This is a genomic window from Stenotrophomonas sp. YJH_SMC_79, from assembly GCF_059367995.1.
The window spans coordinates 278,254-390,730 of record NZ_JCAFRK010000001.1 but is presented as its reverse complement, the minus strand read 5'-3'; the positions used below and the strand labels follow the sequence as shown (position 1 = coordinate 390,730).

106 protein-coding genes (2 of these 106 running past the window's edge) are annotated in these 112,477 nt (G+C 66.7%); 59 read left to right on the top strand and 47 right to left on the bottom strand.

The window, feature by feature from the left end; translation table 11 throughout:
- Positions 1-253, top strand: the 3' portion of a protein-coding gene (locus tag AC5P57_RS01960) for an enolase (protein ID WP_262236146.1). The gene continues 473 nt to the left of window position 1, outside the view; only the last 253 of its 726 coding nucleotides appear in the window; its start codon lies beyond the left edge, outside the window; the stop codon is at positions 251-253.
- Positions 254-324: 71 nt separating this feature from the next.
- On the opposite strand, the gene AC5P57_RS01955 is transcribed toward AC5P57_RS01960, so the two are convergent.
- Positions 325-771, bottom strand: coding sequence for a copper chaperone PCu(A)C (locus AC5P57_RS01955; RefSeq protein WP_262236145.1), 447 nt, complete (start codon positions 769-771; stop codon positions 325-327).
- Positions 772-805: 34 nt separating this feature from the next.
- On the opposite strand from AC5P57_RS01955, the gene AC5P57_RS01950 reads away from it, so the two are divergent.
- The 4 genes from AC5P57_RS01950 to AC5P57_RS01935 all read left to right on the top strand — a co-directional run bounded on the left by AC5P57_RS01950 (position 806) and on the right by AC5P57_RS01935 (position 4,571).
- Complete coding sequence (locus tag AC5P57_RS01950) at positions 806-1,582, top strand: enoyl-CoA hydratase/isomerase family protein (RefSeq protein WP_142807503.1); 777 nt, start codon at positions 806-808, stop codon at positions 1,580-1,582.
- Between the two features lie 140 nt (positions 1,583-1,722).
- On the top strand, positions 1,723-2,631 hold the full coding sequence (tesB, locus tag AC5P57_RS01945) for an acyl-CoA thioesterase II (protein ID WP_142807502.1): 909 nt from the start codon (positions 1,723-1,725) through the stop codon (positions 2,629-2,631).
- A 4-nt stretch (positions 2,632-2,635) separates the two neighbouring features.
- Entirely contained in the window at positions 2,636-3,145 is a 510-nt protein-coding gene (locus tag AC5P57_RS01940; RefSeq protein WP_099604030.1) for a pathogenicity-like protein, read from the top strand.
- A 208-nt stretch (positions 3,146-3,353) separates the two neighbouring features.
- A complete protein-coding gene (locus AC5P57_RS01935) occupies positions 3,354-4,571 on the top strand; it encodes an RNA polymerase sigma factor (RefSeq protein WP_262236144.1) in 1,218 nt (405 codons plus the stop codon).
- Between the two features lie 51 nt (positions 4,572-4,622).
- On the opposite strand, the gene AC5P57_RS01930 is transcribed toward AC5P57_RS01935, so the two are convergent.
- The gene (locus AC5P57_RS01930) at positions 4,623-5,183 is read right to left on the bottom strand and encodes an EF-hand domain-containing protein (protein ID WP_262236143.1); all 561 of its coding nucleotides are present in this window, start codon (positions 5,181-5,183) and stop codon (positions 4,623-4,625) included.
- A gap of 156 nt (positions 5,184-5,339) precedes the next feature.
- On the opposite strand from AC5P57_RS01930, the gene AC5P57_RS01925 reads away from it, so the two are divergent.
- Together AC5P57_RS01925 and AC5P57_RS01920 are read left to right on the top strand one after the other, a co-directional pair.
- A complete protein-coding gene (locus AC5P57_RS01925; RefSeq protein WP_099552991.1) occupies positions 5,340-6,095 on the top strand; it encodes an arginyltransferase in 756 nt (251 codons plus the stop codon).
- 37 nt (positions 6,096-6,132) lie between these two features.
- Complete coding sequence (locus AC5P57_RS01920; protein WP_142807498.1) at positions 6,133-7,338, top strand: endonuclease/exonuclease/phosphatase family protein; 1,206 nt, start codon at positions 6,133-6,135, stop codon at positions 7,336-7,338.
- Positions 7,339-7,409: 71 nt separating this feature from the next.
- Here the strand turns inward: AC5P57_RS01920 and purT are convergent, their stop codons facing one another.
- Positions 7,410-8,597 carry a formate-dependent phosphoribosylglycinamide formyltransferase gene (gene purT, locus AC5P57_RS01915; protein WP_262236141.1) on the bottom strand — a complete coding sequence of 396 codons (1,188 nt, stop codon included), beginning with the start codon at positions 8,595-8,597 and terminating at the stop codon, positions 7,410-7,412.
- 137 nt (positions 8,598-8,734) lie between these two features.
- Here purT and AC5P57_RS01910 point away from each other — a divergent pair, with 137 nt between their 5' ends.
- Genes AC5P57_RS01910 through AC5P57_RS01890 form a run of 5 tightly spaced genes read left to right on the top strand, consistent with a single transcriptional unit; the run spans position 8,735 to position 11,433 of the window.
- Positions 8,735-9,616, top strand: coding sequence for an SPFH domain-containing protein (locus tag AC5P57_RS01910; RefSeq protein ID WP_014036365.1), 882 nt, complete (start codon positions 8,735-8,737; stop codon positions 9,614-9,616).
- Between the two features lie 45 nt (positions 9,617-9,661).
- Complete coding sequence (locus AC5P57_RS01905) at positions 9,662-9,841, top strand: type II toxin-antitoxin system antitoxin (RefSeq protein WP_099552994.1); 180 nt, start codon at positions 9,662-9,664, stop codon at positions 9,839-9,841.
- Positions 9,838-10,017, top strand: a complete 180-nt coding sequence (locus AC5P57_RS01900; protein ID WP_006424209.1) for a DUF4177 domain-containing protein — start codon at positions 9,838-9,840, stop codon at positions 10,015-10,017. The genes AC5P57_RS01905 and AC5P57_RS01900 overlap by 4 nt, the downstream gene beginning before the upstream one ends.
- Before the next feature lie 3 nt (positions 10,018-10,020).
- Positions 10,021-10,614, top strand: a complete 594-nt coding sequence (locus AC5P57_RS01895) for a PH domain-containing protein (RefSeq protein ID WP_262236138.1) — start codon at positions 10,021-10,023, stop codon at positions 10,612-10,614.
- Positions 10,615-10,623: 9 nt separating this feature from the next.
- Positions 10,624-11,433, top strand: coding sequence for a M15 family metallopeptidase (locus tag AC5P57_RS01890; protein WP_142807494.1), 810 nt, complete (start codon positions 10,624-10,626; stop codon positions 11,431-11,433).
- A gap of 497 nt (positions 11,434-11,930) precedes the next feature.
- Here AC5P57_RS01890 and AC5P57_RS01885 read toward each other — a convergent pair whose 3' ends face one another.
- The 4 genes from AC5P57_RS01885 to AC5P57_RS01870 form a co-directional block, all read right to left on the bottom strand.
- Positions 11,931-12,302: a DUF423 domain-containing protein gene (locus AC5P57_RS01885; RefSeq protein WP_019659313.1), complete on the bottom strand. Its 372-nt coding sequence runs from the start codon at positions 12,300-12,302 to the stop codon at positions 11,931-11,933.
- Between the two features lie 104 nt (positions 12,303-12,406).
- Positions 12,407-13,480: a polyketide cyclase gene (locus tag AC5P57_RS01880; protein ID WP_099552997.1), complete on the bottom strand. Its 1,074-nt coding sequence runs from the start codon at positions 13,478-13,480 to the stop codon at positions 12,407-12,409.
- Positions 13,481-13,714: 234 nt separating this feature from the next.
- Positions 13,715-14,356 carry a response regulator gene (locus tag AC5P57_RS01875; protein WP_099552998.1) on the bottom strand — a complete coding sequence of 214 codons (642 nt, stop codon included), beginning with the start codon at positions 14,354-14,356 and terminating at the stop codon, positions 13,715-13,717.
- Positions 14,356-15,552: a sensor histidine kinase gene (locus tag AC5P57_RS01870; protein WP_142807493.1), complete on the bottom strand. Its 1,197-nt coding sequence runs from the start codon at positions 15,550-15,552 to the stop codon at positions 14,356-14,358. The genes AC5P57_RS01875 and AC5P57_RS01870 overlap by 1 nt, the downstream gene beginning before the upstream one ends.
- Positions 15,553-15,703: 151 nt before the next feature.
- Here AC5P57_RS01870 and AC5P57_RS01865 point away from each other — a divergent pair, with 151 nt between their 5' ends.
- Genes AC5P57_RS01865 through AC5P57_RS01845 form a run of 5 tightly spaced genes read left to right on the top strand, consistent with a single transcriptional unit; the run spans position 15,704 to position 18,724 of the window.
- Complete coding sequence (locus tag AC5P57_RS01865; RefSeq protein WP_005408535.1) at positions 15,704-16,300, top strand: GNAT family N-acetyltransferase; 597 nt, start codon at positions 15,704-15,706, stop codon at positions 16,298-16,300.
- Positions 16,246-17,088, top strand: a complete 843-nt coding sequence (gene minC / locus AC5P57_RS01860; protein ID WP_262236136.1) for a septum site-determining protein MinC — start codon at positions 16,246-16,248, stop codon at positions 17,086-17,088. Before AC5P57_RS01865 ends, minC begins: the two co-directional genes overlap by 55 nt.
- Before the next feature lie 37 nt (positions 17,089-17,125).
- A complete protein-coding gene (gene minD / locus AC5P57_RS01855; protein WP_005408533.1) occupies positions 17,126-17,935 on the top strand; it encodes a septum site-determining protein MinD in 810 nt (269 codons plus the stop codon).
- Between the two features lie 2 nt (positions 17,936-17,937).
- Positions 17,938-18,198, top strand: coding sequence for a cell division topological specificity factor MinE (gene minE / locus AC5P57_RS01850; RefSeq protein ID WP_005408532.1), 261 nt, complete (start codon positions 17,938-17,940; stop codon positions 18,196-18,198).
- 46 nt (positions 18,199-18,244) lie between these two features.
- Positions 18,245-18,724 carry a hypothetical protein gene (locus AC5P57_RS01845; protein WP_099553002.1) on the top strand — a complete coding sequence of 160 codons (480 nt, stop codon included), beginning with the start codon at positions 18,245-18,247 and terminating at the stop codon, positions 18,722-18,724.
- A gap of 19 nt (positions 18,725-18,743) precedes the next feature.
- Here AC5P57_RS01845 and AC5P57_RS01840 read toward each other — a convergent pair whose 3' ends face one another.
- The 3 genes from AC5P57_RS01840 to AC5P57_RS01830 form a co-directional block, all read right to left on the bottom strand.
- Complete coding sequence (locus tag AC5P57_RS01840; protein WP_099553003.1) at positions 18,744-19,973, bottom strand: DUF819 family protein; 1,230 nt, start codon at positions 19,971-19,973, stop codon at positions 18,744-18,746.
- Between the two features lie 141 nt (positions 19,974-20,114).
- Complete coding sequence (locus AC5P57_RS01835; RefSeq protein WP_262236134.1) at positions 20,115-22,193, bottom strand: alpha/beta hydrolase family protein; 2,079 nt, start codon at positions 22,191-22,193, stop codon at positions 20,115-20,117.
- A 206-nt stretch (positions 22,194-22,399) separates the two neighbouring features.
- Positions 22,400-24,364: an OPT family oligopeptide transporter gene (locus AC5P57_RS01830; RefSeq protein WP_099553005.1), complete on the bottom strand. Its 1,965-nt coding sequence runs from the start codon at positions 24,362-24,364 to the stop codon at positions 22,400-22,402.
- A 295-nt stretch (positions 24,365-24,659) separates the two neighbouring features.
- On the opposite strand from AC5P57_RS01830, the gene AC5P57_RS01825 reads away from it, so the two are divergent.
- The 3 genes from AC5P57_RS01825 (at position 24,660) to AC5P57_RS01815 (ending at position 28,288) form a co-directional block, all read left to right on the top strand.
- Positions 24,660-25,184, top strand: coding sequence for a hypothetical protein (locus tag AC5P57_RS01825; protein WP_262236133.1), 525 nt, complete (start codon positions 24,660-24,662; stop codon positions 25,182-25,184).
- Positions 25,185-25,275: 91 nt separating this feature from the next.
- The gene (locus AC5P57_RS01820) at positions 25,276-26,424 is read left to right on the top strand and encodes an acetyltransferase domain-containing protein (protein WP_262236132.1); all 1,149 of its coding nucleotides are present in this window, start codon (positions 25,276-25,278) and stop codon (positions 26,422-26,424) included.
- A gap of 109 nt (positions 26,425-26,533) precedes the next feature.
- Entirely contained in the window at positions 26,534-28,288 is a 1,755-nt protein-coding gene (locus tag AC5P57_RS01815; RefSeq protein ID WP_262236281.1) for a peptide MFS transporter, read from the top strand.
- A gap of 55 nt (positions 28,289-28,343) precedes the next feature.
- Here AC5P57_RS01815 and AC5P57_RS01810 read toward each other — a convergent pair whose 3' ends face one another.
- Both AC5P57_RS01810 and AC5P57_RS01805 read right to left on the bottom strand, forming a co-directional pair.
- Positions 28,344-30,311, bottom strand: coding sequence for an alpha/beta hydrolase family protein (locus AC5P57_RS01810; protein ID WP_262236131.1), 1,968 nt, complete (start codon positions 30,309-30,311; stop codon positions 28,344-28,346).
- 166 nt (positions 30,312-30,477) lie between these two features.
- The gene (locus AC5P57_RS01805; protein ID WP_005408523.1) at positions 30,478-31,113 is read right to left on the bottom strand and encodes a LysE/ArgO family amino acid transporter; all 636 of its coding nucleotides are present in this window, start codon (positions 31,111-31,113) and stop codon (positions 30,478-30,480) included.
- Between the two features lie 138 nt (positions 31,114-31,251).
- On the opposite strand from AC5P57_RS01805, the gene AC5P57_RS01800 reads away from it, so the two are divergent.
- The 13 genes from AC5P57_RS01800 (at position 31,252) to AC5P57_RS01740 (ending at position 45,837) form a co-directional block, all read left to right on the top strand.
- Positions 31,252-32,157 carry a LysR family transcriptional regulator ArgP gene (locus AC5P57_RS01800; protein ID WP_005415672.1) on the top strand — a complete coding sequence of 302 codons (906 nt, stop codon included), beginning with the start codon at positions 31,252-31,254 and terminating at the stop codon, positions 32,155-32,157.
- A 182-nt stretch (positions 32,158-32,339) separates the two neighbouring features.
- Complete coding sequence (locus AC5P57_RS01795; RefSeq protein ID WP_142807488.1) at positions 32,340-32,786, top strand: GNAT family N-acetyltransferase; 447 nt, start codon at positions 32,340-32,342, stop codon at positions 32,784-32,786.
- Positions 32,787-33,051: 265 nt separating this feature from the next.
- Complete coding sequence (mqo, locus tag AC5P57_RS01790; RefSeq protein WP_099553010.1) at positions 33,052-34,746, top strand: malate dehydrogenase (quinone); 1,695 nt, start codon at positions 33,052-33,054, stop codon at positions 34,744-34,746.
- 357 nt (positions 34,747-35,103) lie between these two features.
- Positions 35,104-37,296: a TonB-dependent siderophore receptor gene (locus AC5P57_RS01785; protein ID WP_262236130.1), complete on the top strand. Its 2,193-nt coding sequence runs from the start codon at positions 35,104-35,106 to the stop codon at positions 37,294-37,296.
- Positions 37,297-37,548: 252 nt separating this feature from the next.
- Positions 37,549-39,192: a malonate decarboxylase subunit alpha gene (gene mdcA / locus AC5P57_RS01780; protein ID WP_262236129.1), complete on the top strand. Its 1,644-nt coding sequence runs from the start codon at positions 37,549-37,551 to the stop codon at positions 39,190-39,192.
- A 10-nt stretch (positions 39,193-39,202) separates the two neighbouring features.
- Positions 39,203-39,523, top strand: coding sequence for a malonate decarboxylase acyl carrier protein (gene mdcC, locus AC5P57_RS01775; protein ID WP_099553012.1), 321 nt, complete (start codon positions 39,203-39,205; stop codon positions 39,521-39,523).
- Positions 39,520-40,428 (top strand): biotin-independent malonate decarboxylase subunit beta, encoded by a 909-nt coding sequence (locus AC5P57_RS01770; RefSeq protein WP_262236128.1) that lies wholly within the window; start codon positions 39,520-39,522, stop codon positions 40,426-40,428. The genes mdcC and AC5P57_RS01770 overlap by 4 nt, the downstream gene beginning before the upstream one ends.
- Before the next feature lie 2 nt (positions 40,429-40,430).
- Entirely contained in the window at positions 40,431-41,135 is a 705-nt protein-coding gene (mdcE, locus tag AC5P57_RS01765) for a biotin-independent malonate decarboxylase subunit gamma (protein ID WP_262236280.1), read from the top strand.
- Complete coding sequence (mdcG, locus tag AC5P57_RS01760) at positions 41,128-41,769, top strand: malonate decarboxylase holo-[acyl-carrier-protein] synthase (protein ID WP_262236127.1); 642 nt, start codon at positions 41,128-41,130, stop codon at positions 41,767-41,769. Before mdcE ends, mdcG begins: the two co-directional genes overlap by 8 nt.
- A gap of 38 nt (positions 41,770-41,807) precedes the next feature.
- On the top strand, positions 41,808-42,623 hold the full coding sequence (mdcB, locus tag AC5P57_RS01755) for a triphosphoribosyl-dephospho-CoA synthase MdcB (protein WP_099553104.1): 816 nt from the start codon (positions 41,808-41,810) through the stop codon (positions 42,621-42,623).
- Positions 42,620-43,540: a malonate decarboxylase subunit epsilon gene (gene mdcH / locus AC5P57_RS01750; protein WP_495219421.1), complete on the top strand. Its 921-nt coding sequence runs from the start codon at positions 42,620-42,622 to the stop codon at positions 43,538-43,540. Before mdcB ends, mdcH begins: the two co-directional genes overlap by 4 nt.
- Before the next feature lie 104 nt (positions 43,541-43,644).
- Positions 43,645-45,012, top strand: coding sequence for an SLC13 family permease (locus AC5P57_RS01745; RefSeq protein WP_262236124.1), 1,368 nt, complete (start codon positions 43,645-43,647; stop codon positions 45,010-45,012).
- A gap of 105 nt (positions 45,013-45,117) precedes the next feature.
- Positions 45,118-45,837: a GntR family transcriptional regulator gene (locus AC5P57_RS01740; RefSeq protein WP_262236123.1), complete on the top strand. Its 720-nt coding sequence runs from the start codon at positions 45,118-45,120 to the stop codon at positions 45,835-45,837.
- A 92-nt stretch (positions 45,838-45,929) separates the two neighbouring features.
- Here AC5P57_RS01740 and AC5P57_RS01735 read toward each other — a convergent pair whose 3' ends face one another.
- Positions 45,930-46,256: a hypothetical protein gene (locus AC5P57_RS01735; RefSeq protein ID WP_142807480.1), complete on the bottom strand. Its 327-nt coding sequence runs from the start codon at positions 46,254-46,256 to the stop codon at positions 45,930-45,932.
- Positions 46,257-46,408: 152 nt separating this feature from the next.
- Here AC5P57_RS01735 and AC5P57_RS01730 point away from each other — a divergent pair, with 152 nt between their 5' ends.
- The gene (locus AC5P57_RS01730; protein ID WP_262236120.1) at positions 46,409-47,356 is read left to right on the top strand and encodes a nucleoside hydrolase; all 948 of its coding nucleotides are present in this window, start codon (positions 46,409-46,411) and stop codon (positions 47,354-47,356) included.
- A gap of 4 nt (positions 47,357-47,360) precedes the next feature.
- Here AC5P57_RS01730 and AC5P57_RS01725 read toward each other — a convergent pair whose 3' ends face one another.
- The 8 genes from AC5P57_RS01725 to AC5P57_RS01690 all read right to left on the bottom strand — a co-directional run bounded on the left by AC5P57_RS01725 (position 47,361) and on the right by AC5P57_RS01690 (position 54,587).
- Positions 47,361-48,620, bottom strand: coding sequence for an MFS transporter (locus AC5P57_RS01725; protein ID WP_099553021.1), 1,260 nt, complete (start codon positions 48,618-48,620; stop codon positions 47,361-47,363).
- Positions 48,621-48,698: 78 nt separating this feature from the next.
- Complete coding sequence (locus AC5P57_RS01720) at positions 48,699-49,712, bottom strand: hypothetical protein (protein ID WP_262236118.1); 1,014 nt, start codon at positions 49,710-49,712, stop codon at positions 48,699-48,701.
- A 92-nt stretch (positions 49,713-49,804) separates the two neighbouring features.
- Positions 49,805-50,215: a hypothetical protein gene (locus AC5P57_RS01715; protein WP_262236117.1), complete on the bottom strand. Its 411-nt coding sequence runs from the start codon at positions 50,213-50,215 to the stop codon at positions 49,805-49,807.
- 72 nt (positions 50,216-50,287) lie between these two features.
- The gene (locus AC5P57_RS01710; protein WP_262236279.1) at positions 50,288-51,424 is read right to left on the bottom strand and encodes a metallophosphoesterase; all 1,137 of its coding nucleotides are present in this window, start codon (positions 51,422-51,424) and stop codon (positions 50,288-50,290) included.
- 120 nt (positions 51,425-51,544) lie between these two features.
- Positions 51,545-53,086, bottom strand: a complete 1,542-nt coding sequence (locus AC5P57_RS01705; RefSeq protein WP_495219420.1) for a TerC family protein — start codon at positions 53,084-53,086, stop codon at positions 51,545-51,547.
- Positions 53,087-53,129: 43 nt separating this feature from the next.
- Entirely contained in the window at positions 53,130-53,354 is a 225-nt protein-coding gene (locus AC5P57_RS01700; RefSeq protein ID WP_010483459.1) for a helix-turn-helix domain-containing protein, read from the bottom strand.
- The gene (locus tag AC5P57_RS01695) at positions 53,354-53,821 is read right to left on the bottom strand and encodes a DUF2975 domain-containing protein (RefSeq protein ID WP_099553025.1); all 468 of its coding nucleotides are present in this window, start codon (positions 53,819-53,821) and stop codon (positions 53,354-53,356) included. The genes AC5P57_RS01700 and AC5P57_RS01695 overlap by 1 nt, the downstream gene beginning before the upstream one ends.
- Positions 53,822-54,005: 184 nt before the next feature.
- Positions 54,006-54,587: an NMCC_0638 family (lipo)protein gene (locus AC5P57_RS01690; RefSeq protein WP_099553026.1), complete on the bottom strand. Its 582-nt coding sequence runs from the start codon at positions 54,585-54,587 to the stop codon at positions 54,006-54,008.
- A 129-nt stretch (positions 54,588-54,716) separates the two neighbouring features.
- On the opposite strand from AC5P57_RS01690, the gene AC5P57_RS01685 reads away from it, so the two are divergent.
- Positions 54,717-55,028 (top strand): metalloregulator ArsR/SmtB family transcription factor, encoded by a 312-nt coding sequence (locus AC5P57_RS01685; RefSeq protein WP_004147836.1) that lies wholly within the window; start codon positions 54,717-54,719, stop codon positions 55,026-55,028.
- A 23-nt stretch (positions 55,029-55,051) separates the two neighbouring features.
- Positions 55,052-56,446 (top strand): DUF2867 domain-containing protein, encoded by a 1,395-nt coding sequence (locus AC5P57_RS01680; protein WP_262236114.1) that lies wholly within the window; start codon positions 55,052-55,054, stop codon positions 56,444-56,446.
- Positions 56,447-56,465: 19 nt separating this feature from the next.
- Here the strand turns inward: AC5P57_RS01680 and AC5P57_RS01675 are convergent, their stop codons facing one another.
- The 6 genes from AC5P57_RS01675 to AC5P57_RS01650 all read right to left on the bottom strand — a co-directional run bounded on the left by AC5P57_RS01675 (position 56,466) and on the right by AC5P57_RS01650 (position 63,337).
- Positions 56,466-56,969: a GNAT family N-acetyltransferase gene (locus AC5P57_RS01675; protein WP_262236113.1), complete on the bottom strand. Its 504-nt coding sequence runs from the start codon at positions 56,967-56,969 to the stop codon at positions 56,466-56,468.
- 14 nt (positions 56,970-56,983) lie between these two features.
- Positions 56,984-57,421, bottom strand: a complete 438-nt coding sequence (locus tag AC5P57_RS01670) for a hypothetical protein (protein WP_262236112.1) — start codon at positions 57,419-57,421, stop codon at positions 56,984-56,986.
- Between the two features lie 69 nt (positions 57,422-57,490).
- Positions 57,491-59,233 carry a GGDEF domain-containing protein gene (locus AC5P57_RS01665; protein ID WP_262236111.1) on the bottom strand — a complete coding sequence of 581 codons (1,743 nt, stop codon included), beginning with the start codon at positions 59,231-59,233 and terminating at the stop codon, positions 57,491-57,493.
- A 162-nt stretch (positions 59,234-59,395) separates the two neighbouring features.
- Entirely contained in the window at positions 59,396-60,421 is a 1,026-nt protein-coding gene (locus AC5P57_RS01660; RefSeq protein WP_262236110.1) for an AI-2E family transporter, read from the bottom strand.
- A 600-nt stretch (positions 60,422-61,021) separates the two neighbouring features.
- Positions 61,022-62,686, bottom strand: coding sequence for a hypothetical protein (locus AC5P57_RS01655; RefSeq protein ID WP_099553032.1), 1,665 nt, complete (start codon positions 62,684-62,686; stop codon positions 61,022-61,024).
- Positions 62,687-63,031: 345 nt separating this feature from the next.
- Positions 63,032-63,337: a hypothetical protein gene (locus AC5P57_RS01650; protein WP_239503788.1), complete on the bottom strand. Its 306-nt coding sequence runs from the start codon at positions 63,335-63,337 to the stop codon at positions 63,032-63,034.
- On the opposite strand from AC5P57_RS01650, the gene AC5P57_RS01645 reads away from it, so the two are divergent.
- Positions 63,327-63,482: a hypothetical protein gene (locus AC5P57_RS01645; protein WP_262236109.1), complete on the top strand. Its 156-nt coding sequence runs from the start codon at positions 63,327-63,329 to the stop codon at positions 63,480-63,482. The two genes, AC5P57_RS01650 and AC5P57_RS01645, sit on opposite strands and share 11 nt — an antisense overlap.
- Here AC5P57_RS01645 and AC5P57_RS01640 read toward each other — a convergent pair.
- Positions 63,470-64,522 carry a sensor domain-containing diguanylate cyclase gene (locus AC5P57_RS01640; protein ID WP_099553033.1) on the bottom strand — a complete coding sequence of 351 codons (1,053 nt, stop codon included), beginning with the start codon at positions 64,520-64,522 and terminating at the stop codon, positions 63,470-63,472. The two genes, AC5P57_RS01645 and AC5P57_RS01640, sit on opposite strands and share 13 nt — an antisense overlap.
- 119 nt (positions 64,523-64,641) lie before the next feature.
- Entirely contained in the window at positions 64,642-65,649 is a 1,008-nt protein-coding gene (locus AC5P57_RS01635; protein ID WP_262236108.1) for a LacI family DNA-binding transcriptional regulator, read from the bottom strand.
- Between the two features lie 95 nt (positions 65,650-65,744).
- Here AC5P57_RS01635 and AC5P57_RS01630 point away from each other — a divergent pair, with 95 nt between their 5' ends.
- Genes AC5P57_RS01630 through AC5P57_RS01610 form a run of 5 tightly spaced genes read left to right on the top strand, consistent with a single transcriptional unit; the run spans position 65,745 to position 70,380 of the window.
- A complete protein-coding gene (locus AC5P57_RS01630) occupies positions 65,745-66,797 on the top strand; it encodes a sugar phosphate isomerase/epimerase family protein (RefSeq protein WP_262236107.1) in 1,053 nt (350 codons plus the stop codon).
- Between the two features lie 27 nt (positions 66,798-66,824).
- Positions 66,825-68,042: a nucleoside permease gene (locus AC5P57_RS01625; RefSeq protein WP_262236105.1), complete on the top strand. Its 1,218-nt coding sequence runs from the start codon at positions 66,825-66,827 to the stop codon at positions 68,040-68,042.
- 12 nt (positions 68,043-68,054) lie between these two features.
- Positions 68,055-69,179: a Gfo/Idh/MocA family protein gene (locus AC5P57_RS01620; protein ID WP_262236104.1), complete on the top strand. Its 1,125-nt coding sequence runs from the start codon at positions 68,055-68,057 to the stop codon at positions 69,177-69,179.
- A gap of 19 nt (positions 69,180-69,198) precedes the next feature.
- Positions 69,199-70,065: a sugar phosphate isomerase/epimerase family protein gene (locus AC5P57_RS01615; protein ID WP_262236103.1), complete on the top strand. Its 867-nt coding sequence runs from the start codon at positions 69,199-69,201 to the stop codon at positions 70,063-70,065.
- Between the two features lie 18 nt (positions 70,066-70,083).
- Positions 70,084-70,380: a c-type cytochrome gene (locus AC5P57_RS01610; RefSeq protein ID WP_099553039.1), complete on the top strand. Its 297-nt coding sequence runs from the start codon at positions 70,084-70,086 to the stop codon at positions 70,378-70,380.
- A 30-nt stretch (positions 70,381-70,410) separates the two neighbouring features.
- On the opposite strand, the gene AC5P57_RS01605 is transcribed toward AC5P57_RS01610, so the two are convergent.
- The 5 genes from AC5P57_RS01605 to AC5P57_RS01585 all read right to left on the bottom strand — a co-directional run bounded on the left by AC5P57_RS01605 (position 70,411) and on the right by AC5P57_RS01585 (position 75,139).
- Positions 70,411-71,169, bottom strand: a complete 759-nt coding sequence (locus tag AC5P57_RS01605) for a 3-keto-disaccharide hydrolase (protein WP_262236102.1) — start codon at positions 71,167-71,169, stop codon at positions 70,411-70,413.
- Positions 71,169-71,744: a gluconate 2-dehydrogenase subunit 3 family protein gene (locus AC5P57_RS01600; RefSeq protein ID WP_262236101.1), complete on the bottom strand. Its 576-nt coding sequence runs from the start codon at positions 71,742-71,744 to the stop codon at positions 71,169-71,171. The genes AC5P57_RS01605 and AC5P57_RS01600 overlap by 1 nt, the downstream gene beginning before the upstream one ends.
- A complete protein-coding gene (locus AC5P57_RS01595) occupies positions 71,744-73,429 on the bottom strand; it encodes a GMC oxidoreductase (protein WP_262236099.1) in 1,686 nt (561 codons plus the stop codon). The genes AC5P57_RS01600 and AC5P57_RS01595 overlap by 1 nt, the downstream gene beginning before the upstream one ends.
- A gap of 27 nt (positions 73,430-73,456) precedes the next feature.
- On the bottom strand, positions 73,457-74,362 hold the full coding sequence (locus AC5P57_RS01590) for a hydroxypyruvate isomerase family protein (RefSeq protein ID WP_495219419.1): 906 nt from the start codon (positions 74,360-74,362) through the stop codon (positions 73,457-73,459).
- Between the two features lie 201 nt (positions 74,363-74,563).
- Positions 74,564-75,139: a single-stranded DNA-binding protein gene (locus tag AC5P57_RS01585; RefSeq protein ID WP_164221472.1), complete on the bottom strand. Its 576-nt coding sequence runs from the start codon at positions 75,137-75,139 to the stop codon at positions 74,564-74,566.
- Between the two features lie 293 nt (positions 75,140-75,432).
- Here AC5P57_RS01585 and AC5P57_RS01580 point away from each other — a divergent pair, with 293 nt between their 5' ends.
- From AC5P57_RS01580 to AC5P57_RS01560, 5 genes are all read left to right on the top strand, one after another.
- Positions 75,433-76,461: a LacI family DNA-binding transcriptional regulator gene (locus AC5P57_RS01580; protein ID WP_099553044.1), complete on the top strand. Its 1,029-nt coding sequence runs from the start codon at positions 75,433-75,435 to the stop codon at positions 76,459-76,461.
- Positions 76,462-76,668: 207 nt separating this feature from the next.
- Positions 76,669-77,127 (top strand): GNAT family N-acetyltransferase, encoded by a 459-nt coding sequence (locus AC5P57_RS01575; RefSeq protein WP_099553045.1) that lies wholly within the window; start codon positions 76,669-76,671, stop codon positions 77,125-77,127.
- Positions 77,128-77,271: 144 nt separating this feature from the next.
- Entirely contained in the window at positions 77,272-78,174 is a 903-nt protein-coding gene (locus AC5P57_RS01570) for an ABC transporter ATP-binding protein (RefSeq protein WP_262236098.1), read from the top strand.
- Positions 78,175-78,186: 12 nt separating this feature from the next.
- Positions 78,187-81,771 carry a M1 family aminopeptidase gene (locus tag AC5P57_RS01565; protein WP_262236097.1) on the top strand — a complete coding sequence of 1,195 codons (3,585 nt, stop codon included), beginning with the start codon at positions 78,187-78,189 and terminating at the stop codon, positions 81,769-81,771.
- 168 nt (positions 81,772-81,939) lie between these two features.
- Entirely contained in the window at positions 81,940-82,320 is a 381-nt protein-coding gene (locus AC5P57_RS01560) for a hypothetical protein (RefSeq protein ID WP_262236096.1), read from the top strand.
- On the opposite strand, the gene AC5P57_RS01555 is transcribed toward AC5P57_RS01560, so the two are convergent.
- The 6 genes from AC5P57_RS01555 to AC5P57_RS01530 form a co-directional block, all read right to left on the bottom strand.
- Complete coding sequence (locus AC5P57_RS01555; protein ID WP_126928492.1) at positions 82,310-82,618, bottom strand: hypothetical protein; 309 nt, start codon at positions 82,616-82,618, stop codon at positions 82,310-82,312. The two genes, AC5P57_RS01560 and AC5P57_RS01555, sit on opposite strands and share 11 nt — an antisense overlap.
- Positions 82,615-83,079 carry a GNAT family N-acetyltransferase gene (locus tag AC5P57_RS01550; protein ID WP_262236095.1) on the bottom strand — a complete coding sequence of 155 codons (465 nt, stop codon included), beginning with the start codon at positions 83,077-83,079 and terminating at the stop codon, positions 82,615-82,617. The genes AC5P57_RS01555 and AC5P57_RS01550 overlap by 4 nt, the downstream gene beginning before the upstream one ends.
- A gap of 140 nt (positions 83,080-83,219) precedes the next feature.
- A complete protein-coding gene (locus tag AC5P57_RS01545; protein ID WP_049462191.1) occupies positions 83,220-83,606 on the bottom strand; it encodes an SseB family protein in 387 nt (128 codons plus the stop codon).
- 129 nt (positions 83,607-83,735) lie between these two features.
- Positions 83,736-85,451, bottom strand: a complete 1,716-nt coding sequence (locus AC5P57_RS01540; RefSeq protein WP_262236093.1) for an alpha-amylase family glycosyl hydrolase — start codon at positions 85,449-85,451, stop codon at positions 83,736-83,738.
- The gene (locus AC5P57_RS01535) at positions 85,451-86,938 is read right to left on the bottom strand and encodes an MFS transporter (protein WP_099553053.1); all 1,488 of its coding nucleotides are present in this window, start codon (positions 86,936-86,938) and stop codon (positions 85,451-85,453) included. The genes AC5P57_RS01540 and AC5P57_RS01535 overlap by 1 nt, the downstream gene beginning before the upstream one ends.
- Positions 86,935-89,127 (bottom strand): glucosidase family protein, encoded by a 2,193-nt coding sequence (locus AC5P57_RS01530; RefSeq protein ID WP_262236092.1) that lies wholly within the window; start codon positions 89,125-89,127, stop codon positions 86,935-86,937. The genes AC5P57_RS01535 and AC5P57_RS01530 overlap by 4 nt, the downstream gene beginning before the upstream one ends.
- A gap of 237 nt (positions 89,128-89,364) precedes the next feature.
- Here AC5P57_RS01530 and AC5P57_RS01525 point away from each other — a divergent pair, with 237 nt between their 5' ends.
- Together AC5P57_RS01525 and AC5P57_RS01520 are read left to right on the top strand one after the other, a co-directional pair.
- A complete protein-coding gene (locus tag AC5P57_RS01525) occupies positions 89,365-91,416 on the top strand; it encodes a glycoside hydrolase family 97 protein (RefSeq protein WP_262236090.1) in 2,052 nt (683 codons plus the stop codon).
- Positions 91,417-91,667: 251 nt separating this feature from the next.
- Positions 91,668-94,424 (top strand): TonB-dependent receptor, encoded by a 2,757-nt coding sequence (locus AC5P57_RS01520; protein ID WP_262236089.1) that lies wholly within the window; start codon positions 91,668-91,670, stop codon positions 94,422-94,424.
- A 283-nt stretch (positions 94,425-94,707) separates the two neighbouring features.
- Here AC5P57_RS01520 and AC5P57_RS01515 read toward each other — a convergent pair whose 3' ends face one another.
- A complete protein-coding gene (locus tag AC5P57_RS01515) occupies positions 94,708-96,321 on the bottom strand; it encodes an alpha-glucosidase (protein ID WP_262236088.1) in 1,614 nt (537 codons plus the stop codon).
- Positions 96,322-96,535: 214 nt separating this feature from the next.
- Here AC5P57_RS01515 and AC5P57_RS01510 point away from each other — a divergent pair, with 214 nt between their 5' ends.
- Positions 96,536-97,534 carry a polyprenyl synthetase family protein gene (locus AC5P57_RS01510; protein ID WP_262236086.1) on the top strand — a complete coding sequence of 333 codons (999 nt, stop codon included), beginning with the start codon at positions 96,536-96,538 and terminating at the stop codon, positions 97,532-97,534.
- Between the two features lie 171 nt (positions 97,535-97,705).
- On the opposite strand, the gene AC5P57_RS01505 is transcribed toward AC5P57_RS01510, so the two are convergent.
- Positions 97,706-98,497: a dienelactone hydrolase family protein gene (locus AC5P57_RS01505; protein ID WP_262236084.1), complete on the bottom strand. Its 792-nt coding sequence runs from the start codon at positions 98,495-98,497 to the stop codon at positions 97,706-97,708.
- Positions 98,498-98,630: 133 nt separating this feature from the next.
- On the opposite strand from AC5P57_RS01505, the gene AC5P57_RS01500 reads away from it, so the two are divergent.
- A complete protein-coding gene (locus tag AC5P57_RS01500) occupies positions 98,631-99,224 on the top strand; it encodes an SMI1/KNR4 family protein (RefSeq protein WP_262236083.1) in 594 nt (197 codons plus the stop codon).
- Positions 99,225-99,284: 60 nt separating this feature from the next.
- Here the strand turns inward: AC5P57_RS01500 and murD are convergent, their stop codons facing one another.
- The 3 genes from murD to AC5P57_RS01485 all read right to left on the bottom strand — a co-directional run bounded on the left by murD (position 99,285) and on the right by AC5P57_RS01485 (position 104,698).
- Positions 99,285-100,694: a UDP-N-acetylmuramoyl-L-alanine--D-glutamate ligase gene (gene murD, locus AC5P57_RS01495; RefSeq protein ID WP_262236082.1), complete on the bottom strand. Its 1,410-nt coding sequence runs from the start codon at positions 100,692-100,694 to the stop codon at positions 99,285-99,287.
- Positions 100,675-102,027: a UDP-N-acetyl-alpha-D-muramoyl-L-alanyl-L-glutamate epimerase gene (murL, locus tag AC5P57_RS01490; RefSeq protein WP_262236080.1), complete on the bottom strand. Its 1,353-nt coding sequence runs from the start codon at positions 102,025-102,027 to the stop codon at positions 100,675-100,677. Before murL ends, murD begins: the two co-directional genes overlap by 20 nt.
- A 76-nt stretch (positions 102,028-102,103) precedes the next feature.
- Complete coding sequence (locus AC5P57_RS01485; protein ID WP_262236078.1) at positions 102,104-104,698, bottom strand: bifunctional aspartate kinase/diaminopimelate decarboxylase; 2,595 nt, start codon at positions 104,696-104,698, stop codon at positions 102,104-102,106.
- 75 nt (positions 104,699-104,773) lie between these two features.
- Here AC5P57_RS01485 and AC5P57_RS01480 point away from each other — a divergent pair, with 75 nt between their 5' ends.
- Positions 104,774-105,646 (top strand): PhzF family phenazine biosynthesis protein, encoded by an 873-nt coding sequence (locus AC5P57_RS01480; RefSeq protein ID WP_262236077.1) that lies wholly within the window; start codon positions 104,774-104,776, stop codon positions 105,644-105,646.
- A gap of 131 nt (positions 105,647-105,777) precedes the next feature.
- Positions 105,778-106,656: a PhzF family phenazine biosynthesis protein gene (locus AC5P57_RS01475; protein WP_142807444.1), complete on the top strand. Its 879-nt coding sequence runs from the start codon at positions 105,778-105,780 to the stop codon at positions 106,654-106,656.
- A 161-nt stretch (positions 106,657-106,817) separates the two neighbouring features.
- Here the strand turns inward: AC5P57_RS01475 and AC5P57_RS01470 are convergent, their stop codons facing one another.
- A complete protein-coding gene (locus AC5P57_RS01470) occupies positions 106,818-107,249 on the bottom strand; it encodes an OsmC family protein (protein WP_049430047.1) in 432 nt (143 codons plus the stop codon).
- Positions 107,250-107,620: 371 nt separating this feature from the next.
- Between AC5P57_RS01470 and AC5P57_RS01465 the strand changes: the two genes are divergently transcribed.
- The 4 genes from AC5P57_RS01465 to AC5P57_RS01450 all read left to right on the top strand — a co-directional run bounded on the left by AC5P57_RS01465 (position 107,621) and on the right by AC5P57_RS01450 (position 109,843).
- Positions 107,621-108,019 carry an HU family DNA-binding protein gene (locus AC5P57_RS01465; protein ID WP_010483539.1) on the top strand — a complete coding sequence of 133 codons (399 nt, stop codon included), beginning with the start codon at positions 107,621-107,623 and terminating at the stop codon, positions 108,017-108,019.
- Between the two features lie 254 nt (positions 108,020-108,273).
- The gene (locus tag AC5P57_RS01460) at positions 108,274-108,582 is read left to right on the top strand and encodes a DUF3861 family protein (RefSeq protein ID WP_099553066.1); all 309 of its coding nucleotides are present in this window, start codon (positions 108,274-108,276) and stop codon (positions 108,580-108,582) included.
- A 51-nt stretch (positions 108,583-108,633) separates the two neighbouring features.
- Positions 108,634-109,164, top strand: coding sequence for a hypothetical protein (locus tag AC5P57_RS01455; protein WP_099553067.1), 531 nt, complete (start codon positions 108,634-108,636; stop codon positions 109,162-109,164).
- 82 nt (positions 109,165-109,246) lie between these two features.
- A complete protein-coding gene (locus tag AC5P57_RS01450; protein ID WP_014036282.1) occupies positions 109,247-109,843 on the top strand; it encodes a YceB family lipoprotein in 597 nt (198 codons plus the stop codon).
- 38 nt (positions 109,844-109,881) lie between these two features.
- Here AC5P57_RS01450 and AC5P57_RS01445 read toward each other — a convergent pair whose 3' ends face one another.
- Entirely contained in the window at positions 109,882-110,349 is a 468-nt protein-coding gene (locus tag AC5P57_RS01445; RefSeq protein ID WP_010483549.1) for an SET domain-containing protein, read from the bottom strand.
- Positions 110,350-110,557: 208 nt separating this feature from the next.
- On the opposite strand from AC5P57_RS01445, the gene AC5P57_RS01440 reads away from it, so the two are divergent.
- Complete coding sequence (locus AC5P57_RS01440; protein WP_005408436.1) at positions 110,558-111,013, top strand: SUF system Fe-S cluster assembly regulator; 456 nt, start codon at positions 110,558-110,560, stop codon at positions 111,011-111,013.
- 17 nt (positions 111,014-111,030) lie between these two features.
- Positions 111,031-112,477: the 5' portion of a Fe-S cluster assembly protein SufB gene (gene sufB, locus AC5P57_RS01435; RefSeq protein WP_010483551.1), read on the top strand. Its footprint extends 29 nt past the window's final position; 1,447 of the gene's 1,476 nt are visible here — the first part of the coding sequence; its start codon is at positions 111,031-111,033; its stop codon lies off the right edge, out of view.

Sequence of the window (112,477 nt, the reverse complement as noted above, 5' to 3'; positions counted from 1 at the left end):
ACCGATCGGCTTCGGCAACTGGACCGAGACTGCAGAAATTCCCGCCGCCTTCGAGCTTGGCTTCACCGAGGCTGCCGATGACCCCGACGCCCCGGACGACGCCGAAACGGTGATCATCACCCGCAATGGCAACAAGTTCTTTGCCGTGGCCGACGTCGCTGGCTACAACTGGTGTGCGACTGGCGCCGATGCGATCGTCATGCTGTACGAGCCGGTGAGCCGCACGGTGCTGTTCTCGTACGACTGGTCATAAGCGCGCCTGGTAGTGCCGGCCGCTGGCCGGCATACCCGTGTTGCCGGCCAGCGGCCGGCACTACCATCCCGCTACGGCGTGGCCCTGCGCACGGTCAGCGTCGTGCTCGCTTCACCACCGCCCTCCAGCTGCAGCCGCAGCGGCACCGCCTGCCCCTCCTTCAGCGCGCGCTTGCCCTGCATCAGCATCAGGTGCAGGCCACCGGGCCTGAGCTCGGCACGCGCGCCGGGTGCCAGCGGCAGGCGCTCGATCGCGCGCATCCGACTGACCCCATCGACAATCGTGGTCTCATGCAGCGAGACATCATCAAAGCTGCTGCTGGTCGCACCGGTGATCGCTACCGCCTTGCTGCAGCCGTTGTGGATGACGCCGTAACCAGCGGTCATCGGCATTGCCGGATTCGGTGGCAACCGCGCCCACCCCTGCTCCACCGTGACGCAGGCCGGTTCTGCGGCCGAGGCCGATGCTGCAGCCGCACACAGAACCAACAGTACGCCAACGAATGGTTTGGTTATCATCGCCCAGGTTCCTTCTTCGCAACGAGACCGCAGCATGACGACGCTCATCGAGGTGATCAACCATGGCCCCATCCGCGAACTGCGCCTGGCGCGGCCGCCGGTCAACGCATTGGACACCGAACTGTGCCGGCAGTTGATCCATGCCATCGAGCTGGCCATGGCCGAAGACGCGCATGGCATCGTGCTGTCGGGCAGCGAGCGTATCTTCACCGGTGGCATGGACGTGCCGCACCTGCTCTCGCATGGCGATGACAAGCACAAGTTGTTGGACACCTGGAACGCCTTCTTTGGCGCCGTGCGCACGCTGGCCGAGAGCCGCATTCCGGTGGTCGCGGCGATCACCGGCCATGCCCCTGCGGGTGGCTGCGTGCTGGCGCTGTGCTGCGACTACCGGGTGATGGCGCGCAGCGCCGATCCATCGCGGCCGTATGCCATCGGCCTGAACGAAGTGCAGGTCGGCCTGATCGCACCGGAGGGCATCCAGCGCCTGCTGCGCCGTGCGGTGGGCGTGCACCGCGCCGGCGTGCTGCTGACCACCGGTTCGCTGGTGCCGGCCGAACAGGCGCTGCAGATCGGCCTGGTTGATGAACTGGCCGAAGGCGACCTGGTGGTGGCGCGCGCCATCGCCTGGCTGCAGAACCTGCTCAAGCAGCCACGCCAACCGATGCTGCTGACCCGCGCCATCGCCCGCTCCGACCTGCACGAAGCGCTGCACCCGGACCTGATCCAGCTGGACCGCTTCGTGGAGGCCTGGTTCGCCCCGGATGCGCAGAATGCCCTGCAGGCGCTGGTCGCCCGGCTGGGCAAGTAAATGATCGTGCCGGCGGCTGGCCGGCAACCGCAGGCGCCCCAGAAGGATCATGAGGTTGCCGGCCAGCGGCCGGCACTACCGATGATGGGCTGGCATGCACCGGTATAATCGGGGCTTCTTCATTGCTGTGGCCGCCCCCCTTGAACGACACGCCCGAACCCGTCGTCTCCGAGCTGATCGACCTGCTCACGCTGGAGCGGCTGGAGGACAACCTGTTCCGCGGGCAGAGCCGCGACATCGGCACCAAGTACGTGTTTGGCGGCCAGGTGCTGGGCCAGGCGCTGGCGGCGGCACAGACCACGGTCGACAACGGTCGCCACGTGCATTCGCTGCACGCCTATTTCCTGCGCGCCGGCAACATCGACCACCCCATCGTCTATGACGTGGACCGCACCCGTGATGGCGGCAGCTTCTCGGTGCGCCGGGTCACCGCGATCCAGCACGGCAAGGTGATCTTCTTCTGCGCGGCTTCGTTCCAGCAGGCCGAAACCGGTGCCCAGCACCAGCACAAGATGCCCGAGGTGCCGCAGCCGGAAGACATCGAGCCGAACCGCCCGCTGCCGGCCGAGGTGCTGGAGCGGCTGCCGATCAAAGTGCAGCGCTGGCTGTCCCGCGGCGGCCCGTTCGAGTTCCGCCACGTGTACCCGCGCGACGAACTGAACCCGCCCAAGCGCCCGCCTTACCACCAGGTCTGGCTGCGCCTGAGCGAACCGGTGGGCGATGCGCCCGAGCTGCACCAGGCCCTGCTGGCCTACGCCTCGGATTTCCATCTGCTGGGCACGGCCACCTTCCCGCACGGCATCAGCTACTACCACCCGCACGTGCAGATGGCCTCGCTCGACCACGCCATCTGGTTCCACCGCCCGTTCCGTGCCGACGACTGGCTGCTGTACTCGCTGGACAGCCCCAGCGCGCAGGATTCGCGCGGCCTCGCCCGCGGCCAGTTCTTCACCCGCAACGGCGTGCTGGTGGCGAGCACCGCGCAGGAAGGCCTGATCCGCGTCGTTCCCGACCAGGCTGCGGCCGCCGCCGTGCCGGCCAAGGAGTAAACCCATGCGCCAGATCTTCAGCAGCCAGCGCGTGGAAACCGTCGAAGGCGTGGCCGAGCTCCTGCGCGAGCATGGCATCGACGTCAAGGTGACCAATGGGCGCTCGTACAAGACCCGCCGCCGCGGTCAGTTCAGCTATACCGACCTGGGCAACGCCAACGCCTACCCGGCGGTGTGGATCGTGCGCGCCGACGACCAGCCACGCGCGCGTGAAATCCTGCGCGAGGCGCGCCTGCTCGACACCACCCGCCGCGACCATCCGACCGCCGAATTCGCCTTCCGCGACACCGCCGAAACGACCGGCAGCGGCCGCGGTTGGGCCTGGCGCATCCGCATCGCCCTGCTGGTGGTGATCGCCGGCGTGGCGCTGGTGATCGGCCTGCGCCATCGCGGCACCCCGGCACCGGTCGCACCGGCCCCTGCCCCGCAGGCCCAGCCGCAGCAGGCACAGCCGGCCCCGCAGGCGGCACCGGAAGAGGAAGAAATCCGGGTCCGTATCCAGCCCTCGAAATGACGCACGGGTAGTGCCGGCCGCTGGCCGGCAGCCGCAAAAAGGGGACGGAGGGGATTAAGTCGTTTGAGGCACAAACGACTTAATCCCCTCCGTCCCCTTTTTTGCCATGAGGTTGCCGGCCAGCGCCCGGCACTACCGCACAGAATGCTGGTCACATTGAGCGCGCGGCTCCGTCATGGGACACAATCCCAGCAGGAGAGCCGCCGCCATGACGACGTTCGCCGCATCGATCGACCAGACCCTGGAACGCGAACTGCCGGCCGCCGCCAGCGGTTGCCAGCACGCCTATGGCCGCATCGTTCTGGCCTGCCAGAACACCGTCACCGCCATCGCGCTGGCCATCACCCGCGACCGCCAGGCCAGCGAGGACATTGCCCAGGAAGCCTTCGTGAAGGGCTGGCAGCAGCTGCACCAGCTGCGTAGCTCGACCAGCTTCCTGCCCTGGCTGCGGCAGATCACCCGCAACCTTGCCCGCGACTGGCTGCGTGCGCAACGTGGCCGGCCGCTGACCGGCGAGGCGGCCGAGGTGGCGATGGGCATGGCCGCAGACCCGGCCCCGGGTGCCGCCGACCGCCTGCAGCGGGTGGAAGAAGAGATCGCCGCCGGGGACATCATCTCCGCCCTGCCTGCCGACAGCCGCGAAGTACTGCTGCTGTACTACCGCGAAGGCCAGCGTTCGCAGCAGGTGGCCGACCTGCTCGGCCTCAGCGACGCGGCGGTGCGCAAGCGCCTGTCGCGCGCCCGTGCCCTGGTGCGCGACGGCCTGCTGCAGCGCTTCGGTGAGTTCGCCCGCAGCAGCGCACCCAGTGCCGCGTTCGCTACGGCAGTGGTTTCGATGGTACTGGTGGCCGCGCCCGGCACCGCCAGCGCCGCGGTCCTGCTCAGCACCGGCGTCGGCATCGGCGGCAGCAAGCTGGGCCTCGGCGGCGCCAGTGCAGCGGGCGGTACCGCGATGGGATCGTTGACCGCCACCCTGGGCCAACTGCACGTGCTGCCGGCCGAAAGCTGGGGGGCGGTGATCGGCGGCGTGGTCGGTGGCGCGATCGGCAGCTATCTGGGCGGGCGCTTCCTGATGTCGTACACCGAAACGGCGTCCGAGCGCGCCGACGTGCGCCGTTTCCTCTATCTCAACATCATCACCGGCATGTTCTGGTGCATGGCGATCCTGCTGGCAGTCATGCTGCAGGCGCCGGTCTGGGCGCAGCTGACGGTGCTGGCGGTAGGCCTGGGCGTGGTCAACTACCAGTGCCTGGTGACGCTGCAGCGGGTGATGGCACCGATGATCGTGCGCGATTCGGCACGGCGCGGGCGCAGCGGGACCAACTGGAAGTACGAGTCCATGTACGGCCGCACCGGCATCATCGCCATGAACCTGATGGTCATCACGCTGGTGCTGTACTCGCTGCTGCGCGGCGGCGGCCTGTAACAGACAACGCCGGCAGTGCGCCGGCGTTGTCATCAATCACTGCATTGAACCTCAGCGCTGCGGCTTCGGTGCAGTGCCGTCGCGCGGGCCGCCATGGCGCGGTCCGCCGTGCATCGGGCCCTTGGCTGCGTCGAACTCGGCCTTGCTCAGCTGGCCGTCCTTGTTGGTGTCGGCGGCAGCGAACCAGGCATCACGATGCTGCTTCATGCGCAGCTCGCGGTCGGCCTTGTCCAGGTAACCGTCCTTGTTGAGGTCGAGCTGGTCGAAGCGCGCGGCCAGGCGCGGATCGGCCTTGGCTTCTTCACGGCTGATGCGGCCGTCCTTGTTGACGTCCAGCTTGGCCCAGCGCTCACCGCCGTGGCCACGGCGGCCATGCTGCCAGCGCGGCAGCTCATCGCGCGAGAGCCTGCCATCCTTGTTCTTGTCCAGCTCGTCGAACTTCGCGGCCAGGCGCGGATTGGCAGCCGCCTCGCTGCGGTCGATGACGCCGTCGCCATTGGTGTCCAGCTTGGCCGGGCGCTGCGCCGGCGTGGTCGGGGTGTCGGCCGCCAGCGCGATACCGGAGGCGGAGGTGCCGAGCAGCAGGGCCAGCAGCAGGGGGGTACGGATCATGGGGTCACTCCTGGGAATGGGAATTGCGTCGGGGTGATCACTTCACCCTCGGGAGACAACAACGCCCGGGCGCGCCATCGGTTGACGCCGTGGACGGTTCCATTCATCCGGCGGACAGTCGCCGCCACTGCGACGGGCTGGAGCTATGCTGTGCCCATGGCAATACACGGCGACAGAGACGACGAACTGCGGCTTTTCCAGACCGGCGAGCACCCCTGCGGGTACTGGTCGGACCGGGTGGCGCGCGACCTGGTGCTGGACCCGCACGACCGTCGCCTCGGCGGCCTGTATCCGCTGGCCCTGAGCTGGGGCTTCCGCCGCAGCGGTGATCTGGTCTACCGGCCACATTGCGCACACTGCCAGGCCTGCGTGGCGGTGCGTATCCCGGTGGCACGTTTCGCCCCGGACCGCAGCCAGCGCCGCTGCGCTACCCGCAATGACGACCTGGAGGTGCGGATCACCGCCGCCACCGCCCGCGATGACCTGTTCGCGCTGTACCACCGTTATCTCACCCACCGCCACGCCAACGGCGGCATGGACGACCACGGGCCGCACGAGTTCGAGCAGTTCCTGATCGGCAGCTGGTCGCACACCCGCTTCATGGAGATGCGCCTGCCCGGGCACGACGGCCAGCCCAGCCAGCTGCTGGGGGTGGCGGTGACCGACGTCACCGAGCACGGCCTGTCAGCGGTCTACACCTTCTTCGACCCGGACCACGCCACGCGCGGGCTGGGCACCTTCGCGATCCTGCAGCAGATCGAATGGGCGCGCCGCGAGGGCCTGCCACACGTGTACCTGGGCTACTGGATCCGCGGCCATCAGAAGATGGACTACAAGCGCCGCTTCCATCCGCTGGAAGCCTACGATGGCCGCCGCTGGCACGATTTCGACAATGATCTGGACGGGCGCTGACAAACCGCTGACACCGGGCCGGGTGCAGAATAGGGGGATGAACGCCAAACCCCTGATCTTCGCCCTGGCCCTGCTCTGCGGCGCCACCGCCCCCGCCTTCGCCACGTCCCCCGCGATGACCGAAAAGCCGTCCACTGCGCTGCGCCTGGCCACCTACAACACTTCGCTGTACTCCGACGACGCCGGCGGCCTGATCAAGGAACTGGAAGGCGACAGCGAGCATGCACGCAAGATCGCCGCAGTGCTGCAGCAGGTGCGCCCGGACCTGGTGCTGCTGAATGAATTCGACTTCGATGACGCCCATCGCGCCGCCGACCTGTTCCAGAAGCGCTATCTGGAAGTAGCCCAGCCCGGCGGCGGCAAGCCGCTGCACTTCGCCTACCGCTACCTGGCCCCGGTCAATACCGGCGTGCCCAGCGGACTGGACCTGGACAACAACGGCGTGGTCGGCGGCGAAGGCCGCAGCCGTGGCAACGATGCGTGGGGCTACGGCCTGCACCCGGGCCAGTACGGCATGCTGGTGCTGTCGCGCTACCCGATCGACGAAGCCAAGGTGCGCAGCTTCCAGCTGCTGAAGTGGAGTGCGATGCCCGGCGCGATCCGCCCGGTCGATCCGCGTACCGGCCAGAGCTTCTACAACGACCATGTGTGGTCGCAGCTGCGCCTGTCGTCGAAGTCGCATTGGGACGTGCCGGTGAAGACCCCAGCCGGCGTGGTCCACGCGCTGGTTTCGCACCCGACCCCGCCGGTGTTCGACGGCCCGGAAAAGCGCAACGCGGCACGCAACCACGACGAACTGCGCCTGTGGCAGGAATATCTGTCCAAGGGTGAGAAGCCGTGGCTGTGCGACGACAAGGGCCAGTGCGGCGGCCTGGCACAGGACGCGCGCTTCGTGATCCTCGGCGATCTGAACAACGACCCGGTCGATGGCGATGGCCGTCATGAAGCGATCGTTGAGCTGATCGAGAACGCCCGCGTATTGCGCTACCCCACCCCGCGCAGCGTCGGCGGCGAGCAGACCAGCCTGGCCTATGCGGCCAAGGGCATCGAGCGCAAGGGCGCACCGTTCCACGCCACCGGCGATTTCGGCCCGAAGTCCGGCACCATGCGCCTGGACTATGTGCTGCCCTCGACCGGTTTCGAATACGTGGGCAGTGGTATTTTCTGGCCGGCCAATGAAAGCCCGGAAGCGAAGATCGCCGACGGCAGCGACCACCACCTGGTGTGGGTGGACGTGAAGTAATAAAAAGGGGACGGAGGGGATTAAGTCGTTTGTGCCACAAACGACTTAATCCCCTCCGTCCCCTTTTTGCTTTACGGGCGCAGTTCGACGCCGATGGCGTCGGCGGCATCGCGTGCGATGGCGCGTGCTTCGTCGATGGTTTCCGCGCGCGCCAGGGTCACGCCGACGCGACGATGACCGTGCACGCTCGGCTTGCCGAACAGGCGCACGGCGGTATCCGGCACCTGCAATGCAGCGGCGACGTTGTTGAAGTACGGCACGCCCTCGCCGTGTGCCAGCAGCGCGCACGAGGCCGACGGGCCGCTCTGGCGGATCACCGGGATCGGCAGGCCGAGGATGGCGCGCGCGTGCAGCGCGAACTCGCTCAGTTCCTGCGATACCAGCGTCACCAGGCCGGTGTCGTGCGGGCGCGGTGACACTTCGCTGAACCACACCTCGTCGCCCTTCACGAACAGCTCGACGCCGAACAGGCCCCAGCCGCCGAGGTCGTCGGTGATCGCGCGCGAAATCTCTTCGGCACGCGCCAGTGCCGCGTTCGACATCGGCTGCGGCTGCCAGCTTTCGCGGTAATCGCCATCCTTCTGCAGATGCCCGATCGGCGCACAGAACGCGGTGCCACCGGCATGGCGCACGGTCAACAGGGTGATCTCGTAATCGAAATCGATGAAGCCTTCGACGATGCAGCGACCGGCACCGGCGCGGCCACCGGTCTGCGCGTAATCCCAGGCCGGGGCGATGTCCGCCTCGCTGCGCAAGGTGCTCTGGCCCTTGCCCGAGGACGACATCACCGGCTTGACCACGCACGGCAGGCCGATGGCAGCCACGGCAGCGCGGTATTCGGCCTCGGTATCGACGAAGCGGTACGGCGAGGTCGGCAGGCCCAGAGTTTCGGCGGCCAGGCGGCGGATGCCTTCGCGGTCCATGGTCAGGCGTGCGGCACGCGCGGTCGGGATCACCCGCAGGCCCTGCTCCTGTTCCAGCTGGACCAGGGTTTCGGTGTGGATGGCCTCGATCTCCGGCACCACCAGGTGCGGCTGCTCCTGGGCAATCAGCGCGCGCAGGGCCATTGCATCGAGCATGTCGATCACATGCGAGCGGTGCGCGACCTGCATGGCCGGCGCATCGGCATAGCGGTCAGCGGCGATCACTTCCACGCCCAGCCGCTGCAGCTCGATGGCCACCTCCTTGCCGAGTTCGCCCGAGCCCAGCAGCAGCACGCGGGTGGCGGAGGGGGACAACGGAGTTCCAAGCTTGGCCATGGCGGTTCCAGCAGCGATGTGAAGGCGGGTGGGCATTCTAGCTGGCCGGGCACCCCGGCCATGGCATCCGACGAACGGTAGTGGACAAGTGATATCACTTTGATATCTTTTCTCCGAACCCTCAAGGACGTACCGCCATGAAAGAGAAGTCACTGTCTTCCCTCAACGGCCTCGGCACGCTGGCCGGCGCCCTGCTCGTCGCCCTCGCCGGCGCCGCCCTGTTCGTGGTGGGCGTGGCAGCGAAGGCCAGTACCGGCTCACCCAACCTGCTGCTGATGCTGCTGGGCGCCCTGCTGGTGGCGCTGGGCGTGTTCATCCTGGCCGGCCTGTACACCATCCAGCCCAACCAGGCGGCGGTGCTGAGCCTGTTCGGCAAGTACGTGGGCACCGTCAAGGACAACGGCCTGCGCTGGAACAACCCCTTCTTCGCCAAGCGCCGGGTCAGCCAGCGCGTGCGCAACTTCGAGAGCGGCAAGCTGAAGGTCAACGAGCTGGACGGCAGCCCGATCGAGATCGCCGCGGTGATCGTCTGGCAGGTGGTCGATGCCTCCGAGGCCGTCTACAACGTGGACGACTACGAGAGCTTCGTGCACATCCAGTCCGAATCGGCGTTGCGCGCGATGGCCACCAGCTACCCCTACGACCAGCACGAGGACGGCCAGCTGGCCCTGCGCAGCCATGCCAGCGAGATCTCCCAGCACCTGAAGAACGAGCTGGCCGAGCGCCTGGCCGACGCCGGCGTGCAGGTGATCGACGCGCGCATCAGCCACCTGGCCTATGCCGCCGAAATCGCTCAGGCGATGCTGCAGCGGCAGCAGGCCAACGCGGTGATCGCTGCACGCACGCGCATCGTGGCCGGTGCGGTGGGCATGGTCGAGATGGCCCTGGCCGAACTGCAGAAGAACGGCGTGGTGCAGCTGGATGAGGAACGCAAGGCACACATGGTCAGCAACCTGCTGACCGTGCTGTGCTCGGACCGCGGTACCCAGCCGATCGTCAATGCCGGCTCGCTGTATTGAGCCACACTCGCAACGGGGCGCCCCACCGCCCCGCCAGGAGCCCCCATGAGTGAGAAGAAAGCCTACCCGCTGCGCATCAACGCCGACGTCCTGGCTGCCGCGCAGCGCTGGGCTGATGACGAGCTGCGCAGCCTCAACGCGCAGATCGAATACGTGCTGCGCGACGCCCTGCGCAGGGCAGGACGCCTGCCGAAACCCACGCCATCGTCGGAGGACAAGGAATGAGCAAGCGCTGGAGCTACCAGACCATCGAGGTCAAGACGTCCATGATGGGCCTGCACAAGGCCGAAGACATCCAGGCCGAACTCAGCCGCCAGGGCCAACTGGGCTGGGAACTGGTCAACATCATCATCCCGGCGCCGATGCGCCCGGCGATGCTGGTGTTCAAGAAGGAGGCCTGAACCATGGGCGGCAGCGACCCGAAACCCTTTGACGTGGCCGAGAGTTCGCCGCTGCGCGTGCTCTGGATCGTGCTGCCGCTGCTGGCTGCCTTCGTGGCCTGCCTGTATGCACAGCTGTACAAGGCACCGGCGAGCGCACCCTGGATCGAAGTAACGCTGTCGCCGCCCTGGTTCCGGATGGGCGGCAGCGCGGCATGGAGCCTGATCGTCATCGCTGTACTCGCTGTCGGGCTGGGGGCCGCATTCTTCCGCCGCCGCGTGGAGCTGGCCGGCGACGTGCTGGACGTGCGCTCGACCATGTATCGGCGGCGCGTGCCGGTGGCGCAGCTGCGGCTGGACCAGGCCGAGGTGGTCGATCTGCAGCGTGACCGCCGCTATGGCATCCGTCTCAAAACCAATGGCTATTCAATGCCGGGCTTCTACTCGGGCCACTTCCGCCTGCAGGGGGGCGGCAAGGGCTTCGCCCTGGTCACCGACCGTGCGCGCGTCCTCGCACTGCCGGTCAGTGATGGCAGCACGCTGCTGCTCAGCGTGGACCGGCCGCAGGCGCTGCTCGATGCGCTGCGCAAGGTGGCCGCGTCGGCGCCACGGCAGTAAGCTGCGGCGATGCAACGACGCGCGCCCCTGCTGATCAACACCGAGGCCATCGAGCTGTGGCCCGCTCACCTGCTGCGTGCACGCAGCAACCTGGATGCACGCCTGCTGTCGCAGGCGCACTGGGTGCTGCGGCGCAAGCGCGATGGCCGCTACCTGGCGGCGGTGCTGGCGCAGGGTGTGCACGCCATGGTGCCGCGCCTGCCGCGCGAGCCCGGGGTCGAGGAAGCACTGGCGCTGCTGGATGACGCGGCAGCGCGGCCCTTCGGCGCCGGCCTGGAAGATCAGTGGCTGCCCCTGGCCGGGTTGCAGCAGCGCCTGCAGCAGCTTGGCCTGGATGCACAGCGCTATGCCGACGACAGCGGCCTGCCACTGGAATCCGAACCGTGCCTGCTGCACTTCGCCGGTCGCGACCGCTTCGCCCGCCCATTGTGGCTGCGCCGTGCCGCCGCGCAGGGCTGGCGACGGATGCGACTGCAGGCGGCACAGGATGGCATTGCGCTGGACGCCATCTCCGGCTTCCGCAGCCATGCCTACCAGCTGGGCATCTTCGAACGGAAACTGGCGCGCGGCTTGAGCGTGGCGGAGATCCTGAAGGTGAATGCCGCACCGGGTTTCAGCGAACACCACAGCGGCCACGCGCTGGACATCGGCACGCCGGGCGACGCCCCGGCCGAAGAATCGTTCGAAGCCACCGACGCGTTCGCGTGGCTGCAGGCGCATGCCGGCGCGCATGGCTTCCATCTGAGCTACCCGCGCGACAACCCGCACGGCATCGTCTACGAACCGTGGCATTGGTGCTGGAGACCGGCCAACGGTTGAGCCCCTCGTGGCGACTGCAATGCGGAATTCATTGGAGCTGTCCGGGCGGGCAGGCTGCGCAGGGGACGCCGTAAATACGTCCCTGTAGGCTCGGGCGCGCCATCCTTGGCGCTTACGCCCCTGCGCACCCCACCCGCCCGGCCACGGACAGATTCCGCGTGCGTCCGCCACGGAATGAAACAAGAGAGCAAAGACAAAGGCGGGTCGCTTCGCTCGAAGCCTCTACAACGGATCAGTGCGCGGCTGTTGGGTCCGCCTTCAAGCGAGCCGAGCACCGCAGGTCCGGCGAGGGCGAAGAGGTGCGGGTGTCTGAGCGCAGCGAGTTCCCGCACCGTCCCTCGACGGGCCGAGGAGCGCGGGGGACCGGTGCGCAGCACCGGCTCGCGGTCGGCGGCGCGTTTCTTTTGGTTACTTTTCTTTTCGCGCGAAAAGAAAAGTAACGCCCATGAACCTTCACGATCGCATCGGCATGGATCGGAGCGACAGCCCTGCGGCCCTCACCGCCTCAACGCATTGATCGCCAGCAACACCCATCCGGCCATCATGCTGGTGCCACCGATCGGTGCCATCCGCGTCGGCCACTGCCACAGCGCGCCGCCCACCAGGCTGCCGGAGAACAACAGCACTCCCAGCAGCAGCACGTACAGCGCCAGGTGCGCGATCGCGCCCTGCGCGCGCGGCCCGAGCGCCACCAGCACCGCACCATGTGCGAACGCGTACAGCGCCGCCATGTTCAGATGCTGCTGCGCCAGCGGGTCAGCCACACCGTGCGATGCGTAGGCGGACAGGCCGATCGAGGCGGCCGCCAGCAGCGCGCCGAGACAGGCCAGCAGGGAAGGCTTACGTGCGCGACGTTCCAGATTGAACATGAGGGCTCCTTGCGCAGCGCCCCTTGCCGGGCGCCAGATGAAAAAAAACGCGCCGCAATGAGCGGCGCGTTTTCGTGTCCAGCATTACATGGGTCAGCCGAGGCTTACTTGACGGCCCAGTAGATGTCGTAGGTACCTTCCGGGGTGAACGACTTGTCGATGCCGTCCTTCCAGGATTCGTACGGACGGTCGATCACTTCGTTGCCCGCCGTCACAGCCCAGGCGCGCAGGCCGTTGCGGGCCACGTCCAGACCCGCCATGTGGCCGCTGTAGGCCGCATGTGCCGAGCGGTGCGGAGCGACGTGCACGTACTTGACCGGAGCGCCACCGTCGATCTTGACGGTCAGAGCTTCAGCAGCAGCACCTTCAGCACCCTTCTTCTTCACCGGCTGGGCGATGTCGAAGGCGTACTTCTCCTGACCGAAGTCGGTGGTGATGATGCGGAACGGACCGGCGGCTTCAAGGCCATTGGCCTCCATCACGCGCTTGATCCACTCCTGGTTGTCCTTGATGGACTTGGTGATCGTGTCCTGACCGCGATCCACGTTACCGGCGTTGACGACCAGCAGGTCCTCGGCCGGTACATCGACGATGGCCAGATCGGTCAGCGGCGCTTCCGGGGTGCGGTAGTCGACGTTCGGCACGCTGGCCAGCATGTTGGCCATGCGCGACAGACCCATCTTGATGTCGTCGCCGATCTGGCGGCTGACATACAGGCCGGCGTAACGGCCGAACAGGTCGAAGCCGTACTTCACCGAGTAGTCCTGGGTGATCTTGACGTTACGGCCGCCCTTGCCGGTCGGCTCCAGGGTGAAGGTGGTGACCTTGTCGTGACCCTTGGTGGCGTCTTCGATGGCGATCGCAACGCGCTTGTTCTCTTCGGCGTCGGTAATCTTCCAGGAACCGGTGCCCAGGTCCTTGGAGGTGAAGTCCAGGGTGGCACCCTTGCCGGAGGCCGGGCCGGACAGCTTCAGTTCAACGGCGGGATCGCGCAGTACCAGCGGGTTCCAGTCCTTGAAGCGGCGCAGGCTGCTGACCGTGTCGTACACGATCGTCATCTTGCGGTTGGTCTCGATGCTTTCGGTGATGTGACGCTCGCCCGGCAGACATACGCCAATGATGACGAACAGGCCAGCCACGATCCCCAAGGCGATCAGGAACTCGATAATACGGGTCATTCAGAGAGTCTCCGGGGCCGATCCCACGGCCGGGTTGATTGAAGCGAAGCGCCAATCCTAGCAGGCTTCGCGGGCATTGTTTATCGGGATTGGCGCACCGGTTTCCCTGCCGGCTGCGTATTTGTATGGACAAAGAATTCGAAGGGTAACGCATACCGCTACCCGGCAAGTAGGGGGCAACCTTGGCCGGAACCCCCTGCCACCATCCAAGTCTTTGTACCGAAACGATTTTCCTCAGACCAGCTGGAGTTCGAACGCCTTCAGTACCGCGCGCGTACGGTCGCGCACCCCCAGCTTGGAGAGGATGTTGGACACGTGGTTCTTGATGGTGCCCTCGGCCACGCCCAGTGAGTTGGCGATCTCCTTGTTGGAGAAACCGCTGGCCATCAGCCGCAGGATCTCGGTCTCGCGGTCGGTCAGCGGGTCCGGGCGGTCCAGGCTGACGAACTCGTTGCGCATGTGCTCCAGGCCCGACAACAGGCGCTGCGTCACCGCCGGCTGCACCAGCGAACCGCCTTCGGCCACGGTACGGATGGCACCGACCAGCTGTGCCAGGGTCACATCCTTGAGCAGGTAGCCCTTGGCACCGGCCTTGAGGCCGGCCAGCACCAGCTGATCGTCGTCGAAGGTGGTGAGGATGATGGTCGGCGGCAGTTGTTCCTGCCGCGACAGCACCTGCAGTGCTTCCAGCCCGGACATCACCGGCATGCGCATGTCCATCAGGACCACGTCGGGGCGCACCTGCGGGATCATCTCCACCGCCTGCCGGCCATCGCCGGCCTCGGCCACCACCTCGATGCCGTCGTCGAGTGCCAGCAGGGAGCGGATTCCCTGCCGCACCAGGGTTTGGTCATCAACCAGGCAGACGCGAATCATCAACGTACTCCTTCAGGAACCTTGGTAAGGGCGGCCACCAGCACCGTTGCCGGCACCGTCGCCCGCAGGCGGAAGCCTTCGCCGGGACGGGTCTCGACCTGCAGCTGGCCACCACATTGTTGCAGGCGCTCGCGCATGCCGCGCAAGCCATTGCCCACATTGACCATGTCCGCACCGACACCGTCGTCGCGGGCCTCCACCACCACCCGGTCCGGGGCTTCACGGTACACCTTGATCCACAGGTGACGGGCACCGGCGTGGCGCACCGCGTTGGTGATGATCTCCTGCGTGCAGCGCAGCAGGACGTGGGCCCGCTGCGGGTCCTCCACGTTCAGCGGATCCTCGATGTCCAGCTGGATGTCCAGCGAGGGCACATTCTCGGTCAGCGGGCGCAGCGCCGCGGCCAGATCGATGGCGCCGGTCTCGCGCAGCTGGCTGACCACCTCGCGCACGTTGCCCAGCAGCAGTTTGGCCAATGCGTGCGAGCGCTTCACATGTTCCAACGCCTGCCCTTCGGCCAAGTGCCCGGCCACTTCCAGGTTCAGGGTCAGCGCGGTCAGCTGGTGGCCCAGCAGGTCATGCAGCTCGCGCGAGATACGGGTGCGCTCATTGACACGGGCACTCTCGGCCAGCAGGGCGCGGGTGGCACGCAGCTCTGAATTGAGCCGACGCTGTTCGTCGCGCGCCTCGGTCTGCTGGCGGGCAACCAGGCTGGTCACGAAGATGAACATGGAGAAGCCGCCGTACAGCAGCGACTGCATCACTGCTTCGAACAACGGGAAGCGCAGCAGCATGTAGTAGACCGGGGCCACCGCCAGCTGGCTGACCAGCAGCCACAGCACGCCCAGGCGCACCGACAGCATCCACGGAATGACCCCGGCGGCCACCATCATCAGGATGCTGCCCAGGCCCGAGCCGCTGAGGAAGCTGACGCCCAGCGCCGAGATCGTCAGCAGCAACAGCAGCCCCCGGTCCAGCCAGCTGGTGGGGCTGTCGCTGCGCAGGATGCGGGTCAGCCAGTAATACGAGGTGCCGAAAGACAGGTAGGCGACGAACAGCAGCACCGCCCAGCCCCCCATGTCGCCGCGGCTGTGCAGGTTCTCGAACTGCGAGTACGCCAACGGCAGACCGACCATGACCCAGGTGAACAGGCCGGCCAGGCGGAGGACGCGGGTATGGCTGAGGACTCCCAACATGGCAGCACTCTACGGGCCCGGCCTGCGCACCGCACCCCACGGAAGTCATGCCTGCCCGGTCGCCTGTTCATGCCGCAGCCCACCCCGGGCATGCAATAATCGTGCGCAGGGTCCCTTCGATGGACCAACCGCGTTACCCCACGGAGTCACAATGTCGATTGTCATCCGCGACGTGCGCGAGCACGAGCTCGATTCCGTCCTGGCTTTGAACAACAACGCTGGCCTGGCCATCCTTCCCCTGGATGCGGCCCGCCTGCGCCTGTTCTATGAAACCGCTGAGTATTTCCGCGTCGCCGAGCGCGACGGCAACCTGGCCGGCTTCCTGATCGGCTTCGGCAGCGACAGCCAGCACGACAGCAGCAACTTCGCCTGGTTCAAGCAGCAGCTGGACACCCCGTTCTTCTACATCGACCGCATCGTGGTCGCCAGCCGCCGCCGCGGCGGTGGCGTCGGCCGTGCGTTCTATGCCGACGCGCAGAGCTTTGCCGAGCTGCGCTACCCGCAGATGACCTGCGAAGTCTTCCTCGACCATGGCGCCGATGCCGCCCTGCTCTTCCACGGCAGCTTCGGCTTCCGCGAGCTGGGCCAGAACACCATGGCCCAGGTCGATGTGCGTGCCAGCATGCTGGCCAAGGAACTGTGCAGCTACCCGTGGGTCCAGGAGACCTACGGCGGCAAGCTGCCGGATGTGGCATGGACACGCGCCCGGCAGCTGCCGGCGCAGGCACAGCGGCCGACGGGGACCTGAGCGTGGCGGTGAATTTCGATTACGAACAGGCCGGTGAACTGAAGATCGGCCAGGTGGGCATCGCCAACCTGCGCATCCGTACCCTTGATGTCGAACGCCTCGTGCAGGAAATGCGCGAGCGCGTGACCCGCGCGCCGAAGCTGTTCGGCCGCGCGGCGGTGATCCTTGATTTCGGCGGCCTGAGCCAGGTGCCGGACGTGGCCACCGCGCAGGCGCTGGTCGATGGCCTGCGCAGCGCCGGCGTGCTGCCGGTGGCGCTGGCCTATGGCACCAGCGCGGTCGACCTGCTCTCGCAGCAGCTCGGCCTGCCGTTGCTGGCCAAGTTCCGCGCCCAGTACGAACGTGCCGAAGCCGAACCGGCTCCGCCGCCCGCGCCGGAACCGCGCCGCGCCGCACGTACAGAGCCGAAGCCGGCCCCGGCCGCACCGGTGGCCAAGGTCGCCGATGCGGCCGCACCACAGCCAGGCCGCATGCAGCTGGGGAACGTGCGTTCGGGCCAGCAGCTGTACGCGGAAAACTGCGACCTGACCGTGATGGCCACTGTCGGCGCCGGCGCCGAGGTCATCGCCGATGGCAGCATCCACATCTACGGCACCCTGCGCGGCCGCGCGCTGGCAGGGGCCCAGGGCAACACCGCGGCACGCATCTTCTGCCGTGATTTCCATGCGGAACTGGTGGCCATTGCAGGCCACTACAAGGTACTGGACGATGTCCCGGACAACCTGCGCGGCAAGGCCGTGCAGGTCTGGCTGGAACAGGACCAGATCAAGATCGCTGCGCTGGACTGACGCAGCCCCAAACTAATGCAGAACCAGGAGAAGTCCTTTGGCTGAAATCATCGTAGTCACCTCCGGCAAGGGCGGCGTGGGCAAGACCACTTCCAGCGCGAGCCTGGCCTGTGGCCTGGCGCGGCGCGGCAAGAAGGTGGCGGTGATCGACTTCGACGTCGGCCTGCGCAACCTCGACCTGATCATGGGCTGCGAACGCCGAGTGGTGTACGACTTCGTCAACGTCGTGCACGGCGAAGCCACCCTCAAGCAGGCCCTGATCAAGGACAAGCGCTTCGACAACCTGTACGTGCTGGCCGCCTCGCAGACCCGCGACAAGGATGCACTGACCCAGGAAGGCGTGGGCAAGGTCCTGAAGGACCTGGCCGCCGATGGCTTCGACTACATCATCTGCGACTCGCCGGCCGGCATCGAGAAGGGTGCGTTCCTGGCGATGTACTTCGCCGACCGCGCGGTGGTGGTGGTGAACCCGGAAGTGTCCTCGGTGCGCGACTCCGACCGCATCATCGGCCTGCTGGATTCGAAGACCCACAAGGCCGAATCCGGCCAGAACGTGCCGGCCTTCCTGCTGCTGACCCGCTACACCCCGCTGCGCGTGGAAACCGGCGAGATGCTCAGCATCGCCGACGTCGAGGAAGTGCTGGGGCTGAAGGCCATCGGCGTGATCCCCGAATCGGGCGACGTGCTCAATGCCTCCAACAAGGGCGAGCCGGTCATCCTGGATGTCGAATCCGCCGCCGGCCAGGCGTATGACGATGCCGTCGCGCGCATCCTCGGCGAAGATCGCCCGATGCGCTTCACCAGCGTCGAGAAGAAGGGCTTCTTCAGCAAGCTGTTCGGAGGGTAAGCATGGGCCTGTTCGATTTCCTCAAAGCGAAGAAGACCACCGCCGAAACCGCAAAGAACCGCCTGCAGATCATCATCGCGCAGGAACGCAGCCACCGCGGTGGCCCGGACTACCTGCCGCTGCTGCAGCGCGAGCTGCTGGAAGTGATCAAGAAGTACGTGAACATCGACGTCGATGCGGTGAAGGTCGACCTGGTGAAGGATGGCCAGCACGATGTGCTGGACATCTCCGTGGCGCTGCCTGAAGGCCCGGACAAACCCTGATGCCCTGCCCCGCCCGTGCCTGCATGGGCGGGGCTGCCTGACCCGCATGACCGATACGACAACCGCCGTGGACATCACCTGCGTGGGCGACATCGCCTTCGCAGATGCGCAGTGCCTGCTCGCCGCGCATGGCCTTCGGCTGCACCACGTGGCGGCCGGTGAACCGATTCCCGGTAGCTACTGGGGCGAGCCCGAGGCGGGCATCATTGCCAGCAACGTGTACGTGCGCGATGACACCCCCGTGCATTCGATGCTGCACGAAGCCTGCCACCTGATCGTATTGCCACCGGAGCGGCGCGCGCAGGTGCACACCGATGCCACCGATTCGGTGGCCGAGGAAGACGCGACCTGCTACCTGCAGATCGTGCTGGCCGGGCAACTGCCCGGCGTCGGCAGCCAGCGGCTGATGGCCGATATGGATGCCTGGGGGTATACGTATCGGCTGGGATCTACCCGGGCGTGGTTTGAAGAGGACGCCGAAGACGCGAAGGCGTGGCTGATCGAACGCGGATTGCCGGTGGCATAGAGCATCGGTAGTGCCGGAATCACCCCTGCCCGGCCAGCGCGCGCAGGGTGATGCCGACGATGTAGGCCAGGTACGTGCCGGTGGCGTAGCCCATCGTGCCCAGCAGCACGCCCACCGGCGCCAATGCCGGGTGGAACGCGGCGGCCACCACCGGCGCCGAGGCCGGGCCCCCGATGTTCGACTGCGAGCCGATGGCGAAGTAGAAGAACGGCACTTTCAGCAGCTTGCCCAGGCACCACAGCAGCACGATGTGCACACTGATCCAGATGATGCCCAGCAGGAACAGCCACGGGCGATCCAGCAGCGCCAGCAGATCCATCTGCATGCCGATGCAGGCAATCAGGAAGTACAGCAGCAGCGAGCCCAGACGCGATGCACCCGCGCCCTCGAGATTGCGCGCACGGGTGAAACTGAGGCTGAGGCCCAGCGTGGTCGACAGCACCACCACCCACACGAACGGTGCGTCCAGGCTGAACTGCGCGGCCCAGCTGACGTTGGCCTTGAACCACGCCGCCAGCGGCGCACCGATCGCATGCGACAGGCCGACGCCGCCGAAGGCCACCGCCACGATCAGCATCAGGTCGGTGAGGCTGGGAATGCGCTCGTGTTCGGCCTGGAAGCGCGCGATACGCTCCTTCAGCTCATCGATGGCCGAGGTATCGGCGCCACTGCGTGCATCGATCTTCGCGGCACGACCGGCCAGGAAGATCAGCGCGGCCATCCACACGTAACCGACACCCACGTCGACCACTGCGAACTGGCCGAACGTGGTTGCGTTGACGTCGAACACTTCGCGCATCGCCAGCATGTTGGCGCCACCGCCGATCCAGCTGCCGGCCAGCGCGGCCATGCCGGCCCAGGTATCACCGGCCACTGTTTCCGGATGCACCGCGCGCATCAGCAGGAAGGCCACTACCGCGCCGAGCATGATGCTGGCCGATGCGCCCAGGTACATCAGCACCAGCTTCGGGCCGAGCCGCAGGATGCCCTTGATGTCCACTGCCAGGGTCAGCAGGATCAGCGCCGCCGGCAGCAGGATGTCGCGCGCGATCGGGTTGTAGAGCTTGGTGTTCTGGCCGTCGATCAGGCCGACAGTGTTGTAGATGCCGGGAATCAGGTAGCACAGCAGCAGCGCCGGCACGAAGGTGTAGAAGCGCTTCCACAGGCCCTGCTCGCGCGAGGCGGTCCAGAACACGGCGCCGAGGGTGGCGGCGATCAAACCGAAGACGACGATGTCGTTCTGGATCATGCAGGTGCTCTGGGTAGTGCCGGCCGCTGGCCGGCTGCTGTTGGCGGCAGATCAGGAAGGTGTGCCGACCAACGGTCGGCACCCACCGGTACAGCAGATGGTGAAACAAAAGCGCCGCCCCGAAGGGCGGCGCTGCAGTCATCAGTTGCCGATGTGCTGCTTCAGCCAGGCATTGACGGTGTCGTGCCACAGGATGCTGTTGTTCGGCTTCAGCACCCAGTGGTTCTCATCCGGGAAGTACAGGAACTTCGATTCGATGCCCTGGCGCTGTGCAGCGGTGAACGCAGCCAGGCCCTGCTCGACCGGAATGCGGAAGTCCTGCTGGCCGTGGATCACCAGGATCGGCTTCTTCCAGTCCGCCACGTGGTTGACCGGGTTGAACTTCTCGTAGTTCGCCGCCTTCTGGTACGGGGTACCGCCCTGCTCCCACTCGGTGAACCACAGTTCTTCGGTGGCGTAACCCATCATGCGCTGGTCGAACACGCCATCGTGGTTGACCAGGCACTTGAACGGGCTGTTCCAGTTGCCGGCGATCCAGTTGACCATGAAGCCGCCATAGCTGGCACCCAGCGCACAGGCCTTGTCGCCGTTGAGGAAGGAATACTTCTTCAGCGCCGCGTCCCAGCCCTTCTGCAGGTCTTCCAGCGGGCGGTCGCCCCAGTGCTGGCTGATCGCATCGGTGAAGGCCTGGCCGTAGCCGGTGGAACCGTGGAAGTCGATCATCACCACCGCGTAGCCCTGGCCCGCGTAGGTCTGCGGGTTCCAGCGGTAGCTCCAGCCGTTGCCGAAGCTGCCCTGCGGACCGCCGTGGATCAGGAACGCCACCGGGTAGGACTTGCCTTCCTGGTAGTTGTGCGGCTTGACCACGTAGCCGTGCACGGTGTCGTTGTTCCAGCCCTTGAACTCGAACTGCTCGTAGTCACCGAAGGACACGTCCTTCAGCACGTCGCCGGCGGCCGGGGTCAGCGCGCGCAGTTCGCCGATGGCTTCGCCCGCGGCCGGCAGCAGGCCAACCAGCACCTGGTCGTTGCTCTTCAGGCTGTTGCGGGTGATCGCCACGCTGGTGCCAGCCACATCGACCGAGGTCACGCTGCCGTCGCCGATCAGCTTGGTCGCCTTGCCGCTGGCCACGTCGATCTGGAACAGCGGGTGCTCGCCAAGGTCATCGGCGGTGGTGTAGATGCTGGCGCCGTCAGCGGACAGGGTGATGCCGCCGGCCGAACGGTCCCACTGCGGGGCGATCTCGCGGGTCTTGCCGCTCGCCAGGTCCATTGCCATCAGGCCGAAGCGGTCGGCCTCGAAGCCCGGGCGCTTCATCGCACGGTAGAACAGGGTCTTGCCGTCGGCGCTGAACACCGGGCCGGCATCCCAGGCCGGGTTGGACGCGGTCAGGTTGACCGGCGCCTGCTTGCCGGCAGCGTCGAAACGGTACAGGTCGAAGTTGGTCGACCACGGTTCCTGCTTGCCGGCCACGCGGATGCTGGCCACCACGCTCGCGCCATCCGGCGACCACACGAAATCGTCATTGCCACCGAACGGCTTGGACGGTGCATCACCATCGATGGTGGCGCTCAGCGCCGAAGCGCCCTTGACCGGACCGGCCTTGGCTGCCGGCAGCGGCGCCACGAACAGGGTGTTGCGGCGGCCATCGTTCCAGGTATCCCAGTGGCGCACGAACAGCGAGTCGAACACCTTGCCGCTGGCCTTGGCACCGGCGACGTCCTTCAACTTCTTCTCTGTGCAGGCCAGGTCCGAGGCACAGGCCTGGAACACGCCGGCGCTGAACAGCACGCGGTCGTCCTGCGGCGACACGTGGTAGCTGTCCACGTCGACCGCGAAATCGGTCAGCTGGCGCGGGGTGCCACCGCTGAGCGGCTGCGCGTACAGCTGCTGGCTGCCGTTCTTGGCGCTGAGGAAATACACCGTCTGGCCATCAGCCGACAGCGAAGCGGAATTGACGTTCCAGCCGACCGGGGTGATCTGCTTCGGCGGCGCCGCATCGCGGGTGCGCAGGTTGCGTGCGAACAGCGCGGTGGAGGCCTTCAGGTTGGCGTCCACACTGCGCTTGGCGAACACCACGGTGCCGCCGTCAGCGGTCAGTACCGGCGCGGAGACGCGGTCCATGGCCACCATGTCGCGGACTTCCAGGCCACGGGCAGCGGCAACGCTGGGCAGGGCAGCCAGCAGGCTCAGTGGCAGCAGGGCATGACGCAGTTTCATCGGGGTCTCCGCAGGACGGCAAAAAACCGATGGTAGGCCCGTGCGGCCGGGGCTGCCAAGGCCATCGGTCATGGCCGGGGACGGGTCGATGCCTTCGCCAGAAAAGGCAAACCGCGCCGTAGCGCGGTTTGCGGTAGTGCCGGCCGCTGGCCGGCCCTACCGGGTCAGAGCCCTTCCCTGCGGGAAGGGATCCGACCCCGTGGGTGTTACGCCACGGCGCGCTTGCCGGTGCGGTAGATCAGCCAGCCGACCAGGAACAGCACGGCAAGGCCGATCCACTGTGCGCCCGGCAGGTGGAACGGCACGGCCAGCACGTCGGCGCGGCTGCTGACCACGATCGGAATCGCGATGGCGATGCCCATCAGTGCCTCACCGGTGATCAGGCCGGCGGCGAACAGCACGCCCGGCTTGTGCACGCGGTCGCGGCCTTCTTCGTCATCCGCGCGCACCTTGTGGAAGCGCTCGACCAGGTAGGCGATCAGGCCACCGAGGAAGATCGGCACCATCAGTTCCAGCGGCAGGTAGATACCGATGGCGGCGGCCAGCACCGGCACGCGGAAGCGGGCGTTGCGCGACTTCAGCCAGCTGTCGAAGGCGATGATGGCGGCACCGACCACGGCACCGATGCCAATGAAGGTCCACGGCAGTTCACCGCCGAACAGGCCCTTGGCCACCGAGGCCATCAGGTTGGCCTGCGGCGCGGCCAGTGCGTTCGGATGCAGCTCGGACTTGACGCCGATGCCGTAGGCAGTGGCCAGCAGGTTCAGCACCGGAGCCATGATCAGCGCGCACGAGAACGCACCGATGCCCAGCATCAGCTGCTGCTTCCACGGGGTGGCGCCGACGATGTAACCGGCCTTGAGGTCCTGCAGGTTGTCACCGCCGACCGCGGCGGCGCAGCACACCACCGCACCGATCATGATCGCGGCCACCGCACCCAGCGGCGCACCGCCGGCACCGACCGGCTTCAGGCCATCGGCACCCAGCAGCACCACCAGCACCGCCGAGGCGAACAGGATGGTGGAGATGGTGATGCCCGACACCGGGTTGTTGGACGAGCCGATCAGGCCGGCGAGGTACGCCGAGACCGAAACGAACAGGAAGCCGGCGACGATCATGATGAGGGTCATCGGGATCGACACGTGCCACTGGCCGACGATGGCCTGGTACAGGGCCAGCAGCGGCAGCACGAAGGCCACCAGGGCGACCAGCATCCACTTCATCGGCAGGTCGCGCTCGGTGTGCGCCAGCACCGGGCCGCCGCTCTTGCGGGCAGCCGCGAAGCCGCTCTTGACGCCGTTCAGCAGCGACTTGCGCAGCGAGATCAGGGTCCAGATGCCACCGATCAGCATCGCGCCGACGCCCAGGTAGCGCATCTTCGCGCCCCAGATGGCGAACGCGGCTTCGGTGGACGAAGCGGTGGCAACCGACGCGGCCAGTGCCGGATCGGTGTTCATGAAGAACGCCTGGTAGATCGGGATGGCGATGTGCCAGGTCAGGATCGAACCGGAGACCACCACGATGCCGACGTTGAGGCCGACGATGTAGCCCACGCCCAGCAGCGCCGGCGACAGGTTGGTGCCGATGAAGGCGGTGACCTTGGAGCTGCCGACGTAGGCCGAGGTGGCCCAGGCGTCCGGAATCAGGCGCATGCCGCTTTCCGCGGCCAGCTTGACGAAGGCACCGATCACCGCCGACAGGCCGAGGATCTTCAGGCCCGGGCCCGGGTTCTCACCGGCCTTGAGCACTTCGGCGGCGGCCTTGCCTTCCGGGAACGGCAGCGGGTCTTCAACGATCATCGAACGGCGCAGCGGCACCGAGAACAGCACGCCCAGCAGGCCACCCAGGCCGGCGATGCCCAGCACCCACCAGTACTTGAAGTCCGGCCAGTAGCCCATGATCACCAGCGCGGGGATGGTGAAGATCACACCGGCGGCGATCGACGAACCGGCTGAAGCGCCGGTCTGCACGATGTTGTTTTCGAGGATGGAGCCACCGCCCAGCAGGCGCAGCACGCCCATGGAAATCACCGCGGCGGGAATGGCGGTGGCGATGGTCAGGCCTGCGAACAGACCGAGATAGGCGTTGGCCGCTGACAGCACCACCGCCAGCACGATGGCCAGGGCCACTGCGCGGAAGGTGAGCTGCTTGGGCGCAGCGTCGTGGTTCATGGAAGCCCCTGCTGGCAAAAAATCCCGATCACGCTAGCGTTCAGGGGGCGGCAAGTCCAGTGCGGTTCGGGAGGGTTGCGGCCAGGTCGGCAGTGAGATAGTCGCTTCTGGCCAAACTCGGCCAACGCATCAAGCGCATGAGGCACATCCCGGAGGGCTGCTGGGCCTCGCTGTCTCCTTGTCCTGCAGAGGCCAGGCCAACCAGTACTGCAGCATTCCAGCCAGCACCGTTTGAAGTGCCTCAACGCCCCGTGCATCGTGTTCATGAACTGAACCCATGACGCTGAGCTGCCCGATGAACAACCCACTGCGGATCCGCCCGATCAAATCACCGGTCGTGGCTCTCGTGACCCTGATCTGCCTGATGCCGCTTTGCGATTACGCATCTGCTTGGAGCCGCATTGGCGCAGTCGAGATCACTGACCACGCCGGCAAACCTTGTTTCGGACTACCCAAGAAAGAGCGCAAGCGTATCGGTAAAACTCCGGAGGTGTTTGGTGTGGAGGTGCATGACGCAATTACTCCACCGCTGCGGCGGCAATGGTCTTTCTACTTTGCCCATCCCGCATCAATCCCACTTCCATCCGGAGCCTGCGTGGTCTACGGAGAAGTGCCAGCCAACGCCATTTCAAGGCAAACGGCGATGCCGCTGCAGCCCGGACGCCTGTACGACGTTTCGCTGTCGGCCACCAGGACCGGCGCCACGCAACACCACAGCGCCCGATTCTGCTTGAAGGCCAACCCTGACGGGAGCCTGCGAGCGATCCAGGTCCACTACGACGAGGCGCTGGGCTGGAGCCCCTCGGTTTGCCTGCCCTGAGCCGACGCGCGCGCTCGTCGGAACAGCTCAGCACGCGCTGGAAAGACGTAATTGTTATGTTATATCCTGTCACGCCGACCGAACCTCGTACGTGGCCCCCTCCCCCACTACCCGCCTGGCCTCCATCGACCAGCTGCGCGGCACCGTAATGCTGTTGATGTTGCTGGACCACGTGCGCGAGACCTTCTTCCTGCAGCATCAGGTAAGCGACCCGCTGGACGCGGCGACGGTCTCCCCTGCGCTGTTCGCCTGCCGTCTTCTGGCCCACCTGTGCGCACCCGTGTTCGTCCTGCTGACCGGCCTGTCGGCCTGGCTGTATGGCCAGCGCCAAGCGGATCCGCGCCGGGCCACGGCCGCCTTCCTGCTCAAGCGAGGCCTGTTCCTGGTCGTGCTGGAACTGACCCTGGTGAATTTCGCCTGGACCTTCCAGCTGCCGCCGGACACGCTGTACCTGCAAGTGATCTGGGCCATCGGACTGAGCATGATCGCGCTGGCTGGCCTGCTGTGGCTGCCGCGCCCGGCCCTGCTGGTGCTGGCAGTCGCGGTGGTGGCCGGGCACAACCTGTTCGACAACGTACGGCTGCAAGGCAATGGCCTGCTGGCGGTGTTGTGGAAAGTGCTGCACCAGCGCGACTGGATCGAGGCCGGCGCGCTGCGCCTGCGCACCTCCTATCCGGTACTGCCGTGGATCGGGGTGATCGCTCTGGGTTATCTGATGGGGCCCTGGTTCGCCCACGAGCGCGCGCCGGAGCAGCGCCAGCGCTGGCTGCTGTGGGCAGGCGTCGGCGCGCTGGCCCTGTTCGCATTGCTGCGGTTCGCCAACGAGTACGGGGACGCCCCCTGGCAGTACCAGACCACTGCGCTGCGCACCTGGCTGAGCATCCTCAATGTGACCAAGTACCCGCCGTCGCTGCAGTTCCTGCTGCTGACCCTGGGCGTGGGCGTGTTGCTGCTGCGCCTGTACGAATGGCCGCCACTGGCGCGTGCGCTGCGCCCGCTGGCCGATATCGGCGCCGCGCCGATGTTCTTCTACCTGCTGCACCTGTACGTGCTGAAGGGGCTGTACCTGGGCGCGCTGGCAGCCTGGGGGCCGACACATGGCGAGTTGTATGCCCTGGATTCGGTCAGCGGCCTGCTGCTGGTGGCCTGTGCGCTGGCGGTGGTGCTGTACCCGCCAACGCGGGTATTCGCGCGGTTCAAAGCACGAAGGCGCGATCTGCCATGGTTGCGATACCTGTGAGCGGCGGCAGCCGGGGGAGCGCCGGCCATGCATGGCGTGGTTCCACCAGCGGCTGCCTGCCCAGGCCCAGAGGCCTATAATCGCGCCCTTTCCGCTGTCCGCGCTGTCGATGACCGTTGCCGCTCCTGCCTCCGACGACTTCCTGGGCCACCCCAAGGGCGTCTACGTCTGCTTCTTCACCGAAATGTGGGAGCGCTTCTCGTTCTACGGCATGAAGGCGCTGCTGCTGCTGTACCTGACCAAGTACCACCTGTTCGGCGACAAGGCCGGCCTGGACCTGCTCGGTGCCTATGGCGGCCTGGTGTACTGCATCCCGGTGTTCGGCGGCATGCTGGCCGACCGCTGGCTGGGCATGCGCCGGGCGGTGCTGTTCGGCGGCATCCTGCTGGTACTCGGCCACCTGGGCATGGCCTTCGAGGGCCATGCGGCCTACCGGGTCAACGGTGAAGTGGTGCGCGACACCTCGGCACTGGCGGTGACCTACCTGTCGCTGGCGCTGATCATCATGGGCGTAGGCTTCCTGAAGCCGAACATCTCCACCATCGTCGGCAAGCTGTACGCCAAGGACGATCCGCGCCGCGATTCGGGTTTCTCGCTGTTCTACGCCGGCATCAACCTGGGCGCGCTGTTCTCCTCGCTGGTGTGCGGCTTCCTCGGTGAAGCCTACGGCTGGAAATACGGTTTCGGCGCCGCCGGCATCGGCATGCTGGCCGGCCTGGCAATGTTCCTGTGGGGCCAGAAGTACCTGCAGGGCCATGCCGAACCACCGCAGCCGGCGGCATTGAAGCAGAAGGTGCTGGGCCTGCCACGCGAATGGCTCATCTATCTGTGCGCGGTGCTCGGCGTGCTGCCGGTGGCGTGGCTGATGTGGGCGGCCGGCAACGGCGCGTTCGCGCTGGGCGGTGAAATCAGCCTGGCGCTGATGCTGATGCTGGTCGTGCTGGGCGGCGTACTGGTCTGGTTCGCCTGGTTCACCGGCACCAAATGCACGCCGGTACAGCGCCAGCAGATGATCGCGCTGATGGTGCTGATCTTCATGGCGCTGGTGTTCTTCACGATGTACGAGCAGTCCTACGGCTCGTGGGTGACCTTCACCGACCGCCTGCTGACCAAGGACATCGTGCCCTCGCTGGTGATCACCGGCGGTACCCCGCTGCCGTGGTCGATCATCTCGCTGCTGCTGGCACCGCTGGGCTTCGTGGTCAGCGCGCGGCTGTCCGAGCGCCGTCCGGGCTCATCTGCACCGCGCACCTTCTTCGCCGCCATCGTCGTACTGATGCTGGTGCTGCTGGTGCGCGACTGCCTGGTGATTCCGCAGACCGCCGGCTCGCTGACCTACCTCGGCGGCCTGTTCCTGGTGCTGCTGGCACCGGCCTTCGCCGCGCTGTGGACGTGGATGGACCGCCGTGGTTGGGAACCGGGCAAGCCGGTGAAATCGGCCTGGGGCCTGGTGATCGGTGCACTCTCATTCGTCCCGCTGGCACTGGCCGCACAGCAGGTGGGCGCCACCGGCGAGATGGCCAGCGTGTGGTGGCTGGTGCTGGCCTACTTCCTGCTGGCCAGCGGCGAGATGTGCCTGTCGCCGGTCGGCCTGTCGGCGGTGACCCAGCTGGCCGTGCCGCGGGTGATGAGCCTGATGATGGGCACCTGGTTCCTGGCCACCGCGTTCTCGGAAACGCTGGCCGCCTTGTTCGGCAAGCTGGCTGCGATCGAGGTACCGGAAGGCGAATCGCTGGACATGGTGGCCGCGGCCGGTGCCTATGCACACCTGTTCTGGCTGCTGATGTGGATCGGCCTCGGCTGCGCGCTGGCGGCCTTCATTGCCGCGCCGCTGCTGAAGAAGATGATGCACGGGGTGAAGTAAGCCCACCCACAGGCAGGAACCGGGGCGGCGGATGAACCATCCGCCGCCCTTTGCCTTACGGCGCCTTGCCCTTGCCGTCCGCAGCCGCAGTCGTGGCGGTCTTGCCACCGAGGCTGCGTGACAGGAAGGCCAACAGCTTGCCGTAGTACTCGCTGCGATGGGCTTCGGTATAGAAGCCGTGCCCTTCGGTCTTGTAGTACAGGCTTTCCACCGGCGTACCGGCACGCTTGAGCGCCGCCTCCATGCGCTCGGTGTGCTGGATCGGGGCGCGCCTGTCTTGACCACCGGCCACCAGGAACACCGGAACCTTGATCTGGCCAGCCAGATTGACCGGCGAGACCGCGCCCAACGTGGCAGGATCGCCCAGCCACTCGCGCAGGTAGCTCATCCCGGAATCCCGGTCCTGGATATCTCCGCCGGTGAACATCAGCGGCAGGTCGTAGACGCCCACATAGCCGGCCGCGCACCGGTACAGCCCTGGCTCGCGGGCGGCACCCATCATCGCCGAGTATGCCCCGTAGCTGGCACCGTAGATGCAGATGCGCCGGGGATCGGCAATGCCTTCGCTGATCGCCCATCGCGTGGCGTCGGTCACGTCGTCCTGCATCGCGCCACCCCACTGTTTCAGTGCTGCCCGGCTGTGGGCACGGCCATAGTTGCCCGAGCCGCGGAAATTGATCTGCAGCACGGCGTAGCCAGCAGCGGCCAACAACTGGTTCTCGTGATCGAAACTACCGTTGTCGAATATCCCGATCGGCCCACCATGCGGCACCACCACCATCGGCAGGTCACGGCCGGTACTGCCATGCGGGACTGTCAGGAATCCATGGAGCTCCAACCCATCGCGCGCCTTCAGCAGGACCGGCCGCACCGACGCAGTGGTCTCCGGGTCAATCCATTCGCTGCGCGCCATCAGGAAGCGCGCCTGGTTGCGGTCGCGGTCGTACAGGTAGAACTCGCCCGGATTGGAGCCGGACCCGGTTTCCACCAGCAGGCGGCGACCGTCGCGGGTACTTGAGGTAATGAACACTGCACGCCCTGGGAATGCCGCTTCCAGGCTGCGGTACAACCGCGCCTCCTCGGAGCTTTCGTCGAAGAACCGGGTATGCGGTGTGTTTCCCTGGAACAGCGCACCGACCGGCACGGTGCTGCCCGGGCGGCGGATCAGTCGCGCCGGATCGACGACCTCGTCGCGCAGCACGACCTTGCGCTCCTGCGTGGCCGGGTTCCAGCTGACGATGGCATCGGGACCGCTGGCCTGCTCGCTGAGCAGGTAGGCCAATTGGCCGTCGGCGGAAAAGCCCAGCGCCGCCTCGCCGCGGCCACTGCGTTTCTCGTCATTGACCAACACCCAGTCACCACCGTTGCGGTGGTAGAGCCGATGGACATTATCGGTACCGGCGCCCTGGACGAAACGTACCTCGCCTCGGGCATCCACCACATAGGAGGCACCCGGCATCGGCGCGCGGGCCAGCAGCCGCTGCTTGCCGCTTGCCAGTTCCAGCTGGGCCGCATAGCCGTTGGCATCCAGCCGCGATCCGCCTACCGCGATGACCACGTGGGCATCATCGCCGGGCAAGGCGTCACTGAGGAACGCCGCAGCCGACGTCCGGTACTTGGGCCGCACGCGCAGGCCAAGATCGCGGTAGCCCACCAGTAGTTCCGGTCGCCCGGTGCGCGCATCCAGTGTCAGCAGCTCGCCGGTGGCCCACGGCGCATCACGGGTGCCGAACTTCTGCGCCAGACCGAACATCACCTGATCGTTGTTGACCCAGTGCATGTTGAAGACATGCGAATTGAGGGGTGGCCGCAGGTTGCCCACCGGCGTGTTGTCGTCCGTACGCAGGATGATCACGGCGGTGAAGCCGTCCGCAGGCACGGTCGCGGCCAGATAGTCGCCCCCGGGAGACAGCATGACATCGCCGAACTTGTCCGCTCGCACATAGGCGCCCAGATCGATCGCAGCAGCGGTTCCACACCAAAGTCCCGCCACGATGAGGGCGGCCAGCCAGCGCTTGTGCATCCATATCTCCCCTGCCTGGACCCCTTGTCCCGGCTGGCCGATTCTAGGCAGGCAGGCGCCCGGGCCGCCAGTGGCGCACAAAAAACGACGGCACCGTTGCCGGTGCCGTCGTTACCACTACCTTGGAGAGAGAGTCAGGACGTGGGTTCGGGGGGCGTGCGCCGGGTCAGTGGACCCCGCGCACCGCCAACGTGAGGGCCAGGATGCTGAGGATCACCGCGATGGTGCCGTCGAGCACGCGCCAGGTGCTGGGCTTGGTGAACAGCGGCGCCAGCAGGCGTGCGCCGAGGCCCTGCGCGGTCAGCCACAGGCAGCTGGCGGTCACCACGCCGGCAGCGAAGGCCATGCGGGCGTTGCCGAAGTTCTCGGCGATCGAGCCGATCACCATCATGTCCAGCCAGAAGTGCGGGTTGATCAGCGAGAAGCCGACCGCAGCCATCAGCACCGCGCGGCGGCTGCCGTCATCGCTGTCGGCCTCGCCCATGCCACCGCCACCGGCGATCGCACGGCGTGCCGACTTCATCGCATACCAGGCCAGGAACGCGACACCGGTCCACAGCACGGCGGTGGTCAGCCACGGCAGCGCCGAGGTGAGCGTGCGCAGGCCGGCCACGCTGGCGAAGATGAAGATGGCATCGATGGCCGCACAGGTGGCGACCACCGGCACGATGTGCTTGCGCAGGATGCCCTGGCGCAGGATGAAGGCACTCTGCGCGCCGACCACGGCGAACAGGCCGATGCCGGTGGCTGCACCAGAGAACCAGGCACCGAGGCCGGTGCTGGCGGAGATGACCGAGAACATGGGATTCACTGCCTTTTATTGCTTGGGGGGACGGTGCCTCGCGAAGGCGGACAGCACCGGAACGAGCGCCATTGTCGCGCCGCAACATGGAAAAGACGAGCTAAACTTCCTAAACCAACATTAGCGGAACTTAATCCGATGCGTATCGACCATGCCCAGCTGCGCGCCCTGGCCGCAGTGATCCGCGAAGGCAGCTTCGACCGCGCCGCGCAGTCGCTGAATGTCACCCCGTCCGCCATCTCGCAGCGGGTCAAGGCACTGGAGGATCGGATCGGCCGGCTGCTGGTCAAGCGTGGCACTCCGGCCACCGCCACCGCAGAAGGGCAGCTGCTGGTACAGCTGGCTGAGCAGACTGCCCTGCTCGAACACGATGCGCTGCACCGGATGGGCCTGGCCGACGAGGATCTGCCACAGGCCAGTATTCCGGTGGCGGTGAACCACGACAGCCTGGAAACCTGGTTCCCGCAGGCGGCCTACCAGTTCGCGCAGACCACCGGCACCACGCTGGACCTGCGCGTGGAGGACCAGGACCACACGGTGGAGCTGCTGCGCCAGGGCACAGTGCTGGGGGCGGTGACCACGCTGGACGAGCCCGTGCAGGGTTGCCAGATCCACGCGCTGGGCAGCATCCGCTACGCGGCGACCTGTACGCCCGAGTTTCGCGAGCGCCATTTTGCCAAGGGCGTGACCGCGCAGGCGCTGGCACAGGCGCCTGTGCTGGTGTTCAACCGCAAGGATGAGATGCAGTCGCGCTTCGCCCGGCGCATGGCCGGCGACGACCTGCCCAGCACCGCACCGACCTGGTGGATCCCGTCCACCCGGGCCTTCGTGCAGGCCAACCTGGGCGGGCTGGGCTGGACGATGAACCCGCTGCCGCTGGTGAAGCGCCACCTGGATGCCGGGCGACTGGTCTACGTGCGGCAGCGCGCGTGGGAAGACGTGCCGCTGTACTGGCAGCACTGGAAGGGCGACGTGCAGACCATGGCGCTACTGACCCGCGCGGTGCTGGATGCCTCCTCCGCGCTGATCCGGCGCAAGCGCTGAGTCGCACGCAGGAAAAGGGGACGGAGGGGATTAAGTCGTTTAAGGCTCTAGCGTCATACAGGGCAAAGATGACTTAATTCCCTCCGTCCCCTTTTTGCTCCATCGGATCTCCACGCAACCTCCACACCGGGTCCATGCGTGATGCGGATACTGACGGGCCGACCACTACAAGGATGTCCGACATGCCCATAGCCGTGCGCGATGCGCGCCCCGAAGATGCCGCCGCCTGCATCGACCTGCGCGGGCGCACCCGCGAGAACGCCTTCAGCGCCGCGCAGTTGGCAGCGCTGGGCATCACCGGGGACAGCTGGGCCGAAGGCATCTCCGGTGGCGATTTCATCGGCCGCATCGCCTGGGACGGCGAGCGCATGGCCGGCTACTGCTTCGCCGACCGCGACAGCGGCGAGGTGCTGGTGCTGGCCCTGCTGCCTGAATATGAAGGCCGCGGCATCGGCCGCCAGCTGCTGCAGGAGGTCGTCAGCCTGACTCGCGACGCCGGCCACCCGCGGCTGTTCCTGGCCTGCTCGGCCGACCCACGCTCGCGCTCGCATGGGTTCTACCGCCGCCTGGGCTGGCGCCCGACCGGGGAGGTCGACGAGGCCGGCGACGAGATTCTTGAGCTGGTCTGATTGACGACGTCGCCAGGCATGGCCTGGCGCTACTGGGGCTGCGGTCGTCAGGCGTGGCCCGGCATTACAGGGGCTGAGGTCACCAGGTCGAGCCCGCCCCCCCCCAGATGACGGGGCCGCGAAACGTCGGATGCTGCGTTGCATCAAAAACGGACCGGATCCGGTTAGAATCGCAGTTGGATGGCGCAAGGCGTTGTTTCTTCACGCCCTTTCCCTGCCCCACGCGCATCCTGACCCCTTCCCCTCCGCCAACGATCCCGCCCCCATGAAGAAATTTGGCAAGGCCCTGCTCGCCCTGCTCGTGCTGCTGTTGCTGGCCGCCGCGCTGTTCCTGTACTGGCCGCTGACCCAGCGTTCGGTGCCCGCCGCCAGCAACGACAAGCCCGTCGATGTGGTGCTGGTCGGCGCCGGCATCATGAGCATCACCCTGGCCACCTACCTGCAGGAACTGCAGCCGGACTGGAACATCCAGGTCTATGAGCGCCTCGACGGCGTCGCCGGTGAAAGCTCCGACGGCTGGAACAATGCCGGCACCGGCCACTCGGCCTTCGCCGAACTGAACTACACCCCGGAACTGCCTGACGGCAGCATTGAGACCAAGCGTGCGGTCGGCATCGCCGAATCGTTCGAGGTCTCGCGCCAGTTCTGGTCGCACCAGGTGAAGGAAGGCCGGCTGAGCCAGCCCAGCGACTTCATCAACCCGACGCCGCACATGAGCTTCGTCTGGGGCGATGACAACATCGCCTACCTGCACAAGCGCCAGCAGGCCCTGGTGAAGAACCCGCTGTTCTACGGCATGCAGTACTCGGAAGATCCGGCGCAGATCAAGCAGTGGGCCCCGCTGCTGATGGAAGGCCGTGACCCGAAGCAGAAGGTGGCCGCGACCTGGATGCCGCTCGGTACCGACGTCAACTTCGGTGTGATCACCCGCCAGCTGACCACCGGCCTGCAACGCAGCCCGAACTTCAGCCTGCACCTGAACCACGAAGTGAGCGCGCTGCGGCAGAACGCCGACAAGAGCTGGAACGTGACCGTGAAGGACCTCAAGGCCGGCACCGAGTCCACCACCCACGCCCGCTTCGTGTTCATTGGTGCCGGTGGCGCTGCGCTGAAGCTGCTGCAGATGTCGGGCATCCCGGAATCGAAGGACTACGCCGGCTTCCCGGTCGGTGGCCAGTTCCTCGCCTTCCAGGGCCAGGACGTGACTTCGCGCCACGGTGTGAAGGCCTACGGCATGGCAGAGACCGGCTCACCGCCGATGTCGGTGCCGCACCTGGATGCGCGCAAGCTGGATGGCAAGCCGGTGGTGCTGTTCGGGCCGTTCGCGCTGTACAGCACCAAGTTCCTCAAGCACGGCTCGTGGTGGGACCTGTACTCGTCGGTCACCCACAACAACGTCGGCCCGATGCTGGAAGTGGGCAAGGACAACCTGGACCTGGTGCAGTACCTGATGGGCCAGGCGCGCCTGAACGATGCCGACCGCCAGGCCGAACTGGTCAAGTACTTCCCCAACGCCAAGCCGGGCGACTGGAAGCTGGTCACCGCCGGCCAGCGCGTGCAGATCATCAAGCGTGACCCGTTGAAGGGCCCGGTGCTGCAGTTCGGTACCGAGATCGTGACCGACAAGGACCACACCCTCGCGGCCCTGCTCGGCGCCTCGCCGGGTGCGTCGACCTCGCCGCCGATCATGCTGGACCTGATGGCCAAGGCCTTCCCGGACCAGATGAAGGCCGGTTGGGAAGCGCGCCTGCGCGAAATCGTCCCGTCATACGGGCGCAAGCTCAACGACAGCGCCGCGCTGACCAACGAGATCCGCACGCTGACCAGCCAGACCCTGCACCTTCCCTATCTGGAAGTGCCGGTGGATGCCAACGCGGCAGCGCCTGCACCGGCCGCAGCTCCGGCTCCGGCCCCGGCCAAGGAAAAGCGCAACGCCAACGAGGAACTGCAGGCACTGTAAGCCCGCAGTTTCCATTCGAGGCAGACGGACGGCCACCTACGGGTGGCCGTTCGCGTTTGGGCAACTACGGGTCGGATCCCTCCCGCACGGGAGGGCTCTGACCTGCGCTTGGGCGCCGATGATGGGGCCAGAGCCCATTGCCTGCGGCAACGGGATCCGACCCCGGCCCAGCCACTGCCATGCGCCCAGAAGCCCCTCCACAATGACGCGAATTGTAATGTTGTTAAGAATTATTTACATTTGCGTCCTGCGCAGTGACCGCGCCCCTCCCAGATGGACCTGCTGTGCCCGAAGCCGCCGCCCCGGGTGCTGGACGACTGTTGCCGCCCTTCCCCGCTTCCGAGCTTCGAGCCCACCATGTCCCCGACCCTGACCAACCGCCTGCCCCGCCGCGCGCTGCTGCCGGCTGCCCTGCTTTCGTCCTTGTCCCTGCTGGCCGCACCCGGTGCGTTCGCTGCGGCCGATGGCGCCGCCGATGCCAAGACCCTGGACCGGGTCAGCGTCCGCGCCGAACAGTCCGCACCACCGTCGAGCACCACGCGCCTGCCGATCACGCTGCAGGAAACCCCGCAGTCCGCCACCGCAATCAGCCTGAAGCGCCTGCAGGACGAATCGCTGTTCAGCATCAACGACGTGATGCGCACCGTGACCGGCGTCAGCGTGTCCTTCTACGACACCCAGCGCCCGCTCTACTACGCACGCGGCTTCGCCATCACTGACTTCCAGGTCGACGGCATCCCGACCTACAGCGGTTCGACCAACCAGGAATACGACACCGCCTTCTACGACCGCATCGAAGTGATCCGCGGTGCCAACGGCCTGCTCAGCGGCGCCGGCGTGCCGTCGGCCACGGTCAACCTGCTGCGCAAGCGCCCCGGCAAGGAGTTCGATGCCTCGTTCGCGGTCAGCGCGGGCAGCTGGGACTATCGCCGCATGGAGGCCGATGTGACCGCCCCGCTCACCGATGACGGCCGCTTCCGCAGCCGCGTGGTCGCCGCCTACACCGATCGTGGCCTGTACTACGACCGCTACGACGAGAACAAGATGGCCGGCATGGCGGTGCTGGAAGGCGATGTCACCGACAGCACCATGGTCACCGTCGGCTACCAGACCCAGGACAACAACCCGACCGGTTCCACCTGGGGCACCGTGGCGTTCTTCGACAACCAGGGCAACTTCGCGCATCTGGCGCGCTCGACCAACCTGTCGCCGAAGTGGAGCTACTGGAAGCGCGAGAGCAGCACCGCGTTCGCCAACCTGGAGCAGCGTTTCGGCGACAACTGGCTGTTGAAGATCAACACCGCCTACACCCGCGGCAACGTGCAGAACGTGCGCCTGTACGGCACCGGCAACCCGGACCCGGCGACCGGCGCGGGCATCTACCTGCGCGCGGCCGCCGGTGATTCCAAGGACACCCGCCGCAACGTCGACGCCTATCTGACCGGCACGTTCCCGCTGTTTGGCCGCGACCATGACCTGACCGTCGGTGCCCAGTGGTCGGACCTGGAAGGCACCACCAATACCGTGGCACTGAACTTCCCGGGCGACTGGGCCACCTGCGGGCGTGAACGCTGTTACTACATCCCCAACGTGTTCAACTGGAACGGCGATATTTCCGAGGTGACCTACACCCGCACCGGCGCGCGCCGCGTGGCCAAGACCACGCAGAGCGGCGTCTACCTGGCCACCCGCCTGCACCTGGCCGAGCCGCTGTCGCTGATTGCCGGTGCACGCCTGAGCCGCTGGGAAACACTCAGCCGCTCGTACAACGCCGCCGGCGCCTATACCGGCACCAGCGGTGCGTACAAGGTGAGCGATGAGGTCACCCCGTACGTGGGCCTGGTCTACGAGATCACCCCGAACGTGTCGGCCTACGCCAGCTACACCGAGATCTTCAATCCGCAGAACTACAAGGACCGCAACGAGAACCTGCTGGCACCGGTGCAGGGCTCGAACCTGGAAGCGGGCATCAAGACGCAGTGGTTCGATGGCCGCCTGACCGCCAATGCGGCGGTGTTCGAGGCCAAGCAGGACAACTACGCGGTGCGCGACATGAGCGTGCCGGAAGGCACGCTGAGCGACGGCAGCTCGGCCTACATCGGCATCAACGGCACCAAGGCGCGCGGCTGGGAAGTGGACGTCAACGGCGAGATCCTGCCGGGCTGGACGATCAACGCCGGCTACACCCACGTCAAGGTCACCCGTGCCGCCACCGACCTGCTGTACGCCAACCCACCCGAAGACCTGCTTCAGCTCAATACCCAGCTGCAGCTGCGCGGTGCGCTGGAACGCCTGAGCATCGGTGGCGGGGTGCAGTGGCAGAGCAAGGTGCAGGGTTACAACATCGCCTACCCGCTCGGCGGCACGGTGACGGTGAACCAGCCGGCGTACTCGCTGGTGCAGTTCAACGCCAACTACCGCATCAGCGACAACTGGACGGCAACGCTGAGCGTGCGCAATGCACTGGACAAGAGCTACTGGGCGAACCTGGACTACAACAACTACGGCGAACCGCGCTTCGTGTCGGCCAGCCTGCGCTGGAAATTCTGAGCCAAGCACGTGCCCGGGGTCGGATCCCTTTCCGCAGGAAAGGGCCCTGACCCCAGGCCGCAGGAAAGGGCCCGCCTCCGCGCGGGCCCTTCTTTTGGGTGGGCGCCGACTGTTGGTCGGCATGCCATGCACCTGTCCACGCATGGCGTGGATCTACTGAATACGTGATACCGGGGAATTTGCTGCACTGCGGGTTGCACGTCCCGCTGTAATTATGCCGTAATTATCTCAACGCCAATCGGAAGCCGGTCGATGAACCCGAGCTGGGATACGTTGGAACGCAGCCGCCAGGCCCGCCTGGAACGGGCGGCGCCCTGGGCCCAGGGCCGCGAAGTGGCCGCCACCGATGTGGGCGAACTGCTGCACGCGCTGCTGGAGCCCGGCGACAAGGTCTGCCTGGAGGGCAACAACCAGAAGCAGGCCGACTTCCTGGCGCAGGCCTTGGCCGATCTGGACCCGGCACGGGTGCACGACCTGCACATGGTGCAGTCGGTGCTGTCCCTGCCCTCGCATCTGGATGTGTTCGAGCGCGGCATCGCGTCCAAGCTGGACTTCTCCTTCTCGGGCCCGCAGTCGGTGCGGCTGGCCAACCTGGTGGCCGAAGGCCGCATCCAGATCGGTGCCATCCACACCTACCTGGAACTGTTCGGCCGCTACTTCATCGACCTGACCCCGCGCGTGGCCCTGGTCGCCGCGCAGGCGGCCGACCGCCACGGCAACCTCTACACCGGCCCGAACACCGAAGACACCCCGGTGATCGTCGAAGCCACCGCCTTCGGTGGCGGCATCGTCATCGCCCAGGTCAACGAAATCGTCGACACCCTCCCCCGCGTTGATATCCCCGCTGACTGGGTCAACTTCGTAGTACAGGCGCCGCGCCCGAACCACATCGAACCGCTGTTCACCCGCGACCCGGCGCAGATTTCCGAGATCCAGGTGCTGATGGCGATGATGGCCATCAAGGGCATCTACGCCGAGTACGGCGTGAACCGCCTGAACCACGGCATCGGCTTTGACACCGCGGCCATCGAACTGCTGCTGCCTACCTATGCCGAATCGCTGGGGCTGAAGGGAAAGATCTGCCAGCACTGGGCACTGAATCCGCACCCGGCGCTGATCCCGGCGATCGAATCGGGCTTCGTCAGATCGGTGCACTCGTTCGGTTCGGAACTGGGCATGGAGAAGTACATCGCTGCTCGTGGCGATGTGTTCTTCACCGGCGCCGACGGCTCGATGCGCTCCAACCGCGCGTTCTCGCAGACCGCTGGCCTGTACGCCTGCGACATGTTCATCGGCTCCACCCTGCAGATCGACCTGCAGGGCAACAGCTCCACCGCCACCCGCGACCGCATCGCCGGCTTCGGTGGCGCGCCCAACATGGGCTCGGATGCACGTGGCCGCCGCCACGCCAGCGATGCCTGGATCAAGGCTGGCCAGCAGGGTGCGCGGCCGGGCGAGATGCCACGCGGCCGCAAGCTGGTGGTCCAGATGGTGGAGACCTTCCGCGAGCACATGGCGCCGGCCTTCGTCGAACGCCTCGATGCCTGGGAACTGGCCGAACGCGCGGACATGCCGCTGCCGCCGGTGATGATCTACGGCGACGACGTCAGCCACGTGCTGACCGAGGAAGGCATCGCCAACCTGCTGCTGTGCCGCACGCCGGAAGAACGCGAACAGGCGATCCGCGGTGTGTCCGGTTATACCGCCGTCGGCCTTGGCCGCGACCGCGCGATGGTGGAAAACCTGCGCGACCGCGGTGTGATCCGTCGACCTGAAGACCTTGGCATTTCAGTACGCGATGCCAGCCGCGACCTGCTGGCCGCACGCTCGGTGAAGGACCTGGTGCGCTGGTCTGGCGGCCTCTACGACCCGCCCAAGCGCTTCCGCAACTGGTAAGGGACAGAGCATGGAAACCCTCGACTATCGATTCGACGGCCGCACCGCCGTGCAGTTCCCGCGCGATGCGGTGCTGGTGGGCGTGCTGGCCTCGGGCAACCTGGAAATCCTGCTGGAACCGGCCGACCTGGACGGCGCAATGACCGTGCGTGTCATCACCGCCGCACAGGGCTTTGGCAGCATCTGGCAGGCGGTGATCGCCGATTTCGCCCAGCGCCATCCGCTGCGCGATGTGCGCGTATCCATCAACGATGCCGGTGCGACCCCGGCGGTGGTCAGCCTGCGCCTCGACCAGGCGGTGGAAACCCTGCTGGCCGGAGGCACGCCATGAGCCACATACAGCGCCACAGCTACTACGAAGCCGATGCGCGCGAACGCATTGCCGGGCTGGTCGACGCCGGTTCGTTCCGCGAGTTCCTTGGCCCGGCGCGGCGGATGATGAGCCCGCACCTGGCCCAGCTGGACCAGCCGGCCGCCTTCGACGATGGCATCGTGGTGGGCGAAGCCCTGCTGCGCGGCAGGCGCGTACTGCTGGCCGCGCAGCAGGGTGAATTCATGGGCGGCGGCGTGGGTGAGGTGCACGGCGCCAAGCTGACCGGACTGCTGCGCCGCGCAGCCGAGACACGACCCGATGGCGTACTGCTGCTGCTGGACACCGGCGGCGTGCGCCTGCACGAAGCCAATGCAGGCCTGATCGCGATTTCAGAAATCATGCGTGCCACGCTGGGCACGCGTGCAGCCGGCGTGCCGGTCATCGCGCTGATCGGCAGCGGCAACGGTGCGTTCGGCGGCATGGGCATCGTCGCCCGCTGCTGCACCATGGTGATCATGTCCGAGGAAGGCCGGCTGTCGCTGTCCGGCCCGGAAGTGATCGAGACCGTACGTGGGGTGGAAGAGTTCGACTCACGCGACCGTGCCCTGGTCTGGCGCGTGACCGGTGGCAAGCACCGCTACCTGATCGATCAGGCACAGGTGTTGGTACCCGATGCCATCGAGGCGTTCGCGCATGCGGCATTCAATGCGCTGCAGCCCGATACCAACAGTGCCGATCCAGATGCTGCACTGGCCACGCTGCAGGAACGCCATGTGGCATTGAAGGCGCGCGTGCAGGCCTGGAGCGATTGCCGCGATGGTCTGGAGATCTGGGCGCGGCTGGGCATTCCCCACCCCGAACGCCTGCCACTGCTCGACACCGATGAATTCCTCATCGCTACCGCCAACCGGAGCCTGCCATGAGCATGCCGTTGCAGACACTGCTCGATGCCCTGTTTCCGCATGGGCATGCCATTGCGGTGAACGATTCAGTGCTGACCGGCAGCGCCACCACCGACGACGGCGACGTGACCGTGATCGGCACTGCCGACAAGCTCGAGGTGGGCGTGGACCACGCACTGGCACTGGCCGAAACGGTGCTGGCCAGCACCGCCGCGCATCCGCAGCAACCGATCGTGATGCTGGTCGACACCGCCGGCCAGCGTCTGGCACGCCGCGACGAACTGCTCGGCATCAACGGCTGTTTCGCGCACCTGGCGCAGACGCTGGATCTCGCGCGTCGACGTGGCGCGCGACTGGTCACGCTGGTCTACGGTGAATCCGTCAGCGGCGGCTTCCTCTCGTTCGGGCTGATGGCCGACCACATCCATGCTCTACCCGACGCCCAGGTGCGGGTGATGGACCTGCGTGCGATGGCAAGGGTAACCAAGCAGCCGCTAGAGAAACTGCAGGCGCTGAGCCAGACATCCCCGGTGTTCGCACCGGGCGTGGAGAACTACGTAGCGATGGGTGCGGTGGACTCGATCTGGAACGGCAACCTGGCTGCCCACCTGCTGCAGGCGCTGCGCACGCGCGCCGATAGTGACCGTCGCGCGATGCGCGGCGCCGAACGTGGCGGGCGCATGCTGGCCGCACGCGTGGCTGTTGCCGTGAGCCAGGGCGATGCCTGAGCGGCTGCCCCGCCATGCGCTGGTGTGGCTGTCAGCGCACGCCGGCTGGCAGGCGGACATCGCCGCGCATGAGTCACGCTTGGCCGACTGGTTTGCGCAGGGATTGCCGGCCATCGTCGCGCGACGTGCCGCCGACGATGCAGACCCCCGCCTGCGTCTCGGTGTGCCGCTGCCGCCCGCCGAGGGCAAACTGCGCCTGGCCCTGCGCGTGCCAGCACACGATGTACTGCGCACCACGCCACTGCCGGCACTTCAAACGGTGCTGGAAGGCGACGTTCCGCAGGACTGGCAGCGGCCCCTTGAAGCGCTGCAGAACATCGCTGAGGCGCGCGTATTCGGTGCCTTCGCGTGGCAGCACCTCACTGGCCTGCCTTATGTGCACGCACGCTCGGACATCGATCTGCTGTGGCAGGTGGAGACCCGTACGCAGGCCAATGCACTTGCCGCACACCTGAACGCCTGGGAGCACGAGCATGCCCGTCGCGCCGATGGCGAACTGTGCCTGCCTGATGGCGGCGCGGTGAACTGGCGTGAGTTTGCCGGTGACAGCCGTCAGGTACTGGTGAAGCGCCTGGAAGGTGCTGCACTGGACGCCCGAGAGCGCCTGTTCGAGGCAGCTGGAGTGGCGGCGTGAGCGCGGCCTTCCAGTCCCGCCAGCCGGATGCAGGCGCGATCGACAGCGCGCGACTGGGCCGCCTGGCCATCGCCAGTCTGCATGCCGAACTGGCGCTGGCTCCCAAACCCGGCCTGGTCACTCCATTTGATGCCGGAAGCCATCACGACATGGATGCCGGCACCTTCCTGCGCAGCCTGTTCTCGCTGCGCCACTACTTCACTGCGATCGCCCATGCCGGGGCTGACGATGCACCCTTCGCACTGCTGCGCATGCAGGGCATCGCCGCCGAAACCGCGATGCTGCACGCCACCGGCGGCATCAACACTCATCGTGGTGCAATCTTCAGCCTCGGCCTGCTGGTCGCTTCCGCCGCACGCTGCCGGCGCCAGCAGGGCCATAGCGTGTCCGCCGCAGAGGTCTGTCTGGGCGTGCAGCACTGGGCCGATGATTTCGCCGGTGCACCGCTGGATGCGCAGAGCCCGGGCCAGCGGGCACGCGTGCGCCATGGCGTGCCGGGCGTACGCGAGCAGGCGGCGGCCGGCTACCCTGTGCTGCGCGAGCTGGCGATACCCACGCTGCGTCATGCACTGGAGGAAGGCCTGACGCACGATGCGGCGCTGTGCCAGACCCTGATGCAGCTGGTCGCGCAGATCGATGACCTCAACCTGCTGCACCGCGGCGGCGCCGACGGCCTGCACTGGGCCCAGCAGCAGGCACGTGGCTTTCTGGAAAGCGGCGGCGCCTTCACAGTCGGTTGGCAGGCACGCCTTCACGGCATCGGTGAGCGCTTCGTCGCACGCCGCCTGAGCCCCGGTGGCAGTGCTGATCTGCTCGCCTGCAGCTGGTTCCTGCTGCAGCAGGAGGGTGCATGAGCCTTGCCCTGCTCTGCCCCGGCCAAGGCGCGCAGCACGCGGCGATGTTCGACCGCGTGCGCGATCTGCCGGCCGCGTACGAGGTACTGGAGACTGCCAGCGCAGTGCTTGGACGCGACGTGTTCGCGGCGGCCGCTGACGAATCGCGCTTCGACAATGCCCTGGCGCAACCCTTGCTGTGTGCAGCCAGCCTCGCGCACTGGCAGGGACTTCGCGAAACGGTGCCGGCACCGGTGCTGGTGGCCGGCTACAGCATCGGTGAACTGGCCGCGCATGCGATCGCAGGCAGCGTTGATGCCGCCAGCTGCCTGGCCCTCGCCGCACGGCGCGCGCAACTGATGGACAGCGCCAGCCCCACCGATGCAGGCCTGCAGGCGGTGCTCGGGCTGGACCGCCGCAGCCTGCAGTCGCTGTGCGATGCACAGGGCGCGTACGTGGCCATCGCCAACGGCCAGGATCATTTCATCGTGGGCGGCACGCACGCCTCGCTGCAGGGCCTGGCCGATGCAGCGCGTGCACAGGGTGCAGACATCCGTCCGCTGCCGGTACACGTTCCGGCGCACACACCGCTGCTGGCAGCGGCGGTCGCACCGTTCGCTGCGGCCCTCGATGCCTCTGCGCTGCAGGCCCCGCGCCTGCCGCTGCTGGCCGGTATCGATGCACGGCCGGTACGTGATCGCGCGGCAGCGGTGCGCACCCTGTCGGCACAGCTGGCCCAGACCATCGAATGGGCGCAGGTGATGCGCCAGGCCTTCGAGCGAGGCGCGCGGGTATTCCTCCAGCTGGGCCCGGGCAATGCACTGGCGCGCATGGTCGCGCCGTCATACCCGTGCTGCGAAGTGCGCGCGGTGGAAGAGTTCCAGAGCCTGGACGGCGCCTCGGCATGGGTCCGCAGCGCGCTGGAACGGCTGCAGTAACGGGTTCGAGCAGTACGTATCACGCAACACGCAGTACGTCGCCTTACCCCGGGATGGCGGGTCTCCATCCGCGCTGTACGTGAGTCACGTGTCTGGGAGGGCGCATGAGTCCACAAATCGCAACGATCATCGGTCTGGTGATCATGTTCATTGTTGCCACGGCGATGCCGATCAACATGGGCGCCGTCGCCTTTGCGCTGGCCTTCATCATCGGCGGGCTGTGGGTCGACATGGGGGGCAAGGAGGTCCTGGCCGGATTCCCCGGCGATCTGTTCCTGACCCTGGTCGGCATCACCTACCTGTTCGCCATCGCGCAGAAGAACGGCACCATCGACCTGCTGGTGCACTGGGCTGTGAAAGCGGTGCGCGGGCACATCGTGGCCATCCCCTGGGTGATGTTCGTGATCACCGCGGTGCTGACCGCCTTCGGCGCGCTCGGCCCGGCAGCGGTAGCCATCATCGGCCCGGTCGCGCTGCGTTTTGCCAAGCAGTACAACATCAATCCGCTGATGATGGGCCTGCTGGTCATCCATGGTGCGCAGGCCGGCGGCTTCTCGCCGATCAGCGTGTACGGCAGCATCACCAACGGCGTGGTGCAGAAAGCCGGGCTGGAAGTGACCGAAATGGCGGTGTTCCTGACCAGTCTGGGCTTCAACTTCATGATGGCGACGATCTGCTTCTTCGCCTTCGGTGGCATCGGCCTGCTTCGCCGCGGCTCAATCACCGCAGCAGGAACGATCGGCAATGCGGAGCTGGCAATGGCCGGTGGCTCGCAGGCGTCGTCGCGCCAGTTCGCGATCGAAGGCCATGGTGCGCTGGTCGCGGCGGGCGGTGGCACGCTCAGCAATGATCCGGCGGCACTGGACGCGGTGAGCCTGACCCGCGAGCGGTTGTTCACCCTGATCGGCCTGCTCGGCCTGGGCGTGGCCGCGCTGATCTACAACCTCAACGTCGGCCTGGTCTCGATTACCGTGGCTGTCGCGCTGGCACTGCTGTCGCCACAAAGCCAGAAGGGTGCGGTCGATGGCATCAGCTGGTCCACCGTGCTGCTGATCTGCGGCGTGGTGACCTACATCGGCGTACTGGAACATGCCGGCGCGGTGGACTTCATCGGCCACGGCGTCTCCAGCATCGGCATCCCGCTGCTCGGTGCGCTGCTGGTCTGCTACGTCGGCGGCATCGTCTCCGCATTCGCCTCGTCGGCGGCGGTACTGGGTGCCACGATCCCGCTGGCGGTACCGTTCTTGATGCAGGGTCACCTCAGCGCCGCCGGCGTGATCTGCGCGCTGGCGGTGTCGTCCACCATCGTCGATGTCAGCCCGTTCTCGACCAATGGTGCACTGGTGGTGGCCTCGGCCGCGAAGGAAGAACGCGAGACCCTGTTCCGCCGCTTCCTGGTGTACAGCGGTCTGGTGGTGGCCCTGGGGCCGTTGCTGGCCTGGCTGGTGTTCGTGGTGCCGGGCTGGATGTAAGCACCCAACGGTAGTGCCGGCCGCGGGCCGGCACTCTCATGAAGCCATCCAGCGATCATGGGTTGCCGGCCAGCGGCCGGCACTACCTGGCGGTACACTTCCTCCATGGCCATTGCCCCTGCCCCGCGGTCACCGAAGAAACGCGCACCTCTGTACGAAGAGGTGGCCGAACATGTGCGCGAGCGCATCTACGATTACCGGCTTCCGCCGGGCGAGTGGATCGACGAGCCCGCACTGTGCGAGGAACTGGGCATCAGTCGTACGCCGCTGCGCGAGGCGCTGAAGCTGCTGGCTGCCGAAGGCCTGGTGCAGATCGATGCCGGCCGTGGCAGCCGGGTCACACGACTGACGCTGGAAGACCTCAACCAGCTGTTCCCGGTGATGGCGATGCTGGAAGGCCGCTGCGCGCACGAGGCGGTCAGGCACATCGACGATGCCGGCGTGCAGCAGCTGGAAGACCTGCATGCAGCGATGGAAACCGCAGCGGCCGAGGGCAACATCGCCGAGTACTACCGCAACAACTACCTGATCCACGAAACCGTGCAGCATTACGCCGGCAACCCGTGGCTGATCCGCATCACCCACGACCTGCACCGCATCCTGAAGATGCACCGCGGCCGCCAGCTGCTGACCCCGGGCCGCACCGCGCAGTCGCTGGCCGAACACCGCGAGCTGATGGAGTGCTTCCGTCGCCGCGACGCGCAGGCCGCCGAACGCACCATGGAGCGCCACCTGCTCAGCCAGGGCCAGGCATTGGCCGCCTATGTGGCGGCGGGAGGCGTGCTGAACGTGCCAGCGCCGTTGCCGACCGAAGGCGGCGGCTGAGCGGATGAGGTTGCCGGCCAGCGGCCGGCACTACCCAGCCGAGGTCACGCCCTGGTAGTGCCGGCCGCTGGCCGGCATCCCGGAACATCTCGTCAATCGCCACCACCGCAGCTACCACCGTCACTGCTGCCGCTGTCGCTTCCGCAGTCGGAGTTGCTGTAGCTGTGATGGCTGTGGTTGTCACTGGAATAGCCAACGGAGGTGTCATGGCGTCCGCCCCCCTCCCCCCGGCTGCCCGAGCCATCGGCCGTGGCCACCGCCATGCACAGGATCGCGCCGACCAGCGGCAGCAGCCAGACCAGCAGCAACTGCACTGTCCGGCCGCCCGCCGACAGGCCATCACGCCTGACGATCACCACGGTAGCCACCACGTTCAGGCCCAGCACCAGCAGGACCAGCAGAAGGGCAACGATCAGCATTCGGCGGCTCCATGCCTGGACTGGAGGGCATTATGGCCTGCCACCCCGGCAATGGCCCTGCCTGTCATGAAGATGGGACAATGTAGGGCGCGCCGGCCTGCTTCCGGGCCGCCGGCGCTCCCCGCACCACACGGAAGAAGAAGAACAACAACATGCTGAAAGTCATTTTCGATACCGACCCGGGCGTCGACGACGCCCTGGCCCTGCTGTACCTGCACAAGCACGCCCAGATCGACCTGATCGGCGTCACCACCACCTTCGGCAATGCCTCGGTGGAGTCGACCACGCACAATGCGCTGTACCTGAAGCAGGCCTGGGGCTTTGCCGCCCCGGTCGCGCGCGGTGCCGGTGGCCCGCTGCAGCCGGAAGCCACCCCGGAAGCCTGGCCGGTGCACATCCATGGCCACAACGGCCTGGGCAATCACCCGGTGCCGGCCGAACTGGACGTGGCCGCCGACGCGCGCCCCGCCCACCAGCTGATCATCGACCTGGTCCGTGCCCATCCGGGCGAAGTGACTCTGGTCGCGGTCGGTCGCATGACCAACCTGGCCCTGGCCCTGCAGCAGGCCCCGGACATCGCCGGCCTGGTGCGCGGCGTGGTGATCATGGGCGGCGCCTTCCACGTCAACGGCAACATCACCCCGGCCGCCGAGGCCAACATCTGGGGCGACGCCGAAGCGGCCGACGTGGTGTTCACCGCCAGCTGGCCGGTTATTGCCATCGGCCTGGACGTGACCACCCGCGTGGAAATGAACCGTGACGGTCTGGACAAGCTGGCCGCCATCGGCGGTGCCGATGCCGAACTGGTGCGTGCGCTGTCGCAGGATTACGTGGACTTCTACCTGCAGGCCGGCCACAAGGGCATGGTCGTGCACGACTGCTGCGCCTGCATCGCGCTGACCCGTCCGGAGCTGTTCCAGTTCGAGCGCGCCAGCGTGCGCGTGGCCACCGACGGCGTCGCCCGCGGCATGACCATTCCCAAGCCGGAAGGCCTGGCATTCGGCCCCAGCGTGTGGGACGGCCACGTGGTGCAGTCGATTGCCATCGGCGTGGATGCGGCCGCGGTACTGGCCGACATCGAGCAGACCCTGAAGGTCTGACCCGCTAGCGCTTGGCCCTGCCCGGGACCGTCTCGGGCAGGGTCCACAGCACCGGCAACACCAGCACTGCCACCAACGCGATCATCGCACCTGGCGCTGCTGCCCAGCCGCTGCGCTCCACCCACCATTGCGCCAGCCAGGGTGTTGCTCCGCCAAAGAATGCAGTGGCCATGGTCACGCCCAGTGCCAGCCCGCTGACCCGGCCTTCACCGGGGAACTGCTCGGCCGTGGCCGGCGCCGCCACCGCGCTCACGCCACCGGCCACGCAGGCCAGCAGCACCGCAGCCAGCGCGATGCCCAGCGCTGTCGCCTGCGCCATCCACGCAAACAAGGACAGTGGCAGCAGCGCTGCCAGCACGGTCAGGCCCAACAGCACCGGCCGTCGTCCGACGCGGTCGGACAATGCGCCGAACAGTGGCGTGATCGCAATGACCGCCACCGCCGCAATCGTCGACAGCCACAGCGCATCGCCCTCATCGTGGCCCCGCGCATGCAGGAATGCGGGCACATAGGTGATACCCACGTAGTAGGTGATCGACCCCAGCGCCGAAATCGCGAACGTGCGCGCCACCGCCAGCGGATGGTTGCGCAGGACATGGCGAAGCGGCGTGGCCGGAATGCTGCCCTCACGGCGCTGACGCTCGAACTCGGGCGATTCGTGCATGCCCGAGCGTGCGATCAGGATCACCAGTGCCAGCGCCGCACCGAAGAAGAACGGGATGCGCCAGCCCCAGCTGTCCAGCTGCGGGGTGGGCAGCAGCGCGACAGTGAGCGCGGAAATCGCCACCGCCAGCAGTGCGCCCACTTCACTGGCCGCCGAGGCCAGCGAAGTGACCAGCCCGCGTCGTCTCTCCGGTGCGCTTTCCAGCAGGTACGCCACCACCCCGGTGTACTCACCGCCCACCGAAAACGCCATCACGCAGCGCAGGATCAGCAGCAGCACGCCCGCCGTCGTACCGGCCGTGGCCACTGTCGGCAGCAGCGCAGTGGCCAGCATTGCCGCTGCCATCAACGCCATCGAAGCCAGCAGCATCCAGCGCCGGCCCAGGCGGTCGCCCAGGTGGCCGAAGCACAGCGCGCCCAGCGGGCGCATCAGGTAGGACACCGCAAAGCCGGCCAGGGTGACCAGCAGCGCCTGCTCGCCACCGCCGAAGAACACTCGCGACAGCACCGTGGCGAAGTACAGGTACAGCGTGAAGTCGTACCACTCCACCACCGTGGACAGGCCGGCCACCCACATCGAGCGCTGCCGCGCCGCGGTCATTGCGTGTTCGCCTTCAACAGCCTCGTTCCCGTGGATGCAGGTTGCAGGCAGAGTGTCACGGCCCGGGTGAAATGCCGGTCATCGGTCATCCATCGGCTGCATGTACTGGGTTTCGTGCCCGGTGAAGCGCTCACCGTCAAAGCCGAAGCAGAAGCGTCCTTCCTCGAACACGCGGTAGACGAGCAACGCGCCATCGAGGCAGAACTGCGGCTGGTCCACGCCCGTTTCCAGTGTCCCGTAGCCGGTGGCATCTCCGCCCTTCCCCGCCGGGCCGGTGAAGGCATCGATCGGTAATGGCGTGGCGCGTCCCGTGCGGGTGTCGACCAGCACCAGTGTGCGCTGGAAGAACTCGGGGCGATCATCGACCTGCACCAGCAGGTAGTGCTGGTTGAAATTGGGCTCCTGGTGCTGGAGCGCATCTTCGATGGCGGCCCGGTGCGGCGCATCGCAGAAGTCGACCGGGCTGTAGCGGTAGCTGCAACCGTCGTGATCGTAGGGCAGGTTCATGCCGGAATAGCTGATGCTTCCCCCGCTGTCCACGTCGTGGCCCAGTTCCGGCGTGCTGCACAGCAGCCATGAGCGCTGCGCATCCTCGGGATCGGCCATCAGCTTCGGCTCGCGGCCCGCCTCGTACGCCGCACCACCCGGGAATTCCTGCCCGAAGCGCTGGCGGACGACGGGACGCGCCTTCTCCAGCGGCAGACCGATCTTCGCCCCACGGAACGAGACGAACGTCATCGTCGGCAGGACCACCTCCTCCACCGGCAGTCCCTTCCATTGCCCACGCGTGCAGAACGTGGCGATCTCGTTCTCTTCGTCCACCTTGCAGGGCTTCGGCGCGTTCGCGGCCAGCCAGGGATGGGCCGGGCGATCGGTCTGAAGGTCGATGTACCAGCCGTCCAGCGCACAGGTCGGCAGCGCATCCAGCAGCGGAGAGAGGTCTGTTGCGGTGGCCGGGGCGGCAAGCGGTGTGCCTGCTGCGGGTGCCCCGGTCGGCGCATCCGATGTGCGTTGGCATGCGGCCAGCGCGAGTAGGCCGGCCAGCAGCGCGACGTGGCGTGGACGCCGGACTGGATGAGGCATTCCCTGCATTGTGTGCTCCCTGATTCCGCATGGACCGTGCAGATGATCGCCGATCCTGGGCCCGCGGCGGGAAGGACACGACCTCCACGCATGGCGTGGCGCTACCCGGTGTGCTGGCTTCCCGCCCTGTAAGCGGCGTAGGCTTCGAGGATCTTCTGCATCCGGGCCTGCTGCTTCACGCCCATCGGCGTCCGCTGCACGCGCTTCAGCAGCGTCTTCCACATGTATCCGGAACGGAAGAAGTACGGGCGCACCTCAAGGAAGGTCAGCACGACATCCACCGTGTTTGGATCGTGTTCGGCAAGTTGCCTCAGCGCGTTGGCGTATCCACCCGGGAAAGCAAGCTGTGCATAGCGCTGGTTGTATTCCGCGCAGGCTGCCGCATGCCGCTGCATTTGTTCCGGGCCACGCCAGCGCGCGCCAGCGGCTTCGCGGATGGCTTGGCGCAGCCGGTTGATCTCGTCCGCATTGGCGCGGATCAGGCGTTCCATCGGCGCGCGGGTACGGGACATGGTTCCCTCCATATGGTCTGTCAGGGGCCAGGTCCCTTTCCCTGCAGGAAAGGGATCTGACCCCACTTCAGGTCACGGGGCGCGGCGCAGGGTGATCAGGGTGATTTCCGAAGGCACGCCGATGCGTGCCGGGAATCCGGCCCACAGGCCAGCGCCATCGCTCACGTACAGGGTCATCCCGTCCACCTCGTAGCGGCCGGAGACGTAGCCGCCGTTGGCCCGCTTCACCAGCTGGTCCATGCCGATGATCTGGCCGCCATGGGTATGTCCGGACAACTGCAGCTTCACACCGCGCGCAGCAGCCTCACGCGCATTGCGTGGGCGATGATCGAGCAGGATCACAGGTGCGGAGGGATCGGCACCCTCCAGTGCAGCCTGGAGATCCGGCAACGGCAGGCCGTAGCGTGCCGCCACCGGGTCGGTGACACCGGCGATGGTCAGCGCCGCATCACCACGCCGCACCTGCAGATGGCTGTTCTCCAGCACCTGCATGTGCAGCGCGCGGAACGCCTGCATCCAGTCCTGGTACTGCGCGTAGTACTCGTGGTTGCCGGTGATGGCAATGACGCCATCCGGCGCCTGCAGATCGGCCAACGGACGCGCGTCGTCGCGACGGGCCTCGACACTGCCGTCGATCAGATCGCCAGTGATCACGATCAGGTCCGGCTTCAGCGCGTTGCTCTCGTCCACTACCCTGCGTACCCAGTCGCCGGTCAGCAGGCGGCTGGCGTGGATGTCGGTCAGCTGCAGCACGCGATAACCGTCGAACGCGGCCGGCAGATCCCTGATCGCCACGTCGATCTGCCGAGGCTGGGGCACGGCCATGCCCTGGCTGATGCCATAGCCACTCACAAGCAGGGCCAGCAGGCCGGCCAATGGCCGCAGCTTCGGTGCGCGCAGGACCGCTACCATGCGCGGCCAACGCAGCAGGCGCGAAAGCAGCAGGCCGGCGTCCAGTACCAGCATCATCAAGGCCAGCAGCAGCACCGCAGTGGAGCCGGTGGCCAGCACGGCGATGGCCATCTTCGGGATCTCCGGCGACGCCATCGTGCCCCAGAAGGTGGCCACGATGCGCAGCTGCACGGCTACGGCCACCACCAGCAGCGACAGCACGACCTTCAACCCGATGGGCATGCGCAGCGGCCAGAACAGGCGCCAGGCCACATACAGGCCCATCAACAAACCGATCGTACTCAGCACTGCAACCATCCATGACAGAAAGCGGCCCGCCATGGTGAAGGCTGCGGGCCGTGTTGTGTAGAGCCGAGCCCATGCTCGGTGTCCCAACCTGCAGCCGAGCATGGGCTCGGCCCTGCAACAACAGGTGGGTCAGGCCATTTCGTCGAGGCGCTCCACCCGCAGGCGGGCAATGCGGCGCTTCTCCATCGCCAGCACTGTGATGCGCACACCGGCCACGTCCACCGCATCACCGATGTCCGGCAGGCGACCCAACTGCTCCAGCACCAGTCCGGAGATGGTCATGTAGTCGGCACTGCGCGGCAGCGACACGCCGGCCAGGCGCTGCAGATCGTCCAGGGTCAACGCACCATCGGCCTCCCATTGGCCTTCCCCCTGCGCGATCACACCATAGCGTTCGTCCTGGGTGTCGACCAGATCACCGGCAATCGCCGCCAGCAGATCGTTGGCCGTCACCAGGCCTTCCACGCTGCCGTACTCGTCCACCGCCACCGCCAACGGCACCGGATGCTGGCGGATCAGCTCCAGCGCCTGCAGCGCACTGGCGCTGGACAGCACGTACTGCGGCTCGCGCAGGTTGCCTTCCAGCTGCAGCGGCTTGCCCTGCAGCAGGTCGGCCAGCAGATCGCGGCTCTGCACCACGCCGCACAGGCTGTCCAGATCACCATCGCCGACCAGCAGGCGGGTGTGCGGTGATGCCACCAGGCGTGCCACCACATCGTCCCGTCCACGCGCAAGGTCGATCCACTGTACGTCGGCGCGCACGGTCATCACGCTCGACACCGGGCGATCGGCCAGGCCCAGCACGCTGCGGATCATCTCGTGCTCGGCCGGTTGCAACCGCTCTTCGGCATCGACGTGTTCGTCAGCGCTTTCGTCGTCGTGGCCATTGGCCGGACGCGCGCCGAGCATGCGCAGCACGGCGTCGGCGGTGCGCTGGCGGAACGGCTGGCGGCGCTCGTTGCGCTCACGGTTGAAGCGCACCCACTGGTTGAACGCCTCGACCAGGATCGAGAAGGCGATCGCCGCGTACAGGTAACCCTTCGGAATCTTGTAGCCCAGGCCTTCGGCCACCAGGCTGAAGCCGATCATCAACAGGAAGCCCAGGCACAGCACCACCACCGTGGGATGCTTGTTGACGAAGCGGGTCAGCGGCTTGCTGGCCACCAGCATCAGCACCATCGCGATGGTCACCGCGGCATACATCACGCCCAGGTTGTCGACCATGCCGACCGCGGTGATCACCGAGTCCAGCGAGAACACCGCGTCGAGCACCACGATCTGTGCCACCACCATTGCGAAGCTGGCATAGACCTTCTTGCCATCCTCGTGGTGCTCGCGGCCTTCCAGCCGTTCATGCAGTTCCATGGTGCCCTTGAACAGCAGGAACAGGCCACCGCCCAGCAGGATCAGGTCACGCCCGGAGAAGCTGTGATCGAACAGCGTGAGCAGCGGCTCGGTCAGTTTCATGATCCAGGCCAGCGCGGCCAGCAGTACCAGCCGCATCAGCAGGGCCAGTGCCAGGCCGATCACCCGCGCGCGGTCACGCTGGTGCGGCGGAAGCTTGTCGGCAAGGATCGCGATGAACACCAGGTTGTCGATGCCGAGAACGATCTCCAGCACGACCAGGGTTGCAAGGCCCATCCATATCGAGGGGTCAGCCAACCATTCCATTTCAGGTCCGTTTCGTCAGTAGGTAAGGGGAAAGGGAAAGCACTCAGTCAGCGTCCTGCGCCTGCGTCGGGTCATGCCCGAGCAGATCACCGGGCGTGCACTGCAGCTCACGGCAGATCGCATCCAGCGTGGAAAAGCGGATGGCGCGCGCCTTGCCGGTTTTCAGGATCGACAGGTTGGCCAGGGTGATGTCGATACGCCCGGCCAGCTCTGACAGGGTCATGCCCCGTTCCTGCAGCATGCGGTCCAGGGTGATGACGATCGCCATCAGATGACACCGTCGAGGTCGTCGCGCATCGCTGCGCCCACGGCGAAGACGCGCGCCAGCACGAACAGCATCAGCACGGCGACCAGGCCAGTGATCGACATGCCACCGCCGACCTCCATCCAGGTGAAATCCGGGCCCATCCAGGCCGCATAGGCACCGATCAGGATCGACAGCAGCTCCATCGCCAGCATCAGCCAGGCCATGCGCTGCAGGCGCTGTGCATTGGCATGGGTGAACGGACGCTCGCGCGCCGCCGACTTCAGCAGCCTCAGCAGATGGCGCAGGAACAGCAGGCACAGCACCAGCAGCGCGATGATCGCACCCAGGCCCAGGCAGAAGTGCAGGAACAGATCATTGCCGTGCGCGGCGGCGGCCGCAGCGTCGTGCACGCTGTCGAGCAGCCAGCGACGGTCGTGGGCGACCAGCGGCACCGCCAGCAGTGCGGCCAGGATGCCCAGCCAGCACATCGCCCGGACGGCCTGTACGGCGGCCTGGGCCAGGGTGAACAGGCCTCGCGCGGGTCTTGCGCGGGCGAGACGAGCGGTCAAGCGGCCTCCGGTGTTGGGGTGGCCTCGCCGCCCCGGGGTGGATTTATCGATAAACGATATATCACATCCCACGTGAAAGCCTGAACCGCAGGCGCGGCTCCTGTCAGGGCCCGGACGCGCCCTGCTCCAGCATCGCCTCCCCCGGCGCCGCAGAGGCCATCGCCTGCACGCCCGCATCGGCGGCCTGCCGCGTGACCAGGCGGAAGCGCACCTGCAGCTTGCCCTGCCCCGGCGTGGCCCAGCCGTACTGGATCGCCACCTGATCGGCCGACAGCGGCCCACGTCCCGGCAGCGAGCGCACCTGCAACGGCATCGGTGCGGCCTGCACCAACCGGGCGAATCCCTTCTGCACGACCGCCGCGTCGGCCTTTTCGGCGTAGACCGTGCACGTGCCATCGTCAGCCCAGCTCACCGCATAGCGACCACTGGCCAGAGGCACCATCCAGGCCACGCCCGGTTGCCCCTGCAACAGCGTCGCGGCTTCGGCGGGCTGCAGCGGCGACAGCCCATTGGATTCCATCAGCGACTGCAACCGCGCCGGGGCCCCGATGTGCTGCATGCAGGCGGTATCGAACAGCTCGCTGAAGGGATCCTGCGCCGGAGCTTTGGTCTTGGGAGTACGCGCGGGTTGCGCCACCGCCAGGGTGGGCAGCAGGGCCAAAGCCAGCCAGAACGCAGGACGCATCGGGATTCCACGCTACGGAAAACAGCAGGGAGGATGGCAAAGCCCAGGCGTGCCGCGCAACGGGTCATGGCTTGACAGCCGCCACCGGCGGGAGGAGTATCAGTTAACGAATTAGTTAATTAACTCGTCATGGACCGTATTTTCGAAGCCCTCGCCTCCACCGCCCGCCGGCAGATCCTGGCCTATCTCAGCGCCGGCGAGCTCAGCGCGGGCGAACTGGCCGAACGCTTCGACTTCAGCAAGCCGGCGCTGTCCAGCCATCTGCGCATCCTCGAGGAAGCCGGCCTGATCGAACGCGAGAAGCGCGGCCAGTTCGTGTACTTCCGGCAGGTGCCCGACCGTTTGGCCAACACGTTGTTCTCGTGGGCGGCCGAAGTCTGTCCGGTCGGCGGTCCGCTCAAGCGCGAAGCACGCGCGCGCCGCAAGTCCCCCGCCCGCTGATCCGCCCGCCAAGGAGCATGACGATGCCTGGTTCGACCCGCGATCGCCGTTCGTTTCCAGCAGTGCAGCTTCCGGCACAGGACGGCGGCAGTCCGACCGAAGTCACCCTGATCGCGCAGCTCGGCATCGGCGCCGGTGATGCGCTGGTGACCGACGCCAGCCAGCGCCAGCGCCACCACCCGGCCTTCATCGATGCGCTGGACGAGCCTTCGGCGCGACTGGGCGGCATGCGTCTGCAGCAGGGAGACGCCTCCTCGCTGTACAGCTTCACCGTCGGTGCCGGTGGCCACCCGTTTCATCGCCATGCAGGCCCGCGCATGTTCACCGCCATTGCCGGCAGCGCCGGTGCCGAGCTGCGTTTCGCCACCGTCTCCGACACGCAGCTGGCAGCAGATCCCGGTGCCTTCGCGCGCACGCTTCGGCGTGTCCGCATTCCACCTGACTGCCTGTTCACGGTGCGCTTCGGTGGAGGCACCTGGCATCAGTTCGCATCGAACCATCGTGCACACCCGGCGTTGTTCGCGTTGTCCTGCCACAGCGATGAACTGGCAGGCCAAATGAGCGAACAGGCCCGTGCGCAGGTGGAGCGCAATGCCGCCGATATCCCCAGCCTGACCGAGGTGCTGCCGGAATCGCACTGGCCTTCGGGCACCACACTTGCAGCGGCACCGCTGCTGCAACTGTCGCTGCAGGCGGCGCCCCCAAGCCTGTGCGCGCATCTGTGCGCTCGTACCCGCGCCCTGTTCGGTCCGCTGCGGCGGATCCCGCTGCGGCCGCTGCGTGGCTTCGTCGAACGCGCCACGCCGGCCTATCCCATCCATGCACGGTCTGCTGCCAGCGATGGCCTGCTGCCCACGGCACTGCCGCACAGCCACTATCAGGACCTGACCACCCTGTGCCTGGAACCCTCGCAGGTGGCCTACCGTTCCGCGTCGGCGCTGCTGGCCGATGTACTGGAGGGCTTCCTGCGCAATCCACCCAGCGGCGTCGGCCATCTGATGGCCCTGCGCAACCGCCTGGTGGCACCGCTGCGGCTGCGTACGTCGCCGCTGGGATGCCCGGTGTCGTCACTACTGTCGACCGATCGCAGCCGGTTGTTCGCCGGTCGATTCCCGGTGCTGGATTCGCACATCGACACGCAAGACAACTGCGCCGAAGTCCTGCTCGGCGCCGACGATCGGCACCTGCGCTTCCGCAGCAGCGTGCGTGTGCAGCGGCGTGCCGATGGATGCATCGAGATCAGCCTTGGCTCACACGTGCAGACCCTCAATGCGTTCGGAAGCATGTACATGGCACTGATCGATGCTGCGCACCGGCACTATGTCGCGCCGGCACTGCTGCGGCGGGCGGTGGAGCATGCACTGGCGCCGGAACTGGCTGATCTTGATGCGTGGGCCGCGCGCCCGGTGCACTGGTGATGCCGGCCAGCGGCCGGCACTACCCTGCGCTGTAGCGGTACACCAGATCATCCGCGTCGCTGCGCGCGGCCTTTTCATCCAGCACGCCGCCCAGACGCCGTGCGACGGCCTGCGATGCCAGGTTGTCCGGCGCCATGTAGCTGACCAGGGTCGGCAGCTGCGGCACCACGAAGGCCCAATCACGCAGCGCACCGGCGGCTTCAGTCGCGAAGCCCTGCCCTTCATGGCCGTCGTACAGCAACCAGCCCAGCTCTTTTTCCGGGAACAGCGGGCCATGATTGATCCCGACCTGGCCGATGCAGGCACCGGTATCACTGCGCTCGATCATCAACGCGCCATGCCCGAACAGGTGCCAGCTGGCCAGGTCGTGGCAGAACTGGCCCCACGCCGCCACCTCACCGAACGGCCCGCCCATGCCCCGCGCACGCGGCGAGGCCAGGAACGCGGCATAGACGCCGAAGTCATCCAGCTGCTGTGCACGCAGCCGCAGGCGCACGGTGTGCAGGGTTGGAATCTCAAGCACGACGGCGCACAGGATCAGTACACGGCCAGGTGGCCGCAGCCACGGCGCAGGGGCTGCCCTTCCATCGTCACCTGCACGCTGGCCAGCGTGTCCACGCCTTCGGAATTGCGGCACGACTCGTGCTTGATCTCGACGATGGCCGGCTGCTTGCCCAGCTCGCCGTTGAGAACGATCAGCGAACCGGGTGCATCGGCCGGCTGGCCGAGGTAGCGCAGCACGCCCTTGTGGGTGCGTCCATCGGCACTGAGGCTGGCGTCGTGGTTGCCCTTGCCGGTGGAGGCGATCTCGATGCTCCAGCCAGTGCCACCGCCGGTGAAGGCCGGTACCGGGCTCAGGTCGGCAGCGATGGAAGGATGGCGAGGCGCGTCGGCGCTGGTCTGGGGAGCGGTCGAAGCACAGCCGGCCAACAACCCGGCCAGCAGGGCCGTGGCAACAACAGGGCGAAAGATCATGGACGGCTCCTGCAGCGATCGGAGGGCCAGTCTAGGCAGGACCGCGTGCGCCGGCGATGAATGCCACGATCAGCGGGCGCCACGACCGCCCCCCGCCACCCGTACCCGATCACGCCCCTGCGCCTTGGCCCGGTACATGGCCGCATCGGCGGCACGCAGCAGGGTGCGCCAGCCCAGTGCGTCGGTGCCGCCCTCGGCCACGCCGAAACTGGCGGTCACCCGCAGCACGGTGCCGCCGGCCAGCACGATGTCCATCTGCTGCAGGGCCAATCGCAATGACTCGGCCAGCTGGCGGCCGCCGGCCAGATCACCGTCGGCCAACAGCACCAGGAACTCTTCACCACCATAGCGGGCGATGCTGTCGCTGCGGCGCAGGTGCCGTTGCAGCAACTGCGCCACCTGCACCAGCACTTCGTCACCGGCATCGTGACCGTGGCCGTCGTTGATCGCTTTGAACCGGTCCACGTCCAGCAGGATCACCACGGCGCCGGCGCCTCCTTCGGCATGCCGCTGCTGCACCCTTTCTTCCAGCGCGCGCCGGTTCAACAGCCCGGTCAATTCATCGGTACCTGCCAGCTGGCGCAGTTCGCTGGTCAGCGCAGAGCGCTCGCGCGACTTCTCGCGCAGGACCTCGATCGCATCGAACAGGCGCTGCATTTCGGCCAGCGGGTGGGTGACATGCTGCTCTGGCCCCGGTGCCTCCGAGGCGATCTGGATGACCTGCTTCTGCGCCTGCAGCAGCGGCCGCAGGATCTGCCGATGGGCAATGCGCAGGGCCACGCCCAGCACCAGCAGCGTACCCAGCACCGTCGCCACCAGCACCACCAGGCGCGTCGCTTCACGGTTGCGGGTGCGTTCAAAGCGGGCGATGGACACGCTCAGGTAGCCATCGCGCAGCGCCTCAAGCGACTGCAGGGTGGGCACGTAGCGCGTGGTGAACTCCGCGGCGGTCCACGGCGGCGGCAGGCCGCGGCGACCGTCTTCGATCAGTTGCTCGATCATCGGCAGCGACTCACCGAAGAACTGCCGTCGCGCCATGTCCCAGTGCCATGACAATTCCGGGTCACTGCGGAACACCGACTCGTGGCTGCCCGCCAACCGCCACAGCTCCAGCAGGCGGCCCTGGGTCTGCAGCGCCGCGCGTACCTGCTCCTCACGCCATGCCCCTGGTATCGCCACCGGCGCCATCACGTTCGAGGCCAGGCGGCCACCATATTCGCGAAGATCGATCAGCACCTGGCCCTGCATCGCCGGAATCGCCGCTTCGCGATCGGCGCTGACCAGCACGTTGGTCTGTGCCGAAGTCAGCAGGTGCAGGCGATCAACCACGGCGAACATGCCGCTGATCGCACGCTCCACCTCCTCCACCCGGCGTGCGTCATGGGGCTGCGCCACGACCCGGTCGACCGCAGCGCGCGCCGACTGCAGGCGACGTTGCGCGTCGGCCAGCAGGCCATGCTCATCCACCACGCCCGGGTCGTCCTTGAGTGCGGTCTCCAGCTTCGGCACGGCGGTGTCGACCCGCTTGCGCGCGGCCGCCAGCTGCGCGGCCAGCCGTGCCTGTTCGACGGCGTCGGCCGGGTCAGCCCCCAGCAGGCTGTTGGCCGGGCCGCGCTCGGCCGAAACCAGGTTGGCCAGCTCGAAGGACTGCCGCAGCTGGCGCAGGCTGGAAAGGTTGTCTTCGGCGCCGGTGTAGCGCAGCGTGCCCTGTACCAGAGCGATGGCCATCAAGGGCAAGGTGCAGACCACGAACAGCCCGGTCAGGATCCAGACCCAGGTCCGCAACCCGATGGGCGACGCCTTGCCGGCCATGCAAATTTCCCCTGACGTGCGGTTCACTGTAACGACCGGTTCCGGCAGCGCCAAGCCAGCGCCATGCGAACCGTTGCGATAGGTATGGCACAGCGACCGCGAACGCGCCGCCAAGATGGGAAGGCCCGCCTCATCGTAGCGGGAATGTCACATCATGCCGGGTCAGATCCAGCGCTGGTCGACCAGTTCGCGCTTCACGTAGGCGTAGAACACCGGTGCCGCCACCAGGCCGGGCAGGCCGAACGCCGCTTCCATCACCAGCATCGCCAGCAGCAGCTCCCAGGCGCGCGCCTGGATTTCACCGCCGACGATGCGCGCATTGAGGAAGTACTCCAGTTTGTGGATCACGATCAGGTACAGCAGCGCGGCCACGGCCACATAGAACGAGACCGACAGCGCGACGATGGTGATGATGGTGTTGGAGATGATGTTGCCCACCACCGGCAGCAGGCCCGCGATGAAGGTGATCAGCACCAGCGTCTTGGACAGCGGCAGGTGCACCCCGAACAGCGGCAGCACGCCCAGCAGGAAGATGGCGGTGAACACGGTGTTGAGCAGCGAGATCTTCACCTGCGCGAACACCACCTGGCGGAACGCGGTGGCCAGGCGGCTGGTGCGCCCGATCAGCTCCTGCGCCAGCGGCCCCATCTTCGGCAGCGGCAGTTCGTCATACAGCGCGATCATCGCGCCCAGCACCATGCCGATCAGCACCCGCACGCCGATCTGCACCGCCGAGGTCCCGGCCACTCCGAGCTGTCGCTGGTGCTCGGCGGCCCAGTCGTTCAGTGCCGCGCGCAACGCCGGCATGTCCTCGGGAATGTACGGCTGCAGCAGCGCCGGCACCTGGTGCCGCGAGCTGTTGAGGATGTCCATCAGATGGCCCAGCAGCGCATCCGGGCCACCGGTCTCGGTGCGGAAGAACGAGGCCACGCCGATGCCAGCCAGCACCAGCGCGCTGATGATGACCGCCGACAGCACGATCACTGCGATCGCCCGTGCCCGCCCCGGCGGCAGCTTGCCTTCCACGGTGGAGGCCAGCACGTGGGTCAGCTGGAACACCAGCAGGCCGGACAGCAGGGTCACCACAAGGCCCAGCTTCAGCGCCAGCCACATGCCCAGCAGCATCATCAGCCATGCCGCGATCCTCGCAACGGGGGGCTTGGGCTGGGCAACGAGGGCGTCTTGCATGGGGGCACGTCCGGGCGGGGTGGCCCATGGTAGAGGATTGGCCGTGCCAACGGATCAAACTACCTTGACCGCCTGCATCGTCATCGACCTTACCTTGATATGCCCTGGCGACACCCTGCAGCACACGGCATCCCATTGATGTTGGACCATATGATCCGGTCCGCGCAAAGACCGAGGGCGGAGATGACCTCCTGCAATGCGATGCGTGGATCGGATTGATTGTCGATCCTCACGGTGAAGCCCGCATCTGGTTCAGCATCATATGCGATCAATTCAGCAACGGTCCCTGACGGCAACCGCATTCCCAGCGACCGCCACGCTCCCATTCCGGGCTCACTCCCCGTCAACAGTGACTGCCCCAGGCGACGCATCAGGAACGCGTCGTCCACCCTTATCACCGCAAGCTCGAAACAGCCGCCGCCCCGCCATGCGTCGCCCGGTCGCATCGCGGCAATCCCACGATCCCCACTGCTCATGAAGTTGCGTTGTCCGAGTACAGGCTCGTCTCGGTGCGCGAATGGTTCTGCGCACTCGCCGCGCTGCTGGCAAGCAGCCGCAGACACGGGCCACGGATCCATTCGTCGTGCATTTCCGCTGCCCTCAAGGAACTGCGGCGCTTGAACTGACGAACTTGACTGGACGATAGAACGTGTCAATGCAGAGCGCATTGGCGCCGGGACCACAGTCAGAGGGAACCCGTCGCTCGAAGTTCACTCCATCCCGTCTGATCAGACTACGGGTCAGCACCGTGATGCTGGTCTGGCCCACGTCGTAAAGCCTGCGCTTCCCCATGTCGTACGCGTTCTCATACGGAAGGGCGTACTCGTAACTGACAACCTGCGAACTTCCAATTGAATGCGACAGCAGCAGGCCTGCGTCCATCCGCGCACGATTGCCGAACACATATCGTTCAACCGTTCCATCCGAGCCAGTGACTGCCGTCGTCCGCGTCACCGGCGAACTTGACGTGCAGACCTCTGCCAGTCCCTGCCCCACTGCCGGCTGATAGCAGGCGTTGGGCGGTCCGTAGTCGATGGAATGAGTCAGCAGTGGCACCCCCGCACCCTGCATCGAACGCGACACCAGTGAGATGCCATCGACATAGTGCGGGAGCTCCGAGAATTTCCCGCCCGTCGGGGATTGAAGGCAGTAGGAGGTCACCTGTGAATAGCCCCGCCGGCGTGGCTCCAGAGCGAAGCTCGCGCTCACATTGGACTCCAGCTTGACGTTCACCGTCAGCTGCCCGCTGAAGGCCATCGGGATCTGCGAGAGACTTCCACACAGGGCGATCGCCCCCCCATCCGGCCTCGCCGCAATGCCCCCCACGCTGCCGATCGACCATGTGGAGCCATCCGGATTGGTCAGCACTCCCCCCTGAAGGCGCCATTGGCGCCCCCCAGCCTCGATCACCGAGCCGTCCGTGCCTGAAAAAGTGATGCTGCGGCCATCACTCGCCGTAATCTGGCTGGACGAGTAATTGACCCAGTTGCCAAACCGGTCTTCCACACGAGTCAGTCGCATGCGATACAGGGAAACATCCAGCCAGGTGTCGGACTGCTGGAAATTGCTCATTATCTGTAGCGTCTCTTCGTCACGCTCGGGACGGCCGAAGTAGTACCTGTTTCCATCCGGACCGTGACCAACGAATCCATCACTACCATCGGCCAGCTGGTAGCAGCTGAAACGCCATCCGCCGTTGGTTGCCCAGCGTACATCGACATTCGGAATGCTCGGTTCCCCCTGATCCAGCCGTCGGATGATTCCGCCACCCTCCGTGCCAACCAGCGAATTCCCATCCCAGTAGTCTTCGGGCAGAAAATTGTCGATCGGCGGCTTGCTCGACCTGACCACTTCGGCGACACCCCGTCTCCGAGGGTCGGAGCATCGACGTCCGGTGTAGGCGTTCGGGCTACCGACCATCCAGCCCAGTTCGGTGGAATGAATGCCCATGATGAATGGTTCCGCGCGCCTCAACGCATACTTGGGCGGCCACCCGAGCTTCTCCTGGACGGTGTACTCATAGTCCGCTGCCACCCTCAGCGCATTATTGCCCGGGAGTTCGACCACGGTTTTGTGGAAGGACACGGCGCCTGAGTAGAAGTCGATGCGCTCGCCGAACTGGCCAAACCCCGCAGGAAGCGCAGTGATGGACTCGCTGCGTGCCAGCTCTCGCCCATACGTCTCGAAAGAGTGAACCTGTGCCTGTACGCCGAAGGCCAGCAGCTGTGCCGCCATTGCCAGGACGATCCGCTTGAAGCGATCCATGTCTATCCTCGAAGAATAAGCCCATCTGCCGGCAGGTCCTCCGCCAGACCAAACGAATGTCACGCAGCTTCTGGACCATGCGGGGAAGCGCGTGCAGCCCCAATGTCGCTCCGTTCAGAGCCGACTGAAGCCAGAATTCCCATCACCCTGCCCATCCCCAAATGGGCGTCACTTCTGCACCTAAGCTTGCCAAGCACCCGGAGAGGTCTTGGTCAGAGCCCGAAACTTCAATCGTCGCGAAGATCCCCCGATCTGTTCACCCTCCTTGGTGAGCAAAGTATATGCATGGATTCCGACTGACCCATGATGCAGCGCAACGACCGTCACGTGCGCACGGCCCGGACGCTATTGCGTTGATTCCGTATGGATATCCAATGCCAGATAGCGCGCCGTACGCACGATCGCCTCGCGCTCTCCGAAACTGGCCAGTTCATCGGCGATGCGCCCGCTGTCACCGGTCAGCGCAATCTCCTGCAAGGTGCGCTGCAGGGCCCGGATCGCGGCCCGTTGCAGATCCGAGGGAATGATCACCAGGCGGTAGTCGAGTTCGGCCAGGCGCTCCACCGGCACCAGCGGCGTCCTGCCACTGTGGAACATGTTGATCAGCTTCGGCCCGGGCACGTGCGGCGAGACGGCGTCGATGCAGAACATGCACCGCCAGGGCCTGTGCTTCGTTGCACTGGAGCTGGGCATGCCGATCACCGCGCTGCAGCTGGTGATGCGTGGCGATTCCCCAGCGGCGGCCGCACAGCTACTGGCCTGTTCCAGGGCGGACGTACGAACTCACTCGCCATAGCTGGCGGTGTTCTTGCCCTGCCGCTTGGCGTGGTAAAGCGCGCGGTCGGCCAGGGCCAGCCAGTCCTCCACGCTGCCGCCGCGTGGCGTGGCAGCAATCCCGATGCTCACGCTGAACTCAACGCCCGGGGTCGCCTGCCGTGCCGCTTCGAGCAGGTGCAGGCGAACCCGTTCGGCCACATGCATCGCATCCACGGGCGCGCAGTCGTGCAGCAGCACGACAAACTCGTCGCCGCCCAGGCGCGCTGGTGTATCACCGGGCCGGGCGAAGGCGCGCAGGGTCGAGGCGATGTGCCGCAGTACTTCATCACCGGCGCGGTGCCCGTGCGAATCATTGATGTGCTTGAAGTCATCCACATCGAGCATCAACAGGCAGGCAAAGCCGCCCTGCCCCTGCGCTTTGTCCAGCGCCTGCTGCGCACGCAGGATCAGGAAGCCGCGATTGGCCAGTTCGACCAGCGGATCCATCCGGCTCAGACGCTGCAGCTGGCGGTTCTGCGACTTCACCCGACGCGCCAGCTGCCAGCTGAGGATGCTGAGCCCGATGCCGTAGACGAACAGGAACGGCACGCTGAGCACGATCGTGCGTTGCGACGACACGGGTTGGTAAGGAAACCCGAGCGCCCACCAGGTGAGCGCGAAGCCCACCACCAGAGCCAGCGTTGCCCGCATCGCCAGGCGCACGCCGCCGGCCGCGATCTTGTCGGCCACCAGCAATGCTGCGAACAGTGCACTGGGTACGGCGCTCAAGGCCATGAACGCGATCCAGCCGCCGCCGAACAATGAGTCGGCCACCATGCAGCGGAACTGGACCGCGGCCGGCTTGCGCGAGCGTTGGGTCAGCACCAGCGCCAGCGCCGGCCATGCCAGCGCATTGAGCAGCAACAGGACCCAGGGCAGCGCGCCATCCTGGCGCTCCAGCATGATCGAGGCGATGGGGATCGCGCCCAGGCCATTGCCCACGAAGCGCATCCAGCCGATGCGCCGTGCCGCGCCGGCGCCTTCGACCGCGACCTCCGTCGAGTCAGTCAAGAACGGCATTGCCGACCCCCTTGCGCGATCGCACGTTCCACCCCGGCCCCTGCCGGGCTGCCTGTCGTGAGTCTGACAGCTTTACGTCAATTCGGGATCAAGGACTCGAACCTGCAGCGTCCATGGCCTCACCTGGGCCCAGGCGCAGCCGTCGACCCCCGCACCATCAGGCTGAAATCCAGCGTCTGTTGAAGCGGAACGTCCACCTGTTCGATGATGGCGAGCAGCAGGTTGACCGCGCGCGCGCCGATTTCCCGCATCGGCTGCCGGATGGTCGTCAGCGGCGGCGTGAGGTAGCGCGAAGACGCAAGGTCATCGAAACCGACGACGGACAGCTCGTCCGGCACGCGGATGCCCAGATCGCGGCAGGCCGCCAGCGCACCCAGCGCCATCTGGTCGCTGAAGCAGAAGACTGCGGTCGCTGCCGCCCCATCGGCCAGCAGCGCCACCGTTGCGGCATGCCCGGATTCCACCGAGAAATCGCCCGGCACTACGCTCAGCTGGCGCAGGCGGCCGCGCGCCTTGGCGGCGGCTCGCACCCCTTCCAGGCGTTGCTGGTGCAGGGGATTATCCGGCGGCCCGCCGACCACGGCGATCCGTTCATGGCCCAGTGCGTACAAATGCTCCATGACGGCACGTGCAGCGGCGGCATTGTCGATGTGCACACTGGGCAGGCCCAGCGCGGGGTCGAACTCGCATCCGTTGACCACCGGCGCGGCAGCCCCCCTCTGCTGGACAATCTCGCGCGCCGTCGGTGGCAGGCGATGGCCGAGCACGATCATGCCGTCGGCCTCGTTGCGCCGGAGCATCTGCGCGTAGCGCTCCTCGCGGTCGGGTTGGTCCTGCGTATCGCCCAGCAGCACTGCATAGCCGACGGCCTGCGCGGCGTCTTCCGCCCCCTGCAGGATCTGCGCGAAGAACGGATTGGCAATATCCGGAACGGTGACCAGGATCTTGCCGCTGCGCTGGGTCTTGAGCGTACGGGCCACCGTATTGGGCACGTAGCCCAACGCGGCAGCAGCCTGCTCGATGCGCGCGCGCGTCGCCGGCAGCACCTTGTCCGGCCGCGAAAGTGCACGTGACACGGTGCCGGCAGAGACGCCGACGTGCTTTGCGATGTCGTAGATGGTGGCCATGGCGTTAGTTCTCCTGCCCGCTGTGCAGTGCACAACAGGTCCAGCGTAAGCCCCTGCTAGGATAATGCAATCGATTGCATCGAGGGCGAATCACGTTGAAGACGCTCAAGGGTCCAGCGCTGTTCCTGGCGCAGTTCATCGGCGACACAGCTCCTTTTGATCGGCTGGACACGCTGGCCGGGTGGGCCGCGGGCCTGGGCTATTCTGGCGTACAAGTACCGACCAGCGCCCCCCACCTGTTCGACCTGGCCGAGGCCGCACGCAGCCAGGCGTACTGCGACGAGCTCGCCGGCATGCTGGCCGGGCATGGCGTGCAGATCACTGAACTGTCCACCCACCTGCAGGGGCAGCTGGTCGCCGTCCATCCCGCCTATGACAGCCTGTTCGACGGATTCGCACCCGCGGACAAACGCGACGATCCCGCCGCCCGCCAGGCCTGGGCGGTGGAACAGCTGATGCTGGCAGCCAAGGCCAGCCAGCGGCTGGGGCTGACCGCGCACGCCACGTTCTCCGGCGCACTGGCCTGGCCGTACTTCTATCCCTGGCCACAGCGCCCGCCCGGCCTGGTGGACGAGGCCTTCGCCGAACTCGGCCGGCGCTGGCGTCCGATCCTCGATGCCTTCGACGCCTGTGGCGTGGACCTGTGCTTCGAGATCCACCCCGGCGAGGACCTGCACGACGGCGCGACCTTCGAGCGCTTCCTCGACGCGGTCGATCACCATCCGCGCGCGAAGATCCTCTACGACCCCAGCCACCTGCTGCTGCAGCAGATGGATTACCTCGGCTTCATCGACCGCTACCACGCGCGCATCGGCGCCTTCCATGTGAAGGATGCGGAGTACCGTGCCAGCGCCAGCAGCGGCGTCTATGGCGGCTACCAGGACTGGATCGATCGCCCGGGCCGGTTCCGCTCACTCGGCGACGGCCAGATCGACTTCAAGTCGATCTTCTCGAAGTTCGCGCAGTACGACTTCCCCGGCTGGGCGGTACTGGAATGGGAGTGCTGCCTGAAGCACCCGGAAGACGGCGCACGCGAGGGTGCCGCCTTCATCCGCGACCACATCATCCGCGTGACCGAACGCGCTTTCGACGACTTTGCCGACAGCGGCGCCGACGCCGCATCACTGAACCGCATGCTGGGACTCTGAGCCGATACCGCCCCGGGAGGGCAAGCCATGACGCACGCCATGTCGCGCTTGGGCGCGATGATGTTTCTGCAGTTCTTCATCTGGGGAGCGTGGTTCGTGACCCTGGGCACCTACCTGGTGCAGGGCCCGCTGCAGGCCAGCGCCAGCCAGGTGGCGACGGCCTTCCTCAGCCAGTCCATCGGTGCGATCGTCGCTCCCTTCCTGGTCGGCCTGATCGCGGATCGCTACTTCGCCGCACAGCGCATCCTGGCGGTCCTGCACCTGGCCGGCGCAGTACTGATGTGGCTGGCCTCCACGGCCACCAGCTTCAGCATGTTCTCCACCTGCGTCATGGGCTACATGCTGCTGTTCATGCCGACGCTGGCGCTGGCCAACAGCGTGGCGATGCGGCACATGCAATCGCCTGAGAAACAGTTCCCGCTGGTGCGGGTGGCTGGCAGCGTCGGCTGGATCGTGGCCGGCGTGCTGATTGGCTGGCTGGGCTGGGAACAGGCGCATCGGCTCGAACTCACCTTCCAGATGGCAGCAGTGGCGTCGCTGATGCTGGGCCTGTACGCGTTCACCCTGCCGCACACGCCGCCGCTGGCGAAGCAGCGCGATGCCGGGCTCGGGCAGATCCTCGGCCTGGATTCGCTGCGGCTGCTGAAGTCGCGCGCCTACCTGGTGTTCTTCCTGGCCTCCATCGCCATCTGCATCCCGCTGTCGTTCTACTACAACTTCACCAACCCGTACCTCAACGACCTGGGCGTGCGCGGCGCCGCGGGCCTGCAGTCGCTGGGCCAGGTCTCCGAAGTGCTGCTGATGCTGGCCATGCCGTTCCTGTTCGTCAGGCTGGGGGTCAAGACGATGCTGGCCGTGGGCATGGCCGCCTGGGTGGTACGCTACGTCATGTTCGCCTTCGGCGATGCGGGCGGCGGTTTCTCACTGCTGGTGATCGGCATCGTGCTGCACGGCATCTGCTACGACTTCTTCTTCGTCACCGGCCAGATCTACACCGACGCGCATGCTGGCCCCGCCGCGCGCAGCAGCGCGCAGGGGTTCATCACCCTGGCCACCTACGGCGTGGGCATGCTGATCGGCACCTTCCTGTCCGGCGCGGTGGTGGAGCACTTCACCAGCGAGGCCGGCCCGGACTGGCAGCAGATCTGGCTGTTCCCGGCCGGTGTTGCACTGGTGGTGCTGATCGCCTTCCTGCTGCTGTTCCGCGACCGGCCGGCGGCCACCGCCGCGCCCTCCACACCCTGAGGATCCCAGTCGATGCGCAAGCTTGGAATCGCCATTGTCGGCGCCGGCATGATCGGTGCAGTGCATCGTCGCGCCGCCTTGCTGGCTGGAGCCGAGGTACGCGGCGTGGCCGCCTCGTCGCCGCAGCGCGCACATGAGGCGGCGCAATCCTGGAATGTCCCGCGCGCCTACCGGGATATCGAGGACGTGATCACCGATCCGCAGGTGCAGGTCGTGCACGTGTGCACGCCCAATCACCTGCACCGGGCGATGGCGCAGGCTGCGCTGGAAGCCGGCAAGCACGTGATCTGCGAGAAACCGCTGGCGACGACACTGGACGATGCACAGGCGCTGGCGACGCTGGCCGCATCGGTCGGATTGGTTGCCACGGTGCCCTTCGTCTACCGCTACCACCCGGTGGTGCGCGAGGCACGCGCACGCATCGCACACGGCGAGCTGGGGCCGCTGCACCTGATCCACGGCAGCTACCTGCAGGACTGGCTGCTGGACCCGGCCAGCAACAACTGGCGCGTGGACCCGGCACTGGGCGGTACGTCGCGCGTGTTCGCCGACATCGGCTCGCACTGGTGCGACCTGGTGGAATGGGTCAGCGGCGAGCGCTTCACCGAGGTCAGTGCGGCGTTCCAGACGGTGATCGCCGAACGCGGCGACATCACCGGCCAGAGCTTCAGCACGCCTACGGCCAGCGGCGCGATGCAGGCGGTCACCAGCGAAGACGTCGCCGCAGCGATGTTCAGGACCGGCGCCGGCACGCTGGCGTCGTTGACGGTCAGCCAGGTCTCGGCAGGACGCCACAATCGCCTCTGGTTCGAGATCGATGGTGCCAGGGCCAGCGCGGCCTTCAACCAGGAGGATGCCGAGCGGCTGTGGATCGGAAGACCCGACCAGCGCGAGGAGATCTTCGTGCGCGGCCCGGGTGCAGGCAGTGCCGAACAACGGCGGCTGTCGGTGCTGCCGGCCGGGCACGCGCAGGGCTACGGCCAGTGCTTCGAGGCGTTCATCGCCGACACTTATCGCGCCATCGGAGGCGAGCGCCCCGAGGGCCTGCCCACCTTCGACGATGGCGTGCGCTCGGCGCGGATCGTCGACCGCGTCATCGCATCGGCCAGGTCACACGCCTGGACCACCATCGGTTGAATCCCGGGAGGACCCGTTGATGAACATCCCTGTCCGTAGAACTGCAACCCTCGCCCTGTTGTTGCTGGCCGCCCTGCCCGCTTTCGCAGTCGAAGCCGCCAGCACGCAGAAGCCGATCGCGGTGCAGATGTACACCTTGCGCGATGCCGGCTCGCTCGAGCAGCAGTTGAAGATCGTCCACGACGCAGGCGTGCATGCGGTGGAAACGGTGGGCACGCAGGGCGTCAGCGCCCCCGAACTCAAGCAGCTGCTGGACCGGTATTCGATCAAGGCGATTTCTTCGCACGTGGCACTGGCCGAGCTGCGCAAGGACCTGGACGGCGTGGTGGCGTTCAACCGCTCGATCGGCAACACGACGCTGGTGGTGCCCTACCTGGACAAGAAGGATCGCCCGAGCGATGCCGCCGGCTGGACCGCCCTGGGCCAGGAACTGGGCCAGATTGCAAAGCAGGTGCGCGGCAAGGGTATGCGCCTGGCCTACCACAACCACGACTTCGAACTTGCCGATTTCAACGGAAGGACCGGCCTGGAACTGCTGTTCGCTGCTGCCGGCCCCGACCTGCAGACCGAGCTGGACCTGGCCTGGGTGGCACGCTCCGGACACGACCCGGCGGTGATGCTGGGCAAGTTCCGCGGCCGCCTGTTCGCGGTACACGCCAAGGACAATGCGCCCAAGGGCCAGGCCGAAGATGAAGGCGGATTCGCGGCGGTGGGCCAGGGCGTTCTCGACTGGAACGCGATCCTGCCTGCTGCGGCAGCCGCCGGCGTGCATTGGTACATCATCGAGCACGACCAGCCACGCGATCCGGCCAAGGTGATCCTGACCGGCGCGGACTACCTGCGTGAACACCTGACCACGAATGCGCCTGCCCATGCGCGGCGCTGACGCATCAAGGAGCCCCACATGAAAATGATACTGGCAACGGCGGTGGCCCTGGGCGGCATGAGCGTTGCGACAGCTGCCTGGTGCAAGGACGACCCGGCTGCCGGTGCAAAGCTCTACACCGCGAACTGCGTGGCCTGCCACGGCGCCGACCGCGCAGGCATGCCGGGCGCGTTCCCGGCGCTCACCGACATCGGCAAGCGCATGCCACCCGCGCAGATCAAGGAAAAGATCAGCAAGGGCGGCGGATTGATGCCGCCCTTTTCCCAGCTGTCACAGCAGGAGATCAATGACATCGCCAGCTACCTGGCGAAGTAAGCGGCCGGCGACCACGCCGGCCGCGTGCCACTACAGTTCGCGCACCCAGATGTTGCGGTAGCTGACCTTGGAGTCATGCTCCTGCAGATAGAGCGGCGCGCACGCATGGGGCGCGTACGAAGGCGCACCGATGTACTCGGTCTTGCCTGCCAGCACGGTGTCGTCCTGTACCAGCACGCCGTTATGCAACACGGTGATGCGCGCGGGCGACGTCAGGCCGCCGCCCTGCGAGAAGCGCGGGGCCTTCCAGAGGATGTCGTAGACCTGCCACTGCCCCGGTGCGCGCGAGGCGTTCACCAACGGCATCGCCTGCTTGTAGATCGAACCCGCCTGGCCATTGGCATAGGTCGGGTTGTTGTAACTGTCGAGCACCTGGAGCTCGTACAGTTCCTGCAGGAAGATGCCGCTGTTGCCCCGGTTCTGGCCGTCGAAGCCCTTGGTGTCGGTAGGCGTGCGCCACTCGACATGCAGCTGCACATCGCAGAAGCGTTGCCGCGTGCGGATGCCCTTGCTGCCCGGAACGACGGTCATGGCGCCGTCAGCAACCTTCCAGGGCACGCGCCCGCCCTGCTCCGATTCCCACGCGGAGACATCCTTGCCATCGAACAGCACGATGGCGTCGGACGGCGCCTTGCCCGCGGGCGTTGCCACGACTGCAGGCACCGGCGTCCACACCTCCGTCTTCTTCGGATCACGTGCAGCGTCGACACTGTCCTGCGCGAATGCAGATGTGGCGGCCAGCAGGCCGGCCGTGATCAACGCAGGGCGGATCATCAGGGGAGTGTCCATCAGCTGGTCCCCCACGCGGGCGTACCGGGGACATAGGCGAGGTCGCCGTCGTAGCGACCCGGCACCGCGACGTACTGCAGCACCCCTGTTGCACCGACTTTGGAAGTGAAGAAGCCGAAGATGGCCAACTGCTTGAGCATCGTGAAGTAGTGCGGCATCGCCTCGTCCTCTTCAGGCGTACCGGTCTCGGTCACATCGGCCTTGCGTGCCTTGGCCTCCGCATCCAGAGCACGCAGCAGTTCGGTACGGGCTTCCGGCGTGAGCGACACGAACCGGCCACCCGCGCGCTTGTCGATGTCGACCAGTCCGGCGCGGAACGTCGCCTGCTGCCGGGCGGTGTAGCAGTCGGTGACGAACGTCGCCATGAACGCACCGGCGCCCGCGTCCTTCGCCCCGGGCGTTCGGGTCCGCGGCAGGATGGTCTCGGCGATCTCGCCCAGCGTGCCGATTTCGGCATCGGAGAACGCGGGCATTGCCCCGGCAGCCGGCACCTTGCCATGCACCAGCGCCGGCAGCCCGACCATCGCCGCACCGGTGGCGGCCACGATCATCTTCAACAGTTCGCGACGATCCATCACAGGTTCCCCGCTTTCAGTTCGCGCACGGCGTGGTCGGCAGCGCGCGCCGTCAGCGCCATGTAGGTCAACGAGGGATTCACGCAGGCGCTGGAGGTCATGCAGGCACCGTCGGTCACATAGACGTTGGGGGCATCCCAGACCTGGTTGTGCTGGTTCAGCACCGAGCTCTTCCGATCACGTCCCATGCGCGCGGTCCCCATCTCGTGGATGCCCTTGCCCGGGGCATAGTCGTTGTCGTGCATCTTCACGTCCTTGACGCCGGCCGCCTCCAGCATCTCGGCGGCATCGGCGGCCATGTCCTTGCGCATCGCCAGTTCGTTGGCACGCATGGCAACGTCCATCGCCAGCACCGGCAGTCCCCACTTGTCCTTGCGGTCGTGGTCCAGGCGGATGGTGTTGTCGTGGTGCGGCAGCATCTCGCCGAAACCGGTCATGCCGATCCGCCAGTCACCAGGCACGGTCAGTGCCTCCTTCAGGTCGGCACCGATGTTGAGCTCGGCGATCTCGCGCGACCAGCCGGTGCGGCTGGCACCGCCCTGGTAGCCGAACCCGCGCAGATAGCCGCGCTTGTCGGCAGCGACGTTGCGGAACCGTGGAATATAGAAACCGCAGGGACGGCGGCCGAAGTAGTACTTGTCTTCGTAGCCCTCGACCCGGCCCGAGGCACCCGCACCGAAGTGGTGGTCCATCACGTTGTGCCCCAACTCGCCGGACGAAGAGCCCAGCCCCCCGTCCCAGATATCGGTGGCCGAGTTCATCAGCAGCCACGTCGAATTGAACGACGATGCGTTGAGGAAGATCACCTTTGCCGTGTACTGGTAGGTCTGGCCGGTTTCGGCGTCGATGACCTCCACGCCACGCGCACGCTTGCGATCCTTGTCGTAGAGCACTTCCTTGACGATCGAGAACGGACGCAAGGTCAGGTTGCCGGTCTTCATCGCCGCTGGCAGTGTCGCCGCCTGGGTCGAGAAGTAGGCACCGAAGGGACAGCCCAGGATGCACTTGTTGCGGTACTGGCAATTGACGCGCCCCTGCTCGGGCATCGGCTTGGTGATGTTGGCAGTGCGCGAGTGGATCATATGGCGCGTTCCGCCGAAGGCCTTCTTGATCCGCGCGGCCACATCCTTCTCGACGATGTTCAAGGGAATCGGCGGCAGGAACTCGCCGTCCGGCAGCACGTCCAGTCCCTCGCGCGTGCCGGCGATGCCGGCGAACTTTTCCACGTAGTCGTACCACGGCGCGATGTCGGCGTAGCGGATCGGCCAGTCAGCAGCGATCCCGTCCTTGAGGTTCGCCTCGAAATCCAGATCGGAGAAGCGATAACTCTGCCGCCCCCACAGCAGCGAGCGGCCGCCGACGTGGTAGCCACGGAACCAGTCGAAACGTTTGGTCTCTATGTAGGGCGAGTCCTGTTCGTTGGCCCACATCCCTTCCAGGTTCTCAGCCAGCCCGTAGTCGCGCATCAGCACCGGAAAGTCGGCCTTCATCGCCTGCGTGGGCCGGTTGCGGTGCGGGAAGTCCCACGCCTCCTTCATCGCGTTGACGTAGTCCTTGACGTGCTCGATGTTGCGGCCACGTTCCAGCATCAGGACCTTCAGGCCCTTCTCGGTCAGCTCCTTCGCCGCCCAACCGCCACTGATTCCCGAGCCAACAACAATGGCGTCGTAGTGATTATCTGCCATGGGTTTCTCACCTGGGTGGATATCGTTTCAGACGTCGCAGAGGCGGATCGCCTCGCGCAATGAGGCAACGGGGTCGGGCGCTGCAGGCGTGAACTCCTGCGCCAGATACCCCTTGAAACCGGTGTCGCGGATAGCGCGACAGATGGCCGGATAGTGGAGTTCCTGCTGGTCTCCGATCTCGTTCCGGCCAGGCACGCCTGCGGTGTGGTAATGCTTGAAGCAGGCGTGATGCTTGCCGATGGTGGCGATGATGTCGCCCTCCATGATCTGCATGTGGTAGATGTCGTAGAGCAAGCCGAAGTTGTCCGAGCCCAGCCGCTGGCACAGCTCTACGCCCCAGGCCGAGTGGTCGCACAGGTAGTCGCGATGGTCGACCCTGGAGTTGAGCAGCTCCATCACCAGCACCACGCCGCGCTTCTCGGCATGCCCGAGGATGCGCTTGAGGCCAGCCTCGGCATTGGCCATGCCGTCATGGGGGTCCATGCCGTTGCGGTTGCCGGAGAAGCAGATGAGATTTCGGTAACCGGCATCGGCGACCAGATCGATGTGCCGCGTGTAGCGCTCCACTAATTGGTCGTGGAACTCACGGCCGGCAAAGCCCTTGGTCAGGCCCAGCTCCGCGCCGTTGCACATCGAGCTGTACACGCCATTCGCCTTCAGCGTTGGCCAGTCTTCCGGGCCGACCAGGTCAATCGCGGCAAAACCGATGTCCTTCACCGTCGCGCAAAGCTGGGCGACGGACAGCTGCGGGAAGGTCCAGCGGGCGATGGAATGCTTCAGGTTGCCCTTGAGCGGCGCCGTGGCGGCGAATGCGGGCAGCGCTCCCGCGGCCGTCACAGCCCCCAGACCAATGCTGCCGGCAACCGCGATGCGCAGCGCATCGCGCCGCGTGAGCCCCCTCGAAGGAGCCGGTCTGATCGAATGGATGGACATCCACCTTCCGGCCTCCCAACCGGTATCAAACGCAACAATTCACAGCAATGCAATCGATTGCACCATAGGGGAGGAATTTGTCTGTTTGCAAGTCGCGGTGCACGAAAACTGATGCTGCGAAGCACAACGCAGATGACATCGCGCAAAAAGAAAAGCCCCGCATGAGCGGGGCTTTCTTTTCTGCTGCGAACGAGCGTTCGATCAGAACGGAATATCGTCGTCAGCGAAGTCGTCCATCGGCGGCGCCTGCTGCGGCTGCGGGCGCTGGTTGCCCCCCTGGTTGCCGTAGCCGCCACCCTGGTTGCCGCCCTGGTTGCCATAGCCACCACCCTGGCCGCCACGCTGGCCACCGCCACCGCCGCCGTACTCCTGGCGCGGAGCCTGCTGGCGCTGCGGGCGCTCGCCGCCGTAGTTGCCACCACCGCCGCCACCGCCGCCTTCACCACGGCCGCCCAGCATCTGCATTTCATCGGCGATGATATCGGTGGAGTACTTCTCCACGCCGTCCTGGCCGGTGTACTTGTCGTAGCGCAGGCTGCCCTCGACGTAGACCGAGCTGCCCTTGCGCAGGTACTCGCCGGCGATCTCACCGAGCTTGCCGAAGAACACCACGCGGTGCCATTCGGTGCGCTCCTGCTGGTTGCCATCCTTGTCCTTGCGGACGCTGGTGGTGGCCAGGCTGATGCGGGTGATCGCCATGCCGCCCTGGGTGTACTTCACGTCCGGGTCGTTGCCGAGATTGCCGACCAGGATGACTTTGTTGATGCCGCGCGCCATAGGTACCTTCGTCCGTTGTCCAGGGGCAGACCGCCAGTGATAGCACAGCCCCGGCCGGGGGTGCAGTACGCTGGGCCGCCCCTGGTGAAATTTGGGGGAATGCGAGAACGATGCATCTTAGCATTGCCGCCGCCATCCGCCCGGTCAGGAGATCCCGACAGCATCGAAGGATCAGGCTGATTTCCTTGTCCGGCAATGACTTACCTTCGCTCCGACGAACGCATGCGGGGGCATTCGCGTCTGCCCATGGCATCATGCCCGGGCACCTTCCACCTGGCCCCTGCCACCCGCACATGACCATCAAAGGCAAAGCCACCTCCCTGGACATCGCCCATCTGGCCGGGGTCTCCCAGCCGACCGTGTCGCGGGCCCTGCGTGGCAGCCCGATGGTCAACGCCGAGACCCGCGAGCGCATCCTGCGCATCGCCCGCGAGCTGAACTACAAGGTCGACAAGAACGCCTCCAGCCTGCGTCTGCGCAACGCCGGCACCCTGGCCCTGCTGTTCTTCGAGGACCCGACCAACGACGATTCGCTGATCAACCCGTTCTTCCATTCGATGCTGGGCTCGATCACCCGCGCCTGCGCCCTGCACGGGCAGGACCTGCTGGTCTCGTTCCAGCAGCTGTCCACCGACTGGCAGGCCGATTACGAGGACAGCAACAAGGCCGACGGCATCATCCTGCTCGGTTACGGCGACTACCACGAATCGCGCGACCGCCTGCAGCGGCTGGTCGAACAGGGCACGCATTTCGTGCGCTGGGGCGCCGCCCTGCCCGGCCAGCCGGGCGTGTCGATCGGCAGCGACAACTTCCAGGGCGGGCACGACATCACCACCCACCTGTTGCAGCAGGGCTGCCGCCGCATCGCCTTCCTCGGTCATGCCTCCAGCCATTACCCCGAATTCCAGGAGCGCTACCGCGGCCACGTCGCGGCCCTGCAGGACCACGGCCTGGCCGCCGAACCGGCGCTGCAGCACGATGCGATCACCACCGAGGCGTCCGGCCAGGAGGCCTGCCAGCTGCTGCTGGCGCGTGGCGAACCACTCGATGCGATCTGTGCGGCCAGCGACCTGATCGCCATCGGTGCGATCCGCGCCCTGCGCGAAGCCGGCCTGCGGGTGCCGCAGGACGTGGCGGTGACCGGTTTCGACGACATCCCGCTGGCAGCCTCTGTGTCCCCTGCGCTGACGACCGTGCAGCAGGACACCAAGCAGGCCGGGCAGCTGCTGGTGGAGCGCCTGCTGGCGCTGATCGGCCGACAGCCGGTGGACAGCCAGAGCATCCCGGTGAAGCTGGTGGTGCGGGAATCGTCGCTGCGCTGAGGCGGCAGCGTCGGCTATGCTGCACCCACCCGCCGGGCGCGCCCCGGCATCGCATGCCCCACCCGGGAGAAGGCCTTTGTCCTCCGCCAGCGTCCACTTCCCGCACCGGTAACGGCGGCGAAAGCCACGCTGCGTCACGATTGACGCCCGCGGCCCTCCTCGTGCCGGTCATGCCCGCTTCGGGCACTTCCACCTGTCGAGGTTCCCATGCTTTCACCTGTTTCCGCGCTTGATCTGCGCGCACTGTTGTCACGCCCCTGCTCCGCAGACGATGCCATCGCACCGCTGCCCGTACTGACGATGCTGGCCGACCTGGCCGAGCGCATCGAAACGCTGTTCGCGCCCGCTGCCTGGCAGGTCGTGGATGCCGGCCAGCCAGTTGGGCTGTTCTCACTGACCCGCCCGCCGGAGCAGGGCGTGCTGGATATCGGCTATGGCATCGCCCCGGCACATCAGGGGCGGGGCCTGGCGGGCCGGGCACTGGCCGAACTGGTGACCTGGGCGCGGCACGATGCGCGCGTGTGCTGTCTCACCGCTGAAACGGCTGTGCGCAATGCACGCTCGCAGGCAGTACTGCGCCGCAACGGCTTCATGGTCACCGGTCGGCGCATCGACGCCGAAGACGGCCCAGTGGTGTGCTGGCAGCTGCCGGTCAACAGCGACTGACGCAGCTGCGGGAGCGGGCGGTGGCCTCCACCGCCCCTCCCAACGCACAGCGGCAGGCGCCTCCCCCCATGACCAACGGCGGATGCGCACGGAGGCCGATGCGCGGATAACGCGCAGACACGCTCATGGAAAGGTGTACGTCACATGCTGAAGATCGATTCGCTGTCGAAGACGTACGCTAATGGCGTGCATGCCCTCAACAACGTCAGCCTGGACATCCCACGCGGCATGTTCGGCCTGCTCGGCCCGAACGGCGCCGGCAAGTCGTCGCTGATGCGCACGCTGTCCACCTTGCAGGAGGCCGACAGTGGTACGGCCACACTCACCATTCCAGGCGAGGCGCCGATCGATGTACTGCGCGACAAGGACGCGGTGCGCCGCCGGCTGGGCTACCTGCCGCAGGACTTCGGCGTCTACCCCAAGGTCAGCGCGCTGGACCTGCTGGAGCATTTCGCTGTACTCAAGGGCCTGACCCAGCGCGCCCAGCGGCGCGAAGTGGTCGATGGACTGCTGCAGCAGGTAAACCTGTGGGACGCACGCAAGCGCAAACTCGGCACGTACTCCGGCGGCATGCGCCAGCGTTTCGGCATTGCCCAGGCGCTGCTCGGCGACCCGCGTCTGGTGATCGTCGACGAACCCACCGCCGGCCTCGACCCCGAGGAACGCAACCGCTTCCTCAACCTGTTGGCGGCGATCGGCGAGAACGTGGCGGTGATCCTGTCCACCCACATCGTCGAGGACGTGACCGACCTGTGCCCGACGATGGCGATCATGAACAAGGGCCAGGTACTGCTGACCGGGCGACCGGCCGATGCCATCGACGCGTTGCAGCAGCAGGTCTGGCGCAAGCAGGTCGATCCTTCGGAACTGGCCGACCACGAGGCGCGCTACGTGGTGCTTTCCACGCGCCTGGTCGGGGGACGCCCGGTGATCCACGTGCACAGCGCCAACGACCCCGGCGATGGCTTCGCGGCCGTGGCTCCCGACCTTGAGGACGTGTATTTCCAGCGCCTGCGCCTGCAGGCCCGTGCCCGCGCGGCGGCCTGAGCGGAGCACACCATGATCCTCGACTTCTTTCGCTTCGAGCTGCGCGAGCAGCTGCGTTCCCCGCTGCTGTGGCTGCTGGCCGGGCTGTTCGCCCTGCTCGCCTTCGCTGCCGCCTCCAGCGATGCGGTGCAGATCGGTGGCGGCACCGGCAACGTGCACAGCAACGCGCCGACGGTGATCGCGCAGATGCTGGGCATCTTCACCCTGCTCGGCATGCTGGTCACCGCGCTGTTCGTCAGTAACGCGCTGTTGCGTGACTTCGAGCTCGGCACCGCCGAACTGATCTTCGCCAGCCCGGTGAAACGCCGCGATTATCTGGCCGGGCGCATCGCTGCGGCACTGGCGTCCGGGCTGCTGGTCTACGTGCTGATCGCATTCGGCCTGTGGCTGGCGCCGTTCATGCCCTGGGTCGATCCCGAACGCATGGGCCCGATCAGCTGGCAGGGCTATGCCTGGACCTTTGCGGTCATCGTCATTCCCAACCTGCTGTTCACCACCGCGCTGCTGTCGCTGCTGGCCGCGGTGACCCGCTCGATCCTGTGGGTCTACATCGGCCTGGTCGCCTACCTGGTGCTGTTCGGTGCCAGCGCGGCCCTGCTGCGCGACATCGACAACACCTGGATCGCGGTGCTGAGTGAGCCGCTCGGCATGCGTGCGCTGGGCCGCACCATCCGCTACTGGTCCACCGCCGAACGCAACAGCGGCATTCCCGCGCTGACCGGTTACCTGCTGGCCAACCGCGCCCTGTGGCTGGGCGTGGCCGCGGTGCTGTTCGCCGCCACGTTCGCGCTGTTCCGCACCGAACGCAGCGGCAGCGGCCGCCGGCGCTGGGGCCGCAGGCAGGCGCAACCGGTTGCCGATGCCAGCGTGGTCCGTCCCACCCGCGCGACGCTGCCGCGCGTGATACCGGCGTTCACATCCACCACGGCGTGGCAGCAATTCCTTCGCCAGGTGCGTTTCGACACCGGCGGCGTACTGCGCAGCGTCCCGTTCATCGTGCTGCTGGTGCTGGGCCTGGCGAACTTCCTGCCCAGCGCCCTGTTCCGGCAGACGCTGTACGGCACCTCGATCTGGCCGGTCACCTCGCAGATGATCATGGGCCTGCAGGGGGCTTTCAGCTGGCTGCTGATCATCATCGTGCTGTTCTTCGCCGGCGAGCTGGTCTGGAAGGAGCGCGGCGCGCGCATCAATGAAGTGACCGACGCCATGCCGGTGCCGAACTGGGTGCCGCTGCTGGCCAAGTTCACCGCACTGGTGGCGGTGATCGCCTGTTTCCAGGCTGCCGGCGCGCTGGCTGCGATGAGCGTGCAGCTGGCCAAGGGCTACACGCACCTGGAGCCGCTGCTGTACCTGCGCAGTCTGGCGCTGGATTCGGTGGTGTACGTGCTGATGGGCGGCATGGCGCTGGTGCTGCAGGTGCTGACCAACAACAAGTTCGTCGGCTACGCGCTGCTGATCGTGGTGATGATCTGCCAAGGCGTGCTGGGCATGCTCGACTACACGCAGAACATCTACAACTTCGGCAGCTGGCCGATCGCCCCCTATTCGGACATGAACGGCTACGGCCACTTCCTCACCGGACAGCTGGCGTTCCAGGGCTATTGGGCGTTGTTCCTGCTCGCGTTGATGTGCGTGGCCTCCGCCTTCTGGGTGCGCGGTGTCAGCCAGGGGCTGCGCCAGCGCCTGGCCCTGGCCGGCCACCGCCTGCGTGGGCCGACCGGTGCCTTTGCGGCGTTGGCCGCAGTGGCGTTCGTCGCCGTGGGTGGCTGGCTGTACTGGAGCACCAACATCCGCAACGAGTTCATCTCGCCCGACCAGCAACTGGACCTGCAGGCCCGCTACGAGCGCGAGCTGTCGAAGTACCGCAACCTGCCGCAACCACGCATCGTCGCCGTGGACAACCGCGTGGACCTGTTCCCGGAATCGCAGTCGATGGTGATCGATGCGAACTGGACGATCCGCAACCTGCACGCGCAGCCCATCCAGGAACTGCATGTCTCGATGGGTGACGACAAGCAGCTGCTGGCGACCGATCTTGGCGGGCAGAAGCTGACCTTCCACGACAAGGATCTCGGCTACCGCATCTACCGGCTGGACACGCCACTGCAACCGGGCGAAAGCCGCAGCGTCCATTTCCGGGTGGCGCAGAAGCCCAATGGCATCACCGCCGGCCAGGCGCCGAGCAACCTCGTCGACAACGGCACCTTCTTCAACAGCCGTGTCCTGCCGTCGTTCGGCTACAACGAAGGCGCCGAGATCAGCGACCGCAACGAGCGGCGCAAGCGCGACCTGGGTGAGCCGCGGCGCATGCCCAAGCTGGAAGATGAAGCAGCACGCGCCAACACCTACATCTCCAACGATGCCGACTGGCTCGATTTCCGCACCACGGTGTGCACAGCACCGGACCAGGTCGCGCTGGCCCCGGGCTACCTGCAGAACGAGACCACGGTCAATGGCCGGCGCTGTTTCAGCTATGCCATGGATCGCCCGATGCTGAACTTCTACGCCTACCTGTCGGCGCGCTGGGACGTGCGCAAGGGCAGGTACAAGGACATTCCGATCGAGGTCTACTTCGACCCGGCGCACGGCTACAACGTGGACCGGATGATCGAGGCAGTGCAGAAGTCGCTGGCCTACTACGAAGCCAACTTCACCCCGTACCAGCACCGTCAGGTACGCATCATCGAGTTCCCAGGCTATGCGCGCTTCGCGCAGTCGTTCGCCAACACCATCCCCTACTCCGAGGCCATCGGCTTCATCGCTGACCTGCGTGACCCGGACAAGGTGGACTACGTGTTCTACGTGACCGCGCACGAAATCGCGCACCAGTGGTGGGCGCACCAGGTGATCGGTGCCAACGTGCAGGGCGCCACGGTGCTGTCCGAATCGCTGTCGCAGTACTCGGCGCTGATGGTGATGGAGCAGGAGTACGGCCGCCAGCACATGCGTCAGTTCCTCAAGCGCGAACTGGACGGCTACCTGTCCGGCCGCGGCGGCGAGGCCATCGAGGAACAGCCGCTGGAGCGCGTGGAGAACCAGCAGTACATCCACTACCAGAAGGGTTCGCTGGTGTTCTACCGGCTGCGCGAGGAGATCGGCGAGCAGGCGCTTAACCGGGCATTGAAGCGCTTCCTGCAGGACAAGGGATACCAGCAACCGCCCTACACCACCTCACGCGAGCTGCTGGACTACATCAGGGCCGAGACCCCGGCCGACCGCCAGCAGCTGGTCACCGACCTGTTCGAGAAGATCAGCTTCTACGACAACCGCGTGATGGCCGCCAGCGCCCGCAAGCGCGATGACGGCCGCTACGACGTGACCTTGGACCTGCACGCCGCCAAGCAGTACGCCGACGGCAAGGGCAAGGAGAGCGACGGAAAGATGGATGACTGGGTCGAGGTCGGCGTGTTCGCCAATGGTCCGTCGGGCAAGGAGCGCGACCAGAAGGTGCTGTACCTGCAGCGCCACCACATCACCAGCACCGATCCGAAGATCACGGTGACGGTGGACGAAAAGCCGGACGAAGCAGGCTTCGACCCGTACAACAAGCTGATCGACCGGGTGAGCGATGACAACCGGCGCAAGGTGACGATGTGAGGTATGCGGTGGTGCCAGTCAAATGGCTGGCACCACTACTGCAGACAGAAACGACATGCCACGCCCAATTGCGTCATTTAGAGACCTGATTGGCCAGAGATGCGGGTGGCACCGCCAAGATCCACTTGAAGGCAAGCGATACTCTCCGTAAACCTTCGAGAAGCCGCGATGACATCCAGCCATATCTACTTCGACGCACGCGGAATTTCCGCATCACTGAACTGGGCAGCCGAGGTATTGGCCGACTGTGGTCTTGAGCTCGAATTGGAGCTGGGTGAGAACAGCGTTCTCATTACGGGCGATGAAGACGTTAGTCTGGGACTTTCTCTCAACGACGCGCCCCATGTCCTCCAGGAAGCCATCGAGCTGGCGCATGGCACCGAACACGTACATGCCATGAGCCAGTGCATGGCCAGATTCGAGATCTCAATCACCGACCTGGAGGCGGCGCTGGATGAGATGAACACGCTGATCGAGGTCCAGCAGACATTGCTCACCGCCGTGGACGGTGTCCTGTGGAACGAGTGGAACGAAGTACTCAGCCGGTGATTTCCGGCTGAGGCCTGGCCTTCGGCCCCAGCAACGCCAGCAGCACGAAGACCACGATCGAGGCGACGGTGCCGAGCGCCGCCGGCAACCCGAATGCCCACGCTGAACGGCCCTGCTGGCGCGCCCACTGGGCCAGATGCCAGGCCGCGCCCAGGTTGATCAGCCAGGCAATGACGAACACCGGCCACAGCACCATGCCCACCGCGCGCAGCAGGGGCATGGACACTAGCGCGGCAACGATCGCCGCGATCAGGAAGATCAGGGCGGAGCGGGAATGGCGCGATGTGGATGCGTTCATGCGGCCAACCTGCGCACCATCACCAGCACGCGATAGCTTCGGTTGTCGGCTTCCTGCAGCGGCTTCCAGCCCAGCCGCGCGTACAGGCCTCCATCCAACGCTTCGGTCTGCAGGTACAGGTCGGAAACCCCCATCCTCACCGCCTGCGCCGCTGCCTGCCCGACCAGCGCGCCAGCCAGCCCACGCCCGCGATGGCTGTCGGCCACGAACACGCTGCCCAGCCAATGTTCGTACTGTGGGAACGCCTGCATTTCCCGGCGCTTGAGCTGGACTGCGCCAACCACCTGACCGTCATCGAATGCGGCGATCAGGTGCGGGAAGCCTTCGGCATCCTGCGGCGGATTGAGCCGCTGCAGTTCCTGTTCCAGTGTCAGGCCGGCGTCCTGGCCCCATTCCGCGTGGTACCACTGGGCCAATTGCTGCCGCTCCGGTGCGTCGCTGGGTAGTACCCTGAATTCCATAGCCAAGCCTCGATCCCGACGTCATCCAAGGGGATCACGTACGAAGCCCGAAGGGAAGCCTTCTGTAGCGTCGAGCCGTGCTCGACTGATCCGGCATTGCGCGAAAGGCAGCCGAGCATAGGCTCGGCTCTACATGACAATCAGCCCTGCGCGAAGTCCTTCAGGATCTCGCCCACGCCGCTCGGCGAGATCTCAAAGCCCAGCGAAGTACCCGGGTTGATCACCACGCCGTAGCCACCCGGCACGCGGCGCAGCACGTCCAGCATCAACCAGCGGATCTGGTGTTCGGCCTGCTGGCTGTAGATGCCCACCCGCGACGGATCGGTGAACACCGCCACATGCAGGGTGCCCTGCTTGTCGAACAGCAGCGGGTCGAAGCCGCTGCCGTCGGGGGTGACCAGGCTGCCGGTCAGCAGCACCACCTCAGAGGCAACGAAGGCCTCCATGAAGGCGCGGATCGGCACTGCTCCATCCATGGCGGCCTTGAGCAGGGTTTCGATCGGGGTCTGCGGGGCAAGGTCGGTCATGGCGGCTGCGACAGGGAGGTAGGGGGGACCTATTGTAGAGCCGAGCCCACGCTCGGCTGCCGCCATCTACGCTCCGTCGAAGCGCAGCCGAGCGTGGGCTCGGCTCTACAACCGCCCGGCCCGGGCCTCTCAGCGCTTCAGACGCTGGTCCCGCGCCTGCTGGTCGGCCATGGCCTTGTCCAGTTCGGCCTGCAGCGCCGGCTGCTGCACCGCCGCGTCCAGCACATAGACCTTCACCCCATGCGCCGGCACGTCAGCCTTCAGCTGGCGCTTGACCTTCACCGTGCCGCCGCCCAGCACGTCACGCCAGGTGCCGGCCTGCAGGTAGCGGTCTACCTGGAAGGTACGGGCGGCATCGCCCTTGTTCAGCAGCACCAGCGCGGTCTGCGCCACCTCGCCATGCTGCAGCACGCGGAAGAACACCGCCTCATCGCCCTGCAGGCGCTCATTCACCTGCAGGCCGCGCTGCAGCGCCGGGGTGGCTTCGCGCAGCCTGGCGATACGCTGCAGCGGCGCGAAGATCGGGCTCTGCGGTGCCGCATCCACACGCGGCTGGCCGAAGTACGCACGGTTGCCGGCATGCTCGGCACGGCCACGCATGAAACCGGTCTCCGAGCCGTAATAGACCACCGGAATGCCGCGCGCGGTGAACAGCCAGTTGTGCGCATCGATGAAGCCGTTGTCGCTGGCCTGCAGGCGCGGCATGTCGTGGTTGTCGTAGAAGCTCATCAGCTCATACGGGTTGGCGTACGGCCCCCCGCTCAGGTGCAGCGGCTCGGCCAGGGTCTCGAAGCCCTTGCCGGCGGTGCCGAAGGTCTGCTCCAGTGCGCCGCGCAGCGGGAAGTCGAGCACACTGACATTGGCGTTGGCCGGCCAGGTGTGCTCGGCAATGGTCGCCGCGTTGTAGTCGAAAGCTTCGCCAAACATGAACATGCCCGGGTGCTCGGCGCGGATGCGCTTGACGAAGGCATGCCACCACGGATGCGGCAGCCAGCCGATGGTGTCGATGCGCAGCGCATCCACGCCCTGCGCGGTCCATTGCAGGTAGGCACCGACCAGGTAGTCCATCACCGCCGGATTGTCCTGATTGAAGTCGGACAGCTCAGCCAGGTTGCCATCGAAGATCGAGCCATCCTTGCTGTCGACCGGACCGATGTTGTTGTAGAACGCGTGCAGCGGGTTGTGCTTCGGATCCAGTTTCTGCGGCGGCAGGTTCTGGTGGTCGGCGATCAGCTTTCCGTCCTTGTCGAAGATCTGCCCGAACTGCGGCTGCCGTGTCGGCATGGTCCAGGCCGGCGAACCGTGGTTGCCGACGATGTCCAGCACCACCTTCAAGCCAGCACCGTGCAGGCCCTTGGTCAGCCCGGCGAAGTCCAGGTCCTTGCTGGGCAGGTGTTCATCGAGTTTGTAGAAGTTGATGCCCCAGTACCCGTGGTAGCCGGTCTTGCCACGGTCGGTCAGCGTGCTGGTGCAGCTGATCGGCTTGCTGCCGGTGAAGGCTTCATCCGGGTTGTCGACGATGGGGGTGATCCACACGGCACCGAACCCCAGGTTGCGGATGTACTGCGCATTGTCGAGCACGCCACGGAAGTCACCGCCGAGGTACCCGATGTTGCCGTCCACCTTGTCCGGGCATGGCACCGGAATATCGAAGGTGCGGTGCGCGCCCCCCTGGTCACGATGGTCGTTGGACGGATCACCATTGACGAAGCGGTCGGTGACCACGAAGTACACCGCATCACTGGCGAACGGCTCGGTGGTGCCGACGTAGTCCGGGCGCGGCGCGGCCGCGGCCTGGCCGGCGAACAGGGCAAGGGAAACAGCAACAGCCAACGCAGCACGCATCACACCACCTCCGGTCGGGACGGAACCCGCAGCACGCACAGGCCGGCAATGAACAGGCTGCAGCCGCCCAGTACCAGCACATGCATCGGCTGACCGCCCAGCCAGGCGCGCAGGGCAAAGCCGAGCGCACTGGCCGCGACCAGCTGCGGGATCACGATGAAGAAATTGAAGATGCCCATGTACACGCCCATCTTCGACGCCGGCACGCTGTCGGACAGCAGTGCATACGGCAGCGACAGGATCGAGGCCCAGGCAAAGCCCACACCCACCATCGACAGCAGCAGCCAGTGCGGGTCGCGGATGAACATCAGCGAGACCAGGCCGGCGCCGCCCAGCCACAGGTTGACCAGATGGCTCCAGCGCAGGCCGATCGCACGCACCATCGGCGGAATCAGCACCGCCGCCAGCGCAGCGAAGCCGTTGTAGGCGCCAAACAGCACGCCCACCCAGTTGGCACCTTCGTTGTAGGCGGCCGACTGTGGATCGGTCGAACCGAAGTGGGTACCGGCCACCGCAGCGGTGGTGTAGATCCACATGGCGAACAGCGCGAACCACGAGAAGAACTGCACCCACGCCAGGCGGCGCATGGTGACCGGCATCGCGCGCAGGTCGCCGACGATGGCGGCCAGCATATGGGTGGCAGGCAGTGCGCGGGCCACGGCCAGCAGCAGGCCGTAGCCCGCACACAGCCCCGCCAGCACGTACAGCATCCTGTCACCCTGGCGCCAGGCGATCAGCAGGGCCAGCAGCACACCCAATCCCAGCCACAACGCCACCTGCGTCCACGGTGCCGGTCCGCTGATCACGCGCGCGGCATGGTGCGCCGGTGGCTCGGCATCGTCGAATGCGGCCAGCTGCGCCGGCGAGTACTCGCGGGTGCTCACCACCGTCCAGGTGATCGCTGCCAGCAGCACCACCGCGCCGAAGTAGAACGCGTAGCGCACGGTGTCCGGCACTTCACCGGCGGCGGCCGTATTGGCCACGCCGAAGTGGGCGAGGATGAACGGCAGGAAGCTGGCGACGATCGCGCCCACGCCGATGAAGAAGCTCTGCATCGCATAGCCGGTGGGTCGCTGGCGTGGCGCCAGCTGGTCACCGACGAAGGCACGGAACGGTTCCATCGATACGTTGATTGAAGCGTCCAGCACCCACAGCGTGCCGGCGGCGATCCACAGCGTCGGCGAGTTCGGCATCACCAGCAGCGCCAGCGTGGTCAGCACGGCACCGATCATGAAGAACGGACGGCGGCGGCCCCAGCGCGTCCAGGTGCGGTCGGACAGGTAGCCGATCACCGGCTGCACCAGCAGGCCGGTGAGCGGTGCGGCGATCCACAGCCCTGGCACCGCATCAATGTCCGCGCCCAGCGTCTCGAAGATGCGGCTGGCATTGGCGTTCTGCAGCGCGAAACCGAACTGGATGCCAAGGAAGCCGAAACACATGTTCCAGATCTGCCAGAACGACAGCTGCGGTTTGGCGGGACGATTCATCGTGCGCCCTCTTCCATCGCCACCGGTGCCACCTTCAGCGCCTGCACCTGCGCCTGGTTGAGCACGCCCTCACGGCCGCCCTTGCCACCGGTGTAGTGCGCGAAGTGTTCAAGCGCGCTCATGTTGAAGCCCTCTTCAAGCGTGACCGTACAGCGGCCCTTGGGCACCGCGAACGTTGCGGAGGTCGATTCCTGCAAGCCCACGCTGTGCGGCAAGGCAACCGTGTGCCGTTGCAGCGGCTGGCCGGGACACTGCAGCGCCAGCTGCTTCACCGCAGCGGTGACGCCGGTGTTGATCGGGCCGTTCGGGTTGGCGTACTGCAACCGCAGCCTTACGTGTCCGGCGTTGGCCGAGGTGAACTGCCAGTGCTGCTCCCCCTTCAGCAGCTGCTCCGGTCCGACACAGACCGTCGGACTGTGCAGTGATTCCAGCATGCCTTGGCGATGGGTCAGGCTGAGGCAGTGCTGCAGGCCATCGTCGCTGATGTGCGCCACGCCGTTGCTGGCGGTGACCGTCTTGCCGTCCTGCCACAGCACGTGATGCGCGGCGACCTGGACGTCCCAGCCCGCGCCCTTGCGCAGGGGCTGCGGCGCCACCGGCGTGGCCGGCGCACGCGCGTTGGCATCCGCCGTCGTGGCGGTGAAACCAGTTGCTGCCGGTGCAGCGACCAGCTGCACCGTGGTGGTCGTGCCGCGCGTGGTGGTCCTGCCGGCCAGCAGCAGGCCGTCGCCCACGTTCTGCGGGCGCTCCAGCACGTAGCGCTTGCCAGCGACTTCCAGGCTGATGCTGCGCTGCGTGCCGAACAGCTCCGGCACCAGCACCGCCGGCAGCTTGGGCTGCACGCGGCCATCGTCCTGCACGCCGAACACGCCTTCGACCACCATCGACAGATAGCCGGCCACCGACCACAGCTGGCGTTCGGAATTGACCACTGGGCCGCTCAGCGCGCCTTCCTCGACATGCACGGCCTGGCTGACCAGCTCGTAGTTCTCCATGTTGGAGCCGGCCAGCGCGGCACCCTGCATCAGCGAGCGGATCTCGGCCGCGATGCGCGGCGCATCATCCAGCTGCCGCGCTGCACGCAGCGAGTAGGCGCTGACGAACGGCCAGATCGCGCGGTTGTGGTAGATCGGCTGCTGCGCTTCCTGCGGCCAGACCACCGGGCTGCCAGCCGGCCCCATCGGGTACGCCGCCAGCGCTCGGCGCGCACGCTCGGGCGGCAGCACGTCGGCCAGGATTCCCAACGACAGGCCCAGCAGATCGACCTTGGCGTACGGTACCGGGTGTGCGGCTTCGCCGATGTAGCTCATGTACTGGCCGATATCCCCGCGCCAGAAGCGCGCATCGATCTGCTGCGCCAACGCATCGGCCCACGCCTTGTACTCGGCCGCGCGGGCGTCGCCGTGCTGGCCGGCCAGGCGTTCGGCCAGGCGCAATGCCTGGTAGTGCAGCACGTTGGTGGACAATGCGTAGGAATCACCAATGAAGCGCACATCCTCGCGGGTCCAGTCAGGATAGGTCTGCTCGCGCCAGTCCAGGAACGAGGTTTCCCCCCGGTACAGGCCCATCTGCGTGTCGAACACCATCGCGCGGTCCTGCGCCAGCGTGCCCTGCAGCGCCTGCCAGACCTGATCGGCAAACGCCGGATCATCCAGCAGCTGGCGTGCAGCGAGGAACCACACCACGCGGTCGCTGCTGATCGGCCAGCTGCCGCCGGAACCGGTGTCCTGCGCCACGAACAGGCCGGGCGTTTGGCCATCGCGCGCCGCCGACAGCTTGAACTGCAGCGACTGCCGGGTGCGCTCCGGGTCCAGCCGCGCCAGCGCCAGATCGGCGGCGAAGCTGACATCGCGGGTCCACACATAGGGCCAGCGCGCGCCTGTCTGGAAGCACTCGCATGGCACCGGCCGGCCTTCGTCGAACGCAGGATCGCGGATCGCATCCACGCGATCCTGGTCCATCTCCTGCTGGGCCAGCGCGAACAACGCGTCGAACATCACGCTACCTGTCTGGCTGCGCATCGGCATGGGCGCGATGCGCACCTCACCCTTCGGCGCATGCAGCAGGTAGCTGCCGTTGGCAGCGGCTTCGGCACGCGCATGGCGGCCGTCGAATTGCAGGTCGGCCGCCTGCGCGGTCGATCCCAGCGCTGCCCCCAGGGCAGCGGTCAGGCAAATGATCTTCAGCATCGAAGCGGCGGACCGGCTTGCGCCCGTCGGCCTCCCTCCCTCTCTGCACGCGTTGTAGGTCCGCACCGCCGTTGCCGGCGGGCGGGCGCGGCCCCTCCCTCAAGGTGCCTTGGCCCCATGGTAGACGCGGGGCTGTCGGCTGCGTCCAGCTGCATACGTATTCATGGCGCCACGCGGTAGCGCGCCTGCTGCGCTGGCTTATGGTCCGGGTCTGCCAACGGCGCCTTGGGAGGGGAAATGCCGATGTCACACACGGTTGTACGCGCACTGTTCGCGCACATGCTCGGCGTGGCCCTGCTGGGATTGACCACGCTGGCACAGGCCGCGCCACAGGTCGTCAGCGTCGAATCACCCGGCAAGGTGCTCAAGGTCAGCCTGGTGCTGGACGGCGGCACCGCCCGCTACCGCGTCGAGCGTTTCGGCGAGCCCGTGGTGGCCGATTCGAAGCTGGGCTTCGAACTGCGCGATGGCCGCCTGGACCGCGATTTCGCCCTGCTCGGCCACCAGCAGCGCAGCGTCGATGACACCTGGGAACAGCCCTGGGGCGAGCGCCGGCTCACCCGCAACCACTTCAACGAGATGACCGTGCAGCTGGCCGGGACCACCGGCAGCAGGCGCCGGCTGGATGTGGTGTTCCGCGTTTACGACGATGGCCTGGGCTTCCGCTATGTATTCCCTCAGCAGCCGAACCTGCGCGAGGCCATCATCGATGACGAACTGACCGAGTTCGCCATCGCGCCCGAATCAACCGCCTGGTGGATTCCCGCCGGTGAGCCGATCCACTACGAATACCTGTACCAGCGCACGCCGCTTCGCGAGGTGCCGCTGGTGCATACGCCGATGACCCTGCGCAGCCGTGATGGCCTGCACGTGGCGATCCACGAGGCCGCGTTGGTGGACTACGCCGGCATGTGGCTGCGGCGAACCGAGGGACAACGCCTGCGCGCGCAGCTGTCACCCTCGGCCGAAGGCTGGAAGGTGCGCCGTGCCCTACCCTTCGCCACGCCCTGGCGCACGCTGCAGATCGCAGACCGTGCCGGTGGCCTGGTCGAATCGGACCTGATCCTCAACCTCAACGAGCCCAATGCGCTGGGCGATGTGAGCTGGGTGAAACCAGCCAAGTACGTGGGCGTGTGGTGGTCGATGCACCTGGACAACGAGAGCTGGGCGACCGGACCGAAGCATGCGGCCACCACCGCCAGGACGAAGAAGGTGATCGACTTCGCCGCCGCGCACGGCTTCCGTGGTGTGCTGGTGGAAGGCTGGAATCCGGGCTGGGACGGCATGTGGGTAGGCAATGGCTACGACTTCGATTTCACCCGTGCCACGTCCGATTTCGACATTGAAGCACTGTCGGCGTATGGCCTGAAGAAGGGTGTTCACCTCATCGGCCACCATGAAACCGGCTGCGCCATCGAACACTACGAGGATCAGCTGGGCGCTGCGCTGGACCTGTACGCACGGCTGGGCGTAGACCAGTTCAAGACCGGCTATGTCTGCGACGACGGCCAGGTCGACCGCCGCAATCCCACGGGGGGCCCGCTGTGGCGCGAGTGGCACGACGGGCAGTTCATGGCCCGCCACCATCTGAAGGTGGTGCAGGAAGCCGCGCGCCGGCACCTGTCGGTGAACCCGCATGAGCCGATCAAGGACACCGGCCTGCGCCGCACCTATCCCAACTGGATCTCGCGCGAAGGTGCGCGTGGCATGGAGTACAACGCCTGGGGCCAGCCACCGAACCCGCCGGAACATGAGGTCAACCTGGTGTTCACCCGCATGCTGGCCGGGCCGATGGATTACACCCCCGGCATCCTCAGCCTGAAGGGCCGCCACGGCCAGGCCATCCCCAGCACGTTGGCCCGCCAACTGGCGCTGTACGTGGTGCTGTACAGCCCGATCCAGATGGCCGCCGACCTGCCCGAGCACTACCTGCAGCATCGCGAGGCGTTCCGCTTCATCGAAGACGTGGCGGTGGACTGGGAGCAGAGCCGCGTGCTCGATGGCGAAGTGGGCGACTACGTGACCATCGTGCGCCGCGACCGCAACAGCCGCGACTGGTTCCTCGGCAGCATCACGGATGAACACGGCCGCGTGCTGCCGGTGTCGCTGGGCTTCCTGGAGCCAGGCGTGCGCTATCGCGCCGAGATCTACCGTGATGGTGAAGGCGCTGATTTCCGCAGCAACCCGTTCGCGTTCGCACGCGAAACCCGCGAGGTGACCAGTGCCGATGCAGTGACGCTGGTGCTGGCACCGGGCGGTGGGCAGGCCATTCGCTTCACGCCGCTGTGAATGCCCCGGTAGTGCCAGCCGCTGGCCGGCAACCCGGTGAACGCGATTGCCGGCCAGCGGCCGGCACTACCGCAAGCAGGATCTGAAAGCGATTACATCCCTGCAAACACCATTGAATACGTATGCAGGGTGATTCCCGCGAAGAACGCGCTGCCTACCATAGCGGCGACGACAGCGGCCACCGCGTCGCACGTCCTCGGCCCGGCCGGGACGCTCACGAATCGATCTGCAACATTGCCTGGGAGGGGAAAATGTTGAACCACAAGCGCAGTCCGCTGAGTCTCGCGCTGGCCGTTGTACTGGCGCCGACGCTGGCGTCGGCACAGTCCACGCAGAGCACCACCACGCCGGCCGGCACCGCCGCCACCAACCTGGACACGGTGCAGGTCACCGGCATCCGCCGCGGCATCGAGAGCGCGATCGCGGTCAAGCAGGACGCCACCTCGGTGGTCGAGGCGATCTCCGCCGAAGACATCGGCAAGCTGCCCGACGTCAGCATCGCCGAGTCGATCTCGCGCCTGCCCGGCCTGGCCGCGCAGCGCGTGGCGGGCCGTGCGCAGGTGATCAGCGTGCGCGGCCTGTCGCCGGACTTCGCCACCACCCTGCTCAATGGCCGCGAAGTGGTCAGCACCGGTGACAACCGCGGCGTCGAGTTCGACCAGTATCCGTCCGAGCTGGTCAACGGCGTGACCGTGTACAAGACCCCGGATGCGGCGCTGGTCGGCCAGGGCCTGTCGGGCACCATCGACATGCAGACGGCACGCCCGCTCAGCTTCGGCGAACGCGTGATCGCGGTCAGCGGCCGGTACCAGAAGAGCTCGCTCGGTCGCGCCGCCAACGTCGATCCGTACGGCAACCGCTTCAGCGCCAGCTATATCGACCAGTTCCTGGACAAGACCCTGGGCATCGCCATCGGCTACGCGCACAGCGACATGCCGATCCAGGAGAACCAGGTCGGCCTGTATGAGCCGTGGACCACCGAGCACACCGACAAGGGCAACCGCCCGGGCGTTGCAGCCGGCACCTACTTCTCCGATGGCATCAAGGCGCTGCGCCGCACCGGCAACAACAAGCGCGACGGCGTGATGGCCACGATCCAGTTCCGGCCGAACAACAGCTGGACCAGCACCTTCGATGCGTTCCACACCGAAGCCGAGCAGATCGACACCGCCAACCAGTTCGAGCTCAACCTGAGCAACTACAACGGCAATTACACACCCGGCCTGCTGGTCAGCAACCCGCAGATCAACGCCAATGGATCATTCACCGGCGGCACCGCCAGCGGCGTGTACCCGCTGGTACGCGGCATGTACAACAAGCGCAAGGACAAGATCGACGCGTTCGGCTGGAACAACGAATTCAACTTCAGTGGCGTCAAGCTGGTCGCCGACCTGAACTACTCCAAGGCCACCCGCGATGAGCTGAACCTGGAAAACAACCTGCAGCTGACCCCGATGCCGCAGCTGGATACGGTCGGCGTGACGATCCGCCAGGATGGTTTCTCGCAGATCAGCCCGGGGCTGGACTATTCCAACCCCGGCGCGTTGTTCCTGACCAACACCATCTACGGTTCCGGCTACGGCAAGGTGCCGAAGGTGGAGGACCGCCTGAAGGGTGGCAAGCTGGCCGCCACCATCGCCCTGCCCGATGCCATCGCCTCGTGGGCGCCGGACATCGACATCGGCGTGAACTACGCCGACCGCCGCAAGGTGAAGACCCAGTCCGAAGGCAACATCCTGCTCGGCGCGCAGGGCGACGCCAACATCGCCTCGGACCTGCAGTACCGCCCGGTGGACCTGAGCTTCGCCGGCCTCGGCACCATCCCGGCCTGGAACGTGCCGGCCGCGGTGGGTCGCTACATGACCTTCAACCCGGTCGACAACCTGGACTACCTGATTCCCAAGTCGTGGACGGTGCAGGAAAAGATCACCACCGCCTGGGCGCGCCTGAACATCAACACCGACATCGGCGTGGTCGGCGTGCGCGGCAACATCGGCGTGCAGATGCAGCACACCGACCAGAGCTCGGATTCGCGCTACTGGGACAGCTCGCAGCCGGCCGGCAGCAACATCCAGCCCTACTCCGCTGGCCGCACGTACAACGACTGGCTGCCGAGCTTGAACCTGGCCTTCATGTTCCCGCACCAGCAGACGCTGCGCTTCGCCGCCGCCAAGCAGGTCGCACGCCCGCGCGTGGACCAGATGCGCGCCGGCCTGGAGTTCGGCGTGGACACCGGCACCGGCCGCCCTGGCGGCAGCGGCGGTAATCCGCTGCTGGACCCGTGGCGTGCCACCGCGCTGGACCTCTCCTATGAGAAGTACTTCGGCGAGAAGGCCTATGTGGCCGCCGCGATCTTCTACAAGGACCTGAAGAGCTACGTCTACACCCAGTCGGTGGACAACTACGACTTCACCGCGCTGCTGGGCAGCTACGTGCCGCCGCCGGGCATGACGGCGCCGGTGCTGACCACCGGCACCTTCTCCGCTCCGCAGAACGGCAAGGGCGGCACGCTGAAGGGCCTGGAACTGACCGCGTCGTTCCCGCTGGACATGCTGACCGACAATCTGCGCGGCTTCGGCGTGCAGGCCAGCGCGACCTTCAACAAGAGCGACATCACCATCCTGGATCCGGAGAGCGCCTCCAGCGTGGGCAGTGACCCGATCAGCCTGCCGGGCCTGTCCAAGCGCGTGTACAACTTCACCGCCTATTACGAGCGCAGCGGATTTGAAGCACGCGTGAGCCAGCGCCGGCGTTCGGACTTCATCGGTGAGATCGGCAATTTCAACGGCAACCGCAGCCTGCGCTATGTCGTCGGCGAAAACGTGACCGATGCGCAGGTCAGCTACACCTTCAGCGACAGCAGCGCCCTGCGGGGCCTGACCCTGCTGCTGCAGGGCAGCAACCTGACCAACGAGCCGTACCGCACCTACGCCGGCAGCAAGGACCGCCCGCTGGAGTACATCGAGTGGGGCCGCACCTACATGCTGGGCGTGAACTACAAGTTCTGAGGTCGCGCCGGGCCCTGCCCGGCGCCCCGGACTCGGTAGTGCCGGCCGCTGGCCGGCAACAGAAAACAGGGAGCAGGACCGGAAACCCGCTGCGCAGGCAGCGGGTTTTCTTTTGCGCGAATGCCGGCCAGGGGTCGGCAAAGTCCATCCACGCATGGCGTGGATAAGCGCCATCCCCGCTAGATCCACACCACGCGTGGATGCCTTTCACCAACCGCACCCACAAAAAAGGGACGGGGCGCTTCGGCCCCGTCCCCGCAAGTACCGCCACCGGAGAAAACGGTCAGCTGCGTCGGGCGCAATACACCGCACGCGGCGGCAGCTGGAGTTCATTGCCCTGCACCGTGCCCGCATCCGGGCCCGGCACCGCCACCTGCTGCCAGTTGCCCGGCGGCAGCGGATGGCTCACCGCCTCGGCCGTCAGGTTGAAGGCCAGCAGGAGGGTTTCATCTGCAAGCATACGCTCGAACAGCAGCACTGGCTCGGCGCTTTCGATGAATCGGATGCTGCCATGCAATAGCGCCGGCTGGCCATGCCGCCAGGCCAGGAATGCCCGGAACGCCGCCAGGACCGAGTTCGGGTCGCGCTCCTGCACGGCCACCGCCGCCGCCCGGTGCTCGGCCGGGATCGGCAGCCAGGGCTTGCCGGAGGTGAAGCCAGCCAGCGGAGCGTCGGTCCACGGCAGCGGGGTACGGCAGCCGTCGCGGCCCTTGAAGTTCGGCCAGAAGGTGATGCCATAGGGGTCCTGCAGGGCCTCGAACGGCACCTCGGCCTCGGCCAGGCCCAGCTCCTCGCCCTGGTACAGGCACACCGAGCCGCGCAGCGAGCACAGCAGCGCCACCAGCATCCGCGCCAGGCGCGGGTCGGCCGGGTGGCCGCCCCAGCGGCTGACCGCCCGCTCCACGTCGTGATTCGAAACCGCCCAGCAGGGCCAGCCTTCGGTCATCACCGCTTCCAGGCGCGAGACCGTATCGCGGATGTAGGCCGCACTGTAGTCGTTGACCAGCAGCTCGAAGCTGTAGCCCATGTGCAGGCGGCCGTCCTGGGTGTACTCGGCGGTGGTGGCCAGCGAGTCCTCCGAGGAAATCTCGCCGAGGCTGACCGCGCCCGGGTACTCGTCCAGCAGCGCGCGCAGCTGCCCCAGGAACGGCAGGTTCTCCGGCTGGGTGTTGTTGTAATAGTGATACTGGTACGCGTACGGGTTGTCTGGACTGAAGCCGCGGCCCACGCGCTTGTCCGCCGGCTTGGGCGGGTTGTCGCGCAGCTGCGCATCGTGGAAGCAGAAGTTGATCGCATCCAGGCGGAAGCCGTCCACGCCGCGGTCCAGCCAGAAGCGCACGTTGTCCAGGGTGGCCTGCTGCACGTCCGGGTGATGGAAGTTCAGGTCCGGCTGGTCGACCAGGAAGTTGTGCAGGTAGTACTGCTCACGGCGAGGCTCCCACTGCCAGGCGCCGCCACCGAACAGCGACAGCCAGTTGTTCGGCGGCGTGCCGTCCTCGCGCGGGTCGGCCCAGACGTACCAGTCCGCCTTCGGGTTGCTGCGGTCCTGGCGGCTCTCGCGGAACCAGGCGTGCTCGATCGAGGTGTGGCTCAGCACCTGGTCGATCATCACCTTCAGGCCCAGACCGTGCGCCTTGGCCAGCAGGCGGTCGAAGTCGTCCAGGCTGCCGAACAGCGGGTCGACGTCGCGGTAGTCGGCGATGTCGTAGCCGAAGTCGGCCATCGGCGACTTGAAGAACGGCGAGATCCAGATCGCGTCCACGCCCAGCGCGGCAATGTGGTCCAGCCGCTCGATGATGCCCGGCAGGTCGCCCACGCCATCGCCGTTGGCATCGAGGTAGCTGCGCGGGTAGATCTGGTAGATGACGGCTCCGCGCCACCATGGATAGTGCGACATCGACAGCCCCCCTCCGGGCATGCGGGGCCCGCCGGAAGCGGGCCGAAATCCTGTTCCGGCAAGCTTAGCGGCGGCCTCCCGGGCATGGCGCAACCTGCATACGTATTCACGCAGGCGGCCGCCTTGGCCAGGCCGCGGACGCCGGTCGGCCCGGTTTGCGCCCGAATTCACGGCCAGCGCCTATAATCAGTGGTGAGCCTGAAAGCCTGATCGCATGACCATCACCGAAGACACCCGTCCCGCCCTGGGCCTGCCCCAGATCCAGTCGCTTGCCGCGGCCGACATGGCCGCCGTCGACGCCCTGATCCGGCGCCGGCTGTCCTCGGACGTCGTGCTTATCAACCAGATCGCCGACCACATCATTTCCGCCGGCGGCAAGCGCCTGCGCCCGATGCTGGTGATGCTGGCCGGCCGTGCGGTCGGCAATGTGGGCGCGGACCACCACCAGCTGGCCGCGATCATCGAGTTCATCCACACCTCCACCCTGCTGCACGACGACGTGGTGGACGAATCCAGCCTGCGGCGTGGCCGCAGCACCGCCAACGCGCTGTGGGGCAACGCGCCCAGCGTACTGGTCGGCGACTTCCTGTACTCGCGCAGCTTCCAGCTGATGGTCGAGCTGGAGCGCATGTCGGTGATGCAGATCCTGGCCGATGCCACCAACCGCATCGCCGAGGGTGAGGTGCTGCAGCTGCTGCACGTGCACAACCCCGATACTGACGAAGCCGCGTACCTGCGCGTTATCGAGCGCAAGACCGCGGTGCTGTTCGCTGCCGGTACCCGCCTGGGCGCGCTGGCCAGCGGTGTGGACGAAGCCACCCAGCAGGCCCTGTTCGACTACGGCATGCACCTGGGCTACGCGTTCCAGATCGCCGACGACGTGCTGGACTACTCGGCCAACGCCGAGGAGCTGGGCAAGAACCTGGGCGACGACCTTGCAGAGGGCAAGGCGACGCTTCCGCTGATCCACGCGATGGCCCACTCCGACGATGCCACCCGCGAGCGCCTGCGCACCATCGTGCAGGATGGTGATGCCTCGGCGATGCCGGAAGTGCTGGCCGCGATCCGCGCCACCGGCGGCCTGGAGTACAGCCGCGCGCGTGCCGAGGAATATGCCGAAGCCGCCGAGCGCGCGCTCGATGGCCTGGCTGACAACGACGCCGTGGCCGCCCTGCGTGGTCTGGCCCGTTACGCGGTGCAGCGCTCGCATTGACCGATGAAGGCGTGCCGACCAACGGTCGGCACCCACCAGACCGGCATTCCGGTGGGTGCCGACCGCTCGCATTGACTGCATCCGGTAGTGCCGGCCGCTGGCCGGCATTCCCGATGACATCGGCAGCATCATGAGGTTGCCGGCCAGCGGCCGGCACTACCGCTGCACGGGTCAACGTTTCTCGAAGCGCTCCTCGAAGAACTCATCCAGCGCCTTCCACGCACGCTTGGCCGCACGCTCGTTGTACTGGCAGCCCGGCGGGCTGTTGGCATCGCGCTCGGCGAAGCAATGCACCGCACCGCTGTAGTTGGTGAACTCCCAATCGACCTTGGCTGCGTTCATTTCCTTCTGGAAACCGGCGATGTCCTCGGCGGTCACGCTCTTGTCGTCGGCCCCGTTGAGCACCAGCACCGACGGGTGCGTGCCACCGGCCTGCGCCGGCAGCGGCGAACCCAGCCCCCCATGCAGGCTGACCACGCCGGCCAACGGCGCGCCGGCACGGGCCAGCTCCAGCACCGTGGTGCCGCCGAAACAGAAGCCCACCGCACCGATCCGGCCAGCATCCAGCGGCACCTTGCCGGCCTGCGCCTTGAGCACGTTCACCGCTTCCAGCGCACGCGCGCGCAGCAGCGGCCGATCGTTGCGCAGCCTGGTCGCCACCGGGCCGGCCTCGGCATCGGTCTTCGGCCGCACGCCCTTGCCGTACACATCGGCCACCAGCACCACGTAGTCATCGCCGGCCAGCAGCTTGGCCTTCTCGATGGCCGATGCGTTCACACCCTTCCAGTTCGGCACCATCACCAGGCCCGGGCGCTTGTCGTTGTCGCCGTCGTCATAGACCAGCACGCCACTGAAGGTCGTGCCCTGGTGCTTCCACTCCACCGGCTGCGTCTTCATCGCCGCCCACGCCGGCATCGCCGCCAGCCCCAGCATCACCGCCACACCGCATCGCCAACGATTCATGCGCCTGCTCCGCAAGAAAAAGGGGACGGAGGGGATTAAGCCGTATTCGCCCCTCCCGCGTCGCATTCTGCATTGGCGACGTGACGCAGGTGTGGTTGGATACGACTTAATCCCCTCCGTCCCCTTTTTTCGCATGAACCTGGTTGATCGCTTTCTGTCTGGCCTGATCCCACGCCTGCCTGCCGACGATGCCCCGCAGTGGGCCCATGTGCAGGGCGCCAGCGCCGAAGACCTGCAGCGCCTGCGTGCGCAGTGGCCGCTGGTGCCGGACAGCCTGGCAGAACTGTTGTCCCGCGTGGATGGCACCCACTTCCGCGAGTACCCCAGCGGTGAGGTCTGCGTGCTGATGCTCGGCTCGGACGTGGAAGACGGCGGCTATCCGTACTACCTGCGCTCGGTCGCGCAGATCTTCGAAGACCAGCAGCAATGGGACGACAGCATCCGTTCCATCTACGAGGAATGGCTGGACGACGAGCCGGAGATCCTGGGTGAAGGCATCGACGCCGATCTGCCGATGAACCGCCGCCTGTGCTTCTCGCACTGCATGAACAATGGCGGCACCTCGATGCTGTACCTGGATTTTGATCCGGCACCCGGCGGCGTTGCCGGCCAGGTGGTGCGCTACCTGCACGATCCGGACAGCTACGCGGTGATCGCGCCCAGCTTCGATGCGTATCTGCAGCAGCTGATCGACGGCGGCTACGCGTTCATCGACGAGGAACAGTAGATCCACGCCATGCGTGGATGAATTTCTCCGGAGGTTGCCGGCCAGCGGCCGGCACTACCTTCAAGCGATACCCAACCCCGGAATCGCGCTGATGCTCTCCGGGTCAAACCCGGCCAGCTCAGCGAAATGACGGCCACGCGCCACGTAGTCGCGATAGGCGCCAAAGCTCGGCGCGCCCGGCGACAGCAGCACCACCCCACCCTGCGCACCCAGCGCGGCGCGCGCCAAGGCCATCGCCTCGGGCAGATCACCTGCAGCGTGCAGGCCGAAGCGACCGGCATCGGCCAACGGCTGCAGCATCGCGTGGATGCGGGGGCCGTTGCTGCCCATGGTCACGATCTCCACCGGCGGCACGTCGTGGGCCATGTGCTGCATGAAATCGGTCCAGTCCAGGCCACGGTCGTGCCCGCCCACCAGCAACGCGATGCGCTGCCCGGCAAAGCACTCCAGCGCAGCCAGGCTGGCATGCGGCGTGGTGCTGATCGAATCGTTGACGTAGGTCAGGCCATCGGCCGCGCCGATGCGTTGCAGGCGATTCGGCAGGGGCCGGAAATCCTGCACCGCCGGCGCCAGCGCCACCGCGTCCAGCCCCAGCGCTTCCAGCGCGGCCAGCACCGCGCACAGGTTGCCGCGGTTGTGGCGGCCCGGCAGCGGTGTGTTGCGGGTATCGAACACGGCCTGCTCACCGCGATGCACGATGTCACCACGCATATGCCAGCCCTGCGCCTGGTTGAACCAGACCACTTCGCTGTCAGGCAGCGACAGCGCGGCCAGGTGCGGATCGGCGGCGTTGAGCACGGCGATGCGCGGCGCAGCTTCGGTCACCAGCCGCAGCTTGTCCTCGATGTAACGCTGCTCGCTGCCGTGCCAGTCCAGGTGTTCGGGGAACAGGTTCAGCACCACCGCCACCTGCGGGTGGGCGCCACTGCGCGCCACTTCGCCGGTCTGGTAGCTGGACAGTTCCACCGCCCAGTACTCGGGTGCGGGTTGCGGGTCCAGCACTTCCAGCAGCGGCAGGCCGATGTTGCCGACCAGGCCGGTACGGTGGCCGGCCGCGCGCAACAGGTGTGCGACCAGCGCGGTGGTGGTGCTCTTGCCCTTGGTGCCGGTCACGCACACGGTGTCATGCACGGTGCCATCGGCACCCGCATGCTCGGCAAACCACAGCGCAGTGCCGCCGATAAAGGTGGTGCCCTGCCCCGCCGCCGCCAGCGCGACCGGCTGGTAGGGGCTGATGCCGGGAGACTTGATCACCACGTCAAACGCGGCCAGCGCTTCAGCAGAAGGCTCACCACGCACGTCCAGCACGCCCTGCGTTTCCGCACGCGCGGCCTCGACTTCGGCCGCCGGGCAGAACAGGCTCAGCGGCAGCGTGGGCAGTCGCTCACGCAGCACCGCAAACGCGGCGCGGCCCTCACGGCCCCAGCCCCACAGCGCAACGCGCTTTCCTTCAAGCTTGGAAATCTTCACGCACCCGTTCCCACAGCGCAGCCGGAACGCGGTGCTCGCCCTGCAGCTGCAGCAGCGGTGCCAGTTCCAGTTCGGCGGCATCCAGCTGCGGCTGGATCTCATTGCAGAAGCGCTTCACCAGCACGTCTTCCTTCCACTCCGGGCGCTGCGCCAGGGTCGCCATCGCCGCACGCGATTCGCGGCCTTCGCCGACGCACTCAAACGGCTTGTGGTCCTGGAATTCCAGCAGCGCATCGAAACCACCGGCCTGCTCGGCATCGTCCAGCAGGTTGCGGCCGAAGATGCGCACCAGGCGCGTCTTGGGCATGAACGGGGCCAGCGCCAGGAACACGAAATGGCACTTCGGGCAGACGCCGCACCAGCGGTTCACCGGGCGCTCGCCGAGGATGTGGAAGTTGCGGTTGCAGCTGGAGAAGTGCGCGTCGTAGAAGTCGGTCTTGGCGAACTGGCGGGCCACCGCCAGCTCGGACATCGGGCGCAGCAGCGAGTAGTACTGCAGGTCCGCCGCCACGTGCGCCTGCACATGGCTGCCGAAGGCCTGCTCGAACGCCCAGCCCTTGGACCACTGGTGGTTCACTTCGCCGGTGCCCGGAATCTGGCTGCCGTAGCTGGCCGAACGCTCATTGGAGAACACCACCTGGTCCACGCCCTGCAGCAGCGCGGCCAGCACCATGATCGCCGAGTTCACCGCGGTGACCGGGATATGGCCGTTCCAGGCGCCCTGGCGGTTGAGCTCGAACAGTTCTGGCGCCAGCGCGCGGCCCAGGTTCAGCGTCGGCAGGCCGGTACGCTCGGCACAGGCGCGGATCAGCTGCGAACCGCCGATCCAGGTCACCGTTTCGTCCACGCCGGCACGGCGCAGCGCTTCGATGCTGACCAGCGAATCCTTGCCGCCGCCGATCGCCACCAGCGCGTGCGGCTGCAGGCCCAGCACCGGCGCCTGCACCGCTTCGCCCTGCACCGGCAGGCGGAAGCGCCCGCGCAGGTTCAGGCCGTTGCGGTACGCGAATTCACCCAGGCCGTTGAGATAGACCGTCTCCACCAGCGCAGCGGTATCGGCATCGATGGCATAGCTGTCGATGCTGACCGTCTCCGGTACGCCCGCCTTGTAGTAGCTGACACCGGCGATCAGGTGCAGCAGCTGCAGCGCGCGCTGCACGGCAGCGGTACGCGCCTCGTCCAGCACGAACGGGGCGCCCGGCACGGTGATGGTCTCCACCATCTCCGGGCCGTCATCAAAGGCATAGACCAGCTTGGCCACGCCGGTCTGCGCGGCGAACTCGCAGCGGACGAAGCGGAAGCGGGAAACCTGGTGTTTGTCGAAAGCAGTCATGGTGTATCCGGTCAGGCACGGGCCCGCGCGATGGCGCGGGGCGTGTCGGTGGGCGGGTGCAGGGCGCGCGCGGCGATCATTCGATCACGTCTTCGCGCGGCAGCATCCGCTGGTTGTAGGTGTTGGCCATCGAATAGCCGTAGGCGCCGGCATCGGCGATCAGCATCACGTCGTCCGGCGCGGTCGACACCGGCAGCTTGCGGCGCTTGCCGAACACATCGCTGGATTCGCAGATCGGGCCAACCACATCGAACGCCGCCTCGGCATACCCACCCTGGCGGCTGAGGTTCTCGATGTCGTGCCAGGCGTCGTACAGGGCCGGGCGCATCAGTGCGTTCATGCCCGCATCCAGGCCGACGCGGCGCACGCCGTCCTTCTCCACCACCTGGGTGACATGGGTCAGCAGCACGCCGGACTCGGCCACCAGGTAGCGGCCCGGCTCGATCGCCAGGCGGAAGGCCGGATGCAGCGCCTTGACCTCGGCCAGGCCCTCGGCCCAGGCATCCAGGTCGAACGGCTCGTCCTCGGCGGAATACGGAATCGGCAGGCCGCCACCGATGTCGATGGTCTGCACGCTGCCGATGCGGCGGGCGAAACCGGCCAGTTCATCGCACATCAGGCGCCAGTGCTGCGCGGTTTCCACGCCACTGCCCAGGTGCGCATGCAGGCCGACCACGCGGCTGCCCAGATCGGTGGCCGCGCGCACGAACTCGTCGACGCGGGCGATCGGCAGGCCGAACTTGGAGTCCTTGCCGCCGGTACGGACCTTGGCATGGTGGCCTTCGCCACGGCCCAGGTCGACACGCAGCCACAGCTCTCGGTTACGGAACAGGTCCGGCCAGCGCTGCAGTGCTTCAACGTTGTCGACGGTGACGGTCACGCCCAGCGCGAATGCGGCTTCGTACTCGCTGCGTGGGCAGAAGCTGGGGGTGAACAGCACGCGCTTGGGCGACAGTTCCGGCAGGTGCTGGAACACGTGCTTCAGCTCGCCGTGCGATACGCACTCGAGGCCGAAACCTTCGGCTTCCAGCAGCTGCAGGATGGCCGGGTGGCTGTTGGCCTTGATCGCGTAGTAGCGCTGGTCGATCGGCTTGATCGCAGCCAGCGCACGGGCGCGGGCGCGCACCGTCGGCAGGTGGTAGACGTAGCGCGGCGTGCCGGCATCGGCCAGCTGCAGCAGGTGCGCACGCTGGCCCCGCCACCACGGCGTGCCACGCGGGCGCACGGTGCCGGCGATCTCGCGCCAGCGCGGGCCGAACACTTCGGTCTCTTCCACTGGCATCGCGCCGCTGTCGATCAGCTCGGCGTGCAGCACCGGCAGCAGACCATCGGCATCGGCCTCGTCGATGACGAAGGTCAGGTTCAGGTCGTTGGACGACTGCGAGATCATGTGCACGCGCTCGCGGCCGAAGGTGGCCCACACATCCGACAGCTTGTGCAGCAGCGAACGCATGCCACGACCAACCAGGGTGATCGCCGCGCATGGCACGATCACCTTCACCTTGCAGATCTGCGACAGGTCGGCCGACAGCGCGGCCAGCACATCGGTGTTGACCAGGTTCTCGGACGGGTCCAGCGACACGGTGACGTTGGTTTCGGCCGAACCGATCAGGTCCACCGACAGGCCATGCTTCTTGAACAGGTTGAACACATCGGCCAGGAAGCCGACCTGCTGCCACATGCCGATGCCTTCCATCGACACCAGCACGATGCCGTTGCGGCGGCTGATCGCCTTCACCCCCGGCACCGGTGCGGCACTGCCATCGATGCTGGTACCCGGCAGTTCCGGGCGCTCGGTATCGAGGATGGCCATCGGCACGCCGGCATCGCGGCACGGCTTGATCGAGCGCGGGTGCAGCACCTTGGCGCCGGTCGTGGCGATTTCCTGCGCTTCGTAATAGTCCAGGCGGGTCAGCAGGCGCGCGTCCGGCACGTCCTTCGGGTTGGCGCTGAACATGCCCGGCACATCGGTCCAGATCTCCACACGGCTGGCCCCCAGCAGCGCACCGAAGTACGCCGCCGAGGTGTCCGAGCCGCCGCGGCCGAGGATGGCGGTGCCGCCGTCGGCATGGCGGGAAATGAAGCCCTGGGTGATCAGCAGGCGGGTCGGCTGCGCGCGGAAGCGCTGCATCCACTCCGCATCGGCGCGCCACTGGCAGTTTACCGAAAGGCGCTGCGACCAGTCACTCTGGTTCGGCTGCGGCGGCATCGCGTCCAGCCACTGGCGGGCGTCCATCCAGCCCATGTCCAGGCCCGAGGCGTGCAGATAGGCCGCGCCCAGGGTGGAGGACAACAGCTCGCCCTGGCCCAGCACTTCGGCCTGCCATTCCAGCGGACGGGTCGCGGCGCGCGCGTCGTCCAACAGGCCCTGCAGCGCCGCCAGGCGCTCGGCCAGCACCTCACGGCCCAGGCCCAGTTCAACCAGGAAGCCCTCGTGGCGCTCGACCAGCGCGGCCACGCGATCACGGCTGTCCGGCGCGCCATCGGCGATCGCGGTCAGTTCGTTGGTGACCCCGGACAGCGCCGACACCACCACCAGCACGCGCGAGCCGGTCTCTTCCGCACGTTTTTTCGCCAGCTTCCCGATCGTGTCCCAGCGATGACGACGCGACACCGAGGTGCCGCCGAACTTCAGTACGATCCAACGATCGACAAGGGGGGAAGCTGACATGGATTGGCTATGTAGAATGTGGGGAAGCCGCCCTCGGGGGCGGAACCTTTGATTCTAAGCGCAATATCCCCGTAGATGGCCGTCCTCCGTTACCTGCAGCTCGATGTCTTTGCCCCCCGCCCCGGCACCGGCAATCCCCTGGGCGCCATCCTGGACGCCGACAGGCTCTCCGGCAGCCAGATGCAGGCCCTGTCCGCCTGGCTGAACCTGTCCGAGACGGTGTTCTTCCTGCGCCCCAGCGCGCCCGGCGCCGACTACCACATCCGCATCTTCACCCCGACCCGGGAACTGGCGTTCGCCGGGCATCCCAGCGTCGGTGCGGCGTGGGTGGCGGTGACCTGCGGCCTGGCGCAACCGCGCGGCGGCGCCCTGCTGCAGCAATGCGCGGCGGGGTTGCTGCCGGTACGGGTGAGCGGCCCGGCCGAGACACTGCAGATCCAGCTGGCCAGCCCACCGGCACGACAACTGGACACGACGGCGGACGCCGCGCCGGAGCAGCTGCTGGCGCTGGCGGCCAGCGGGCACGCACCCGAATTGTGGGACAACGGTGCACGCTGGTGGCTGCTGCCACTGCGCGATGCCGCCGCCGTGCGCAGCCTGGTGCCGGACATGGCCGCGCTGGCCGGCTGGAGTCGGGCGACCGATGCCACGGGCGTGGCGGTATTCGCCGACGAAGCCGGCACCGACCACACCCGCGTGGTGCGCGCGTTCTGTCCCGCTGATGCGCCCAGCGTGCCCGAGGACCCGGTGACCGGCAGCGCCAATGCGCTGATTGGCGCCTGGCTGCGGCAGCGCGATGCCCTGCCCGGCCACGAGGGCCGCTACGTGGCCAGCCAGGGCCGTGAAGTGGGACGCGATGGCCTCGTGCAGGTACAGGTCGATGCGCAGGGCACGGTGTGGATTGGCGGCCAGGTGCAGCCGGTCATCGACGGACACATTCGCTGGTAGCGCACGGAAAAAGGGGACGGAGGGAATTAAGTCGCTTATGGCACATGGGGCAAAAGCGACTTAATTCCCTCCGTCCCCTTTTGGGTGCCGCGCGCTACGCTATGCCGCCTGTTTACTGGAGTTTTGCCCCGATGACCACCCGTCGTTTCCTGCAGCTGGATGTGTTCTCCCCGCGCGCCGGCGCTGGCAATCCGCTGGCCGTTGTACTCGACGCCGAAGGCCTGGACGACGCCAGAATGCAGGCCATCGCGCGCTGGACGCGCCTGCCGGAGACCACCTTCGTGTTTCCGCCGCAGGCGCCCGGCACCAGCTATCGATTGCGCATGTTCAGCCCGCAGAAGGAAGTCCCGTTCGCAGGCCACCCCAGCGTCGGTACCGCGCATGCGGTGCTGCAGGCGGGCCTGGCCGCACCGGTCGACGGTGTGCTGGTGCAGGACGGCATTGCCGGTGCCCTGCCGCTGCGTGTCAGTGGCGAAGGTGCGCAGCAGCGCATCGCCATCCGCACCCCGCGCGCGCAGCTGGCCGAAACCGCCGAGGCCACCGATCCGCGGCTGCAGGCAGCACTGAAGGGCTGGCCATTGGGCACGTTGCCGCCGGCACGCATGCAGGGTGGCCGCAGCTGGTGGGTGGTGCAGGTGGCCGATGAAGCCGCGTTGCGCGCCCTGCGTCCGGATTGGGATGCGGTGGCGGCATTGGCTGAATCCACCGACAGCATGGGCGTGTTCGCCTATGCCTTCAGCGATGGCCGCGAGGGATTCGACCTGGCCGTGCGCGCCTTCGTCGGCAACGGTCGCCGCTTCGAAGACGCCGCCTCGGGTGCCGCCAACGCCGTGTTGGCCGCGTGGCTGGACCTGCGCGAGGCCCTGCCGCGGGGCCGTGCGCCGTACGAAGTCAGCCAGGGCCGCGAAGTCGGCCACGATGCGCGCCTGACCCTGTTGGTCGATGAGGACGGCGAGGTCTGGTCCGGCGGCCAGGTGCAGACGGTGATTACCGGCACCCTTGACTGGTAAACGCCGCAGGGTAGAGCCGAAGGCAGCGGCAGGAGCCGCTGCCAACGTCGGACGCGACGGCCCGGAGGGTGGCGGCCAGGAAGGCCGCCATAACGCTGGCCGGCTGCCTCTGCAATCATCGATTCATGCAGTTGCCGGCCAGCGGCCGGCACTACCCTGGGTCAGCCCAGCTCGGCTTCCAGGCTGATCGGCACCGCGCTCAACGCCTTGGACACCGGGCAGTTCTGCTTGGCATCATCGGCAATCGCGCGGAATTTCGCCGCGTCGATACCCGGCACAACGGCCTTCACTTTCAACCGGATCTGCGACAGCTGCGGGCCGCCTTCCAGCGACAGATCGACCTTGGCTTCGGTATCCAGCGAGGTCGGGGTAAAGCCGGCTTCGCCCAGCTTGGCCGACAGCGCCATGGTGAAACAGCCGGCGTGCGCGGCAGCGATCAGTTCTTCCGGATTGGTGCCCTTTTCGTCGCCGAAACGGCTGTTGAAGCCGTAGCGGGTCTTGTCCAGCAGGCCACTCTGCGGCGTGCTCAACTGCCCCTTGCCCGACTTCAGGTCGCCTTCCCAGTGCGCGGTGGCGTGTCGCGAGATTCCCATGTGCTGCTCCTGCGTGACGGTGATGAACGATCACCCTCGCACGTGGCGCGTTAGCCCTGCGTCGCTCCGCCGCACGCGCCACGTCGCTCCGGCGCTGGGCAGATGGACACTTCCTCACCAGCCGGAAACGCATTTCCCCCTTGTTTTCAGTGGTTTCGCGCATCCTGCCGATGACCAGGCGCTGGCGGCCAGCCGCGTCCCGACACCCCCGTCCCCCATCGCCGGCCATGTACTGAATCGGCCTGGATATGAAAAAACATGCACTTTCCGCGCTTCGGGCTATTGGCGGCGCCCGAGAGTTGCCCTACATTGCGCTTGCCGACGGGGTTCGGCGCCGACCAAACAACCAACCGTTCACGGAACAGGAAACCATGGCAAAGACCGCTAAGAAGGCTGCCCCGAAGAAGGCAGTGAAGAAAGTCGCGACGAAGGCAGCCGCCAAGCCGGCCGCTCCGAAGCCGATCAAGGAAGTGCTGACCAAGTCCGGCCTGGTTGCACACATCGCTGAAGCCTCCGGCGTCATCGCCAAGGACGTCCGCGCTGTGCTGGCCTCGCTGGAAAGCGCCGTCGCATCCTCGGTGCACAAGAAGGGCGCTGGCTCCTTCACCCTGCCGGGCCTGCTGAAGATCACCACCGTCAATGTGCCGGCCAAGCCGAAGCGCAAGGGCATCAACCCGTTCACCAAGGAAGAACAGTGGTTCGCCGCCAAGCCGGCTACCACCAAGCTGAAGGTGCGTCCGCTGAAGAAGCTGAAGGACGCCGCGCTGTAAGCGCGCGCCCCAACGCGGATTCCGACGGGACGGCTCTGGCCGTCCCGTTTTTTTTGTCCCAACCACGGCCCGCAACACAGCGTTGCCGCATCCCCGGGAATGCCCGTACAGGCCCGTCGCCATTGGCTGGGCCCCGCCTGCGGCGGTGCCGGAACGTACCGGGTGGAACACTGCGTGCAGCGCCGGCCGTCGCCGCCGGCCGTGGCCTTGCCTATCGTTGGCACATCCTCCACAGCTACGGCGAGCATCCCCTCATGGCCAGCCCCTCCACCCGCTACCGGATCTCGGTGACCCCCATCGAAAAGGACGGGGTGCAGTGCACCGGGCGTTGCACCATCGAACTGGAACATCGCGCCAGCCGCGACCTGATGCGCCTGCTGGAAGCGGCACCGCGCACCGCCGGGCTCAGCGGCGATGAACGTGCGACCCTGGTGATTGCCACCCAGCTGCTGCGCGACATCGTGCAGCGCCACGCCGAAACCGATGGACACGCGTTGGCCGCCATCGCCGGGCAGGTGCTGCCGGCGCTGGATGCACTGGAACAGTTGCCCACCTCCCGCTGACCGGGGCGCAGTCGATACACTGCCTTCTCCACGTCGCCTCGGGGAGGAGGCATGCGCAGGACTCTATTCCTGATCGCGCCACTGGTGCTGCTGGGCTGTTCCAGGCCCACTGCACAACCGGACGTTGCGCCTGCGCCATCACCAGCCAGCGCGGGAGCACAGGCCGTTGCAGACACCGACGCAGCGCCCCTGCAGTCAGCAACGATCGATCCGCTGTTCGCCGCGGTCGCTGCCGACGCCGAACCACCTTCGGTGATGCTCAACCGCTACGTGATCGCGCTGCTCAACCGCAACCGCAGCGCCAGCGACGCGGCATGGGCGATGCCACCGGCCGATCCGCACCGCGCAGATGACGCTGCGATACGCCAGTTGCAGGACCTGCGCACGCTGCGCCTGGACAGCGGAACCCCGCTGGCACGCGACGGCCGGCAGCCATCCCGGTTGCTGGAGGTGCCGGTGCGGCTCCGCGCGACCACCGCACAAGGCACCTTCCGCTTCGGCGGCTGGTACCGCGTGCAACCCAGCCCCGATGGCCGCGCCTGGCAGATCCAGTCGGCGCAACTGCGGCCAACGCTGGACTGAACCGTTGCAGCGGCATGCACGCACGATTCAGCCGCCCCGGCTACTCTTTCCTCCATCCATTCCCTGTCCAGCGGTCACCGCCATGCGCCTGCGTTCCCTGATGACCCGCCTCGCCGCCTCCACCGTACTGATCGCAGCCGCGATCGGTGCCCAGGCCGCCCCTTCCATTTCCGGCCGCGAACTGTCGGTGGGCGCCAGCGATGTGCAGCAGTACCTCGATGGCAGCTTCCCGCGCACCCAGGACGCCCTGGGCGGACTGATCGCGCTGACCATGAGCCACCCCCAGCTGAGCCTCCCGGCCGGCGAGCGCTTGAACCTCGGCATGGACGTTGCACTGGCCACCGCCGGTGGCAATCCGGCCAGACTGGGTACGGTGAAGCTCAGCAGCGGCCTGCGCTACGACGCGCAGACCCAGGGTTTCCACCTGCAGCAGCCCAGCGTGGATGACTTCACCCCCGCCAACCAGGGCGGTCGTCTCGACTCGCGCACCCGCGGCCTGCTCAACGCCTGGCTGAGCGACTACGCCCAGCGCGAGCCGATCTACAAGCTGGATCCGGCCGTGGCCGGTGTACTTGGCGCCCTGCAGGTACAGTCGGCGCAGGTGAAGAACGGCAAGCTGGTGGTCACCTTCAACCAGAACCTGGGCAACCTGGTGCCGGCAGGCGTGCTGGGCAAGTAAGGTAGTGCCGGCCGCTGGCCGGCACTACCCATTGCGGGTCAGCGCTTGGGCTGCAGCATGGTGCCGGTGCACTTGGGCGAGCCGCAGCGGCACTCCCAGATCTTCTTGAGCTTGGCGGTGTGGCGCTCGGCCAGGGTGATGCCGTAGTTGTAGGTCAGTTCCTCACCGGCCTTGATGTCGCGCAGTGCTTCGATGAACACCTTGTCGCCACGGCTGTCACCGTCCTCGTCTTCCTCGATCACCGCTTCGCAGTTCGGGTCGCAGCTGTGGTTGATCCAGCGCGCGTCATTGCCCTTGTAGTTGGCATCGATCACCCAGTCGTCATTGAGGGTGAACAGGAAGGTATGGCCACTTTCGACGTCGCCGCTGTCATCGGCATCAACGTCGCCGTGGCTGCGCAGCAGGCCCTTGTACTGGATCACGCGCTCGCCCTGCTTGATCGGGGCCACGGAAAAAACACCGTTGCCGTGGATGGCGGACTTGCGGGCTTGGATCTTCTTGGGCATCGGCAAGGGAGGTCTGCAGCGAAAGGAACGCTGATTCTCGCCCATTCCGGGTGATTGCGAAAATCACCCCGTTGGCGCAGCATTGCGCCTGGCAACGGCCCCGGTGTGTCCTCCCGGCCCGGCCCCAGCGTCGGCTGAATGCCCGGGTTGGATGCCGGCGAATAAAAGCGTACAATTTCAGTCCGCTTTAAGAACCGCTCGCATTCCCATGTTGCGTGTCACCAAGCTCACCGATTACGCCACCGTGGTACTGACCGTGCTTGCCGCCCGTCCGGGCGAGGTACTCAGTGCCACCGAGCTGGCCGAATTCACCGGTCTGGAGCCGCCCACCGTCAGCAAGGTGCTCAAGCCGCTGGCCCAGGCCGGCCTGGTTGAAGGCCTGCGCGGCGTCCGCGGCGGCTACCGGCTGACCCGCCCGGCCATCGAGATCTCGCTGTTCGAAGTGGTCGAAGCAATGGAAGGGCCGCTGGCCCTGACCGAATGCAGCCACGACCACCACCAGTGCGGCATGGCGCCCAAGTGCGGCGCGCGCAGCAGCTGGCGGCTGATCAACGACGTGGTTTCCGAGGCCCTGCGCGATGTCACCCTCGCCCAGATCCTGCCCCCTCTCCCCCTTGCCGATGACGAACAGCGCCGCACCATCGCTGTCGACGTCGTCTCCTGATCCGTAGGCAGCCCCCCATGGCCACCGAAACCATCGAAAACGTCGCCCACGACGACACCCCCAACCGCGAGATCCACGAGCAGCTCGGCCGCAAGTATTCGGCCGGCTTCATCACCGAGATCGAATCGGACTCCCTGCCGCCGGGCCTGGACGAGGACACCATCCGTGCCCTGTCGGCCAAGAAGGAAGAGCCGGAGTGGATGACGCAGTGGCGCCTGGACGCCTACCGCCACTTCCTGACCATGCCGATGCCGGACTGGGCCAAGCTGGAGATCGCCCCGATCGACCTGCAGGCGCTCAGCTACTACTCCGCGCCGAAGGGCCCGAAGTACGCCTCGCTGGATGACGTGCCCAAGGAGCTGCTGGACACCTACGACAAGCTGGGCGTGCCGCTGCACGAGCGCGCCAAGCTGGCCGGCGTGGCGGTGGACGCGGTGTTCGACTCGGTGTCCGTCGGTACCACCTTCCGCAAGGAACTGGCCGAGAAGGGCATCATCTTCTGCTCGATGTCCGAGGCCATCAAGGAACACCCGGAGCTGGTCCGCCAGTATCTGGGCACCGTGGTGCCGGTGGGCGACAACTACTTCGCCGCGCTCAACTCGGCGGTGTTCTCCGATGGCAGTTTCGTGTTCATTCCCAAGGGCGTGCGCTGCCCGATGGAGCTGAGCACTTACTTCCGCATCAACGCCGGCCACACCGGCCAGTTCGAGCGCACCCTGATCGTGTGCGAGGACAAGGCCTACGTGTCCTACCTGGAAGGCTGCACCGCGCCGATGCGCGACGAGAACCAGCTGCACGCCGCAGTGGTCGAGCTGGTGGCGCTGGAAGACGCGGAGATCAAGTACTCCACCGTGCAGAACTGGTACCCGGGCGACGAGAACGGCGTCGGCGGCATCTACAACTTCGTCACCAAGCGTGCCGAATGCCGTGGCGCGCGCAGCAAGGTCACCTGGACCCAGGTCGAGACCGGCTCGGCGATCACCTGGAAGTACCCGTCCTGCGTGCTGCTGGGCGACGACTCGGTCGGTGAGTTCCACTCCGTGGCGCTGACCCATCACCGCCAGCAGGCCGACACCGGCACCAAGATGATCCACATCGGCAAGCGCACCAAGAGCAAGATCGTCAGCAAGGGCATCAGCGCCGGCCGCGGCCAGAACACCTACCGCGGCCTGGTGCGTGTGGACCGCAACGCCGATGGCGCGCGCAACTATACCCAGTGCGATTCGCTGCTGATCGGCAAGCAGTGCGGTGCCCATACCTTCCCCTACATCGAGGTGAAGAACCCCGGCGCCACCGTCGAGCACGAGGCCACCACCTCCAAGATCTCCGACGACCAGCTGTTCTACTGCCGCGCCCGTGGCATCAGCCAGGAAGACGCGGTGTCGATGATCGTCGACGGCTTCTGCAAGCAGGTGTTCCGCGAACTGCCGATGGAGTTCGCGGTGGAAGCCAAGAAGCTGCTGG

Bases quoted from the DNA above. Each gene is read 5' to 3' on its own strand.
- AC5P57_RS01955 (WP_262236145.1), bottom strand. From the start codon at position 771: ATGATAACCAAACCATTCGTTGGCGTACTGTTGGTTCTGTGTGCGGCT.
- AC5P57_RS01950 (WP_142807503.1), top strand. From the start codon at position 806: ATGACGACGCTCATCGAGGTGATCAACCATGGCCCCATCCGCGAACTG.
- AC5P57_RS01940 (WP_099604030.1), top strand. From the start codon at position 2,636: ATGCGCCAGATCTTCAGCAGCCAGCGCGTGGAAACCGTCGAAGGCGTG.
- AC5P57_RS01935 (WP_262236144.1), top strand. From the start codon at position 3,354: ATGACGACGTTCGCCGCATCGATCGACCAGACCCTGGAACGCGAACTG.
- AC5P57_RS01930 (WP_262236143.1), bottom strand. From the start codon at position 5,183: ATGATCCGTACCCCCCTGCTGCTGGCCCTGCTGCTCGGCACCTCCGCC.
- AC5P57_RS01925 (WP_099552991.1), top strand. From the start codon at position 5,340: ATGGCAATACACGGCGACAGAGACGACGAACTGCGGCTTTTCCAGACC.
- AC5P57_RS01920 (WP_142807498.1), top strand. From the start codon at position 6,133: ATGAACGCCAAACCCCTGATCTTCGCCCTGGCCCTGCTCTGCGGCGCC.
- purT (WP_262236141.1), bottom strand. From the start codon at position 8,597: ATGGCCAAGCTTGGAACTCCGTTGTCCCCCTCCGCCACCCGCGTGCTG.
- AC5P57_RS01910 (WP_014036365.1), top strand. From the start codon at position 8,735: ATGAAAGAGAAGTCACTGTCTTCCCTCAACGGCCTCGGCACGCTGGCC.
- AC5P57_RS01905 (WP_099552994.1), top strand. From the start codon at position 9,662: ATGAGTGAGAAGAAAGCCTACCCGCTGCGCATCAACGCCGACGTCCTG.
- AC5P57_RS01900 (WP_006424209.1), top strand. From the start codon at position 9,838: ATGAGCAAGCGCTGGAGCTACCAGACCATCGAGGTCAAGACGTCCATG.
- AC5P57_RS01895 (WP_262236138.1), top strand. From the start codon at position 10,021: ATGGGCGGCAGCGACCCGAAACCCTTTGACGTGGCCGAGAGTTCGCCG.
- AC5P57_RS01890 (WP_142807494.1), top strand. From the start codon at position 10,624: ATGCAACGACGCGCGCCCCTGCTGATCAACACCGAGGCCATCGAGCTG.
- AC5P57_RS01885 (WP_019659313.1), bottom strand. From the start codon at position 12,302: ATGTTCAATCTGGAACGTCGCGCACGTAAGCCTTCCCTGCTGGCCTGT.
- AC5P57_RS01880 (WP_099552997.1), bottom strand. From the start codon at position 13,480: ATGACCCGTATTATCGAGTTCCTGATCGCCTTGGGGATCGTGGCTGGC.
- AC5P57_RS01875 (WP_099552998.1), bottom strand. From the start codon at position 14,356: ATGATTCGCGTCTGCCTGGTTGATGACCAAACCCTGGTGCGGCAGGGA.
- AC5P57_RS01870 (WP_142807493.1), bottom strand. From the start codon at position 15,552: ATGTTGGGAGTCCTCAGCCATACCCGCGTCCTCCGCCTGGCCGGCCTG.
- AC5P57_RS01865 (WP_005408535.1), top strand. From the start codon at position 15,704: ATGTCGATTGTCATCCGCGACGTGCGCGAGCACGAGCTCGATTCCGTC.
- minC (WP_262236136.1), top strand. From the start codon at position 16,246: ATGGACACGCGCCCGGCAGCTGCCGGCGCAGGCACAGCGGCCGACGGG.
- minE (WP_005408532.1), top strand. From the start codon at position 17,938: ATGGGCCTGTTCGATTTCCTCAAAGCGAAGAAGACCACCGCCGAAACC.
- AC5P57_RS01845 (WP_099553002.1), top strand. From the start codon at position 18,245: ATGACCGATACGACAACCGCCGTGGACATCACCTGCGTGGGCGACATC.
- AC5P57_RS01840 (WP_099553003.1), bottom strand. From the start codon at position 19,973: ATGATCCAGAACGACATCGTCGTCTTCGGTTTGATCGCCGCCACCCTC.
- AC5P57_RS01835 (WP_262236134.1), bottom strand. From the start codon at position 22,193: ATGAAACTGCGTCATGCCCTGCTGCCACTGAGCCTGCTGGCTGCCCTG.
- AC5P57_RS01830 (WP_099553005.1), bottom strand. From the start codon at position 24,364: ATGAACCACGACGCTGCGCCCAAGCAGCTCACCTTCCGCGCAGTGGCC.
- AC5P57_RS01825 (WP_262236133.1), top strand. From the start codon at position 24,660: ATGAACAACCCACTGCGGATCCGCCCGATCAAATCACCGGTCGTGGCT.
- AC5P57_RS01815 (WP_262236281.1), top strand. From the start codon at position 26,534: ATGACCGTTGCCGCTCCTGCCTCCGACGACTTCCTGGGCCACCCCAAG.
- AC5P57_RS01810 (WP_262236131.1), bottom strand. From the start codon at position 30,311: ATGCACAAGCGCTGGCTGGCCGCCCTCATCGTGGCGGGACTTTGGTGT.
- AC5P57_RS01805 (WP_005408523.1), bottom strand. From the start codon at position 31,113: ATGTTCTCGGTCATCTCCGCCAGCACCGGCCTCGGTGCCTGGTTCTCT.
- AC5P57_RS01800 (WP_005415672.1), top strand. From the start codon at position 31,252: ATGCGTATCGACCATGCCCAGCTGCGCGCCCTGGCCGCAGTGATCCGC.
- AC5P57_RS01795 (WP_142807488.1), top strand. From the start codon at position 32,340: ATGCCCATAGCCGTGCGCGATGCGCGCCCCGAAGATGCCGCCGCCTGC.
- mqo (WP_099553010.1), top strand. From the start codon at position 33,052: ATGAAGAAATTTGGCAAGGCCCTGCTCGCCCTGCTCGTGCTGCTGTTG.
- AC5P57_RS01785 (WP_262236130.1), top strand. From the start codon at position 35,104: ATGTCCCCGACCCTGACCAACCGCCTGCCCCGCCGCGCGCTGCTGCCG.
- mdcA (WP_262236129.1), top strand. From the start codon at position 37,549: ATGAACCCGAGCTGGGATACGTTGGAACGCAGCCGCCAGGCCCGCCTG.
- mdcC (WP_099553012.1), top strand. From the start codon at position 39,203: ATGGAAACCCTCGACTATCGATTCGACGGCCGCACCGCCGTGCAGTTC.
- AC5P57_RS01770 (WP_262236128.1), top strand. From the start codon at position 39,520: ATGAGCCACATACAGCGCCACAGCTACTACGAAGCCGATGCGCGCGAA.
- mdcE (WP_262236280.1), top strand. From the start codon at position 40,431: ATGCCGTTGCAGACACTGCTCGATGCCCTGTTTCCGCATGGGCATGCC.
- mdcG (WP_262236127.1), top strand. From the start codon at position 41,128: ATGCCTGAGCGGCTGCCCCGCCATGCGCTGGTGTGGCTGTCAGCGCAC.
- mdcH (WP_495219421.1), top strand. From the start codon at position 42,620: ATGAGCCTTGCCCTGCTCTGCCCCGGCCAAGGCGCGCAGCACGCGGCG.
- AC5P57_RS01745 (WP_262236124.1), top strand. From the start codon at position 43,645: ATGAGTCCACAAATCGCAACGATCATCGGTCTGGTGATCATGTTCATT.
- AC5P57_RS01740 (WP_262236123.1), top strand. From the start codon at position 45,118: ATGGCCATTGCCCCTGCCCCGCGGTCACCGAAGAAACGCGCACCTCTG.
- AC5P57_RS01735 (WP_142807480.1), bottom strand. From the start codon at position 46,256: ATGCTGATCGTTGCCCTTCTGCTGGTCCTGCTGGTGCTGGGCCTGAAC.
- AC5P57_RS01730 (WP_262236120.1), top strand. From the start codon at position 46,409: ATGCTGAAAGTCATTTTCGATACCGACCCGGGCGTCGACGACGCCCTG.
- AC5P57_RS01725 (WP_099553021.1), bottom strand. From the start codon at position 48,620: ATGACCGCGGCGCGGCAGCGCTCGATGTGGGTGGCCGGCCTGTCCACG.
- AC5P57_RS01720 (WP_262236118.1), bottom strand. From the start codon at position 49,712: ATGCAGGGAATGCCTCATCCAGTCCGGCGTCCACGCCACGTCGCGCTG.
- AC5P57_RS01715 (WP_262236117.1), bottom strand. From the start codon at position 50,215: ATGTCCCGTACCCGCGCGCCGATGGAACGCCTGATCCGCGCCAATGCG.
- AC5P57_RS01710 (WP_262236279.1), bottom strand. From the start codon at position 51,424: ATGGTTGCAGTGCTGAGTACGATCGGTTTGTTGATGGGCCTGTATGTG.
- AC5P57_RS01705 (WP_495219420.1), bottom strand. From the start codon at position 53,086: ATGGAATGGTTGGCTGACCCCTCGATATGGATGGGCCTTGCAACCCTG.
- AC5P57_RS01700 (WP_010483459.1), bottom strand. From the start codon at position 53,354: ATGGCGATCGTCATCACCCTGGACCGCATGCTGCAGGAACGGGGCATG.
- AC5P57_RS01695 (WP_099553025.1), bottom strand. From the start codon at position 53,821: ATGTGCTGGCTGGGCATCCTGGCCGCACTGCTGGCGGTGCCGCTGGTC.
- AC5P57_RS01690 (WP_099553026.1), bottom strand. From the start codon at position 54,587: ATGCGTCCTGCGTTCTGGCTGGCTTTGGCCCTGCTGCCCACCCTGGCG.
- AC5P57_RS01685 (WP_004147836.1), top strand. From the start codon at position 54,717: ATGGACCGTATTTTCGAAGCCCTCGCCTCCACCGCCCGCCGGCAGATC.
- AC5P57_RS01680 (WP_262236114.1), top strand. From the start codon at position 55,052: ATGCCTGGTTCGACCCGCGATCGCCGTTCGTTTCCAGCAGTGCAGCTT.
- AC5P57_RS01670 (WP_262236112.1), bottom strand. From the start codon at position 57,421: ATGATCTTTCGCCCTGTTGTTGCCACGGCCCTGCTGGCCGGGTTGTTG.
- AC5P57_RS01665 (WP_262236111.1), bottom strand. From the start codon at position 59,233: ATGGCCGGCAAGGCGTCGCCCATCGGGTTGCGGACCTGGGTCTGGATC.
- AC5P57_RS01660 (WP_262236110.1), bottom strand. From the start codon at position 60,421: ATGCAAGACGCCCTCGTTGCCCAGCCCAAGCCCCCCGTTGCGAGGATC.
- AC5P57_RS01655 (WP_099553032.1), bottom strand. From the start codon at position 62,686: ATGGATCGCTTCAAGCGGATCGTCCTGGCAATGGCGGCACAGCTGCTG.
- AC5P57_RS01645 (WP_262236109.1), top strand. From the start codon at position 63,327: ATGCAGAACATGCACCGCCAGGGCCTGTGCTTCGTTGCACTGGAGCTG.
- AC5P57_RS01650 (WP_239503788.1), bottom strand. From the start codon at position 63,337: ATGTTCTGCATCGACGCCGTCTCGCCGCACGTGCCCGGGCCGAAGCTG.
- AC5P57_RS01640 (WP_099553033.1), bottom strand. From the start codon at position 64,522: ATGCCGTTCTTGACTGACTCGACGGAGGTCGCGGTCGAAGGCGCCGGC.
- AC5P57_RS01635 (WP_262236108.1), bottom strand. From the start codon at position 65,649: ATGGCCACCATCTACGACATCGCAAAGCACGTCGGCGTCTCTGCCGGC.
- AC5P57_RS01625 (WP_262236105.1), top strand. From the start codon at position 66,825: ATGACGCACGCCATGTCGCGCTTGGGCGCGATGATGTTTCTGCAGTTC.
- AC5P57_RS01620 (WP_262236104.1), top strand. From the start codon at position 68,055: ATGCGCAAGCTTGGAATCGCCATTGTCGGCGCCGGCATGATCGGTGCA.
- AC5P57_RS01615 (WP_262236103.1), top strand. From the start codon at position 69,199: ATGAACATCCCTGTCCGTAGAACTGCAACCCTCGCCCTGTTGTTGCTG.
- AC5P57_RS01610 (WP_099553039.1), top strand. From the start codon at position 70,084: ATGAAAATGATACTGGCAACGGCGGTGGCCCTGGGCGGCATGAGCGTT.
- AC5P57_RS01605 (WP_262236102.1), bottom strand. From the start codon at position 71,169: ATGGACACTCCCCTGATGATCCGCCCTGCGTTGATCACGGCCGGCCTG.
- AC5P57_RS01600 (WP_262236101.1), bottom strand. From the start codon at position 71,744: ATGGATCGTCGCGAACTGTTGAAGATGATCGTGGCCGCCACCGGTGCG.
- AC5P57_RS01595 (WP_262236099.1), bottom strand. From the start codon at position 73,429: ATGGCAGATAATCACTACGACGCCATTGTTGTTGGCTCGGGAATCAGT.
- AC5P57_RS01590 (WP_495219419.1), bottom strand. From the start codon at position 74,362: ATGTCCATCCATTCGATCAGACCGGCTCCTTCGAGGGGGCTCACGCGG.
- AC5P57_RS01585 (WP_164221472.1), bottom strand. From the start codon at position 75,139: ATGGCGCGCGGCATCAACAAAGTCATCCTGGTCGGCAATCTCGGCAAC.
- AC5P57_RS01580 (WP_099553044.1), top strand. From the start codon at position 75,433: ATGACCATCAAAGGCAAAGCCACCTCCCTGGACATCGCCCATCTGGCC.
- AC5P57_RS01575 (WP_099553045.1), top strand. From the start codon at position 76,669: ATGCTTTCACCTGTTTCCGCGCTTGATCTGCGCGCACTGTTGTCACGC.
- AC5P57_RS01570 (WP_262236098.1), top strand. From the start codon at position 77,272: ATGCTGAAGATCGATTCGCTGTCGAAGACGTACGCTAATGGCGTGCAT.
- AC5P57_RS01565 (WP_262236097.1), top strand. From the start codon at position 78,187: ATGATCCTCGACTTCTTTCGCTTCGAGCTGCGCGAGCAGCTGCGTTCC.
- AC5P57_RS01560 (WP_262236096.1), top strand. From the start codon at position 81,940: ATGACATCCAGCCATATCTACTTCGACGCACGCGGAATTTCCGCATCA.
- AC5P57_RS01555 (WP_126928492.1), bottom strand. From the start codon at position 82,618: ATGAACGCATCCACATCGCGCCATTCCCGCTCCGCCCTGATCTTCCTG.
- AC5P57_RS01550 (WP_262236095.1), bottom strand. From the start codon at position 83,079: ATGGAATTCAGGGTACTACCCAGCGACGCACCGGAGCGGCAGCAATTG.
- AC5P57_RS01545 (WP_049462191.1), bottom strand. From the start codon at position 83,606: ATGACCGACCTTGCCCCGCAGACCCCGATCGAAACCCTGCTCAAGGCC.
- AC5P57_RS01540 (WP_262236093.1), bottom strand. From the start codon at position 85,451: ATGCGTGCTGCGTTGGCTGTTGCTGTTTCCCTTGCCCTGTTCGCCGGC.
- AC5P57_RS01535 (WP_099553053.1), bottom strand. From the start codon at position 86,938: ATGAATCGTCCCGCCAAACCGCAGCTGTCGTTCTGGCAGATCTGGAAC.
- AC5P57_RS01530 (WP_262236092.1), bottom strand. From the start codon at position 89,127: ATGCTGAAGATCATTTGCCTGACCGCTGCCCTGGGGGCAGCGCTGGGA.
- AC5P57_RS01525 (WP_262236090.1), top strand. From the start codon at position 89,365: ATGCCGATGTCACACACGGTTGTACGCGCACTGTTCGCGCACATGCTC.
- AC5P57_RS01520 (WP_262236089.1), top strand. From the start codon at position 91,668: ATGTTGAACCACAAGCGCAGTCCGCTGAGTCTCGCGCTGGCCGTTGTA.
- AC5P57_RS01515 (WP_262236088.1), bottom strand. From the start codon at position 96,321: ATGTCGCACTATCCATGGTGGCGCGGAGCCGTCATCTACCAGATCTAC.
- AC5P57_RS01510 (WP_262236086.1), top strand. From the start codon at position 96,536: ATGACCATCACCGAAGACACCCGTCCCGCCCTGGGCCTGCCCCAGATC.
- AC5P57_RS01505 (WP_262236084.1), bottom strand. From the start codon at position 98,497: ATGAATCGTTGGCGATGCGGTGTGGCGGTGATGCTGGGGCTGGCGGCG.
- AC5P57_RS01500 (WP_262236083.1), top strand. From the start codon at position 98,631: ATGAACCTGGTTGATCGCTTTCTGTCTGGCCTGATCCCACGCCTGCCT.
- murL (WP_262236080.1), bottom strand. From the start codon at position 102,027: ATGACTGCTTTCGACAAACACCAGGTTTCCCGCTTCCGCTTCGTCCGC.
- AC5P57_RS01485 (WP_262236078.1), bottom strand. From the start codon at position 104,698: ATGTCAGCTTCCCCCCTTGTCGATCGTTGGATCGTACTGAAGTTCGGC.
- AC5P57_RS01480 (WP_262236077.1), top strand. From the start codon at position 104,774: ATGGCCGTCCTCCGTTACCTGCAGCTCGATGTCTTTGCCCCCCGCCCC.
- AC5P57_RS01475 (WP_142807444.1), top strand. From the start codon at position 105,778: ATGACCACCCGTCGTTTCCTGCAGCTGGATGTGTTCTCCCCGCGCGCC.
- AC5P57_RS01470 (WP_049430047.1), bottom strand. From the start codon at position 107,249: ATGGGAATCTCGCGACACGCCACCGCGCACTGGGAAGGCGACCTGAAG.
- AC5P57_RS01465 (WP_010483539.1), top strand. From the start codon at position 107,621: ATGGCAAAGACCGCTAAGAAGGCTGCCCCGAAGAAGGCAGTGAAGAAA.
- AC5P57_RS01460 (WP_099553066.1), top strand. From the start codon at position 108,274: ATGGCCAGCCCCTCCACCCGCTACCGGATCTCGGTGACCCCCATCGAA.
- AC5P57_RS01455 (WP_099553067.1), top strand. From the start codon at position 108,634: ATGCGCAGGACTCTATTCCTGATCGCGCCACTGGTGCTGCTGGGCTGT.
- AC5P57_RS01450 (WP_014036282.1), top strand. From the start codon at position 109,247: ATGCGCCTGCGTTCCCTGATGACCCGCCTCGCCGCCTCCACCGTACTG.
- AC5P57_RS01445 (WP_010483549.1), bottom strand. From the start codon at position 110,349: ATGCCCAAGAAGATCCAAGCCCGCAAGTCCGCCATCCACGGCAACGGT.
- AC5P57_RS01440 (WP_005408436.1), top strand. From the start codon at position 110,558: ATGTTGCGTGTCACCAAGCTCACCGATTACGCCACCGTGGTACTGACC.